The organism is Dethiosulfovibrio peptidovorans, assembly GCA_002748665.1.
In the GTDB taxonomy this organism is placed as follows: Bacteria; Synergistota; Synergistia; order Synergistales; family Dethiosulfovibrionaceae; genus Dethiosulfovibrio; species Dethiosulfovibrio peptidovorans_A.
On sequence record PDTB01000015.1, the window covers coordinates 57,672 to 173,014 of the forward strand.

101 protein-coding genes, 1 pseudogene and 1 riboswitch (2 of these 103 cut by a window edge) are annotated in these 115,343 nt (G+C 54.7%); of the genes and pseudogenes, 49 read left to right on the forward strand and 53 right to left on the reverse strand.

What is annotated here, in order from left to right; genetic code table 11:
- A protein-coding gene (locus CSA35_01640) for a hypothetical protein (GenBank protein PIE55164.1) crosses the window boundary here: on the reverse strand, window positions 1-61 show its 5' end (the start). The gene continues 779 nt to the left of window position 1, outside the view; the window shows 61 of its 840 coding nt (coding positions 1-61); the start codon lies at window positions 59-61; its stop codon lies beyond the left edge, outside the window.
- Window positions 62-163: 102 nt separating this feature from the next.
- Between CSA35_01640 and CSA35_01645 the strand changes: the two genes are divergently transcribed.
- The 7 genes from CSA35_01645 to CSA35_01675 all read left to right on the forward strand — a co-directional run bounded on the left by CSA35_01645 (window position 164) and on the right by CSA35_01675 (window position 6,881).
- Window positions 164-979 (forward strand): hypothetical protein, encoded by an 816-nt coding sequence (locus CSA35_01645; GenBank protein ID PIE55165.1) that lies wholly within the window; start codon window positions 164-166, stop codon window positions 977-979.
- A gap of 64 nt (window positions 980-1,043) precedes the next feature.
- Window positions 1,044-1,748: a hypothetical protein gene (locus CSA35_01650; GenBank protein PIE55166.1), complete on the forward strand. Its 705-nt coding sequence runs from the start codon at window positions 1,044-1,046 to the stop codon at window positions 1,746-1,748.
- A gap of 2 nt (window positions 1,749-1,750) precedes the next feature.
- Complete coding sequence (locus CSA35_01655; protein PIE55167.1) at window positions 1,751-2,893, forward strand: hypothetical protein; 1,143 nt, start codon at window positions 1,751-1,753, stop codon at window positions 2,891-2,893.
- 224 nt (window positions 2,894-3,117) lie between these two features.
- A complete protein-coding gene (locus CSA35_01660; protein PIE55168.1) occupies window positions 3,118-3,666 on the forward strand; it encodes a hypothetical protein in 549 nt (182 codons plus the stop codon).
- Window positions 3,663-4,145 (forward strand): hypothetical protein, encoded by a 483-nt coding sequence (locus CSA35_01665; protein ID PIE55169.1) that lies wholly within the window; start codon window positions 3,663-3,665, stop codon window positions 4,143-4,145. The genes CSA35_01660 and CSA35_01665 overlap by 4 nt, the downstream gene beginning before the upstream one ends.
- Before the next feature lie 49 nt (window positions 4,146-4,194).
- Complete coding sequence (locus CSA35_01670) at window positions 4,195-5,382, forward strand: hypothetical protein (GenBank protein ID PIE55170.1); 1,188 nt, start codon at window positions 4,195-4,197, stop codon at window positions 5,380-5,382.
- A gap of 275 nt (window positions 5,383-5,657) precedes the next feature.
- Window positions 5,658-6,881: an aminotransferase gene (locus tag CSA35_01675; GenBank protein ID PIE55171.1), complete on the forward strand. Its 1,224-nt coding sequence runs from the start codon at window positions 5,658-5,660 to the stop codon at window positions 6,879-6,881.
- A 61-nt stretch (window positions 6,882-6,942) separates the two neighbouring features.
- On the opposite strand, the gene CSA35_01680 is transcribed toward CSA35_01675, so the two are convergent.
- The 8 genes from CSA35_01680 to CSA35_01715 all read right to left on the reverse strand — a co-directional run bounded on the left by CSA35_01680 (window position 6,943) and on the right by CSA35_01715 (window position 15,613).
- Window positions 6,943-8,514 (reverse strand): hypothetical protein, encoded by a 1,572-nt coding sequence (locus CSA35_01680; protein PIE55172.1) that lies wholly within the window; start codon window positions 8,512-8,514, stop codon window positions 6,943-6,945.
- Entirely contained in the window at window positions 8,274-8,915 is a 642-nt protein-coding gene (locus CSA35_01685) for a hypothetical protein (protein PIE55173.1), read from the reverse strand. Before CSA35_01685 ends, CSA35_01680 begins: the two co-directional genes overlap by 241 nt.
- Before the next feature lie 130 nt (window positions 8,916-9,045).
- On the reverse strand, window positions 9,046-9,711 hold the full coding sequence (locus CSA35_01690) for a nickel ABC transporter ATP-binding protein (GenBank protein PIE55174.1): 666 nt from the start codon (window positions 9,709-9,711) through the stop codon (window positions 9,046-9,048).
- Window positions 9,708-10,568 (reverse strand): cobalt ECF transporter T component CbiQ, encoded by an 861-nt coding sequence (locus CSA35_01695; GenBank protein ID PIE55175.1) that lies wholly within the window; start codon window positions 10,566-10,568, stop codon window positions 9,708-9,710. Before CSA35_01695 ends, CSA35_01690 begins: the two co-directional genes overlap by 4 nt.
- A gap of 420 nt (window positions 10,569-10,988) precedes the next feature.
- Window positions 10,989-11,606 (reverse strand): cobalamin biosynthesis protein CbiM, encoded by a 618-nt coding sequence (locus CSA35_01700; GenBank protein PIE55176.1) that lies wholly within the window; start codon window positions 11,604-11,606, stop codon window positions 10,989-10,991.
- A 176-nt stretch (window positions 11,607-11,782) separates the two neighbouring features.
- A riboswitch (cobalamin riboswitch) is annotated at window positions 11,783-11,948 on the reverse strand.
- Between the two features lie 409 nt (window positions 11,949-12,357).
- Window positions 12,358-13,005, reverse strand: coding sequence for an ABC transporter (locus tag CSA35_01705; protein ID PIE55177.1), 648 nt, complete (start codon window positions 13,003-13,005; stop codon window positions 12,358-12,360).
- Window positions 13,005-14,609, reverse strand: a complete 1,605-nt coding sequence (locus CSA35_01710) for a hypothetical protein (GenBank protein PIE55178.1) — start codon at window positions 14,607-14,609, stop codon at window positions 13,005-13,007. Before CSA35_01710 ends, CSA35_01705 begins: the two co-directional genes overlap by 1 nt.
- Complete coding sequence (locus CSA35_01715) at window positions 14,600-15,613, reverse strand: Fe(3+) ABC transporter substrate-binding protein (GenBank protein ID PIE55179.1); 1,014 nt, start codon at window positions 15,611-15,613, stop codon at window positions 14,600-14,602. Before CSA35_01715 ends, CSA35_01710 begins: the two co-directional genes overlap by 10 nt.
- Before the next feature lie 213 nt (window positions 15,614-15,826).
- Here CSA35_01715 and CSA35_01720 point away from each other — a divergent pair, with 213 nt between their 5' ends.
- Entirely contained in the window at window positions 15,827-16,327 is a 501-nt protein-coding gene (locus tag CSA35_01720; GenBank protein ID PIE55180.1) for a hypothetical protein, read from the forward strand.
- Window positions 16,328-16,345: 18 nt separating this feature from the next.
- A complete protein-coding gene (locus CSA35_01725; GenBank protein PIE55181.1) occupies window positions 16,346-17,293 on the forward strand; it encodes a hypothetical protein in 948 nt (315 codons plus the stop codon).
- A gap of 31 nt (window positions 17,294-17,324) precedes the next feature.
- Here the strand turns inward: CSA35_01725 and CSA35_01730 are convergent, their stop codons facing one another.
- The gene (locus CSA35_01730) at window positions 17,325-17,672 is read right to left on the reverse strand and encodes a branched-chain amino acid transporter (protein ID PIE55182.1); all 348 of its coding nucleotides are present in this window, start codon (window positions 17,670-17,672) and stop codon (window positions 17,325-17,327) included.
- Window positions 17,633-18,346 (reverse strand): branched-chain amino acid ABC transporter permease, encoded by a 714-nt coding sequence (locus tag CSA35_01735; protein ID PIE55183.1) that lies wholly within the window; start codon window positions 18,344-18,346, stop codon window positions 17,633-17,635. Before CSA35_01735 ends, CSA35_01730 begins: the two co-directional genes overlap by 40 nt.
- A 317-nt stretch (window positions 18,347-18,663) precedes the next feature.
- On the opposite strand from CSA35_01735, the gene CSA35_01740 reads away from it, so the two are divergent.
- Complete coding sequence (locus CSA35_01740) at window positions 18,664-19,269, forward strand: hypothetical protein (GenBank protein PIE55184.1); 606 nt, start codon at window positions 18,664-18,666, stop codon at window positions 19,267-19,269.
- Window positions 19,270-19,337: 68 nt separating this feature from the next.
- On the opposite strand, the gene CSA35_01745 is transcribed toward CSA35_01740, so the two are convergent.
- Window positions 19,338-20,870: a DNA-binding protein gene (locus tag CSA35_01745; protein PIE55185.1), complete on the reverse strand. Its 1,533-nt coding sequence runs from the start codon at window positions 20,868-20,870 to the stop codon at window positions 19,338-19,340.
- Between the two features lies 1 nt (window position 20,871).
- Entirely contained in the window at window positions 20,872-22,104 is a 1,233-nt protein-coding gene (locus tag CSA35_01750; GenBank protein ID PIE55186.1) for a hypothetical protein, read from the reverse strand.
- Window positions 22,105-22,452: 348 nt separating this feature from the next.
- Here CSA35_01750 and CSA35_01755 point away from each other — a divergent pair, with 348 nt between their 5' ends.
- The 5 genes from CSA35_01755 to CSA35_01775 all read left to right on the forward strand — a co-directional run bounded on the left by CSA35_01755 (window position 22,453) and on the right by CSA35_01775 (window position 27,343).
- Window positions 22,453-23,463 carry a hypothetical protein gene (locus CSA35_01755; GenBank protein ID PIE55187.1) on the forward strand — a complete coding sequence of 337 codons (1,011 nt, stop codon included), beginning with the start codon at window positions 22,453-22,455 and terminating at the stop codon, window positions 23,461-23,463.
- A gap of 73 nt (window positions 23,464-23,536) precedes the next feature.
- On the forward strand, window positions 23,537-24,031 hold the full coding sequence (locus tag CSA35_01760; GenBank protein ID PIE55188.1) for a hypothetical protein: 495 nt from the start codon (window positions 23,537-23,539) through the stop codon (window positions 24,029-24,031).
- Entirely contained in the window at window positions 24,028-25,326 is a 1,299-nt protein-coding gene (locus CSA35_01765) for a C4-dicarboxylate ABC transporter (GenBank protein ID PIE55336.1), read from the forward strand. The genes CSA35_01760 and CSA35_01765 overlap by 4 nt, the downstream gene beginning before the upstream one ends.
- 41 nt (window positions 25,327-25,367) lie before the next feature.
- Window positions 25,368-26,345 (forward strand): uroporphyrinogen decarboxylase, encoded by a 978-nt coding sequence (locus tag CSA35_01770; protein PIE55337.1) that lies wholly within the window; start codon window positions 25,368-25,370, stop codon window positions 26,343-26,345.
- A gap of 68 nt (window positions 26,346-26,413) precedes the next feature.
- Entirely contained in the window at window positions 26,414-27,343 is a 930-nt protein-coding gene (locus CSA35_01775; GenBank protein PIE55189.1) for a hypothetical protein, read from the forward strand.
- Between the two features lie 27 nt (window positions 27,344-27,370).
- Here CSA35_01775 and CSA35_01780 read toward each other — a convergent pair whose 3' ends face one another.
- The 6 genes from CSA35_01780 to CSA35_01805 all read right to left on the reverse strand — a co-directional run bounded on the left by CSA35_01780 (window position 27,371) and on the right by CSA35_01805 (window position 33,543).
- Window positions 27,371-28,015 carry a hypothetical protein gene (locus tag CSA35_01780; GenBank protein PIE55190.1) on the reverse strand — a complete coding sequence of 215 codons (645 nt, stop codon included), beginning with the start codon at window positions 28,013-28,015 and terminating at the stop codon, window positions 27,371-27,373.
- 70 nt (window positions 28,016-28,085) lie between these two features.
- Entirely contained in the window at window positions 28,086-29,198 is a 1,113-nt protein-coding gene (locus tag CSA35_01785; protein PIE55191.1) for an NAD/NADP octopine/nopaline dehydrogenase, read from the reverse strand.
- A complete protein-coding gene (locus tag CSA35_01790; protein ID PIE55338.1) occupies window positions 29,195-30,652 on the reverse strand; it encodes a C4-dicarboxylate ABC transporter permease in 1,458 nt (485 codons plus the stop codon). Before CSA35_01790 ends, CSA35_01785 begins: the two co-directional genes overlap by 4 nt.
- Before the next feature lie 57 nt (window positions 30,653-30,709).
- On the reverse strand, window positions 30,710-31,156 hold the full coding sequence (locus CSA35_01795; GenBank protein ID PIE55192.1) for a tripartite tricarboxylate transporter TctB: 447 nt from the start codon (window positions 31,154-31,156) through the stop codon (window positions 30,710-30,712).
- A 58-nt stretch (window positions 31,157-31,214) separates the two neighbouring features.
- On the reverse strand, window positions 31,215-32,123 hold the full coding sequence (locus CSA35_01800) for a recombinase RecA (protein PIE55339.1): 909 nt from the start codon (window positions 32,121-32,123) through the stop codon (window positions 31,215-31,217).
- Window positions 32,124-32,256: 133 nt separating this feature from the next.
- A complete protein-coding gene (locus CSA35_01805; GenBank protein PIE55193.1) occupies window positions 32,257-33,543 on the reverse strand; it encodes a hypothetical protein in 1,287 nt (428 codons plus the stop codon).
- A gap of 233 nt (window positions 33,544-33,776) precedes the next feature.
- On the opposite strand from CSA35_01805, the gene CSA35_01810 reads away from it, so the two are divergent.
- The 7 genes from CSA35_01810 (at window position 33,777) to CSA35_01840 (ending at window position 41,629) form a co-directional block, all read left to right on the forward strand.
- Complete coding sequence (locus tag CSA35_01810; protein PIE55194.1) at window positions 33,777-34,700, forward strand: peptide ABC transporter permease; 924 nt, start codon at window positions 33,777-33,779, stop codon at window positions 34,698-34,700.
- Window positions 34,701-34,718: 18 nt separating this feature from the next.
- A complete protein-coding gene (locus CSA35_01815) occupies window positions 34,719-35,570 on the forward strand; it encodes a glutathione ABC transporter permease GsiD (GenBank protein PIE55340.1) in 852 nt (283 codons plus the stop codon).
- Between the two features lie 15 nt (window positions 35,571-35,585).
- Window positions 35,586-36,587, forward strand: a complete 1,002-nt coding sequence (locus CSA35_01820; protein PIE55195.1) for a dipeptide/oligopeptide/nickel ABC transporter ATP-binding protein — start codon at window positions 35,586-35,588, stop codon at window positions 36,585-36,587.
- Window positions 36,584-37,561, forward strand: coding sequence for a peptide ABC transporter ATP-binding protein (locus CSA35_01825; GenBank protein ID PIE55196.1), 978 nt, complete (start codon window positions 36,584-36,586; stop codon window positions 37,559-37,561). The genes CSA35_01820 and CSA35_01825 overlap by 4 nt, the downstream gene beginning before the upstream one ends.
- Before the next feature lie 99 nt (window positions 37,562-37,660).
- Window positions 37,661-39,193, forward strand: coding sequence for a DNA-binding protein (locus CSA35_01830; GenBank protein PIE55341.1), 1,533 nt, complete (start codon window positions 37,661-37,663; stop codon window positions 39,191-39,193).
- Window positions 39,194-39,264: 71 nt separating this feature from the next.
- On the forward strand, window positions 39,265-40,380 hold the full coding sequence (locus tag CSA35_01835) for a peptidase M24 (protein ID PIE55197.1): 1,116 nt from the start codon (window positions 39,265-39,267) through the stop codon (window positions 40,378-40,380).
- A gap of 40 nt (window positions 40,381-40,420) precedes the next feature.
- Window positions 40,421-41,629 (forward strand): peptidase M20, encoded by a 1,209-nt coding sequence (locus CSA35_01840; GenBank protein ID PIE55198.1) that lies wholly within the window; start codon window positions 40,421-40,423, stop codon window positions 41,627-41,629.
- 228 nt (window positions 41,630-41,857) lie between these two features.
- On the opposite strand, the gene CSA35_01845 is transcribed toward CSA35_01840, so the two are convergent.
- Window positions 41,858-42,181: a hypothetical protein gene (locus tag CSA35_01845; protein ID PIE55199.1), complete on the reverse strand. Its 324-nt coding sequence runs from the start codon at window positions 42,179-42,181 to the stop codon at window positions 41,858-41,860.
- Between the two features lie 217 nt (window positions 42,182-42,398).
- Between CSA35_01845 and CSA35_01850 the strand changes: the two genes are divergently transcribed.
- Together CSA35_01850 and CSA35_01855 are read left to right on the forward strand one after the other, a co-directional pair.
- On the forward strand, window positions 42,399-43,130 hold the full coding sequence (locus CSA35_01850; GenBank protein ID PIE55200.1) for a cyclase: 732 nt from the start codon (window positions 42,399-42,401) through the stop codon (window positions 43,128-43,130).
- Between the two features lie 163 nt (window positions 43,131-43,293).
- A complete protein-coding gene (locus CSA35_01855; GenBank protein ID PIE55201.1) occupies window positions 43,294-43,764 on the forward strand; it encodes a hypothetical protein in 471 nt (156 codons plus the stop codon).
- A gap of 234 nt (window positions 43,765-43,998) precedes the next feature.
- Here the strand turns inward: CSA35_01855 and CSA35_01860 are convergent, their stop codons facing one another.
- The gene (locus CSA35_01860; GenBank protein PIE55202.1) at window positions 43,999-45,945 is read right to left on the reverse strand and encodes a peptidase S9; all 1,947 of its coding nucleotides are present in this window, start codon (window positions 45,943-45,945) and stop codon (window positions 43,999-44,001) included.
- A 101-nt stretch (window positions 45,946-46,046) separates the two neighbouring features.
- On the reverse strand, window positions 46,047-47,669 hold the full coding sequence (locus CSA35_01865; protein PIE55203.1) for a peptide ABC transporter substrate-binding protein: 1,623 nt from the start codon (window positions 47,667-47,669) through the stop codon (window positions 46,047-46,049).
- A 374-nt stretch (window positions 47,670-48,043) separates the two neighbouring features.
- Between CSA35_01865 and CSA35_01870 the strand changes: the two genes are divergently transcribed.
- Genes CSA35_01870 through CSA35_01885 form a run of 4 tightly spaced genes read left to right on the forward strand, consistent with a single transcriptional unit; the run spans window position 48,044 to window position 51,859 of the window.
- On the forward strand, window positions 48,044-48,970 hold the full coding sequence (locus tag CSA35_01870) for a peptide ABC transporter permease (protein ID PIE55204.1): 927 nt from the start codon (window positions 48,044-48,046) through the stop codon (window positions 48,968-48,970).
- Window positions 48,971-48,981: 11 nt separating this feature from the next.
- Window positions 48,982-49,878, forward strand: a complete 897-nt coding sequence (locus CSA35_01875) for a peptide ABC transporter permease (GenBank protein PIE55205.1) — start codon at window positions 48,982-48,984, stop codon at window positions 49,876-49,878.
- An 11-nt stretch (window positions 49,879-49,889) separates the two neighbouring features.
- Complete coding sequence (locus CSA35_01880; GenBank protein PIE55206.1) at window positions 49,890-50,882, forward strand: peptide ABC transporter ATP-binding protein; 993 nt, start codon at window positions 49,890-49,892, stop codon at window positions 50,880-50,882.
- On the forward strand, window positions 50,879-51,859 hold the full coding sequence (locus CSA35_01885; protein ID PIE55207.1) for a peptide ABC transporter substrate-binding protein: 981 nt from the start codon (window positions 50,879-50,881) through the stop codon (window positions 51,857-51,859). Before CSA35_01880 ends, CSA35_01885 begins: the two co-directional genes overlap by 4 nt.
- Window positions 51,860-52,102: 243 nt before the next feature.
- Here the strand turns inward: CSA35_01885 and CSA35_01890 are convergent, their stop codons facing one another.
- From CSA35_01890 to CSA35_01915, 6 genes are all read right to left on the reverse strand, one after another.
- The gene (locus tag CSA35_01890) at window positions 52,103-55,036 is read right to left on the reverse strand and encodes a hypothetical protein (GenBank protein ID PIE55208.1); all 2,934 of its coding nucleotides are present in this window, start codon (window positions 55,034-55,036) and stop codon (window positions 52,103-52,105) included.
- 419 nt (window positions 55,037-55,455) lie between these two features.
- A complete protein-coding gene (locus CSA35_01895) occupies window positions 55,456-55,953 on the reverse strand; it encodes a hypothetical protein (GenBank protein PIE55209.1) in 498 nt (165 codons plus the stop codon).
- A gap of 23 nt (window positions 55,954-55,976) precedes the next feature.
- Complete coding sequence (locus tag CSA35_01900; GenBank protein PIE55210.1) at window positions 55,977-56,327, reverse strand: peptidase M15; 351 nt, start codon at window positions 56,325-56,327, stop codon at window positions 55,977-55,979.
- Window positions 56,317-56,472, reverse strand: coding sequence for a YvrJ family protein (locus tag CSA35_01905; GenBank protein PIE55211.1), 156 nt, complete (start codon window positions 56,470-56,472; stop codon window positions 56,317-56,319). Before CSA35_01905 ends, CSA35_01900 begins: the two co-directional genes overlap by 11 nt.
- Before the next feature lie 15 nt (window positions 56,473-56,487).
- On the reverse strand, window positions 56,488-56,691 hold the full coding sequence (locus CSA35_01910) for a hypothetical protein (protein ID PIE55212.1): 204 nt from the start codon (window positions 56,689-56,691) through the stop codon (window positions 56,488-56,490).
- A 44-nt stretch (window positions 56,692-56,735) separates the two neighbouring features.
- On the reverse strand, window positions 56,736-56,954 hold the full coding sequence (locus CSA35_01915; protein ID PIE55213.1) for a DUF1659 domain-containing protein: 219 nt from the start codon (window positions 56,952-56,954) through the stop codon (window positions 56,736-56,738).
- Window positions 56,955-57,009: 55 nt separating this feature from the next.
- On the opposite strand from CSA35_01915, the gene CSA35_01920 reads away from it, so the two are divergent.
- The gene (locus CSA35_01920) at window positions 57,010-57,249 is read left to right on the forward strand and encodes a hypothetical protein (GenBank protein PIE55214.1); all 240 of its coding nucleotides are present in this window, start codon (window positions 57,010-57,012) and stop codon (window positions 57,247-57,249) included.
- On the opposite strand, the gene CSA35_01925 is transcribed toward CSA35_01920, so the two are convergent.
- The gene (locus tag CSA35_01925; GenBank protein PIE55215.1) at window positions 57,246-57,581 is read right to left on the reverse strand and encodes a hypothetical protein; all 336 of its coding nucleotides are present in this window, start codon (window positions 57,579-57,581) and stop codon (window positions 57,246-57,248) included. The two genes, CSA35_01920 and CSA35_01925, sit on opposite strands and share 4 nt — an antisense overlap.
- A gap of 39 nt (window positions 57,582-57,620) precedes the next feature.
- Here CSA35_01925 and CSA35_01930 point away from each other — a divergent pair, with 39 nt between their 5' ends.
- Entirely contained in the window at window positions 57,621-57,815 is a 195-nt protein-coding gene (locus tag CSA35_01930) for a hypothetical protein (protein ID PIE55216.1), read from the forward strand.
- Between the two features lie 66 nt (window positions 57,816-57,881).
- The gene (locus CSA35_01935) at window positions 57,882-58,169 is read left to right on the forward strand and encodes a virulence protein (GenBank protein ID PIE55217.1); all 288 of its coding nucleotides are present in this window, start codon (window positions 57,882-57,884) and stop codon (window positions 58,167-58,169) included.
- A 119-nt stretch (window positions 58,170-58,288) separates the two neighbouring features.
- On the opposite strand, the gene CSA35_01940 is transcribed toward CSA35_01935, so the two are convergent.
- The 5 genes from CSA35_01940 to CSA35_01960 form a co-directional block, all read right to left on the reverse strand.
- A complete protein-coding gene (locus CSA35_01940) occupies window positions 58,289-59,740 on the reverse strand; it encodes a sodium:solute symporter (GenBank protein ID PIE55218.1) in 1,452 nt (483 codons plus the stop codon).
- Between the two features lie 278 nt (window positions 59,741-60,018).
- Window positions 60,019-61,311: a cytosine permease gene (locus tag CSA35_01945; GenBank protein ID PIE55342.1), complete on the reverse strand. Its 1,293-nt coding sequence runs from the start codon at window positions 61,309-61,311 to the stop codon at window positions 60,019-60,021.
- Between the two features lie 57 nt (window positions 61,312-61,368).
- On the reverse strand, window positions 61,369-62,121 hold the full coding sequence (locus CSA35_01950; GenBank protein PIE55343.1) for a creatininase: 753 nt from the start codon (window positions 62,119-62,121) through the stop codon (window positions 61,369-61,371).
- Between the two features lie 153 nt (window positions 62,122-62,274).
- Window positions 62,275-63,414 carry a serine/threonine protein kinase gene (locus CSA35_01955; protein ID PIE55219.1) on the reverse strand — a complete coding sequence of 380 codons (1,140 nt, stop codon included), beginning with the start codon at window positions 63,412-63,414 and terminating at the stop codon, window positions 62,275-62,277.
- A gap of 419 nt (window positions 63,415-63,833) precedes the next feature.
- Window positions 63,834-64,067 carry a cold-shock protein gene (locus CSA35_01960; GenBank protein ID PIE55220.1) on the reverse strand — a complete coding sequence of 78 codons (234 nt, stop codon included), beginning with the start codon at window positions 64,065-64,067 and terminating at the stop codon, window positions 63,834-63,836.
- 168 nt (window positions 64,068-64,235) lie between these two features.
- Between CSA35_01960 and CSA35_01965 the strand changes: the two genes are divergently transcribed.
- The 7 genes from CSA35_01965 (at window position 64,236) to CSA35_01995 (ending at window position 71,605) form a co-directional block, all read left to right on the forward strand.
- Window positions 64,236-64,988, forward strand: coding sequence for an endonuclease (locus CSA35_01965; protein ID PIE55221.1), 753 nt, complete (start codon window positions 64,236-64,238; stop codon window positions 64,986-64,988).
- Entirely contained in the window at window positions 64,985-66,448 is a 1,464-nt protein-coding gene (gene cls, locus CSA35_01970; protein PIE55222.1) for a cardiolipin synthase, read from the forward strand. Before CSA35_01965 ends, cls begins: the two co-directional genes overlap by 4 nt.
- 136 nt (window positions 66,449-66,584) lie before the next feature.
- Entirely contained in the window at window positions 66,585-67,796 is a 1,212-nt protein-coding gene (locus CSA35_01975; protein ID PIE55223.1) for a sodium:proton antiporter, read from the forward strand.
- 91 nt (window positions 67,797-67,887) lie between these two features.
- Window positions 67,888-68,844: a UDP-glucose 4-epimerase gene (locus CSA35_01980; protein ID PIE55224.1), complete on the forward strand. Its 957-nt coding sequence runs from the start codon at window positions 67,888-67,890 to the stop codon at window positions 68,842-68,844.
- A gap of 130 nt (window positions 68,845-68,974) precedes the next feature.
- Window positions 68,975-69,631, forward strand: a complete 657-nt coding sequence (locus CSA35_01985; protein PIE55225.1) for a hypothetical protein — start codon at window positions 68,975-68,977, stop codon at window positions 69,629-69,631.
- Window positions 69,632-69,637: 6 nt separating this feature from the next.
- Window positions 69,638-70,831 carry an antifreeze protein type I gene (locus tag CSA35_01990; GenBank protein ID PIE55226.1) on the forward strand — a complete coding sequence of 398 codons (1,194 nt, stop codon included), beginning with the start codon at window positions 69,638-69,640 and terminating at the stop codon, window positions 70,829-70,831.
- Window positions 70,832-70,855: 24 nt separating this feature from the next.
- Window positions 70,856-71,605 (forward strand): hypothetical protein, encoded by a 750-nt coding sequence (locus tag CSA35_01995; GenBank protein PIE55227.1) that lies wholly within the window; start codon window positions 70,856-70,858, stop codon window positions 71,603-71,605.
- A gap of 49 nt (window positions 71,606-71,654) precedes the next feature.
- Here CSA35_01995 and ilvD read toward each other — a convergent pair whose 3' ends face one another.
- From ilvD to CSA35_02015, 4 genes are read right to left on the reverse strand one after another with little or no spacing between them, the layout of a single operon-like run.
- Window positions 71,655-73,316, reverse strand: a complete 1,662-nt coding sequence (ilvD, locus tag CSA35_02000; GenBank protein PIE55228.1) for a dihydroxy-acid dehydratase — start codon at window positions 73,314-73,316, stop codon at window positions 71,655-71,657.
- Between the two features lie 19 nt (window positions 73,317-73,335).
- Window positions 73,336-74,613, reverse strand: a complete 1,278-nt coding sequence (locus tag CSA35_02005) for a C4-dicarboxylate ABC transporter permease (protein PIE55229.1) — start codon at window positions 74,611-74,613, stop codon at window positions 73,336-73,338.
- Window positions 74,613-75,086, reverse strand: coding sequence for a C4-dicarboxylate ABC transporter permease (locus tag CSA35_02010; protein PIE55230.1), 474 nt, complete (start codon window positions 75,084-75,086; stop codon window positions 74,613-74,615). Before CSA35_02010 ends, CSA35_02005 begins: the two co-directional genes overlap by 1 nt.
- Before the next feature lie 2 nt (window positions 75,087-75,088).
- Window positions 75,089-76,063: a C4-dicarboxylate ABC transporter substrate-binding protein gene (locus tag CSA35_02015; GenBank protein PIE55231.1), complete on the reverse strand. Its 975-nt coding sequence runs from the start codon at window positions 76,061-76,063 to the stop codon at window positions 75,089-75,091.
- Between the two features lie 124 nt (window positions 76,064-76,187).
- On the opposite strand from CSA35_02015, the gene CSA35_02020 reads away from it, so the two are divergent.
- Window positions 76,188-76,895, forward strand: coding sequence for a hypothetical protein (locus CSA35_02020; protein PIE55232.1), 708 nt, complete (start codon window positions 76,188-76,190; stop codon window positions 76,893-76,895).
- 150 nt (window positions 76,896-77,045) lie between these two features.
- On the opposite strand, the gene CSA35_02025 is transcribed toward CSA35_02020, so the two are convergent.
- From CSA35_02025 to CSA35_02065, 9 genes and pseudogenes are all read right to left on the reverse strand, one after another.
- Window positions 77,046-79,031 (reverse strand): hypothetical protein, encoded by a 1,986-nt coding sequence (locus CSA35_02025; protein PIE55233.1) that lies wholly within the window; start codon window positions 79,029-79,031, stop codon window positions 77,046-77,048.
- Window positions 79,028-79,947 (reverse strand): annotated as a pseudogene (locus tag CSA35_02030) (TIGR01212 family radical SAM protein). The gene CSA35_02025 and the pseudogene CSA35_02030 overlap by 4 nt, the downstream one beginning before the upstream one ends.
- A gap of 5 nt (window positions 79,948-79,952) precedes the next feature.
- On the reverse strand, window positions 79,953-80,360 hold the full coding sequence (locus CSA35_02035) for a cytidine deaminase (protein PIE55234.1): 408 nt from the start codon (window positions 80,358-80,360) through the stop codon (window positions 79,953-79,955).
- A gap of 200 nt (window positions 80,361-80,560) precedes the next feature.
- Window positions 80,561-81,727 carry a succinylglutamate desuccinylase gene (locus CSA35_02040; protein ID PIE55235.1) on the reverse strand — a complete coding sequence of 389 codons (1,167 nt, stop codon included), beginning with the start codon at window positions 81,725-81,727 and terminating at the stop codon, window positions 80,561-80,563.
- Between the two features lie 186 nt (window positions 81,728-81,913).
- Window positions 81,914-83,245, reverse strand: coding sequence for a C4-dicarboxylate ABC transporter (locus CSA35_02045; GenBank protein PIE55236.1), 1,332 nt, complete (start codon window positions 83,243-83,245; stop codon window positions 81,914-81,916).
- Between the two features lie 75 nt (window positions 83,246-83,320).
- Window positions 83,321-83,872 carry a hypothetical protein gene (locus CSA35_02050; protein PIE55237.1) on the reverse strand — a complete coding sequence of 184 codons (552 nt, stop codon included), beginning with the start codon at window positions 83,870-83,872 and terminating at the stop codon, window positions 83,321-83,323.
- Window positions 83,873-84,062: 190 nt separating this feature from the next.
- Window positions 84,063-85,700 (reverse strand): peptidase C69, encoded by a 1,638-nt coding sequence (locus CSA35_02055; protein ID PIE55238.1) that lies wholly within the window; start codon window positions 85,698-85,700, stop codon window positions 84,063-84,065.
- 166 nt (window positions 85,701-85,866) lie between these two features.
- On the reverse strand, window positions 85,867-86,550 hold the full coding sequence (locus CSA35_02060; GenBank protein ID PIE55239.1) for a response regulator: 684 nt from the start codon (window positions 86,548-86,550) through the stop codon (window positions 85,867-85,869).
- A complete protein-coding gene (locus tag CSA35_02065) occupies window positions 86,547-88,580 on the reverse strand; it encodes a hypothetical protein (GenBank protein PIE55240.1) in 2,034 nt (677 codons plus the stop codon). The genes CSA35_02060 and CSA35_02065 overlap by 4 nt, the downstream gene beginning before the upstream one ends.
- A 123-nt stretch (window positions 88,581-88,703) precedes the next feature.
- On the opposite strand from CSA35_02065, the gene CSA35_02070 reads away from it, so the two are divergent.
- The 3 genes from CSA35_02070 to CSA35_02080 are packed head-to-tail and all read left to right on the forward strand — an operon-like array spanning window position 88,704 to window position 91,707.
- The gene (locus tag CSA35_02070; protein PIE55241.1) at window positions 88,704-89,777 is read left to right on the forward strand and encodes a nitronate monooxygenase; all 1,074 of its coding nucleotides are present in this window, start codon (window positions 88,704-88,706) and stop codon (window positions 89,775-89,777) included.
- Window positions 89,778-89,803: 26 nt separating this feature from the next.
- On the forward strand, window positions 89,804-91,162 hold the full coding sequence (locus CSA35_02075; protein ID PIE55242.1) for an MATE family efflux transporter: 1,359 nt from the start codon (window positions 89,804-89,806) through the stop codon (window positions 91,160-91,162).
- Window positions 91,159-91,707, forward strand: a complete 549-nt coding sequence (locus CSA35_02080; GenBank protein ID PIE55243.1) for an NAD(P)H nitroreductase — start codon at window positions 91,159-91,161, stop codon at window positions 91,705-91,707. The genes CSA35_02075 and CSA35_02080 overlap by 4 nt, the downstream gene beginning before the upstream one ends.
- A gap of 34 nt (window positions 91,708-91,741) precedes the next feature.
- Here CSA35_02080 and CSA35_02085 read toward each other — a convergent pair whose 3' ends face one another.
- Window positions 91,742-93,037 carry a sodium:proton exchanger gene (locus tag CSA35_02085; protein PIE55244.1) on the reverse strand — a complete coding sequence of 432 codons (1,296 nt, stop codon included), beginning with the start codon at window positions 93,035-93,037 and terminating at the stop codon, window positions 91,742-91,744.
- A gap of 163 nt (window positions 93,038-93,200) precedes the next feature.
- Here CSA35_02085 and CSA35_02090 point away from each other — a divergent pair, with 163 nt between their 5' ends.
- On the forward strand, window positions 93,201-93,479 hold the full coding sequence (locus CSA35_02090) for a hypothetical protein (GenBank protein PIE55245.1): 279 nt from the start codon (window positions 93,201-93,203) through the stop codon (window positions 93,477-93,479).
- Window positions 93,480-93,489: 10 nt separating this feature from the next.
- The gene (locus CSA35_02095; protein PIE55246.1) at window positions 93,490-96,015 is read left to right on the forward strand and encodes a hypothetical protein; all 2,526 of its coding nucleotides are present in this window, start codon (window positions 93,490-93,492) and stop codon (window positions 96,013-96,015) included.
- Window positions 96,016-96,079: 64 nt separating this feature from the next.
- Here the strand turns inward: CSA35_02095 and pbpC are convergent, their stop codons facing one another.
- The 5 genes from pbpC to CSA35_02120 form a co-directional block, all read right to left on the reverse strand.
- Window positions 96,080-98,278 (reverse strand): penicillin-binding protein 1C, encoded by a 2,199-nt coding sequence (pbpC, locus tag CSA35_02100; GenBank protein ID PIE55247.1) that lies wholly within the window; start codon window positions 98,276-98,278, stop codon window positions 96,080-96,082.
- A 9-nt stretch (window positions 98,279-98,287) separates the two neighbouring features.
- The gene (locus tag CSA35_02105; protein ID PIE55248.1) at window positions 98,288-103,537 is read right to left on the reverse strand and encodes a hypothetical protein; all 5,250 of its coding nucleotides are present in this window, start codon (window positions 103,535-103,537) and stop codon (window positions 98,288-98,290) included.
- A gap of 634 nt (window positions 103,538-104,171) precedes the next feature.
- Window positions 104,172-104,972: a hypothetical protein gene (locus tag CSA35_02110; GenBank protein PIE55249.1), complete on the reverse strand. Its 801-nt coding sequence runs from the start codon at window positions 104,970-104,972 to the stop codon at window positions 104,172-104,174.
- Window positions 104,965-105,696 (reverse strand): ABC transporter, encoded by a 732-nt coding sequence (locus CSA35_02115; protein PIE55250.1) that lies wholly within the window; start codon window positions 105,694-105,696, stop codon window positions 104,965-104,967. The genes CSA35_02110 and CSA35_02115 overlap by 8 nt, the downstream gene beginning before the upstream one ends.
- A complete protein-coding gene (locus tag CSA35_02120) occupies window positions 105,693-106,610 on the reverse strand; it encodes a cation ABC transporter substrate-binding protein (GenBank protein ID PIE55251.1) in 918 nt (305 codons plus the stop codon). Before CSA35_02120 ends, CSA35_02115 begins: the two co-directional genes overlap by 4 nt.
- Before the next feature lie 325 nt (window positions 106,611-106,935).
- Between CSA35_02120 and CSA35_02125 the strand changes: the two genes are divergently transcribed.
- The 5 genes from CSA35_02125 to CSA35_02145 form a co-directional block, all read left to right on the forward strand.
- Complete coding sequence (locus tag CSA35_02125; protein PIE55252.1) at window positions 106,936-107,922, forward strand: ornithine cyclodeaminase family protein; 987 nt, start codon at window positions 106,936-106,938, stop codon at window positions 107,920-107,922.
- A 548-nt stretch (window positions 107,923-108,470) separates the two neighbouring features.
- Entirely contained in the window at window positions 108,471-109,181 is a 711-nt protein-coding gene (locus CSA35_02130; GenBank protein PIE55253.1) for a tetrapyrrole methylase, read from the forward strand.
- A 550-nt stretch (window positions 109,182-109,731) separates the two neighbouring features.
- On the forward strand, window positions 109,732-110,925 hold the full coding sequence (locus tag CSA35_02135) for a beta-carotene 15,15'-monooxygenase (GenBank protein PIE55254.1): 1,194 nt from the start codon (window positions 109,732-109,734) through the stop codon (window positions 110,923-110,925).
- 65 nt (window positions 110,926-110,990) lie between these two features.
- A complete protein-coding gene (locus CSA35_02140) occupies window positions 110,991-113,087 on the forward strand; it encodes a hydrolase (protein PIE55255.1) in 2,097 nt (698 codons plus the stop codon).
- Between the two features lie 332 nt (window positions 113,088-113,419).
- On the forward strand, window positions 113,420-115,343 hold the 5' portion of the coding sequence (locus CSA35_02145; protein ID PIE55256.1) for an acriflavin resistance protein. It continues 1,190 nt past the right edge of the window; only the first 1,924 of its 3,114 coding nucleotides appear in the window; it begins with the start codon at window positions 113,420-113,422; its stop codon lies beyond the right edge, outside the window.

Consider the following 115,343-nt stretch of genomic DNA (forward strand, 5'->3'; position numbering starts at 1 on the left):
GACAGATGGTTGCCAGGAACTTTTTCATCACGATCATCGTCTCCTTTCGATACGTAACCATTCTCCTTACCTTTTTCTGGTATGCTGTTATTCTGATATGTTATCATAAAAACGTATACGCTGTTCAATGTTGAAATCCATGATCGACTGTGGAGGTGATTCCGTGAAAGGTCGTTTTGCTCTATGGGGAGTCGTTTTTATTTTTTTTACCTGTCTTACGATACAGAGCACCTCCTCTTGGGCAAACGTCATCCCTAAAGACGGTCGAGTGGCCGTTATGCTCATCGGTTCGGGAACTTTAAAACGGGGGGACCTGGTAGCTGCCAAGGCAGCGATTATCCATCGCCTTGCTCAAGAGGGGTATGCCGTCGTGGATAAAGCTCGCCTCGATAGCATGGAGCGAAGCGAGGCAGCTCGCCTAGCTCTGGATGGCAATGTTGACGCCATCATGGCACTGGGACGAAAGTATGGCGTTCAATATTACGTCAAGGGGGCAGCTGCTGGTCATCGTCCCGTAACCAACGAATTTGGTTTATATACAGCGACAATCACCATCGCTCTTCAGGCCTATCGTGCCCGAGATGGACGGTATCTTTTTTCCAACGCCGTAGTGGGCAAAGACGTAGGATACACACCTCGAGAGGCGGCGGCTAAAGCCTTACTGAACGCCGCCAATCATGTGGCAGGGGCCCTGTCTCGTGGAGAGGCATCCTCCTCTCAGAGTACGGCTCCCTCGGGGCACAGTTATTCCCTGTCTATCTCAGGCCTCTCGGGGCTTGTAGCCGTCGAGGAGGCTCGCCAAAAGCTAGCAAGTCTGCCGGGAGTTCGCTCCGCATCGTTGATTTCAGCGGGGCCCCCCGTGTCTATGGAGGTGGTGTTCTCAGGTGATGCAAGAGCTCTTGCGGCAGCGATTCGTTCCTCCTTGGGGGCCGCAGCAATTCGTGTGGATGCGGCTCGTTCCTTGATGGTGGATTTTTAGCAGGATTGTTTCTTGATTATTGGCCATTTGTGTTTGAGATGCTCAACGAAGGGAGTGCTTTTGTGTGATGATGAAACGATATGTGTTGCCTATGGTTGCGCTCTTGGTTTTTGCAGCAACCCCGTCAACGGCGGAAGTTCGGTTGTTCGTGACGAAGAATACGGTGAAGCTCTACGACCCAGGGCTTGATGCGCATTCTGTCCTCAATGATTTTTCGACGGTCGGATGGAAAACGCATAACAATCTGGCAGTAATCTGGAGCGATCAAGAGGTGATGGCCTACGATATTCGAACCCATCAGTGGATTCCTCTGGACGGTCTTTCTGCCCGGTCGGCTCTCTTGAGCGATGAGCTGGCGGTCGTTTGGGGTCCCAAAAACGTGGCGGTTTTCAACGGGAGGATTCCCGAATGGATACTCGGGCCAGAGCCTCAGGGCGTCATTGAGACGGCCCTCGTCTCCCGAAAGATGGCCCTGGCCATGACCCAGAACGAGTTTATGGTCTACGATTCGATCCTGAAAAACTGGCAGACTGCCGCCATGGAGCACGCAGAGGCCTCCTTTGACGGATCTTTGGGGGATAACCTTGCCGTCTGCTGGGACACTCAGGAGGTCTGCGTCTACGACATGACGACCCACAGATGGGATGTCCGGCCAATACCAGGCGTTCAGGCGGCGGTCGTGCTTGATCGGGAGGTCCGGGTGGTTACCGCCGATTCGATTCATACCTACGATGCCATGAAGCATCGGTGGTTCCAGAAGACCCGTTAAATGTGATGAGATCCCGTTTCTGGCTCCTGTCGCTCGGACTGCTCCTGATAGCCTCCTGGGCGTGGGCCGATCCCATGGTCATCGCCGTGGGAGACTTCAATACGGCAGGGGCAAGCTACTCGGTGGGACAATCGGTGATCGCCATGCTCTCAAGCCGTCTGCAGGGACTTCGAGGTGTTCGACTGGTTGAGCGCCGTCGGCTGGATGCCCTGGCCCGACAGCAACATGTGAATTTGTCCGGAATGGTCGGTCAAAAGAGCGCCGCGTCCATTGGCAAGTTAGTTGGAGCTCGATACTACATCCAGGGTGCCGTAAGTCATTTTGGTGTTCTCACCCTCCTGACAGCCCGACTCGTGGACGTGGAGCGAGTGGCCGTGGTGGCGGGGTATCAATCCGTCACCGATCGGGGAGAGGCCGGGGTGCCCCTGGCCGTTCGGACCCTTGCGGCGGATATTGCCGCCTCCCTCACGGGTGAAGCTCCCACAGGGGGGGCGAAGGACGACTACCGGCGCTACCTCTACGACGCTCTCGCCCTGTACAACCAGGGGAAATACCGACGCTCACTTCCCTATTGGGACAAGATGGTGTCCCTGAGCCCTAAAAATGGGACGCTTCGATTCATCGTTGCCTCCATGTACTACAGCATCAAGCGATATCGAGACAGCGAACTGTCAGCCAAGGAAACCTTGACCTACGATCCCACCTCAGCCGAGGCGGCTTTGCTCGTGGGCAAGTGTCTGTTTATGCGAGGCAAGTATTACGAGGCGACGGACTACCTCGAAAAGGCGGCGAATCTCAGACCCGAACTGGCCGAACCTCATTTTCTCATCGGCCAGGCGTACAAAAACCGAGGACGGTTAGAGGATGCCATGGAGGCTTTTTCCATAGCTGTTGATCGAGACCCTCACTACGTCCCTGCCTATGGGGCTCTGGGGCAGATGTTGTTGGAGGCCGCCCGGTTTGATCTGGCCCGCAAGATTTTGATCAGGGCCGTCGAGCTGGACGGAAACGATCCAAATCTCCGATTTCTTCTGGGGATGACCCTGGCGCTTGATGACCGTGACAAAGAGGCCAGGCAGCAGCTGGAGATCCTTCGTACCATGGATTCGTCTTTGGCAGCGAAACTCAACGAGATCCTCCAGTGAGGGTTTTTATATGAAAGAAAGGAATGATAAAAATGAAGAAAAATATCATCATGTTTATGTTCGGACTTGTAGCACTCCTTGCCTTGGCTGGATGTGCCTTTGGGTGAACTCGCGACGGAGGCGGTGCCTCTGATTCTGGCGGGAGCTCCAAGGGGACCAGGGCGACTCAGGAACTTCTGGAGGCGGCCCAACGCTCCCTTAAACAGGGAGAGTGTACTCGCCTCATGACCTTGGCTCGACGAAAACTGGATGAGGTGGATCCCAAGGTGAAAGGGAGCATCATGTACTGCATGGCGCGGTGCTACTTCAAAAACGACGAGTACGACAAAGGGAAGGCCCTGATCATGGACATCCTGTCCACCCAGTACGACTCCATCACGGATCTTCTGGGGGACCGGGAAAAAGTTCGGACCCTGGCGGCTTCCCTCTTCGCATCCGAGGCAGGACAAAGAGGCAAGCCAGAGGATATCCAGGAAGTGCAAAAGGCCGTCGAAAAGGATAAAACCCTTGATCGACTCATGGTGCGGGACGATGAGGGAACCTTAGTCTCTCGAACCAAACTTTCATATATTCTCAAATTCCACGAGGCTCAGGCTTATAAGAACAGCGACAGGGCCAAGAAGGCACTGACGATTCTGAAAGAGCTTTCCTTCTCGTCCGGGAAGATCATGGTCGACGGCAAAATCGAAGGGCTTCGAGACGCCGTACACCGAATGACCAACGAAATTCGGGGAACAGCTATGATCCTGTGGCCTCGTGCTGTAGCCTCATGAGAAGCTTTCGTGTCCTGCTCTCCCTGACCCTCGTGGTGGCGATGACCACGGGGGCGTGGGCGGTGTTGCCCATGGCGATCCCCGATTTTAAGGTAAACGGCGTTGAGCCCCATCTGGGAGCCGCGGTAGGCGAGGTTCTGCGAACCAAGCTGGCATCCGTGTCCGGTTTGAGCCTTGTGGTGGTCGATAAAAATCACAGAATACAGGCAGGCAGCGAACAGCGTATAGGCTCATCGGGGCTGGTCGATCCTGCTACAGCAGCAGCCGTGGGTAAAGCTGTGGGAGCTCGATATATTCTGATTGGATCGGTAAACGGCCTGGGAGGGGAGATCTCCCTTGAATCCAGGCTCGTCGATGTGGATACCGGGTCGGTAGTCCAGAGCTTTTCCGTCTCATCGGATACCGGGGACGAAGGGGTGTTTGAGGCTGCCAAATACCTGGCTGACGACGTGAAGGCCGCCTTGGTCGGATCGTCGTGAAACTGATTAGGGGGGCCGTTGGCCCTCTTCGTGAAAGGAGGAACGTACAATGCGCGACAGGTTTCGAATGGTAGCGTGCCTCATGGCCGCCGTTCTCATGGTCACCCCCGCCTACGGAGTCACTATCACGTCATCGGAGGGGAGCGTTTCTGTAACGAGGCCTGCTGGCGAGAGCAGCACTCCTTCGGCACCAAGCCACTCAGGCCCTATCAACCTCGGCCTCACCCAACCGGAGAAACGTCGCTTGGCCAATGCCGTCGAGTTGCTCATGCTCACCAGCATGCAAACAAAGGACTCTTTTAACAAACTGGAGGCTCTGAACGAGCGGAAGGGATCAAAGGAGGAGATGCTGGCCAGGCTGAAGCACACACAAGAATGTTGCGAGGCCATGGCCAAGGCAGGGAAAAAACTGGAGGATACCGTGGACTTGGTCATGGTGACCTGGAGCACTCGAGCCGAACCTGAGCAGCGACTCGCTCTTTTGACCGGACTCTTCGGGACTTCTCCAGCCTGGGCTCGATACCGATCAAGCAACTTCAAAGACGCTCCCTCCCTCACCACGCAGCTTAAAAATGTGGCAAAAGCGACCTACTATGTGGCTGTTGAAGCCGGGAAACTCGCTAAGAAAGGCATCCGTAAGATTACCTCGACCGTGGGGTACGGTCACCGTCGCATAGGCGATGTTGTGGGACAAAAAAACTGGGCCAAGATAATGGCTTTCACCAAGGCAACGGCGGCCTTTTCGGTAGGGACGGGAGGCCTTATACTGACAACGGTTTCTCTGCCCGCCACGGGGGCCCTTACAGCCGTCGGCGCAGTAGCCGCTGTCGGACTTTGGACCGCTGGAAATATCAGTACCGCGATGACCTTGGCAGACGATTTAATCGCGATCGATGGGGGAAGAACGAGAAAGAAGAATGCCATCGATAAGGCCACGCAAGTTGCTACGTACATCGGGGTTGTAACCTCTGGCAATAAAGCGGAACTTTTCGTCAATATCCTGGGAGCTACCGGAGGCGACATCGCCGAAGAACTCGATCTGGGCGAAATGTCCGACGAAGAACTTGCCGCGTTTCTGGACAAACCACACATCAGGCGAATTTTAGAACAGAAAGGACTGAAGAAGAACTACCGTCCGCCATCCAAAACCCACGGCGGAAGGGATCATGACGGCAGAGGCGACAGGGACCACAGTGGCGGTGGTGGGGGCAGCTGTAGCGATGGCTGCGGCAATTGATTTTTTGAGTCTTTTTCATTCAAGGCGGGCCGGCTAGTCCAGCCCGCCTTTTTGTTATTCCCGCTCTCCCTTGGCGCCTAACGCCTTACAGCAATCTCGCCGCCGAATTTATCCCATACACGTACAAAGTTGGATACTGCCCTCTGTTTTTGAGGACTACACACATTGACGTATCGCTTTTTGCTCATCCAACAACTCCGTCAGATTCTTTCGCCATATCTTGCAGCCAATGCTCGACGATGATAAAGTTTTGATTTGACTTGGAGGGATATCGTATGCTCAAAACATCGGAATCGTTGTTCACAGGAAAAATCCGCCGTCTGGAACCATCCATGATTACCAAGATGCAGGCCCTGGGCAACCGTTGGAACGCCCTGTCCTTCACCGCCGGGCAACCCAGCTCTGATCTGTACCCTCTGGAAGGGCTCCAGGCCTCCTTTGCCCGGTCTTTAGGCAACGCCGACCTCCTCCCCTACTCTCCGTATAACGGAGGATACCCCAAGCTTCGACAGTGGATCGTCCAATGGATGAGGGACGACGGGCTCGTTCCAGATTGGGTTACCGAGGATCAGGTCATGCTCATTGAAGGCGCCCAGGAGGGAATTCACCTCGCCGCCGAGGCCTTCATCGAACTGGGTGACGGGATCGTCGTCGAGAGCCCCACATATACCGAGGCCTTGTGTACCTTCCGCCGTCAGGGGGCTAGCATCTTCCAGGTAGCCATGGACGACGAGGGGATTATCCCCCACGACCTCGAACGAGTGTTGAGCGTGGCTGGTCAGGTGAAGTTTCTGTATACAGTCGTTAACTTTCAAAACCCATCGGGCTGCACGACAACCGACACTCGCAAGAAAGAGATATTGGCCTTGGTCCGACGCTACGGCACGATCATTCTGGAGGACGACCCTTACCGCCATCTTCGCTACGAGGGGGAACACCAGGGAAGCTACATGGCACTCGCGGGCAACGGCATGGACGTCATCTATCTGGGAAGTTTCTCAAAGATCATCGCCCCGGGCCTTCGAGTGGGGTGGATGGTGACACCACCGAAGATGATCCAGCCTCTTGTGGACCTTCAGGCATCGTCCAACTCAAGCCTGCCAGCGGTCAATCAATACGCAGTGTGGGATTTTATGAGCAACCAGGACGTGAACGCTTATCTGGAACCCCTGAAAAACGTCTATCGAGAGCGTCGGGATGCCCTGGCCCAGGCTCTTCGAGACGAGTGTGCCCCACTGGGGCTTGAGTTCGTCACTCCAAACGGCGGTTTCTTCCTCTGGGGACAGATCCCCTGGCTGGACGACGACCTTCGGTTCGCCAGATACGTCGTGGAACACGAGCAGGTCGCTCTGCTCCCGGGAAGCGTCTTCTTTGCGGATCCGTCTCAGGGGTTGGGCACCCTTCGTTTTTCCTTCGCCCAGTCAAGCCCCGAGAACTCAAAAGAGGGAACCCAGCGCCTGGCACGAGCCATGAAAGCCTACCGGGACAGTATCAAATAAACTTCAAACCTGTTAAGAAAAAACGGGAGCATCGGTGAGAGCTCCCGTTTTTTGGATTGTCTTATGCACCTCTTTTGTCATTGTCAAAAACAACATGGACCACGTGGTTAGACATGTTCTCCCGAAGCCATCGAATCTTGCCGAAAAGCCTCATCCACCGCCATCGGGGAAGAGCGTAGTCAAAGATATTCCACTTCTCCAGGAAATGAATGTGTCGAGACCAGTTCACCACCTGGGCCGGGTCCTTGGGACCCCAGAGAAACTCCAGTCCGGGACTGACCCTGGGCAAGGAATCGTGGAATCGGGCCTTGCCTACCAGAGCCGATCCCAGGATCTCGTAGAGCATCTCCCCACCGGGAAACCGCCGGGCCAGATCAACGAACAGGGAGCGCACCTCCCCCTCTGTGAAGTACATGAGAAGCCCCTCAGCGATGAACAGGACAGGAGCGTCCTTTGGAATATCATCCATCCATGAGACGTCGAAGACAGATCGGGCCAGATATCGCCTGTGCTCCGTCTCGGGGAGGTAGCGACTTCGGACCTCAATGGCCTCCGGCAGGTCCAGGTCATACCACCGAACATCAAGTGCGTCGATGCGCTCCTGCCGGAAGTCCAGCCCCGAGCCCAGACTCACCACGATGCCGTCGGGGTGCCTGCGGAGGAAGTTTTTTGTCTCTCGGTCGAAGATCATGGACCGGATCGCCACTCCAACCTGGGATTTCCAACAACTGTCGAAAACCGAGAAATCATAGTCAATAGCATCCACCATCTGGGCAGCCCTGTGATCCGTCAGGATAGGGTTCTCCCGCTTGGTCTCCACTGCCTTGGCCCAAAGGGTGATGAGCATGGTCGCCGGGATGCCCGTGAGGTTCTCTCGTAATTCGGTGCCCTGCGTCCTCCTTCGGGATGAAGCCTCTCGGCGTCTAAGGCGGGGAACAATGCGGGGCACCGAGCGTAAGTAGTCGTTATACGCTCGACCGAATCGGTCCCTGAGCCAGGCCTCCTCCTGCGGCAAGAGCTGTCCCAGACAGATATACATGGCAACCGGGATCAGGAGAAGGAACAGGTCACCCTTGATGAGGAGTACAAATCCCGGAATGATAAACAGGATCCAGGCCCCATAGATGGGGTTTCGGCACAAACTAAAGACCCCGGAGGTACACAGGGTTCCCTGAGCAAAGTGGCGACGGACAGCTTGAGCTCCTGCAGCACAGAAAAGGAATCCCAAGACAAGCAGGATCGCCCCGATGACGGCGGTCGTTCGGGGCATGACTGCCCCCAGGGGCAAGACTCCACCGGATATCCTGGAGCAGTAGACGATGGGCAGAGCCCACAGGACACTTCGAACGATCCAGGGGGGACCTACGCCCCAGATCGTCATCCTCGTGTTGTTCATGTTTGTGTACCTCCTTCGTCGTCGTTCGTCGAGATCCCCAACCCCGTGATGAAGAGATCCGTCAGCTGATTCATGTACGCCTCGTCGCTGACAACTTGGCAGTTTCCTTGCTGTATGTGCTCCCGAAACTCCCACCAGATGTGGATGGCCCCACAGATGGCGGTGGCTATGGTCATAGGAGCTATGTCGGATCGAACATCTCCCCGTTCCTGGGCCTCTTGGATGAACTGCTTGCATTGTCTATGATATCGATCCTCTTCGCCCCAAGGCTCGTTGTCTCCTTCAAGGCGCCCCCAGTTTGCCAGGAGGATCATCGTTGGGTTGTCCCTGTAGAAAGCGAAGGAGTTCTCTATCATATGACGAAAAAAATCCTTTGTTGAGCCCGAGAATTCGGGATCCATGACGAACGACTGGCTCTCATACCATCGACGGCAAATCTCTTCTTTGACGGTCTCGTAGACCCCCTCCTTACTCTGAAAATGAAACAGAATCAGGGGCCCCGACACGCCACTTCGCCGGGCAATCTCCCGGATGGAGGTACCGGCGAAGCCCCTCTCGGCGAAAGTCGTCTCAGCGGCCTGAAGCACCTTTCGTTTCGTCCCCTCCGGGTCCCGGTCCCGGGATGTTTTTTTCGTCATGGGAGTCCTCTCCTCTCAAACCCATTACTTACCAATCAATAAATTAGCCTCGCCAAACACATCTGTCAAGCCCCTTGTTGAAAAAACGTGATGAGACAAAAAACCCCCCGGTCTCAAACCGGGGGAGTTTTTACGGTGCTTTAATGGGGCGTTCATCCAAAATGGTGCCATCTCTGACCTCCAGTCCCGAGGAGACCACCAAGTTAAGGAAGTCCGCATCGTGGGAGGAGACCAAAAATCCGCCGGGGAAGTCTCCCAGAGCCTGGATAAGACGCTGAGTCGCCGCAACGTCCAGACCGGCCGATGGCTCGTCTAAGAGGAGAAAGGCCGGGTTCATGGACAGGACAGTGCCCAGAGATCCCAGTTTTTTCTGACCTCCTGAGAGGATATGAGGTGGCTTTTCGGCCAGGTGATCCATGCCCAGAGACTCCAGAACCCTGTGGGATCGTTCTTTTACCTGAGACCGGGGGAGCCCCATATTGAGAGGCCCGAAGGCCACATCATCCAACAGGGTCGGACAGAAAAGCTGGTCATCCGGATCCTGAAAAACGAGCCCAACCTGACGGCGAAGAGTTCTCCAATCCTTAGCAGATTCGACAGGCTCGCCGTCCAGAAGGATGCTTCCACTCTGGAGAGGCAGAAGACCAACCAGGGTCCGAAACAATGTGGTTTTTCCCGCCCCATTGGGTCCCTTGAGGAACAGACGATCAGTTACGGTAAGGCGAAGGGAGATGTCTCTGAGAACCGGAGTCGCACCATATCCGATGTCAGCGTCCTGAAGCTCCAGCGTTTTCATATCAACAATCCCCCTCCAAATATCACGACAATCGCACCGAAGAGGGCCATATCGACAGCGGCCGTCCCGGAGTCGTCCTGGATAGACGGGAAAGTTCCGTCAAAGCCCCGAAGAACAAGGGCATCGTGAACCCGAACGGAGCGATCATGACTTTTAACCAGGAGGGAGCCCACCAGAGACGCCACAGCCCATATACCCATTCGGGAGAGAATCGGACGAAATCCCCTCAAGGTAGCGGCTTCCTGAATTCGTCGTTTTTCCTCTCGAATAACGTGAATGTACCGGGAGCAAAAATGTAGAAGCATGACAAGCTTGACGGGGACGCCCAACTGTCCCATGCCCCGAAGAACCTTGTGCAGAGGGCTTGTCCCCAAAAGGGCCATGAGCCCCAGGACCATAGCACTGCTTTTCAAGGTGATGACCGCCGAGAGGACCAACCCCTCGACCGAGAGGGGCAAGGGACCAATCAAGACGGTTGCTCCTCCGGTAGTAAAAGGCAGGGTGAACCACAGTGAGATGAGAAGCCCGTTCACCGCAACAAGTCGAAGGAGAACCGTCTTAAGGGGGAGCCAAGCCGCAAGAGCCAGGATCAGGCCATACACCAGAAGCCATAGGCTCCCCCTGAGATCTCTGGTAACCGAGACTGCCACGGACATGGCCATGGCCAGCAGGATTTTCCAGCGGGGATCGACTCGACGGAGAAAGGTCTCAAACACCACGCCGGGCCTTACCCCACAGGAAGGCCCCGACGATTCCGATGATATACCCGATACCCCCCAGGATCCTTGGCAGATCCGGTTTAGACATAGCCTTGGAGATGTCCATAACCATGTGCTTGACCGGTGCGATCTCCGCAGCTACAGCCTTTCGGATGTCCTCCTGAGAGATCGACGTGACCGCCACGGTGGAGGGGGGGGGAAAGGCAGAGTCCTCCGCTACCAAAGCCTGTGTGACCTCCTCAGCGGAGGGGACGTCCTCCCTGGTCAGGTCCTCGTGTACCACGTGCCCCATGCCGGCATTGATCGTGACCCGTACAGCGGTGAGCCCAGCCGGGATAGGTACGGAGAAGCCCCCCTCGTCGGAGGTCGTCCCTTTGGCGACCTCGGCTCCGTTCGACTCGATGAGAACTTCGGCCTTCACAACTGGGTCGCCGGTACTGAAGTACGCCTCACCGGTTATGGTATCACCCTCAAAGGCCGAGAGAAGGCACACCTTGTGGGCCCAAGCGGGGGCCGCACAGAGCAGACACAGGGTCATCAACACCGCGTATTTTTTGATCACAGAAGGTCACCTTGCTTTCTTCCGATCATCTCTGGCTTTGTTTTTGCCAGATAACCAATCACCAGCGAGCCAACAAAACCTTCGATGGCAGCCACAGGCAGGTGAGCCCATACGATGAGCTTGGCCGCAACGATAAAATTCTCCCCGGTAAAGATCATAACACCGGCGGTCATGACCGCCGTGAGGATAACCGAGGCTGCGCTACAGACGAAAGCCCCAACGTACAGAGCTTTTTTACCTCGGGGAACGAAAAACCATCGAAACAAAAGGCCGAAAAGCAGCCCCGGGAAGGCCATGTCCATGGCGTTAACCCCTAAAACCATCAGTCCCCCAAATTGAAAGAGAACTGCCTGGAGGAAGAGCGCAACGACACAGGCCGGGAATATAGCCCAGCCGAGAATGACCCCAGACACCCCGTTGAGAAGCATGTGAACGCTGGACGGGCCAATCGAAAAATGGATCAAGGACGCCACGAAAATCCCCGCTGAGACGACTCCAGTAGCTGGAACATCGTCGGCCTTAATCGATCGAAGGCCCTGAGCGGTGAAACCTGCGGCCAAAGCTGCCCCGGCCACAAGAACCGGTGCTGAGAGCACCCCTTCAGATATGTGCATATATCGATCCACCTCCTAAAAGTGTACCTCGATTTTTCAGGTACCATAGCTATGTGAGTCCGCGCAAATAAAAAGAGACGTCTCTTGAGGACGTCTCTAAATCAGCAAAACGAAAAAACACCCCGTCCGCTTAGAATGGACGGAGCCCCTCCGCTTGCCCCGAATCCTCGCAGGGGTCGTAGATCTCATTCTCAGGCCGGTATCCTGGCTTCCATCGTTCGTCCGCCAAGCCTTCCCGGAAGAACCTCCAGTGGCCACCATCGACGGACGTCAGGTACACAGTAGCGGGCCCGCGCCGGATTCTCACCGGTCTTCCCTGTCACCTGAGAACGCTTACATTATAAACGTTATTATACTCACTTTTTTCGAAAAGGCAACTCTTTCTACAGAATAAAGCACATATTGTTGAGTTTTTATTTTAAATATTTAAAAAAACAAGATTGATTTATTTGAACAGAATTGTGAAGCTGATTTTGCGACGAAGTCCGAAAGACGTGTCATAATATTGGCCGGAATGACTACGGGAAATGGAGGAGCAACTATCGTTTTCTTTACGATATCTACAGGCTTTCTGCGGAAGTTATGCTCTAGCTGTCTTTCGTCGAGATGTTTGCCAAAGGCAATGTATTTTTAACAGATACCTACTATGACCGCTGTGGTAACTGGGCCAACGTGACGGCCCTTTTGGGAGGCATAGCCCTCATCGGCCTCATAGGAGTCATGGGCCTGAGTCTTCTCCTCATGCAGGAGATCAGGAGAGATGAGAAAAATCCACAGTTCGATCAGCGAAGAGGCGGGCATCTTCCTGATCGTGTGTTACCAAAAGAGCCGTCGTTTTGGCATCGCTCAGGATGGATCGAAGATCCTGACGTATCCGGGCTTTTAGATGAGCATCGAGATTCGAGAAGGGCTCATCCAAAAGAAGAATGCGAGGCGATGGGGCCAAGGCACGAGCGATAGCCACCCGCTGTTGCTGACCGCCGCTGAGCTCGTGAGGGTAGGCGTCCTCATGACCGTCCATATGGCAGAGCTCCAGGGTTTCTCGAACCCGCCGACGACGTTCGACTTCTTTCTGTCCATGAAGACCGAAGGCCACGTTTTTACGGACTGTCATATGAGGAAACAAGGCGTAGTCCTGAAAGACCATGCCGACCTGGCGGTGCTCAGGCTCGACAAAAACAGTCTCGGAGGCTACGACTTCATCGCCGATGCAGATCCTCCCTGCCTGATTTCGCTCCAATCCCGCCACCAACCGAAGAAGCGTGCTTTTTCCACAACCGCTGGGCCCCAAAAGCGCCACAATCTCCCGATCCGAAATAGAGAGAAACAGGTCGTGAAGGACGGCACGCTCCTGAGAGACATACCAAAATCCAACCTCCTCCAACATGAGACAGGCCATTAACGTGGACTCCTTTTTTTCATGATATGAAGAAAGACCATAGGCAAGGCACTCAAGCCCACAATCATCAGAGATGCCATTGAGGATTCAGGGAGCATCTCGTCGTGAGCGTACTCAAAAACCTTGGTAGCCAGGGTGGAAAAATTGAAGGGCCGGAGGAGGAGGACCAGAGGGAGTTCCTTCACTATATCCACAAAGGTGAGGATATACGCAGTCACTAAGGCGTCTTTCATCATAGGGATGTCGATTTGGAGAAGGCTGGCCAGGCGACCATGGCCCAGAGTGCGAGCCGTCTCGGTGAACCGGGTGCCGATTCCCTCAAAACCGCTTTCCACTGCCTGAAAGGCCACGGCCATATACCGGATAGAGTACCCGGTGATAACCATGATCAGAGTCCTGCTGAGGCCGGTCGACAACAATCGGTCAGCCTCGACGAAAAAAAGAAGCACCGTCACGGCAATGACGGCCCCCGGTATGGAATACCCCGTCACTGCCAGTCGGGAGCATACGGATGAGAGCCTATTAGGGAAGTGGCGCCGGTAGTTGGCGACGATAAGGGCAAACACCAGAATGATTGCACTGCACGAGAGCCCCAAAGCCATAGAATTAAAGGTTATCGCCTCCAAATCATGGTAGCGAATTGCGTGGCGACTGGCCACAGCCCATACGATCATCTGCCCCAAAGGCACCAGAACACCTATGGCAAAAACCCCATAGGTAAAGAGCATGATCCCCACCTTGGTCCATCCTCTGGCCCTGATCGTCTGAATGGGGCGTGGTCTGGTTGACGCTGCAACAGATCGTCGGGGATCCCTGAGCGCTCGCTCGGACCAGGTGATCAGGAGGACAACCACGAGGAGGATCGCCGAGAGCCTCAGAGCCGCCTGAACATCGGAGAAGGATATCCAAGCCTTGAAAATAGCCGTTCCAAAGACGGGCAAACCGAAAAATGACACCACCCCATAGTCGCTGAGGACCTCCAGAACAACGAGGGTACCGCCAGCAACGACAGCGTTTCTGGCCAGAGGAAGAACGACAAAAAGAAAGACTCCTCCAGGGGAACGGCCCAGGGTCCGTCCCGCCTCAATGAACTGGGAGGATTGGCCGGCCAGAAAGGAACGAACGATCATGTACGTATAAGGATAGAGAAACACGGAAAAGAGAACCACGGCACCCTTCAGAGACATGATGTCCAGAGCCCCCGGAGGAACCTGTACACCCAGACCCCGAAGCCCCGACTGGACCATCCCCGTGTATCCCAGGAATCCAACGTAGGTGGTGGCACCGATGAAAGGAGGAATTGCCAAGGGGAGGACTAACCCTACAGACAGGAGCCTTCGCCCCGGAAAGTCGTAGACCGTGACAAACCACGCCAGAGAGACGGCGACAACCGTACTCAGGATCAGGACGCCGAGAGCCAGTTGCGTTGACGTAACGACGTACTCCCAGAGCAACACATCCCGAATATGAACCCATGTCTGGGAGGAGGCATCCAGGAGATGCAGAATTACATTAAGACCAAGCAGCACGATCATCGAGACGATGATCGTGCTGCTTATAGCCCATCCGTTGCAACGCAGAGAACCGAACGGTTTTATTTCCATCCTGCCTTATCAAAGATCATTGCAGCCTCTGCGGAGAACTTGCCCAGATTCTCGAAGTCTACTTTCTGAGTGGAGAAAGAGCCCCATGAGGCCTGAACTTTCGGAAGAGCAACGGCCGGGTTCAGGGGGAACTCACCGTTGGCTTCGGCATAAAGCCTCTGCACGGGCTCACTGGAGAGGTACTCCAGGAACTTCACGGCGTTATCCCGGTTTTTAGCACCGGCCACCATGGCAGCCACACTCAGGTTCAGATGGGTGTTCTTCGGGAAGATCAGCCCGATCTTTCCGGGAACCGCCGCCTCGGCCTGGTCAGAAGAACGAAGCATCTTGATGTAATAATAAGAGTTCATGATAGCCAGATCGCCCTCACCGGCCACTATTGCCTTGGCCTGGGCCCGATCGTTGCCCTTAGGGGTTCTGGCGAAGTTTGCCACTATGCCCTTGGCCCACTGAGCGGCTTTCTCAGGACCGTAGAGCTGGATAAACGAGGCAAGAAGGGTGACGTTATAGGACGAGGAGGAGCTCCGGACCAAAACCTTGCCCTTCCAGCGAGGAGCGGTCAGATCATCGTACGTTTTGATGGTCGACGGGTCCACCCGATCCAGGCTGTAGGCGATAATCCGGGCTCGGGATGTGATGCCCATCCAGCCCTTGCCACGGTAGTTTTGAGGGATGTTTTTCTCCACGGTTTTTGAGCTATACTCGCCCAGAAGCCCCCGATCCTTCAGGGGATAGAGGATCTCGGCCCCCACAGAGAGGAACAGATCAGCCTCGGACTGCCCCTTCTCCCTGGTAAGACGCTCCAGGAGCTGATTCCCTTTGCCCTCGACCACGTTGATCTTTATTCCTGTCTCTTTTTCGAAAGACGCATAGACCTCTTTGTCCACATCGTAGTGTCGTGCCGAGTATATGTTCAGGGTGTTCCCGTCGGCACTCCACGCACTCAGAGGCGAAAAAACGGCCAGAATGGCTACAAGGGCGCACATATTTCTAAAGTTCTTCATCGATTTATGCCACCTTTCTCAGTGATTGGGAGGCCTCAAGACCTCCAGACGGGGCTCGTGTTTGAGCCTTAAAACTTTTACAAAAGTATATATGATGAGACCGTCTTGTCAACATCGATTTTTATTCCAGGAAACGTACGATCGATGGAACTTCAGTGGTATGATCTGTCATAACAAAGATCGCCCCGGCGGCGACGAAAAGGCAGGTGAGTCATCGTGGCGTTTGCAACTGGGTGGCAGTTCTGGACGCTTCTTGCGATCCTCCTCCTTCTGGGAGAGATCGTATCACCGGGGTTTGTCCTGGGGTGCTTTGCCCTGGGATGTTTCCCGCCCCTTATCCTGAGCTTTGTATGGCCTCGTTTGTTTCAAGTGACCATGAACGGCAAGGTGACTATGGTCCTCTTTGCTCTGTCGTCGGTGCTGGGACTGTGGCTTCTCCGTCCCAGCCTGGTCCGTCGGCTCTACGGCCAATCTCATAGAAAATCGGACGTGGACGCTATGGAAGGAGCCCGGGCAATGGTAACAGTGGCTATTCCCAGTGGGTCCCAGGGAGGGTACGTGAAAGTCCGGGGCACCGAGTGGTGGGCCTTCCACCAGGACGGGGACCCCGTCCCGGTAGGGCGGGAGGTCGAGATCGTAAGGATTTCAGGCGCTAAGGTGATCGTTCGGGATACTCAGGATACCGGCGCCCTATCGAAGAACGGTTCGAACTGAAAGGAGAGGATGAAACCTATGTCTCAGGTCTTTGGGGTAATCGATAGCCTTATGGACTCGGCCCTGATCTGGGCCCTGGTCTTTTTGGCGGTGGCCCTGCTGGTCTCTGGAGTAAAGATCGTTCCTCAGGCTCATCGGATGGTGGTGGAGCGACTCGGTAAGTTTCACAGGATCTTGACTCCGGGAGTCAACGTCATCTTTCCCGTTTTGGACCGGACCAAAAAGGTCGAATGGTACTTCGGGGCCTCCCTGCGCAGCACCGCCAGTCTTGATATGAGGGAGCAGGTACTGGACTTTCCCAAACAAAACATCATCTCCAAAGACAACGTGGTCATGGAGATCAACGCCCTGCTCTACTTCCAGATCAGCGATCCCTTTAAAGCGATCTACGAGATAGCCAACCTTCCCCTGGCCCTGGAGAAGCTTACCCAGACCTCCCTGCGAAGCGTCATGGGTGAGATGGAGCTGGACGAGATCTTCAGCAAGAGAAGCGAGATCAATGAACGGCTTCGGACCACCCTGGATGAGGCCAGCGACGTCTGGGGCGTGAAGGTAAGCCGGGTGGAGATTCAGGACGTAAACCCTCCGGCATCGGTTCAGGAAGCCATGCAGCGACAAATGGAAGCTGAACGGACCCGGAGGGCGGTGGTGACCGAGGCCAACGGCCAAAGGGACGCCGAGATGAATCGAGCTGAGGGGAGAAAACGAGCTATCGAGCTGGAGGCTGAGGGAAAGGCCAACGCCCGAATCAGGCTGGCCCAAGCCGAAGCTGAGGCGTTGTCGGCTGTGGCCGTGGCCCTGTCAGCTCATGGAGGAAAGGACCCAGCAGCCTATCTCATCGCTGTGAAGTACCTGGAGTCGTTAAAGGAGATGGCCGCTGGGGACGGGACCAAAACAGTCTACCTGCCCTATGAAGCGTCGTCTATTCTGAGTTCGGTTGGAGCAATGAAGGAGGTATTTAAGTGACGGTCGCACTGGCACGAGGAAAGGGGCCGACCTATACTCCGCCCTTCAGGACGGTAACCAGGGCCGAGGCGGCGATGGCGCCGAAGACAACCGCAGTGGGGTTCAAGCCCCGCCAGGCCAGAAAAACTGCCGCGGCGGCACCTGCAACGGAGCTCAGACGCTCCCCCGTAGCGATGAAGACATCCGGCACAATTAAGGCGCCTAAAACAGCGTAGGGGACGGAGCGAAAAAAATCGTCCCAGAAGGGGTGGAGCTTGCGGCCTCCCAAAAAGATCATGGGGATCACGCGAGGTATGGCGGTGACCAGAGCCATACCCAACGCCACGAGAATCGGCCGAGTCATGGAGCGCTCCCCGTGGTGTCCGATGCTCTTCGCCATGCACCTACCGATGCGGCGCCCACCGTCGCTGCGACGATGCCCCAGCCTGTTCCCAGGGTACGCAGGGGAGAGAGACGGAAGAGCAGGTGGAGCCCCATAGCGGTTAAGGCCACGATCAGGGCGTGGCGATCAACCCTGATCCGGGGAACCAGGAGAGTGATAAACATGGCATACAGGGCTATACCCATGCTGTTTCGAATCACAGAGGGCATAGCCGACGCCACCAGAGCCCCCGCAGCCGTGCCTCCACACCAGGCCAGATAGGCTACGATGTTGAGACTCAGGCAGAAGCTCGGGGAGATGGGCCCCTCATCCCGCAAAGAAGCCACGGAAAAGGTCTCGTCGGTGATCCCCAACGCCACGAGAGCGGCGATCCCTTTGCCCGTCTCGGGTTCCATTCGCCGGGAGAGGGTCGATGTCATAAGGAAATTGCGGATGTTGAGCACCAGGGTGGTCAGGACGATCTCCCCGGTAGATGCCCCCAAAGCCATGAGATTCACCGCCACGAACTGACTGGCACCAGCGAAGACCAACAGAGACAGACACAGGGTCTCCATGGCTGTAAGACCTGCCGATGTTCCCACAAGTCCAAAGGTAACGCCAATAGGCAGGTATCCCACGGCGATAGGGACGCCTGCTCTTAATCCGGCTATGGCATTCTGATACCTGGTCATGGGATCCCCTCCGTCGATAAAAATTTAGAAAATTTTACCACAGATTGACATGGTTTTTGTTTTTTAGAAGGGGTATCGCTACGACTTCATTGACAAATAGCCAATCATCGTCAAAACGAGGATGGCGAACTCACCCAGAGCGACATTATGGCACCTCATGTCGACGAGCACCGAGTTCCTCAACTCCACTGGTGAAGCAATTGACAGAGGTGCTCTCAGCAGCTATTCTGATGAAACGCGCGTGGACACGACCTTTGGCCTTCGTCGCCATATGTCGCCTGGAGTGAATCTGGAAAAGAACACAAGGGAGAGACGCCATGGAATCGGTGGACATAACGGCCCTTTTAACCTACGTAATCGCCACAAACTACAGCCCGGGGCCCAACAACATCAGCGCCGCTGCCATGGGAGCCCGTTGGGGTCTGCGTCGGAGCTGGGGATATATCTTGGGTATCGTCGTTGGATTTTTCGTCATCATGTTCCTCTGTGGTTTTTTATCGTCAGTTCTGACGACGATCCTACCCGGGATCGTCCCCACGATGCGCTGGATCGGCGGAGCCTACATCCTGTGGCTGGCCTATTCTGTGGCCAAAAGTGCCCCCACCTCGCAATCCCTGGACGAGGGCATTGCCCTTCGCGGGTTTGTCAAAGGGCTTGCCCTCCAGTTCGTGAACCCCAAAGTCATCCTTTACGGACTTACCCTGTACGGGGCCTTTCTGGCCCCCATTCTGGGACAACCCGGACCGGTGCTCCTGTCCTCAGTCCTCCTCTCCCTCCTGGCCCTGACGTCCCTTATCCTGTGGACCGCCTTCGGTGCCGGAATCAACCGGTACTTTCAGAGCCACACCAGACAGAGGCTCCTGAACGGTGCCTTCGCCCTGCTCTTAATCTACACTGCCGCATCAGTTGTGGGCCTACTCTGATCCCACAAACGTCTCTTCACCATAAAATGACGGGCACCCCTCTGGGATGCCCGTCATTTTTAGATCTGTCATTGTACAAAGGTCACGATAGAGAAGTCATTCAAACAACCGTCGCAGAAGCGATCGACGCCTTTCACGTCCTTTCGAACCCCGTAGAGTTCCTCAGGAACTGCCAAAGCCACCACTGGATGAAGTTCATCCAGACGGAGCCAGATTTTCTGCAGAATTTTTTCCCGTTCGACAGGGTCTACCGTAGCGTTCGCCCTGTCGATCTCTTCGTCCACGACGGTGTCCTTCAGGAGCGTCCAGTTGGTGGACCCTATGCTTTCCGAATGAAACAGGGAGAGCCAGAACTGTCCGGCGTCGCGGTTCGTCTGCATACCCCAGGCGCTGATGATGAGATCCTGTTCGCTGCTCTTCATCTTCTCATCGAAAACACCGGACTCGAAGACCTTGATATTCACTTTAATCCCCACCTGAGCCAGCATGGACTGAAGGACCGTGGCCCCGTTCACTCGATCCTGGAAGTTACTGATCCACAGATCCAGCTCCATGCCGTCACCGTATCCCGCCTCCATAAGGAGGGCTTTAGCTTTTTTGGGATCGTAAGGGTAGACACAGGATTCGGCCGGTGTGAACGTGCTGAGGGGAACGACGGGTCCAGAAGGCTGTTCAGAATTGCCCTGATAGACCACTTGATTGAAGGCTTCCTTGTTGATGGCATAGTCGATGGCCAGACGAACCTTTGGGTTATCCAAAGGTTTTTTCTGGGTATTCATGCCAAGATATATCAGACGCAGGCCCTGGGCTTTTACCACCTGAACCTGGGACGACTCGTTCAGCCGATCGTAGTCGCTGGGAGGTACCGAGTAGACCAGATCAACCTTGTCGGTTTCCAGGGCGATGATCCGGCTGCTATCGTCAGGCAGGACAACCACCGTGAGGTTTTCGAAGGCAGGTTTTTTCCCGTGGTAACCTTCAAAGGTCTTGAGCTCAACCTTCTCGCCCTTCACCCATTTCTTGAAGGAGAAGGGGCCGGTCCCCACGGGATTCCTGAAGTATTCCGCTCCGCTTGTCTCCACAGCCTTTTTGCTGTAGATGCTGGCATAGGGGTGTTTCATGGACTCAAGCCATCCGCCCACGGGCCCCCTGGTCTTTACGATGAAGGTATAAGGATCGATGATCTCGAATCCATCGGGGTCCATGTACTTCGCTTTCGACCCAGCATAGACTGAATCCTTGGACATGGCCCGCTTCAACGAAAAGACCACGTCCTCAGCTGTTAGTTCCTCTCCGTTGTGGAACTTAACCCCTTTTTTCAGGTAGAATTTGTACGTCTGAGGGTCTAGAATTTCCCAGCGCTCGGCCAGGACGGGAACGAGCTTTTTCGTGTGACCATCGACTGTGACCAGGGGCTCGTTGATCTGTTTGATGACGGCGAAGGAAATAGTGTCAACAGCCTGTAAAGGATCCAGGGTCTTGGCATCGCCTCGGAGTCCCACCCGCAAATCCTTCTGCTCTCCGCTGAAAGCACAGGTCGCCGATACCCCAAGCACACACAACAACAACACGCTCTTCCATACGTTCGTACCTCTTCTCATCTTATTCTCCTCCTCTCAAGGCTTCCAACGCAGCTTTTGCCAGAACCTCAACGCCGATGGCGATCGCCCGATCATCGGCATAAAAATTGACGGAATGCGTGGGACAGTGAGGTCCATCGGGAGTCCTGCACCCCAGGCGGAAGAGGGTTCCTGGGGCCTTTTCCAAAAAGTAGGCGTAGTCCTCCCCTCCCATGGCTGGCGATGCCAGGTCGACGACCCTATCCACCGACGCGACATCCCGACAGGCCCGACGGACGTGGTCGACCCATCGTTTATCTACTTCAGTTGGGATGATCCCCGGCGTGATCTCCACCGTAACCGTCGCCTTGAGTCCCTGCCCAACGGCGGTTGAAAGCTCCTTAACTCTGCGATGGAAGAGATCCCTTGTAGTCTTGCGAAGATAGCGAATCGAACCCTCCAGGACGACAGGACCACCAATGTATGAGTTGGAGATTCCCCCCTCAATGCGCCCAAAGGTAACAAGGGCGCAATCAGTGGGAGCAAGTTCCCGAGACCCCAGACTCTGGAGAGACGTCACTATAGACGCCGCCGCCAAGATGGTATCGACACCGTAATGGGGGTAGCCACCGTGAGCCTGCTTGCCCTCCACCGTGATCGTCACGACATCCACACCGGCCGTCATAAAATCATCCCGAACGCCGATCTCGCCTAAGAACAGGTCAGGCAGGACGTGGAGAGCCAGGACTCCATCCACCAAGGGGTTCTCCATGACGCCAGCCTGGATGAACTCCTGGGCTCCCCCCAGTTCCTCCTCGGCATGCTGAAAAAAAAACTTTACACAGCCATCGAAAAGATCCCTATGCTCACCGAGAAGCCTCGCGACCCCCAAAAGGACAGCAGTGTGGACGTCGTGTCCACATCCATGGAATACGCCGTCCTTCTTTGAGGCGAAAGGAACTCCAGATTGCTCCCGTATGGGGAGAGCATCCATGTCGGCCCTGAGACCGACGCACCGCCTTTTTTCTGACGAAACGGGGCTCTCACCGTGGAGTTCGGCAAACACACCCGTTCCACTCCTGCCGATTCGGCGAATTCCACTGAGGCCAAAAAGACGGAGCTGAGATTCCACCAAGTCGGCAGTATCGAACTCGTTGAAACTCAGCTCAGGGTTCTCGTGAATCTGATGGCGCCATTGAATCACCTCTGACGCTATTTCCTGCACCTTGCTTTCCAGAGCCCCACCCATGTAGAAATCCCCCTCTCCGAACACCATAGGACTTGATGTACATGATTAGTTTGCTCAGTTAACATATCATTCTGAGGTTTTCTTGTCAATTCTCCTGTAGTATACGCCGATTTTTTTAATTTATAGGATTTTGCCCCGTGCGGAGTTTTGAGAGTTACAAGGATCTTTTGGAAGAAGACGAGCTTCCGTCTCTCCATCGGGCAATTCTATGATCTGTCTGGTGGGGAGTTGTATTGTCCGACCCTGCCCTTGTAACAGAGCCATCCCAGGAGTATCATGCCCCCATGACTAATGTCTGGCACGGTGAATCGTTCCATGGTATTATGGGAATGAGATCATATATGATCTTATATATTTTGTGAGGGGGTCTGTGTGATGAAAAAGTTTTTCGGCTCTGCCCTTCTGTTGTGCGTGATCGTTCTGGGAGTCTCATCGGGATTTGCCGGCGAGAAAGTGTACAAGCTCAAGATGGCGACGGTCGTCAGCCCTCCTCACCCATGGATCGTCGCAGCTGAGGAGATGGTGAAACAGGTAAAGGATGAGACAGACGGCAAAGTTCAGATCACCCTGCAACACAGTGCCGCCCTGGGAAGTGATCAGAGCACCATCGACGGCATGAGAATGGGCGTCGTGGACATGGTCGTAGGGGGCACCTCGCCTGCCTCGACCTTCGTCCCTGAGTTTGCCATCTTCAGCCTGCCTTTCCTGTTCGACGGATACGACTCCTTCAACAAAGCTATGGACAAGGAGAGCGCTGTCTTCGCCTTTTTTGCCGATGTCATCCGGGAGAGAGGTCTGGGGTTCACGCTCCTCTCCCTGTGCGGAGGCGGCGTCCGGGACGTCTCCAACAACCTGCGCCCCATCGTCAAACCTGACGACATGAAGGGGATAAAGATGCGAGTTCCCGCCAACCCGATCGTCTCCAAGATCTGGTCAGCCACCGGTGCCTTGCCCAGCCCCATGGCCTGGAGCGAGATCTACTCGGCTATGCAAACCGGTGTCGTAAACTGTTTCGACAGCTCCATCAGTGGTTATTACGGAAGCAAGTACTACGAGGTCGCACCGTTCCACTCTCTAACCCAGCATCAGTTCATGGTTTCCTACATCGCTATCAGCGACATCGCGTGGAAGAAGCTTCCTGAAAAATACCGGGAGATCCTGTCAAAAGCCGTGGAAAAAGCCGGTCAAAGGGTAACGGTTGTCGGCTCGGAGTTCGACAAGGCCAAACTGAGTGAGCTTCAGGAGAAAGGCTTGGTTAAGGTGAACGAGGTCGACGCCCAAGCGTGGGTCGATCTATATAAACCCCTTCAGGATGAGTTGGCAACCAACCTGAAAGGAACGAAGAACGGTCCAAAGGTACTGAAGCTCATTCGCAGCGTGCAATAGCCGCTGTATTGTATAAGGAGAGCCTGACAAGTGGGGGCAGGCTCTCCTTCACATTGTTTTGAGGGGGAACGACATGCGTTTTATCGAAAAGGTGAACGATTTCATAGAAATCATCGTAAAAAGGATGTGCGCCCTTTTCCTGATGATCTTTGCAGCCATGGTCCTGCTTCAGGTGATCGCCCGAAATTATCTCGCCATGGCCTTTACCTGGACCATAGAGCTCTCCCTGATGTTGTTCATGTGGGTGGTCTTTCTCGGTGCGGCAGTCGCCTTCAGACAGCGGCGACACTACATCATAGAGGTCTTCCCGGCCAAGTGGGAAAAGTTGAACGCTCTTCTGGATGTAATCGCTGACGGTGTGTGCTTTCTCCTCGTCTACGTTCTGGCCTTCGGAGGATGCCATTTTACTATCATGTCGTTCCAGAGATTGTGCAGCAGCGTTGATCTGAGTCAATCGTGGTTAGTGGGAGTCATGCCGATCTCCGCTGCCCTTATGACTCTCTTTGGCGTCGAAATCATCCTGGGAGACCTCCGGCGTCTCCTCTCAATCCGTCGAGAGGGCATATAACCATGGATGCTCTGGCCCTTCTCATGGGGAGTTTCTTCCTGATGATCGTCATCCGGGTCCCCATCGCCTTTGCCCTGACGGTCTCATCTATCGGTACCCTGGCATATCTCGACCTGCCCCTGTGCTCAGCTCTCAACCAGATGTACTCGGGGATCAACTCGTTTCCCTTGCTGGCCGTCCCTTTCTTCATGCTTCTCGGACGCCTCATGAACGACGGCGGGATCACCGATCGTCTTATGAAGGTATCGGACGCATGGGTAGGCCATATTCGCGGAGGTCTCGGCCACGTAAACGTCATGGTCAGCATGCTTTTTGCAGGTCTCTCTGGGTCAGCAGCCGCTGATACCGCCGGCATCGGCTCGATGATCATCCCAACCATGGTCCGGTCGGGATTCGACAAACCCTTTTCCGTTGCGATCACGGCAGCATCCTCGACATTGGGTGTGATCATTCCGCCAAGCATCATGATGGTGGTCTACGGAGCCTTAGGACAGGTATCCATCGGTGCCCTTTTCCTGGCCGGAGTCGTCCCCGGAGTGATGATCGGCCTTGCACAGATGGGCTACTGCTACTACAGAGCGGTCAGGTACGACTATCCTCGCTGCAAACGGGTTCCCATGCTTCAGCGCCTGAAGGTGACGTTTTTCGCCCTGCCACCTCTGTGTCTTCCCATGATCATCCTCGGAGGCATCACCATGGGCATTTTCACAGCCACCGAAGCAGCGGCCATCGCCGTGGGGGTCGGCCTGATTCTGGTGTTGGCTGTATACAGACACATCGGCTTTCGGGATCTGCCCGAGGTCTTTTCAGACGCCGCAGTCGGTTTTGCCCTGCCCATGTTTCTGGTCTCGGGCGCAAGTGTCATGGGGTGGATCATCGCCTATCTGGATACACCTCAGCTTATATCGGATTATATTTTGTCCATCACCCACTCGTACTATGGCATATACGCCATGATCGTGCTTTTTCTGCTGATCATGGGGACGTTTCTCAGCCCTCTGTCCACCGTGATCATCTTCATGCCCATCCTTCAGGGCTTGGGCAGCGCAGCCAATCTGGATCCGATCCATCTGGGGATTATCGTAAACCTGACTTTATCTCTCGGGATGATCACCCCACCGTATGGGATCTGTCTCCTGATAGGCGCTCAGCTCGGCAATATCTCCGCCCCTCGGGCTTTCGTAGCTCTGATACCCATGCTTCTTCTCGCCCTGGGCATCATCCTCCTGGGCATCGTTTTCCCCGATCTGTTTCTGTTCTTGCCGAAACTGATCATGCCGGAAGCCTTCGCATGATCGATCTTAATATATAAGGGAGTGGTTCTGTGTTAACTCATATGGAGCGCGTCCGAAGGGCCCTTGCCTTTCAGGAGACGGATCGAATCCCGTACAGCCTGTGGATGCACTACCCGAATCGGGATCGCCACCCTCGACGTCTCGCAGAGCTGGCTTGTGCCGACCAGAAAAAATATGACCTGGACTTCGTCAAGTTCATGCCCTACGGCATGTACTCCACCGTCGATTTCGGCATGGACCTCGACGTGTTCTCCGGGTTCGTGGATCCTCCGGTCGGCCACAAACCTCTCATCGAGACTGCGAAGGACTGGGACAAGATTCGTCCCGTCTCCGGGACTGAAGGGGAGTTTGCTATCGTTCTTGAGGCTCAAAGGATCTTTTTCGGTCTTACAGATCAAAGAATTCCCTTTCTCCAGACGGTCTTTAGTCCCCTCACAACAGCGCTCAAGATGTGCGGGGGACCCGCTCTCCTCAAGGGGCATCTGGACGAAAACCCCGAGAAGGTCTGTCGTGCCTTGGAGATCATCACCAAGACGACCAGGGACTTTGCTCAAGCTGCGGTATCCCTGGGGGCTGACGGGCTGTTCTTCGCCAGTCAGATGTCGAGCTATAGCCTGTTAACCGTTGCGGAACACGAACGATACGTCAAAACATACGATATGGAGATCCTGAACGCCGTGGCCGCCCATACCTGGTTCAACGTACTCCACCTTCACGGCTCCAACGTCATGATCAAGGAAGTTCAGGAATATCCCGTTCACGCTCTGAGCTGGCATGATCGGGACGACGGTCCCTCCATGGACGAGGTTCGATCCTTCAGCGAAAAGGCCTTCGTTGGCGGTCTCAGTTGGGGAGAAAACTGGCTTGGAAAAACCGACGCCGAGGTCGAGGCGGAGGTTCGGGAGGTTGCCGCTCGCCACGAGGGCAAGGGAATTCTACTGGGTCCGGGCTGTGTCATTTCTCCGTCGACTCCACCAGAGCGACTGGATTTGGTCCGACGGGTCGTCTGTTCCCTGTAAACAGGAAGAAGTATACGACAGGGGGACGCCCAAGCGTCCCCCTTTTTTAGTACACAGGTGGTGGTCACGTGCAGGGAATCCTTACGACGTTACCGATTGTTTTCATCATAACTCTGGGATGGGGACTTCGACATCTCGGAAAAATCGACGGACAAGAGGTATCGAAAGTCAACTCCGTGCTTTTTTGGTGCATCATGCCAACCATCCTCTTTCGGGGAGGGTTGGACATCGACGCCTCGGTCTTCTTTGACGGGAACTATCTTACAGCCCTGTACGGCTCATTTGTCGCCGTGATTGCTTTGGCATTGTGCACGGTACGAGTGCTACGGTTCCCACAAAAGCGCGGAGCGGTGTTCGTTCTGGGGGCTATCCGAAGCAACGTGGTGTTCATCGGAATTCCCCTGGTATCAGTTCTGTTAGGGGACTCGGGGCTTCGGGCCTTGTATGTCTATCTTTCCGTTGGGATGCTCGTGTACAACAGCCTGCCCATCGCGTGTGCTCAGATGGTGATGGAAGGGCACTTTTCCCTGCGAACCGTTAGGAATGCCCTGGGCAGGACGATTCGGACTCCCTTGATCATTGCCGGGGTTTTGGGGATCCTCCTCTCCCTCACCGGCTTGAAAGACTTTTTGCCCGGGTGGTTTCTTCAAGGCATTGATCTCATCGCCGACGCAGGAAGTGGGCTGGCCCTCATCGTCATCGGTGCTTCCCTTCAATTGAGAGGGCTTTTAAGATCCCTGCGAACCACCTGGTTGCTCATGGGCTACAAACTGATCCTGCTGCCAATCGTCCTTACCGGTGCTTTTTGGCTCTTCCCGCCACAGGATCCTCTCCTGGGGAAGGTATCTATCCTCATAGGAGGCCTATCTCCGGCGTTCAACACCTTTATCATGGCCGCAGGCATGGAGATGGACAGCGAGTACGCCGCCGACTACGTGGCGACCTCTACCGTCGTAGGAGTCGCGGCTGCAGCTTTGTGGATAGAGATTCTATTTTAAATTAATAGCAAGACACCCGCACACAAGCTACTCGTCGGCGATGAAATAACTGATTCGATCGCAGGCATTCGCAAGACTCTCGCGAAGAAGGGAGACAGCCCGATCCCGATCTCCAGCCATCCCAGCCAGAACGATCTCCTTGTGGGTACTATGATGATGCTCCCGATCCACCATCTGGTGGTAAATTCTGACGTATCGAACGATGGGGGCCCTCAGAGAGTCGATGATTTGATAGAGCTTGGGAAGCTCGGCCTGTTGATACATGTACGAGTGAAAATCCCAGTTGATGGCGCTGAGTTTCGTCGGATCCTCCTCATGAATGCCTTGCTCGGCCAGGCCCAAAGCGATCTCATATTTCTCTTTAGTCATCCTCCGGAGAGCCATGTCCAGGGCCAGGCATTCCAGCACCGATCGAATGAGAAAGATCTCCTTGACATCCTGCTTAGAGAGGTTCCGCACTACAGCACCCCGGTAGGGTGCATAGGAGATATACCCCTCTCCATCCAGCTGAATGAGAGCCTCCCGAACCGGCGTACCGCTCACATGATATGCCTTGGCGATCTCAGCGACCCGAATCTGTTGCCCCCCCTGAAGCTGACCGTTCAAAATTTTGTTTTTAAGAGCTGAGTAAATAAGTTCCTTGTTTGTCTGAGCAACTAAGGGGGCCCCCACGATTATATGCCTCCCAACTTGGTATGATTAGACGCTTCCTTTCACAGAGATGTATTGCGTACGTAGTATATCATTCCTCCCCGTGCCGGACATACCGAAGAAGATCGGGAAGAGAGAAGGAGAGGCCCATAGACGCCAAGGTCCTCGCCTGCCCTCGGAGATCGAGCCCCGTGGCATAGTCCATAACGGAGGTCATGCCCGTACAGACCGGGTGAGCAAGCCCGCACGTTTCCAGAAGCTCCTCCAGAGGACAGAGGCCATAGGGCACGTCCTCCACGATGTATCGATGTCCCGTCGTCCTCGGAAGTTTGCTGTTTTTATACAGGGGATTCGTGGTCATGATGTCGTACAGAGAGTCCCCGCTGGCACCCTGTTCAGCGTACCAGGCGCGGATCATCTCACCCACCGGCGTGAGAGAACCGACGACGTCGGGCAGTGATGCCAGCTCCATACGCTCGCCATCCAAGGCCTCCACCAAGGACGCTACCCCACGAGTGAAGGCCCCGTGATACGAGTGCATATCCAGACCTCGTTCCACGTTCGCCAGGTTGAGAAGAGTCAAGGGCGTGTGGAGAAAAACGTTGGGGTTGGATACTCCCGTGGCCAGGATATTATCGCGTACCGTCAAGGTTGGATAGAGCTCTCGGATAGGGCGAAGCGTCTCGTCAGTCATAGCGGAGGGAAAGACCGCCGCTCCGAGACCCCGTTTAAACCCTCGGATACGTACCCAGTCGTCGCCCCTCGTCGCGGTGTAAATCAGGCATTCCAACTCAGCCACGGCCTGTACCGCGTGATTACCCTTCTGTCGAATGGTCCGAAGGAACTCCACGGAACCATATGCGTTGCCGGGCATGAGACAGACTGTCTGATCCCTCCTCAGAAAGGGAGCACACAACGATGCCATAGCCTTTTGCCCGTAGGCAGGGACCACGACCAACACGACCTCACTGTCCTGAAGCCCTCGTTCTGGATCGGTAGTGACGAGCTCAAGAGACGCCGCCCCTGATGGACGGCCACTGGACTCCAGACTTTGCAGGTCGATACACTTCGTCCGGCTCACCGTCTCCACGCTGGAGCCCCAATCCCTGTGCTCTAAAATCGTGACTTGGTGCCCAGACAGAGAGAGGTCAGCAGCGACAGCAAATGCGCCGTTTCCACCTCCTACAATCGTGATAGCGGTCATGATGTACTCCTCCTTCCTCTACGGAGTGTCGGTCCAACTAGGGTCACTATGATGAGCCCCAGAAGAAAGATGGAAAGCGGACTCTGGCAAAAAAATGACCATTCCCCTCTCGAGAGCATCAGAGCTCGACGGAACTCCCCCTCTGCCATGGGACCAAGGATAACTCCGAGGATCATCGACGGGGTTGAAAAATCCCAGCGCTTCATCAAGTAGCCGACAACGCCGAAAAGGATCATGACTCCCATGTCGAAGGAGTTATTTCTGATAGCATAACTCCCCACCACACAGAGGACCATGATGACCGGCGCCAGGAGGTCAGTGGAGACCTTTGTAATACGGGCCACGTGCTTGGCCGCACAGATACCCACCACGAACATCATGACGTTGGCGATGAAAAGCCCACACAGAAGGGCGTAGGAGACGTCGGCATGTTTCGTAAAGAGCTGAAGCCCCGGCTTGAGGCCGTGAATGAGGAGCCCTCCCAGAAAGATCGCCGAGACGGTATTCCCCGGGATACCCAACGTAAGCAGGGGGACAAGAGAGCCGCCTGTCACGCCGTTATTGGCCGACTCGGATGCTATGACGCCCTCGATAGTGCCCTGACCAAAACGCTCTGGATGTTTTGAAGCTCTCTTCGCCTCGTTGTACGAGATCGCACAGGCGATGCTCATACCAGCAGCAGGGATAATTCCCACCAAGGTCCCGAGAAAAGACGAACGGATGAAGTTAAACCAATTGGCCTTGATATCGGCCAACCGAGGCAGAGCACTGTCCGAAAAAGTCGCGATATCCTGAACGATGGTCTTTCGTTTTTGAGCACCCAAGACCAGAACCTGGCACATTGAGAAGAGGCCAATGACCAAGGGAATGATCGGAATGCCCTCGAAGAGGGAGACGTTGTCAAAGGTATACCGGTAGACCCCTGAGATCGTATCCACCCCCACGGTCGCCAGAAGGAGCCCCACGACGCCAGAGATCATCCCTTTGATTAAGGACCCCTTTGAGAACCCCACGATGATAGAGAGACCGAAGAGAGCTAGGTAGAAAATCTCCACCGGGCCGAACAGGAGGACGATCCGCGACAGGGGCGGCGCCAGAAGCAACAGGGCCAGGGCACTGAAGAGACCTCCGATCAAGGAGGCAAAGGCACTCATCGCCAGGGCTCGGCCACCTTCCCCCTTTTTTGTCATCTCATACCCATCCAGCGTCGTGATCACCGCTGCTGGAGTTCCCGGCGTGTTGATCAGTATCGCCGATATCGAGCCCCCATACGTGGACCCACAATAGATGCTGATAAGAAAAATCATCCCTCCCGCCGGCGATAGAGAGTAGGTAAATGGGATAAAGAGGGCAATGCCCATGGTTGAGGTGAAACCTGGCAGGGCTCCAACCACGATCCCCGTAATCGTTCCAAGAAAACATAACAGCAAATTCGCAGGAGCGATGGCGGTCAATGCACCATGTGCGAGGACAGAAGCTATATCTATATCCACACCAAGTCCTCCTTTGGTTTACAAACTCATACCCGCTATGGTCAGGGTTGGCAGAGGCACCTTGAGCAAGAAACGGAAACCCAGATACACAGCAGTCACTATAACCCCTGAAACGAGGAAGGCCCTTCTCTTATGAGGATAACCCAAAATCAAGGCTGTTACCGGACAAAACACCATGGAGGCAATCAAGAATCCAAAAAACCACACCGAGGGCACGTAGAGCAACGCAGAGCAGAGCACGATGACAAATCGACGAGGCGAAGGACTATCTGAGCTCCTCCCTGCTCTGATCTTCTTCAGAACCGTGGCTCCGAGGAGAAAGGTGCTCAACACCAAAAGGATGTAGGCCAGGTACTGAGGATACCGCAAAGCGTCCTCGGTAAAATCTTTCGTGTCCAGAAGAAAATACGCCCCAAGGGCGTATAGAACAATAATGGGAAGGTACGCATCGAAAAAATTGGACATAGGTACATATCACCTCACAAGCAAGGGCGAAGCATAAGCTTCGCCCCTGGATCGTCCATTACCAAGGATTGCTCTTCCACTGCTTCGAGAGATCCTTATCGATATCCTGAAGGAATGTGGTGTACTTCTCGGCGTTCATGTAGTGAACGGGCATCTGAAGTTGTTCGGCCTTGGCTTTGAACTCCGGGTCAGCGAGGGCTTTCTCGATGGCCGATTCGATTGCTTTGAGAGCATCCTTGGGGAAACCCTTGGGTGCGGCCACGCCCCTGAGAGCGATCTGGAGAAAGTCATATCCCTGCTCTTTGTAGGTTGGCACATCGGGAACGGTGGTATCCCGCTCTGGAGAACCGATGCCAAGAAGCCGAAGGTTGCCGTCCTGAAGGTAGGTATACGTCTCCGAGACATTCATCGCCACGGCATCCACATGTCCTCCCATAAGGGCCACCATACCTGGGGCAGAGCCGTCAAAGGGAACCTTATTGAGGGTCACACTGTCCTGCTGTTCCAGTCGACTCAGGAGCATGGCCTCGGAGGTTCCAGGACCAGTGTACGCGATGGATACCGCATTGGTCTTCTTCTTTGCTGCAGTCATAAGGTCTTTGAGGGACTTGAACGGACTATCCGGCCTGACACCGATAACCCCCGGGTCCATGACAATATTGCCGATCAGGTCGAAATCTTCCAATGCATACTTACAGCCTTTGCGCTGGATGGGGATCATGAGAAAGGCAGGAGGATTAATGAAGCCTATGGTATATCCGTCCGGCTTTGCATTGGCGATGGCGGTCCATCCGATCTCGCCGGAAGCCCCAGGCTTGTTGATGATGGCAAAGCTCTGGCCGAAATACTTTTCGGCGAACTTGAAGACCGTCCGGGCAGCGATGTCGGTTCCCCCACCGGGCTGGAAAGCGACAATAACCTCAACAGGCTTCTCTGGATACTGAGCCCAGAGAGGAGCAGCGCTCATACACAAAACAGCGATGGCAGCGACAATGTACAGACTTCTTTTCACGATGAACCTCCTTTTGTCAAAAAGAACATCTCTCCCAACATCCCACGTCTTTTCCCTCGGATTCTACCCCTTCGACACCCCCCTCCTCTCAGTTGAGACGTTTAGACACGATATCGATGATAACGCCGTCGACGTCCTTCATTCCTTCGACGTTCAGAGCCACAGCGTTTTCCACTGTTTTAGAGATATCGGACGGATCGACAACACCCTGGGCCCCCTTCAGACTATCTCCCGCTAAAACCACCATCGCAGCACAATACGCCTCAGCAGCCCCAGTGGAGACCTTGAGAGCACAGGTTTCCTTGGCTCCGTCGCAGACCATTCCCACCAAGTTGCCAAGGATGATCTCCATCGCCTTCGTCGATTGCTCGACGGAACCGCCGAGAAGGTGCGTGATCCCAGCTGCAGCTCCAGCTCCAGCCGCCACGGCACAGCCACAGACCGGACTGAGCCGCCCCATTCGGCTCTTGACAAAACTCGTGCTGAGATGGCTGAAGGCTAAGGCCTCGGCGATCTCCTCCCGGGATTTCTTGTGAAACACGCCGGCCACATAGACCGGCAGGATCGCCGTGATACCGTGGTTGCCGCTGCCAGCACTGCTCATAACCGGAAGCGGAGCCCCATCCATCCTGGCATCCGAGGCTGCGGCAGAAAACGACCGAATCTGAGCCGCCAGATCCCGCTCAAACAGATCACCCGACATACGCCGAATATTCTTGCCGAAGTTCAGTCCGACATCGTTTTTCAGTCCGTAATCGGCGATGGCCATGTTCATGTCTACCCCTGCCATGAGGACATCCCTGTCTTCCTCATCCAACGTATCGACAAGCGCGACGAGAGAGTCATAATCCATGGATGAGACCTGAGCAGAGACTGACGGCGTCGATGCTGTCTGGGACTCAGATGTTTTTTGAAAGACGTTGGCCCCGTCTTTGTCGACAGAGACGATATTCGTGTGACTCCCTTGAATGACGCAACGAGCCTGATGATCCTCAGAAAAGACATCGGCCAAGACGTAGACACCATGCTTCGTCATGTCAGCCTCAAGGGAGACCGCTCCCCGCTCTACCATAGCCTGAGCATCTTGAATATCTCTATCCGAGACCTCCCGCAGCACCTCCAGACCATACTCCGATTTGCCGCAGCTGGCACCCAAGGCCGCCGCTATAACGTTTCCCCGAAGTCCTCCCGTTCCAGGTATACCTACGGCAACTCCGTTTTTGAAAATGCTGTCACTGACCACCACGTCGATGGAGTTCACCGGTTGAGCCAATTCCTCAGCTGCCCGGGCCACAGCCAATGCCACGGCACCGGGCTCGGTACAGCCAAGTGCTGGCTTTACTTCCTGCGCAAGAAATTCTTTAATGGTAAACATGGGCGCTCCCCCTCCGATACAGGTTGATATATGAGATTATATATCATTTTTTATGCACAACAAGGGTTTTTCCTCCTCATGAGGAGAGAAAGACAACAGCACTGTGCCTTGTAACCATGACAGTTGAGGTTGACAGCGTTTTTTTGCCGTGGTAAAGGTGTACAATAATTTCGGATGTTCGTTTTGGGGGCAACCTAAACTCCGTGAGGGGGAATATCAAGGGAGGGGTCGTATTGATTCGGTATATTGTAAAGAGAGTCGTCCTACTGATTCCGGTACTTCTCAGCGTCATGATCATTCTTTTCACAATTTTATATTTTACACCTGGTGATCCAGCCCGTATCGCACTGGGCCAGGAGGTCTCCCCAGAGGCCATCCAATCCTTTCGAGCAGAGCATGGCCTGGATCAACCCTACTTTGTTCAGCTGGGACGATACCTGTACGGTGCTGTGTTTCATGGCGATCTCGGGTATTCCTTCGTCATGAAGAGCTCGGTAAGTTCCGAGCTCGCTAACAGGATCCCCACAACCATGAAGCTGGCCTTCTGGGCCGTAGTTTTCAGCACACTGGTGGGAATCCCTATGGGGGTCATATGTGCCGTCAGGCAGTACTCCCTTCTGGACAGCGTAGTAACGTTGATTACCCTGCTGGGGATCTCTATGCCCACGTTCTGGACGGGGTTGTTATTCATCGTGGCATTCAGCGTCAAACTCGGCTGGCTGCCCTCAATGGGCTTCAGCTCAGTGAGCGAGATGATCCTCCCCATTCTGACCCTTTCAGGCTCGTCGGTCGCGATCATCGCCAGAATCACCCGATCGAGTATGCTTGAAGTCGTCAGATCCGATTACGTGCGAACCGCTCGGGCTAAGGGACAGAAGGAAAGCTCTGTCATATTCCGACATGCTCTTCCAAACGCGATGATCCCCATCATGACGATCATCAGCATGCAATTCGGGATGCTCCTCGGAGGTTCCATCATCACCGAAGCCATCTTCTCCATATCAGGGGTGGGCCGTCTGCTGCTGGAGGCTATCAACATGAGGGACTATCCTATCATTCAGGGGGCCGTCCTTTTCATCTCGGTGTCCTTCTGCCTCATCAACCTCGCGGTCGATATTCTGTACGCCTTCGTCGATCCGAGAATTCACGTGAGATAAAGGGGACTCAAAATGGCACTGCTTAAGAGTAATTCTCTATGGCGATACACCCTCATTCGGCTTCGACGAAACTATCTCGCCGTCTTCGGTGTTTTCGTCCTTCTTACCCTCATTCTTGTCTCCATCTTTGCCGAACAGGTAGCCCCTTACGGGTACGCCGAGCAGGACTACACCATGATCCGAAAGGGGCCATCGGCCCAACACATCCTGGGGACCGACGAGTTTGGTCGAGATGTCTTCAGTCGTCTCGTATACGGTTCCAGAGTCTCCCTGCAGGTCGGGTTGGTCGCTGTCTCCATCTCCCTCCTCGCAGGGGGAGCCATTGGAGCTGTGGCTGGATACTTCAGCGGACGGATGGATAACATTCTCATGCGCATTATGGACGTTCAGCTTGCCATACCGACGATCCTCCTGGCCATCGTCATCTCGTCAGTCCTTGGACCGGGACTCTTCAACCTCATGGTTGCAGTGGGTATTACGTCCATCCCGCGATTCGCTCGCCTCATGAGGGCTTCTGTCCTCTCCATAAAGGAGATGGAGTTCATTGAAGCCGCTCGAGCCATGGGAGCCAGCCATCTTCGTATTATCCTCCTCTACATCCTCCCCAACTGTATGGCCCCCCTGATCGTTCAATCTACTCTGAGCGTGGCCAACGCGATACTGTTTGCTGCGACCCTCAGTTTCCTGGGGCTTGGCGTTCAGCCTCCATTCCCCGAATGGGGGGGAATGCTCTCAGCAGCCAGACCCTACCTTCGGAGTAACGCCTACCTCAGCGTTTTCCCTGGATTGGCGATCATGATCACTATCCTAGCTCTGAATTTCCTGGGCGACGGTTTACGGGATGCCTTAGATCCCAAACAAAAACGGTAAGGCGGTGTAGATCCGATGGGAAAAACATCCAATAGACCGCTTTTGGATATTCGAGAGCTCTCCGTCCGGTTTGAGACTGACTCGGGTATCGTCCATGCGGTAAACGACCTCAACCTGACCCTGCAATCAGGAAAGGCCCTGGGTTTCGTTGGTGAAACCGGTGCTGGAAAGACAACGACGGCCCTCGCTGTACTTCAGCTTATACAGAGCCCCCCGGGAGTCATTGAAAAAGGGGAGATCTACTTCGAGGGACAGGACATACTGAGGATGAGCGAGCTGGAGCGACGACAAATGAGGGGGAGCCAGATATCCATGATCTTTCAGGACCCCATGACCTCCCTCAACCCCATTATGACCGTCGAGGATCAAATCATGGAGATGTTGTCCCTTCACGCCAGCGAGGGCGTCAAAGTGCGGCTGGAGCAAGCCCACGAGATGCTGAGCTTGGTTGGGATCCAACCAGATCGGGGTAAAGAATATCCCCATCAATTCTCCGGCGGAATGCGCCAGAGGGTTGGTATCGCCATCGCCCTGGCCTGCAAGCCTGCCTTGCTCATCGCCGACGAGCCGACTACAGCTCTGGATGTAACTATTCAAGCTCAGGTCATCGACCTTATAAAAAACCTTCAGAAGAAGGTCAACACGTCCCTTCTCCTGATCACCCATGATCTGGGAATCGTAGCGGAAATCTGCGATGATGTCGCCATCATGTATGCTGGACGATTGGTGGAGTACGGTCCAATTTGTACACTTTATGAAAACCCCCTTCACCCCTATACCCAAGGGCTTTTCGACGCCGTTCCGCGTTTGGACAGCACCCCGGGAGGCCGCCTGAGCGTTATTCCCGGCCGTATGCCGGACCCCACGGACCTTCCTACGGGATGTCGATTTTCACCTCGGTGTTTCTGGGCCAAGGAGATCTGCCACAATACTCCTTGTGGGATGAGGGAGTATGAGCCCAACCATTTTGTGGATTGCTACTTCCCTATTAACAGGAAAGAGGGGACTTCTCCATGAATCCTGCAGAAACTCGCACGATTGACCTTATTCAAATCAGAGCACTGAAGAAACACTTCCCCGTTGCAGGAGGTCTTTTGCACGCCGTGGATGATGTCTCCCTCGCCATCAAGAAAGGGAGTACTCTGGGCCTCGTAGGTGAATCAGGTTGTGGAAAATCGACCCTTGGACGAGTGGTCATTGGCTTGCTTAACGCCACCGCAGGGGAAGTCCTCTTCGACGGACAGAACGTCCTGAATATGTCCACTCAAGAACTGAAGGAATTTCGGCGTCATGCCCAGATCGTCTTCCAGGACCCCTTCTCCTCATTGAACCCCAGGATGTCGGTCTACCAGCTGATCGCCGAGCCCTTACTGATCAACAAGGTCTTTAACACAAACCAGAAGGTCGTGGTCAAAGTCCAGGAACTCATGGAGACCGTCGGCCTGGCCGAAAGGCTGATCACATCCTTTCCCCACGAGCTTGACGGCGGTCGTCGTCAGAGAATTGGCGTCGCACGAGCCCTTGCTCTTGACCCCGACTTTATCGTCCTGGACGAGCCTGTCTCCGCCTTGGACGTCTCCATCCAGGCCCAGATATTAAATCTCCTTGCCGATCTGAAGGAGCAGCGAGGGTACACCTATCTTTTCATCTCCCATAACCTGAGCGTGGTGCGCTACGTCTCTGACGAGGTGGCCGTCATGTACCTTGGTCAGGTGGTCGAAAAGGCCCCCAACGTGGAACTTTTCCAAAAGCCGATTCATCCCTATACCCAGGCTCTTCTCTCCGCCGTTCCAACTATTGAGGTCGGACGTGACAAGGGCCGCATCATCCTTGAGGGAGACGTCCCAAGCCCCATAAACCCTCCCGACGGTTGTCGCTTCGCTCCTCGCTGCCGCTATAGGCAGGAGAGCTGTACCGAGGCAACACCTACTTTGCAAGAGATTGACCAACGTCACTACGTGCGGTGTCATCGTTCCGGTGAACTGGTCTAGAAGGGGGGCGAGAGATGAGATAACCGCTGTTGGTAGAACAAGCATACATAGCCTATGAAGACAGGTCTGTGTGGTTGATGAGTGGAGGTGCGTTTTGTGATGAAGAAAAACCTGTGCACAGCATTAATTCTTGTCTGCGCTCTGGTTTTGAGCGGCTTAGCAACTGTGTATGCAGCTCCTATGGAGAGCTTTAACATGGGATTGGAGGGGGATGCGAAAAACCTCGATCCTCACCGGGCAACGGACACCATGTCCTTCACCGTTTTGAGGCACATCAACGAACCCCTGGTAACCGTTGACGGCAGAACAAAAAAACTGGTCCCGGTCCTGGCGGAGCGCTGGGAGATGCTTGATCCCGAGACGTACAAATTCTACCTGAAGAAGGGCGTCAAATTCCACAACGGCGAGGAACTCACCGCTGAGGACGTGGTCTTTTCACTCAAACGCGCCACCCAGAAGGAGTGCGTTCACGCGGGGAGTCGGGGACGACTGATCGATCCTGACGGATTCAAGATCGTCGATCGCTACACCGTGATCGTGAAAACTCGTGGCCCCATTGGTGGATGGCTTGGATCCATGAAACACCCCTTCGCAAGCATCTTCAGTAAAAAGGCCGTCGAGGAAGGCGGAGAAGAATATTTCCGTAATCCCGTCGGCACCGGGCCTTTCGTCTTTAAAAACTGGGTCAAGGGAGAGAAAATTGAGCTTGAGCGTTTTGAGGACTACCATGGCAAACCCGCCAACTTCAAAAAGCTCACCTTCCGTGTCATGCCCGATGACAGCAGCCGCGTCATCGCCCTGGAGACCGGCAAGGTTGACATGATTTACGGCGTTCCGCCAAGTGAGGTCGAGAGGTTGAACAACTCACCCAAGACAAAGGTGGTCCTGGCTCCAGGATTACGGCTTCGCTACCTCGGCATGAACACTCAGAAGAAGCCTCTGAGCGATCCGAAAGTTCGCCTGGCTATCGAATACGCCATCAACAAGGAAGCCTACGGTCAAGTGGTCTACCAGGGAAATTCGGACCAACCAGACGGCCCTCTGATTCCGGCAAGCACCTTTACCCCCAAGAATGCCAAGCCATTCCCCTACGATCCCAAGAAGGCCAAGGCTCTTTTGAAAGAGGCTGGATATCCGGACGGCTTCACCATGGAGCTACGGACCGGTAACCTCCAGGACAACGTCAACGGTGCCACAGTTATCCAGTCTATGCTCAGCCAGATTGGTATTACCGTTGACATCAAAGTCTTCGAGCCCGGAGCCCTCGTATCCAAGATGGTGAACGAGGACGACTACGACTCCTACATTGCCCAGTGGGGAATGCAAACGTCTCGAAGCGCCGGGACGTTCTGGCTCAGCCTCTTTTCCTCGGGCGGCATCGGTTCGTCAAACTGGGCTCGCCTCAACGATGCCAAGGTCGACGAGTATATACAGGCTGCCCAACACTGTGTCGACGCTAAAAAACACGAGGAACTTCTCCAAAAGATTTGGGATCGCCTGAACACCGTCCATCCGATAGTGCCTTTGGTCGTGCCCAAGGAGCTCTACGGGGCCCGCAAGGACCTCGGCGGCTTAGAAGAACTTGCTGACGGACAGCTGAACTACTTGGGCAATCTCTACCTGAAAGACTAAACACTTCTTCAAGCGTCCACTTTTTAAAGAGCGGTAGCCTCTACATTCAGAGGCTACCGCATACCTCTGTTATGTTGGGAGGAGAGACGTTCATGCTTCGAGAGGATCGATTTAACGGAGCCATAGACCTCCTGCGTGATAACAAATTGGACGCCGTCTTTTTAGCACCATCCGCCGACCTGAAGTACGTCACGGGGCTTTCTCTGAAACCCGACTCCAGGTTGAAAGGACTCGTACTTTCCCGACAGGGAGGGGCTTTTTTCCTCTGCCCTTCCCTGTATCGAGATGACGTTCAGAGCGTTGAGAATACCGTTCCGATTGAGGAATGGGCTGACGGAGAGGGGGCACCTTCAGCCTTCTTTCGCGGCCTGAAAAAGCTCGCACTGACCGGCCCCGTCACGATGGCCTTCTCTCGAGGTATTGAAGCAGGGGAGATGATGGATCTCGTTCACGGAACGGAGATCACCCCCAAAAACGGGGCCTACCTCTTGTCCCCCCTGCGATCGGTCAAAAGCAAAGAGGAACAGTCTCTCATGCGGAAAGCCTCGAGAATGAACGATCGTATGATGGAGGCTCTTACAGGCTACCTCACACCAGGTTTACGAGAGCGTGATGTCGTGCGGTTTATCATGAACTTTCACGAGTCCCACGGAGGTAACCCGAGAATTCCATGCGTAGCCTGCGGAGAAAACAGTGCATCACCCCACTACGACGGCAGAGCGAACAGCGTCCTAGCAGAACAAGACATGATCATGGTCGACTCGGGCGGGTGGTATGACGGCTACAGCCATGACATGACGAGGATGTTTTTCTTAGGCCCGCCCACGGATGAACAGAGACGAATCTACGAAATTGTGCTTGAGGCACAGAATACAGCGGAAAAACACGCCATCACCGGAGCAATCCCAGCGGATCTCGACGCTATCGCCAGAGGGATCATCCGTCGCGAGGGATACGGAGAGGCGTTTTGTCACAGATTGGGACATGGTATAGGGTTGGACGGCCACGAGATGCCGTATATCGCTCCAGATAACCGTGTTCCTCTACAAGAGGGCAACTGTTTCAGCATTGAGCCCGGTATCTATTTGAGAGGGATGTTCGGCATCCGAATCGAAAACCTCGTTATGCTGACCTCTTCAGGACAGGAAGTCTTAAACCTGTTTCCTAAGGAGATCACGGTCATATAGGAGCATTTTTTGTCCCGTCCAAAAGAAGGGAGATGGAGGTATGGCGGCCCCTGATGTTTTGAGGTTATCTAAGGATCTCTCGGACTATATCGTACACGCAAAAAGGAAAATTCATCAAAACCCAGAGCTCGGCATGGCCGAGTTCGCCACGACAGAATTTGTCCGATCAGAGCTGAAGTCCTTTGGAATCGACGTAGCGCCCTGGGGTGAGGGAACTGTAGGAGCTCTCGGACTTCTCAAAGGCTCTGGCCCCGGTACAGGCTCTGCCATCGCTCTTCGGGCAGATATGGACGCACTTCCCATACAGGAGGTAACCGGTCTCCCCGACGAATCAAAGGTCCCAGGCGTTATGCACGCCTGCGGGCACGACTGTCACACCGCCATGCTTTTAGGGGTGGCGAAGATTTTGTCGGGCATGAGAGATCGTTTCGCCGGCACGGTCAAATTCCTCTTCCAACCTGCAGAGGAAACCTTGAACGGCGCACGATACATGATCGAACGGGGCGTCCTTGATGATCCTAAAGCTGACTGTATCGTGGGACTTCACGGTCATTCAGGGTTTGACGTGGGCGAGCTGGCCTTTCGATCCGGTCCCTCCATGGCCTCTTCTGATTTCTTCACCGCCACCATAACGGGAACCAGTGGACATGGCGCCTACCCTCATAGAATCCAGAAAGATCCAATTCTGGCAGCCTCCAACGCCACACTCGCCATTCAGAGCATCATCACTCGCCAGGTAGACGCCATAGACAGCGTTGTCATCTCCATTTGCGAGATTCATGGAGGTTCGGCGAAAAACATCATCCCCGAAGTGGTCCAGTTTGGAGGATCAGTGCGATGTCAACGCGAGGAGACCAGGAAAACCATTGAAGGGCGCATTCGAGATATTGTCAATCATTCAGCGGCACTGTACAAATGCACGGCTGACCTGAACTATCACTACGGAGTTCCTCCTTTGGTCAACGACTCAGACCTGGTAGCAATAGCCCGAGAGAGCGCCCGGAAAATCGTCGGAGATGAACGCGTACGATCAATAGACGTTCCCGCCATGGGCTCCGAGGATTTTGCCGAATATCTTCAGGTCCTCCCCCGTGGGCTTTTCGTCAGGCTTGGGGTTCATTCCCCAGGACAACCCAACCCCATATTCCACAACGGCTCTTTCGTTTTTTCAGAGGAAGCCCTCCCTTACGGAACGGCCTTCTTCGTCCAGTTCGTCCTGGATATGAACGGCGACGACGGACGACAGTAACTCAGACGAGAAAATCTCACAACGAGCATGTCCCCCTCCGGGGCATCCATTGTCGATTTATTCAAGGGGGGGGAGGAATATCATGACGACCAACATGAACGACAGACGACGATACTGGAGAGTCCTCACCCTCTTGACCACCGTGGCGGTCCTCTGTGCAGGCCAGGCCTGTGCCCTGTCCGTGGGAGCCTTGAACATCGAATACTTTATCGTATCGGGGAAAAAAGCCTACTCCCTCAACGACTGTACCACACTGACCTCAAGGACGGGCGCCGCCTCACCCTGGTCAACGTCCACCTCAAGAGCCCGAGTACCAGAGGCAAGAAAGACAAAAAACTCGCCCAACGATACAACGACGCCAAGCGTCAGGCCCAGATTCAGGGGCTCAACGTCCTTGTGCAATCGCTGGAGGGGCCCGTCCTCGTCCTTGGCGACTTCAACCAGGAGGACCCACCGGGCCTGGCCTTTCCACTGCTCTCCCTCCCCGAGGGGAGCTACAGCTATGACGACCGCCGAAGCCGACTGGACTTCATCGGCTACTCGGGCATACACAGAGATCCCCGATGGCGAATCCGGGAGGTTGAGACAGCCATCCCAACCCGTTCCTCAAAGAGATCCCAGTCACCGGACCACGACATGGTCATCCTGGACATGGACGGCGTCATGAAACAGCATTGACATGATTATAAATACTCTCTTTTTTGACTCGTCTGTCTTTTGATTCTATAATGAAATAAAGTTACAAAAATCAAGAGGGGGAGTGTTGTATATGACGTTGCTTGAGATGTATCAGGAGTTGAAGACCAAGACCTTTGTGGACCTGACCCATGCGTTCGGCCCAGGGATACCGCACTTTCCGGCCTTGCCTAACATGGAGCAAGACACCATCTACACCGTCGAAAAGGACGGTTTCTGGGTGGAGAAGATGACCATCGTGGGCCAGTGGGGAACTCACGCAGACTCGCCGCGGCATTTCTCCGTTGGAAAGCGGACCCTGGACGAGATCGACGTGAAGGAGATGTTCCTTCCCCTTGTGGTCATCGACATGTCTCAGGAGGCAGCCCAAAACCCCGATAAAGCTCTCTCGGTGGAGGACATCAAAAAATGGGAGAGCGTCCACGGTCCCGTGCCCGAAGGGTGTTTTGTGGCCCTTCGAACCGACTGGTATAAGCGGTGGCCCGATTGCGACGCCATCGACAACAAGGACGAGCAAGGGGTGCCCCACTATCCAGGATACAGCCTTGAGTCCCTGGCCTATCTGTACGAGGAACGGAAGATCACGGCATCAGGGCACGAGACCCCGGACACCGACTGCGGAATCTCCTCGGCTCGAGGTGAGCTTCCCTGCGAGTTCTACATCCTCGACCAAAACCACTACCAGATCGAGTTCATGGCCAACCTCGACAAGGTACCCCCGACAGGAGCTCTTATCGTGGCGGCTTTTCCCAAACTCCACAAAGGTTCTGGCTTCCCTGCACGTTGCTTCGCCATCCTGCCGTAAACGATAACGCACAAAGAAGGCCTCGAAGGATTCTCCTTCAACAGTAATGCAGAAACTAAAATAGACTGAAAGGAGATGGATGTTATTGGAGTTTAGAACGAACGTTTTCATCGATGGAGGGTACATTAGAAATATAAATAAAAAAACGAATAGACTATAATTCATTCAAAAACTCGTCGATAGCTCACGTGGAACTCTTTTCAAAGCTTATTACTATGACTGTCTCCCATATATTGATCCTAAGACCCCAAGCGAAGAGGACAAAGAACGCCAAAGAAAAGCAAAAAGTTTTTTGAGTAGCCTCGAAAAAAATGATAATTTCCATACCCGTTTGGGCGTCTTGAAAAAACGAGGTGAAAATGCCGACGGTAAACCTATTTTTGTTCAAAAAGGGGTCGATCTGCAATTAGGGTTGGATGTCGCCGTTGCTTGTTTGTCTGGCAGAATTGACCAGGTTATTTTCATCGCAGGAGATGGCGATTTTCTTCCCGCCTCCAATTTTGCTCGGGATGCTATGGTACGAGTAGTCTTGGCTCATGGGGATAGGAAAACATATGACTACAACCTATGGGAAAGTGCAGATGAGCGGATTTTTCTTGACAGCGCTTTTTTTGACATGATACGTCTTTCCTGAGAAGAAATAAGAAAAGTCGGGGCTTTGAAGCTCCGACTTTTCTTCATCATCAACTGGCTTCGCTCGACTAAGAGCTAACCGCTCATTATGAGTTTAAGATACAGCGTAACATAGATTTTGTCAATATCTTTGAAGGCTGTCCCTCAAGGATACATGGGGTTTCTCCTCATCTGTATCGAATTGTGATTCCGACATGTCAGTGAATCGAAAATACCCCGCTGGAGACTTGTTTGTTCAGTTTTTAAGGTATTTATCAAACCATCGGGAAATTTCCTCCAGTCGGGCCAGTCGCTCCCGGGGCTTGCCTCCCCGGCTCAGCTCGTGGTTTTCGCCCTTGAAGACACACATCCTGGTCGGGACGCCGTGCTGTTTCAAGGCCGTAAACATCTGTAACCCCTGCGAGAGCTCACACCGATAATCCTCCTCGGAGTGGATAAACAACGTCGGAGTGACGACCTTGTCGGCATATTTCAGGGGCGAGTGATCCCACAAGGTCTCGATTCCCCCTTCGTCCCAGAGGTCGGCTCCCTGCTGATCCGCCACGAAGAAATAACCGATATCGGACACCCCCACCTTTGAGATCCAGTTGGAGATGCTGCGCTGCGCCACCGCCGCCTTGAACCGGTCGGTATGACCGATGACCCAGTTCGTCATAAAGCCGCCATAGGAGCCACCGGTGATCCCCATGCGGTGCTGATCCACGAACGGCAGAGCAGCCACGGCATCGGTAAAAGCCATGATGTCGTCGTAATCGACGGAGCCATATCGCCCCCGAATATCGTCAAAATCGTTCCCCCGGCCGTCGCTCCCCCGTGGATTGCAGAAGGCCACGACATAGCCTCGGGCAGCCCAAAGCTGCATCTCGTGGAAATACACGTCGCTGAAGGTGGTCTTGGGACCACCATGGACGTGGACGATAGCCGGATACGTACTCCCCTCTCGAAAATCCGTGGGTTTCATCACCCAGCCGTCGATATCCCACCCTGGATCGGCCCGACTCGAAAGAAACACAGGTGTCGAGATACTCCGTTCCCGTGAAAGCCATCCGTTCCAATCCGTGACGGGATGTTCACGACCGTCTCGAAGCAGGTAGAGCTCCTGAAGGGCCTGCCCCTCCAGACCGACCACGGCGACAACACCGGAGCGCACGTGGTAGTCGTCCACCGACGACAGACGAGAGGTCACCTGATGGACGCTCCCGTCCGGATCCAGCCTGTGAAGACGGGATCGGGTTCGGTCCGTGGAGACAAACCAGAGGGAGCCGCCGTCCACGAAGAAACCCAGGTTCAGGTCGGCGGTGCCGTACCGGCAGTCACAGCCGATGGAGTTGCGAAGCCCTCGATCCAGCCATGGCGTGAACTCCACGAGCTCGCCCTCCTCAAGGCCATAGAAGGAGACGTTCTCGTTCACCCCGTGGCGATCCAACCGGGAACCGCTCAGAACAACTCGATTATCAAGATAGTCGGCACATCGACAACAGAGCTGACCGTCGGGAATCAGCTCTGTCACGATACCTGTGGACAGGTTGATTTCCCGAAGCCCCGGCCGGACCGGGCGCACATCCCGAAAATCGGGGCCCACGACCAGGACCTTTGACCGATCTGGAGAGAGGCGATAACGAACCACGTCCAGTGTCTCCGCGCTGATGAGCTTGGGAATCGAGCCCGGGCGATACAGGTACAGACCACCTCTCGCCTGGGCAATGTAGCCTTTGCCGTTGGCACAGAAGGGGATATTCTCAAAAACCATGTACTCAGCCTCTTCCAGATGGGGGGCCGTCCTGGGATTGACTCCAGCCAGGAGATACCGTTCCTCTCCAAGATGGATCAGAGACGTCACACGTATGTCGACTCGATCCAAGAATTGAGCTTCACCACCATCGACACGTATCGAGAAAAGATCGGTCGAGCCCTTGGGCGGATCATGCCGGTCGCTGGCGAAGAGAATCCGTTTGCCGTCGGCTGCCCAACAGAAACATTTTTCCCTGCCTGAAGCAGTCAGTGCGACCGACCTGTCGTTCTCCACGTTGTAGAGCCAGAGTCGAGAGTCATACCGATTGGCCTCCTGATCGGCTTTATGAAGGGCGTAGCACACCGACGAACCGTCGGGGGACACCTGGGGCGTGCTTAAAAAAGCGAAACGAAGCAAATCCGACGGGACAACGGGCGTTGTACAAATCATAGTATCGCTCCTCTCAGAGAATAATCTTCTCCCAGTATAATACGAACCAAGCACAAAAAAACGGGGAGCCCGAAAGCTCCCCATTTTTCGATGTCGATAGCTTATTTCTTGTCGAGCCAGACCTGCGTCAACTCGGTCATGTAGTCGCCCAGAAAAGCGAGCTTCAGCCCCTGAACCTCGGGACGAGCCACGAGGCTGGTCGTCTGATAGAAGAGGAACATCCACACGGCATCGTCCACGATCTGTTGTTCCGCCTTTTTGTACAGCTCCCAGCGCTTGGCTGGGACGGTCTCCCGACGGGCCTCTTTAAGCCAGGCATCGACCTGGTCGTTCTTATAGCGGCAATAGTTGCCCTTGGGGCCAAAGTTATCGGAACAGAACAACGTGTAGAGGAAATTGTCCGGGTCGGCATAGTCCCCGGCCCAACCGGCACGGAAGAAGCCAAAATCACCCCGGCGAACCGCTTCGTAGTGGGCACCGACTTCGGAGGAGGCCAACTTGAGGGTGATCCCCACCTCGGCAAGCTGGGCCTGCATGGCCTCGGCGATGGAACGGTGCCTCGGGTTGTTGTTGAAGTGCAGAGTCAACTCCAGCCCGTCGCCGTAGCCCGCCTCCTTCAAGAGGGCCTTTGCCTTGGCCGGGTCGTATTCGTAGGCCCTCAGGTCAGGGGTGTAGCCCGGCATGCCCGGAGGCAACACACCCTTTGCGGGCTCATATCGTCCGTTGAGGACGAGTTCGTTGATCGCCTTTCTGTTGACGGCGCAGTTCATCGCCTGACGAAGCTTCAGGTTTTCCTTGAAAGGCTCGCCAAGCTGACTCATACCGTAGTAGTACGTGTTCAGACCGGGACGCTCCTGAAAACCATCAGGGAAGTCCTTCTGAAGAGGCTCGTAGTACTCGTCGGGGATATCGGGAAGCACGTCGATATTTCCCTTCTTGAACTCCATGAAGGCCACGCCGTTATCCGGCAAGACGACCAGGTCCACACCCTCAAGATAAGGAAGCTGAGTTCCGTTCTCGTCCACAGCCCAATAGTCAGGATTGCGACGGAAGGCAGCCAGGCTGTCGTGTTTCCACTCTGCAAGAGCGAAGGGCCCCGTGCCCACGGGGTGGAAAGAAAACTCCTTGCCCCACTTCTCGGCGTCCTCTTTGGGAACGACGCCAAAAGACGGATAGGTCAGCACGGCCAAAAACGGTGCAAATGGCTCCTCCAGGGTGAACTGAACCGTGTGGTCATCGATGACCTTGATACCCGACCACTCGGACGCCTCACCATCGTTCAGGGCATTGTAGCCTTTGATCTTGTCGGCGAAGAAAACACGAGCGGACTTCATCTTGACCAGACGCTCGAAGGAATACTTCACGTCCTCAGCGGTCATCTTCCGGCCACCGTTCAACGTGGGCTCGCCCAAGACCGTCTTCTGGAACCGAACCTCCGGCCGCAGATGGAACGTCCAGACCGTGGAGTCGTCGTTCACATCCCAGTTTTTTGCCAGAGAGGGAAGGATCTCTCCTTCGGAGCTCGTCTTGACAAGAGTTTCAAGATACAGGTTCGTACCTCGTGTGGCGGTCGTGATGTTAGACGTGACTGGATCCAATGCGGGCGGGTCATTGATAATCCGCCACTTGAGCACCCCGCCGGAGCGAGGAGCGGCGATAGAACCCGCTGCTGCGACGGCCAGGATCGACAGTACCGCGACCGTCAGGAATAGAGCTTTTCTCATAATGATGTTCCCTCCCTGGTGGATCTTTCCTCCGGGGTCATCACCCCAATGCAGGAAAAATCCTTTTTTGTGTATCGATTTTGAGTATATCGACACCTCGTCGCCAATGCAAGGGGGGCGGTCACAAAAGACTGATGCATCTTCCCTGGCAAAAGGCTGTATAATAAAGCAATCAGGATCATGCACGCCCCTGACATCTACGCTCAACCTATTCGAGGGGGTCCCGTGGCTACCGGGATGTATGGAGGTGGTATGAGTGTTCTACTGCGATGCGCGTCGGTCGATCGGAGCTCTTTGACGAGAAGGGGAGAGTCATACGTCTTTTTAAAGAGAGCGAGCGCTTTTTTCCGAATTTCGACCGGAGGTGATTGTGCGTGTTTACCTACATCATGCGGCGAATTTTATACACGATCCCCGTCGTCTGGGGCGTGGTCACCGCTGTGTTCATTCTCATCAACGTCGTTCCGGGAGACCCCGCCATGATCATGATGGGTCAACGGGGCGATCCCGAAACCCTGGCCAAGATCCGGCACGATCTCGGCCTCGACTTGCCCCTGCACAAGCAATACTTCAACTTCATGGGGCAGCTTCTCAAGGGCGATCTCGGCACATCCTACCGTACCAACGAAAAGGTATCCACGGCCATCATGGATCGTCTGGGTGCCACGGCTCGTTTGGCCCTGTGGGCGCTTATCCTGGGGACGATCATCGGGATCATCGCAGGGATAGTCTCGGCGGTCAAACAATACTCGGTGTTCGACTACTCCGCGATGTTCATCGCCATAGCGGGGGTGAGCGCCCCGGTCTTCTGGGTGGGGCTGCTGCTCCTGCTGGTCTTCGCCTACGGCCTGGGCTGGGTTCCCGGGGCGGGATACGGCGACGGCTCGTGGAAATACCTCCTCCTGCCCGTCGTTACCCTGGGCGTTCGACCCGGCGCGCTCACGGCCCGACTCACCCGCTCCTGCATGCTTGAGGTCCTCAACCAGGATTACATCCGAACCGCAAAGGCCAAAGGCCTCTCAAACAACGTCGTCGTCCTGAAGCACGCTCTGAAAAACGCCATGATCCCGGTTGTCACGATCGTGGGCACCCAGATCGCCTCGCTGCTCTCGGGAGCCGTCCTCACCGAGACCATCTTCGCCTGGCCGGGCATCGGTCGCCTCTCGGTCGAGGCCCTCATCGCGCGGGACTTCCCCATGATTCGGGGAACGGTGATATTCATGGCCCTCATCTTCCTTCTGGCAAACCTGATCGTGGACATCTCCTACGGTCTGTTCGATCCCAGGATCCGATACGAATAAGGGGTGCGGACATGACCGACACAACTCAGAAAAAAGAGCGCAAGCACGGCAGCCTCTGGTACGAAGCGTGGGTTCGATTCAGACGAAATCGTCTCGCCATGCTGGGACTCATCATGGTCCTGGCCCTGGCGGTCATCGCCATACTGGCACCCCAGATCGCCCCTTACGACCCCTTCAAACAGCTCATCTGGACCGAGGGCAAAGCGGCCAAGCTGGCTTCTCCCTCGATGGCCCATTTCATGGGAACCGACCTCTACGGACGAGACATCCTGAGCCGGGTCATCTATGGGGCCCGGATTTCCCTTCAGATCGGTATCTTCGCCACACTCGTCTCCCTCATAATCGGCGTACCTCTGGGAGCCCTGGCGGGATACTTTGGCGGGTGGATCGACGACCTCATATCCTGGCTCATCAACGTTATCTTCGCCTTTCCCTTCTTTCTGTTCGTCCTCGCCATCATCGCCGTCTTCAACAACCCGAGCATGATGGTGGTCTTCGTCGCGATCGGCCTGGTCACCTGGGTACCCATCGCCCGGGTCACCCGCGCCCAGTTCATCACCCTTCGGGAACGGGAATACGTCGAAGCCGCCAAAGCCCTGGGAATCCCAACACGACGAATCATCTTCTTCCACGTGCTGCCCAACGCCGTTGCCCCAGTGATCGTTCAGGCAACGCTGCGTCTGGGAAGCATCATCATGATCGAGGCAGGACTTGCCTTCCTGGGCTTCGGCGCTCAGCCGCCCACCCCAAGCTGGGGGCTCATGATCTCCGTGGGACAGAAATACCTGGCCACCGGTCAGTGGTGGTGGGCCATCTTCCCGGGGCTCGCCATCATGTACACCGTTCTGGCCTTCAACTTCGTCGGAGACGGACTGAGAGACGCCCTGGACGTCCGGCTTAAGAGGTAGGGGGTGGCAGCATGGCATTGCTTGAAGTGAAAGGACTCAAAACCTATTTCGACACCGACGCCGGCACGGTCAAAGCGGTTGACGGCGTTTCCTTCTCCATCGAATCGGGCAAAACCCTGGGCATCGTCGGCGAATCGGGCTGTGGTAAATCCGTCACATCGCTGTCCATCATGCAGCTCCTTCCCAAACCAGTGGGACGAGTGGCCGGGGGATCGGTCACCATGAACGGCACCGACCTTCTGGACCTCTCCGAGCCCGAGATGCGGGCCATTCGGGGCAACGATATATCCATGATCTTTCAGGAGCCCATGACCAGCCTGAACCCCGTTTTCACCATAGGAGAACAGATCATGGAACCCCTGCGGCTTCATCAAAACATGAAAGACACACAGGCAAAAAAACGGGCCGTCGAGATGCTGGACCTCGTGGGCATCCCCTCGCCCAACCAGCGAGTGGACGACTACCCTCACCAGCTCTCCGGCGGAATGCGCCAGCGAGCCATGATCGCCATGGCTCTGGCCTGCAATCCAGCTCTGCTCATCGCGGACGAACCCACGACGGCCCTCGACGTCACCGTCCAGGCCCAGATCCTCGACCTGATGAACGACCTTCGGGAAAAGCTGAACTCGGCCATCATGTTCATCACCCACGACCTGGGCGTCATCGCTCAGATGGCCCAACGAGTCGTCGTCATGTACGCCGGTAAAGTCGTGGAAGAGGCCGACGTCGTTCCCCTCTACGGAGGCCCCCTGCACCCGTACACTCAGGGGCTCCTTCGATCCATCCCCCGGATGGACTGCGAGAAAGAACGGCTGGACGTCGTTCCCGGCGTCGTTCCCAACCCTCTGAACTTTCCCGAGGGCTGCAAATTTCACAACCGATGCGATCAGTGCTCCGATCGCTGTCTCCAGGAGGAACCGCCCATCTACAGACTCAGCTCCAACCGTCGTGTTCGATGCTGGCTGTACGAGAACAGTGCTGAAAGAGAGGGGGCTGACGCATGAGCAGCGACAGCAAAACCTTGCTGGAGGTGAAAAACCTCCAGAAATACTTTCCCATCCGCAAGGGTATCCTGAAAAAAATCGTCGGGCACGTTCAGGCCGTCGACGGCGTCTCCTTCTCCATCCGTCGGGGCGAGACCCTCGGGGTCGTCGGCGAATCCGGCTGTGGCAAATCAACCACCGGTCGAACCCTGATGCACCTTCTCAAGCCCACAGGCGGTTCCGTCTACTACCAGGGGCAGGAACTGGGCACGATGCTGGCGGAGGACCCGGGACAGGTGCGGCAAAAAATTCAGATTATCTTTCAGGACCCCTACGGAAGCCTGAACCCCCGAATGACCGTCCGCGAAATCGTGGGCGAGGCGGTCAAGCTCTACGGCCTGGCCCGAGGTAAAGCCCTCGACCAGTACGTCAGCGACGTCATCGTCAAGGCAGGGCTCCGGCCCGAGCATCGCTTCCGCTATCCTCACGAGTTCTCCGGCGGGCAGCGTCAGAGAATCGGCATTGCCCGTGCCCTGGCACTGAACCCCGAGTTTATCGTGTGTGATGAACCCGTCTCGGCCCTCGACGTCTCCATCCAAAGCCAGGTTCTCAACGAACTGCGAGACCTTCAGCAGGAGCTGGGGCTGACGTATCTCTTCATCACCCACGACCTCTCCGTGGTCAAGCACATATCCGACCGGATCGCCATCATGTACCTTGGAAAAATCGTGGAGATCACCTCCAAACACTCCATGTTCTCCAACCCGCTCCATCCCTACACCAGGGCCCTCATGTCGGCAATTCCCTTACCAGACCCCACGGTGAAAGTGACCAGAGTGCCTCTGGAGGGAGACATCCCCTCCCCCATCAACCCGCCGTCGGGCTGCCGTTTCCACACCCGGTGTCCCAATGCCATGGACCGCTGCGCCCAGGAGGAACCTCTTCTCGCCGAAATGGAGACCGATCACCAGGTCGCCTGTTTTCTGTACGAGAGATAAGCAACTGGAACACAAAGAGAGAGGTATCTTCGGATGTCTCTCTCTTTCTGTGCCGGTGAGGTCGTTCCGCCGAAGCCCTGAGAGATATACCCTAAGCAGCAAAGAGCTATGAGCACTTGTTCAGAAACTGACGAAAGGACTTCGCAAAAAAGAAGTGTCCGAGATGTCTTTCGACATCTCGGACACCGTGTTTCAAATGGTTCTCCTCAGCTGATGTTCAGCTTTGGATGATTCTGATGGTTCTTATTTCTTAAGGAAGCCCAGAGGGGCCAGAAGGAGCAGAGCTGCCGGGGCAAAGCCCAGGTTACATCCGCCGCCACCGGAAGAGCCGCCGGCGTTCTTACTGACGATAACGGACGCCTTCGCCTCGCCGTTGACCGTAGGATCGGCCTTCAGCTTAGCGGTGACGACAAGGTTCATAGTTCCTTCATTCTCGGCCTTGACAGTCAGCTTACCAGCAGCCACATCGGCCGTCTTGTCCACACCATCAAGCGTCCAGACGACATCCTGAACCTCGACATCGTCGGAGGTCTTGTAGGTCCATTTGCCCAGTTCGAAGGTCACGTTAGCACCCAACTGAACCTGAGAAGGAGCCGTCACGACACCGGTCAGGTCAGGAGTAGGCACGGGGGGGGTACCGGGGTTCACCGGATCGACGATATCCTGACCAACCTCGACAAGAATCGTGTAGCTGTTCTCGTCCAGATGCGCCACCGCATTCTTCACGATGTCGGAGGTCGTCGTCCAGGTGATGCGGACCTTTGCGTAGTCCTCGTACTCGACAGTGCTGTTCTCACGCAGGAAGTGCAGCGCATTCCAGTTAACCGCATCAGGTGAATAGACCAGCTTGATCCAGCCCTTCTTGATCTTATCGCCGGTGAGGTGAGAGGGATCCAGCTGGATGGCCAGACGCCGGTCGCGGTTTACTTCGCCATAGCCGATCGCAGTGTAGTCGATCTCACGGGCCTCGAAGACCGCAGGCTTGGCCATGGCTTCGGCGCGAGTCGCGGCGATGTCATCATTGCGCAGGACCATGCGGATACGAGAGTCGTTATTGATCGTCAGATCCATGTAGGGCTTAAAGTCGTTGACGTCCTTGCCCAGAGACAGAGTCGCACCATCAACCAGGGTTACGTCCATAAAGGGATCCTCGTTGGCGGCCTGCTGAGCAGCGGTCCGAACAGGGAAGCTGTTGAGCTGCAACACGCCACGGTCGACAAAAACATCGCTGGGGTTGATCATAACACCAGCAGCCCTGTATACCGCATCAGTTGACACGGGCGCACCGAAGAGCACCGTCCCTTGCCAATTCTTGGGCATTAAATTACCAGCAAGGGGAAGACCATTCGTAGTGGGAACATCGGCAGGGTTGATGGTCAGCCGCCCATTATCCAAGGTGATATCTCTGAAAGACAGAGTCTGTCCACGCTCGGCAGCGAGGGCAGCCCCACTGCCTCCACCATCCTTCGTAAAGGTATCGCCACTCACCTTAAGAGTCTTAGATGCAGTCAAGGTCGCCAAGTTTGCGGTAGTAAAATCACGATCAGCACCGCCAGTAGCACCAACGGTCACATTACCGTTACCGATCGATTCATTGCCAGCAATCTCCAGAACGCCGTTGGCGACAAGGGTCTCACCAACGATGTCATTCGACAGGTTGGAGACGAACAAAACAGTTTGACCATCATCTGTGATGTTGGGATCCTGAGGATCGCCAGTCGGACGAGCAGGCGAAGGAAGCGAATTGAGCACCAGATCAAACTGCCCTTTCAAGAGACCGTCAGCGTGGGAATACCTTCGGTCAAGCGTTACGGCAATCTGAGGCTTGTAATTCGTACCAGCCAGGGTGTACTCGTTAGCCTGGAAGGTAGCCCCCCCGGCGACGTTGAAGTCGCTGAAGAACTGCGACCGGTCAACTTTGACCCGAGCAGTGTCCTGAACATGCAACGGATTGTAAATTGCGCCACCAGCAGCAACCCCACCAATTGCCATAGCTACATACTGACGAGGCGTGTTCGCAACAGCGCCCGGAGCGGAGGTCGAGCCCTCAAACGTATTCCAAACCTTACCCAAAGAGCCGCGGAAATGGTCGCCCACGACAGCAGAGACACCGCCAATAACCTCAAGGAGACCGCCGTCCCTGACGACCGTACCACCGAAATGATGCACCCCGTCAACAGGAGCGGTGGAACCACCATTCGGCGCCAAGCCAGGCTCACCGCCGTTTACCCACAAACGACCGTCGCCGGTTTTTACCAAACGAACATAAGTGTTCGCCCCCGCAGCAGCAAAACCAGCGAGAGTGTCAGCTCCAGCACCAACCACATAGGTAGGGGCGGTATAATCACGCTGATCCAAACCATGTCGAAGCATCAGGCCGTTGTTGGACGCAGAAGTCTGGGGCACGTTAACCTCGACGTACCGCAAGTCAGTGTTAGCGGCAGGAGGATCAGCTGCCCACAGAAGATAAAAAGGCTGAACCGTAGCAGCCCCAGTGGGATCGTTTTTACCCAACTGGACTTCGTTGACGCCCTCTGTCTGGAAAACAGGAGCCGAGGCTTCATTGACGTTACCAAGAACGGCGACCCAAGCCTGACCCAGCGCATTGCCCCGCGTCACGCCCAGAGTACCGGACTCCAGAACCGTTCCACCGGAATACTCCGTCATGTTAGCGCCGCCAGCATCACCGGGATTATCGCCGTTGGAAGCCTTCATCACGACCTTACCCGGCGCATCAGCATCGTTGACCACAACCTGAATGTTTGCCGCAGCCCCCGCTGTCACGGCCGCAAGACGATAGGGGCCGCCAGGAATCCCAGCACCGCCAGGTGCCAAGGTGACGACATTGCCGTCAGCCGCGTTGAGACGGAGAATCTTGTCGACTGCAACCACAAGATCAACGCCACCCCTCTGGGTGCCGTTTCCGGTAATGATACCAGTACTCGTAGCACCAGCGGCCAAATCCACAGTTACATCGTTATTCCCACTAAGTACGAGCGTATCGAACGCCCAAAGCACCCCTGCTCCCAGCACTAAGGCCAGTGTCACAAGGCTAAATACTTTCAATGTCTTTCTCAATCTGAATTCCTCCTTACCAACTTCCATCCTCATCCATAGCAGCATCCGCTCACTCAAGAGCCTTGATACAACATGGAATCTCCACAGCTCAACGCGCATCCGTCCTTTTGCCTACGACGGAGAGGCACTGTACGTGCCTGTCATTCCTCCTCTGAATTGACGATATACGTCAATCAGGAGTTCTCCGAAGACCACGCATCGCAATCATCAAAAACCTCGCCCAATGCCTGCAACCACTCCTTTCTGCGATTCACTCGTTTTGTTGGGGGACTCCTTTTCGGAGCTTTTTGATAATAACGACCCAAGCCACCCTTGTTGGGTCAGATTATACATGACTGAATACAACCAACGCAAGGGTTTTCTCGACATTTTGCAGCATTCCCGCCCCCATCGGTTTGAAGCTGCTTTATTCAAGTCGAGTGTAGCAGCTTTGGGACATCAATGCAAATGTTGACATGCCCCTATTCCAAACTTGAGTATATCATAAAGCCCCTGGGCTCAGGGGCTTTATGAGAAAATTACAGACACAGGTTCTTTTTCAGCGGCCTCAGCTTTTTCTGGAGTTTGCGAACCATGTAGCTGACGTTTTGTTGTGTGCAGCCAAGCATCTGGGCTATTTCTCTTTGTGTGTCGCCATCGAGCAGGCAGTCGATGAGCTCGCGTTCCCCAGGGGTGAGGTCGATACCGGTGAGCAGAAGCTGAGGACTGTAGTATGGCCTTTGGTCGTGAGGTTCTACGCCAGCTTCGGCGAGGACGTCAAGACGATCATGCGAGGCCTGGCGTCTGAGGCGCCTGGCGACGTCGCGAACCCGACCGGGAAGCATGTTTGACATGTACAGGGGCAGGGGGGTCCCTTCGGGGCATCTCACGATGAGGTCGAGGACTTCGCAAAATCCCTGTGAGAGGAGGTCTTCCCACTCGGCCCCTCTGCCGGAGTATCTCCCGGCGGTTTTTTTGATGAGGGGAAGGTAGTTCATGGCTGTCTGCATCAGTTCCTGATGGGTGTACTCGCTCATTTATTTGTTTTCTCCTTTCATTATTATGCGGTGTCCGTTCGAATTGCAAGGTGGACAAAGCCCCGTGCGCCATAGGGTATGACCTGCTCGAAGCCCTGTTTTTTCGCCAGGCGAGCGAACCGCCCCTGTTCGACCGGTGTAACGGCAATGTCTGCCGCTGCACCGATGAGATGGCGGCTCCCCGGGATACCGCCGACGTCTCTGTTGTGTCTGGTGCATCGGTATCCGCTCGTGATACGCAGCGGGCCCCAGATGCCCCGAAGGGCCTCCAGCCGGAGGAGCAATTCCGGCTGGAGGCGAACCCTGAGACAGCAGGGGCACTGAAATTCGCTGAGCGTGAAGTGCGGCGAGATGCGCAGGTGGTTATCGTGCATTGGCCGGCCCTTCGGCTATGGCGATTTTCAGGTCGTTTATGGCCTGGCTGAGTTTTTCGAGCCGGTTTTCCATTCGTATCAGCAAATACGCTGCCACGGCGACGGAGAACCCGTTCTGGAGCACGCCGGCCAGAAACTCTTCCATTTATTCTTCACCTCCCTAGGCGACGATGTCGGTGACGACTCGGTCGATGAGCTGCGCGCTTACGATGGACGTGACAGCGGGCTCAAGGGCCTGGATATCGATGACGGTCTGCATGGCATCCCGAACGTCTTCTTCGTTCTGGGTCTCTTTGGCATGCCGAAGGCTCACACTGACCTTATGGCCGTCTGCACGGGCGAATGTCATCCGAAGGGTTTTCATTCAGTTTCACCTCCTTTCGTTTCCCCAGGTGGGGGGGGGCGGCTCTAGGCCACGACGGTGTCGGTGTCCGTTTTTCGAACCTCGACGACCGGCACAGAGAGGAGGCCGCCCAGTTTTTGGGACAGGCTGTCAATCTGGTCTGCGGTGAGGTTGGGGTTGACCCTGGAGATGGAGAGTCGCCCCAGTTCGGGCTGGCCATCGGCTCCAGTTCCCACCTGGCAGATAAGGCTGATGCGGCTGCCCATGGGGTTGTATGTCGCCATATGTGTTCACCTCCTTTCGTTTGGGAGTCACTCTGTAGAGTGGGAAGGAGGTGGGATGTTCACAAAGGAGCGAAGGAGGGGCTTTTTAAAGGACGGGGTACTGAACGAGAGAAGCCCCTGCTCTCAGGGGGCCTGTGTTATGGTGATTTGTGATTCATATGGAGGATTTACGGGGAAAGAGGGAAGGGAAGGCATGGTACGCTTGATTGTCCTGAAGATACAGAAAGAGCCCGACCTCCCGGTCGGGCTCTTTCTGTACTCGGGCGCTTTTGTGTTGCTTAGGGTAGCAAGCTAGGTTGGGAGGGGGGCCTGATTCCGAAGCTGGACGATATCCTTGGGCGAGAGGCCCGTGATGTCGCAGATTTCTGCATCTTTCCAGCCTCGCTTTAGCAATTTGCGGGCCATCGCACACCGTTCCTCTCTCTGACCTGTAACGATGCCTTCCGCTCTGCCTTCTCCTCGAGCTTCTTTGATACGCTGTTCCTGAACCGCCTCAAGGCTCAGGTCGTCTATGAGGCGTTTTTGTTCTGCAAAGTAATGGAATCTCTCCTGTTCATCCGACCAGTAGGTTTGCCCCACCTTTAATGTCTGGGCAATTTCATGGTCCATTTCCGCTATTTCTTTCATTTTCTCTCCCTCCACATTACTCAAGTAGGTGAGCCAGCGTTGAAGCCCCGTCTGCTAGGGCAGGGGGTCTTCTTTCTGGAATTTGTCCAGCTCAAGATAGATGATTTGCATGTCGTCACACAGGGGCTTGCCGCTTTTAAGGTTCGCTATTCCATAGACGTTCAAATTTATAATACCTTGATTATAGCAGGTTCACAGCAGAGAGCAGAACACCTCTCTTGTATTCATGCATAAGCCTATGTGGGATTGTCGTTTTCAATCACATGTGAGATACTTTATATGGGAAAGGAGGTTTTCTTGATGTACGCCATAGCGTTTGACTTAGAAGTTGCCAAGCTCAAAGAAAACTATGGAGATCCTTACAATAACGCCTACCTCGAAATAAACAAGGAACTAAAAAACATAGGCTTCAACTGGACTCAGGGTAGTGTGTATCTCCTTTCTGACCCAGAGAATAATTTAGCGACAGTATACAAAGCCATTAGCATTTTAAGTGGCATCAAATGGTTCAAAAGATCCGTTCGAGATATCAGGGTTTTCAAGGTAGAGGACTGGTCTGATTTTACCGAAATAGTGAAGGGTTCTTAGAATGTACTCACGAGGACGACCGAGCTGATTTTTGCCTTATAAATACGAAGCGCCCGGGCTCTTTGCGAGCCCGGGCGCTTCGTGTGGCGTTCAGGTGTATATGACAGGCAGCCCTGACCTTATGCTTCAGAGGGAAGAGGGGCGCGGCGCATGCCGTTGCCCACATATCCAAGAATTAAGTAGACAATGCAGCCACCCACACCGGCCATGATGGGAGCCTCGACCCAACCGACCTTGGCGAACAGAACCAGGTAAACGTTGAGAGAGAAGCCGACGATCATGGAGGAGAAGCAGGCCAAAAGGTTGGCCTCCACGAGAACCCGCATGATGATGGGCCCGACGAACATGGAGATCAGTCCACCGGTTCCGATGTAGGCGATATGGTTCAACATCCCCTGGGGAACGAGATAGGTGAATATGATGCCGAGAAGCGCCGTGACGGCAACCGCACCGCGGTTAAAGAGGTCCTTATACTTGGAGTGACGGTCGGCCACGGCGACGAACATATCGTAGGACAGTGCCGACGCCAAGGCCTGGAGCACCGAGCTGATCGTCGAGAGCATGGCGAACATGATGAACAGCGAGATGATGCTCCCCACAGCCGGATGGAGATAGGTGTTCAAGAACACGGGCATGGCGCTGTCTGGGTTCGTCAAGTTGGGGTTTTTGTAAAACATGTACAGCCCAACGAAGGGAACCAGGCTGAGAAGAATGCCCATGGGGGCCATCATGAGGGCCATGACATGCACCTTTAAATTCTTCTTAAAGGCCAAAAATCGAACGGACATATAGGGCAGTGTCGTAGTGAAAAGCAGAGCATAGATGAAGACCAAGAAGACGCTGTATTTCCCCTGACCGTATGGAACCGACGTCGTGGGGTTGATGAACTCAGGTTTCGACGCGGAGACATTCGCTATAAGCTCGGTGAGGGAGACGTCCTGTATGATGGTGAAATACACGATGACGGAGGCCACCAGCATCCCCATACACATGAGGGTGTCGGTTATGGCAACGGCCAGAAGTCCGCCCTGCATGGTGAAGATGACGATAACGACCATAAAGAGCATAGCCGACAGCTCAGCTGAGATACCGAGCCACTCAGACGCTACGTAGCCGACGGCACGAATCTGCCCCACGATATAGACAGAGAGAAAGATAAAGGTAGCAAGGCCAGCAAAGAAGTGAACACACCGTTTGAGCCCGTGAGGCCCTTTGTGGGTTGCAGCAAGATACTCGGGGACGGTGAGCCCGCCACACTCCTCGCCCTTCTTTCTCATGAAGTTGGCAAAGAAAAGGGCACCAAACGTGATGGCCGGAGCGAAGAAGAAGTTACCGAGAATTTCGATGGTCCCATATGCGTAGGTGGTTCCGGGAGAACCGATAAAACCCCAGCCACTGTATCCCGTAGCCATCAAGGTTCCAGCAGCAACAAAGGGCCCCATCTCCTTAGCGCCGAGCAGGAACCCCTCCTCGGAGTCCGCAGCTTTTTTTATCCTTCTGTTCGTCCAGAATCCAATCCCGATAAGTATAGCGGACGCAATACCAAAAACGATCCATCGTGACATAGACAAAGACCTCCTGACATAAATCTTAATAAATGTAAATTGCCGACAAAAATCACTCTGGGTTCTTCTTCGCCATGATGCAAGCGATCAAAGGAACGGCGACAAGAATCACGGAACCGATGAGAAAGGCGTTTAAAGTCCACGAATTCAGCATACAAACACCCCCCTTCGTTTCAGAAGAGTCACAAGAAAAAGAGCAAGGGGCAAAAAATACAAGCCCTCGTATCCATTGCCCCTTGCCCGCTCAACGACTACCAATATACCAAATTTTCTTGCAAAATACCTTATGCAGCCTCAGCGACATCCTCACGAACGACGTGGTCTTTCTGAATACCGAGGCTCAAAAGCAGTTTATCCAGGATAGGATATGCAACGAAGGCAACCACGATACCGTTGATGGGCGGAATGCCAGGGCTGAATACTGCCGCCAATGCACCAGCGATATAGGCACTGATACCGGTATAGTTGAAGTTCTGGAATTCAGTCTCTGCGATTTTGGGATAGCGTCTTTTATGCTTGATGAGCCAGTCCGCAAACATAGTTCCACCAATCGGAGGGATGACCGTCCCGGAAATCATGATAAATGGTATGAGCTGGTTATAGATTCCACCAATCGCAAGAACGATAGCGATACCGGCACCAACAAGAGTAATCATTTTCCTTTTTTCGGTTCTGAAGAAATTACACCCAGCAACCGAGAAACAATAGATCTCGTTGTCCTGCGTTGTCCAGACGTTGGCGATGAGAAGTATAAACGCAGGAACGCTGAGACCCTGCAACGTCAAGACCTTGACGATATCAGGCTCCTGATAGGTGTAGGAGCCATAGGCGCCGGCAAAAATCATCAATCCGTTGCCGATGAAGAATGCAACAAAGCTGGCTATAACAGCAGCCCGTCCTGTCCTGGAGAATCTTGACCAGTTGGTCGACTGCGTCGCTCCAGCAACAAAGGTACCGAAGACCAACGTCAAAGCCTGAGCAAAGCTCATAGACTCTGTCGGAACGATTTTCTCAAGCCCGGCAATACCTCCGACCTTTTTAGTAGCAAGCCATATGCTCCACAGAATCAGAGCCGTCATAAGAGGAACGGTCACAATTGAGAGAAGCTCCATGGCCTTATACCCTCGATAGGCTGTCCAGACGAAGAAAAATCCGAAGAAGATCATCAGCGGAAGTATGAGATTTTCCGGTAGATGCAGAAGCTGAACGAAGAGCTTTGCGATAAGAGCCGTACCCCATGCGTACCAGCCAATCTGCGTAAACCCATACAGGAAGTCACTCCAGCGGCTTCCCTTGTTACCGAAAACAAACCGCCCCAACAGACCGGAATGCAGCCCCGTCGAATGTGCGATATACGCCAGAGTGGCAGCGTACAAACCAAGCAGGAAGTTACCGAGGATAACTACGTAAAAAAGATCGGGCCAGAATTTGTATGATACACCAAGCTTACCGCCGGCCCACATAACCGACGTGAAAAAGGTAAATCCCGCCAAAACCATCGAAAGCGAAAATGTGCTTACTCGTGCAGAACTAGGCACCTCAACCAACGGGTAGTCCTGGTTACTTTCAACCGACATATTTGTATCTTTCGCCTTAGACATAACATCTCCTCCTGGAAAAAACTCTCAAGTTATCTAAACCAAAAACTCTTTCTTCAAGAAAACCAAAAAGTTCTTTACAACATCGTCTACGATGATTTTGCCTTTTTCTGCGGTGCTCGTCATCGATGTATACAAGGCACCGGATGGGGGGATCAAGGTCTTTGAAACAGGATAGCGCTGATATTTTGGGACATCACCGATCCCCTCATCAGACATTTTCTCGTTATGAACAAGCTCAGGAGCAAAGTACATCATCAAAGACGTCTCAGTGATCGCAGCATGCTCGAGATCCCAACCCCTGAAGGGCTTATTATCAAAGAGCGACGGGATGACTTCGTCAGAGACGTTATCCCACCAACTGGTCAATATGATCTTTGGGAACTCCTCTTCCTGATCTCCAATGACGAGATCGGCAGCCTCGGCTAAAAATGCCTGGTTCTCATAGTGACTGTTCAGGATGACAATTTTTTTCCAGCCGTCTTTGAGGAATTCCTTGAGGATATCCATCACTAAAAGGACCAGGGTATTCCCGTTCAGGTCGATCGTCCCAGGGAAAAGAGGCCCCCCCCCGCTTGTCGGGTTCGATTTGTACCCATACGAAATACACGGAGCGATATACGCGTTAAGCTCCTCGTCCTCTGACAGTCTTTGAGCAAATCCTTTGGATATCATAGCGTCTACAGACAGAGGGAGATGAAGACTATGTTGCTCCGTTGCACCAACAGGAATGATTAAAACGCCGTCCTCCGCCCCCTTGGCATACTCAGGCCACGTGATGTTTTCTATGTTTCTTTTGTTGTAGTCCACAGCAATGCCCCCTCAGGCCCATTCGATAAACATTTGGGCCATGTTCGGCATATAACACGGAGTTTCCGTTTGTCATATACACAAACATGGCCCAAATAACTTACAGACTCAACACGTTCAGCTTGCGGCTAACTATTTTCCCTGAAACGTGACAAGGGTCGGGTCGTCACCCTGGTTGGAGAAGTAGTCCTCGCAGGTACCCTCACGATAGACGTCGGCAGTGGCGCAGTGCAGGCCGCCTCCGAAGGGGTAGGCATCCCGGAAGGGAACGGGGATAACGTTCATACCCAGTTTATCCATCTGCTCAAGCTGATTGGTCTCGCTGGCCTCGACAAGAACCGTCTTGTGGTCAAGCACCAGGCAGTTCATGGACAGCCAGACGCTGGAGTAGCACAGTGCCGGCGGCTCTTTATGAGCGGGCATGGCAGCATCGACGATCTCCCAACCGTTCTTTTCAAAGATCTTCCGCTGCTCCGTGGGCAGTTTCCGGTGAGGGTTGTTCAGAATAAGACCGGGGCGAAGCGGGACAAAGGTGGCATCGATGTGGATGGGATAGGGATCGCCGGGGAAGTTAACCGCATGGACCCGGAAGTCAGGATACTGACGGCGCATCCATTCCATGGCCTTCCTGTTGGTCGTCAAGCCATGCTGGACAAAGAGGTCTTTACCGAGACGCATAACGTCCGCAGCATCAAAGAGGATCTCGTGCTCGGTGGTAACCATCTCAAGTCTGGCCGTACGCTCAAGAAGGATCTCCTCTGTGATCTCTCCATCATAGTAGTGCATGTCGTAGCTGGCGTCGCCAAGCTCGGGACGGGGCGAGAAGTACCATCTGAACTCCGGATCCTCATCGAAGTACTTACGCAGAACCTTGGAGTAGGCAAGATACTCAAAGAAACGAGACCGGAAGGACATAGAGGCACAGATGATGTCGTTTCCGATGGTAAGAAGGACATCCCGGGGAGGCATACAACCGAACATGCTGCCGGTCATAAAGTGGGGGGTCACCACGGCCTGGTTCCACTGAATGGGCTCAGGGCGGTCCACCTTGACTCCATGCTTCTCAAGGATACTGACAAGGTTATCAAGCTGGGCATTGGCCTTCTCGACGGTGTCCAACGGACGGGGACCAGTCATTCCACGCATGGGGCTGTCCAGCGGCACCTTGGCCTTGGACGCCGGCTCAGACGGCGCGATGCAGCAGTTGTCGGCACGTCCGACGATAACGTGCTTCAGAGGATCAAAGTCATTCCACGAGTTAACTACTTTCATAACGAACTCCTCCTTAAAATGGGTACACGTTGCACAATACTAAAACCGCTGTTTACCAGGCCCGGCACAGACAAAAAACGTAAAAAACTCCATACCTCCCCGCAACGCATCCGAGGTTCGGGATACGCCTTTCGCTGGTCAGTAAAATCATACAAGATCGTGGTTCATTTCTCACTGTCATGAACCGACAAACGAAGGGGCATTTCGCCCCCCTTATGTTGTGTTCTTCGCACAAAGACACCCTCCAGATGAGCACTTAAAAAGCGGATATCAACGTGGGCTTCCCCGTATCGGCTCCTCAGCATCGCAAGCTGACAGGCGTAAACCCTAAAACCTTTATGATTCACAAAAAACTCGCCTTTTTAAAGAAAAAAAACGACGACCAGAGGCCGCCGCTTTTCGCTGTGCGTGATTTTCAGTTAAACTGGAGATACGTCCGATGCCTGAGGCCCCTTCTGGCCCTCTTCGATCGTGAAGGTTACCGCCTGCCCCTCGTTGAGGGTCTTAAAACCATCGACGTTGATAGCGCTGAAGTGGACAAAATAGTCTTTTCCGTCCTCGCCGGTGATAAACCCATAGCCCTTGGTGTCGTTGAACCATTTCACTGTTCCCTGAGTCAAAGTGTTGCCTCCTAAAATGTTTTTTCGCCACATATGCTTCTGCAGCAGGCTCAGTGTATCCTGATTACGACGACATGTCAAGAACTATTTATGAACACACAAAGACGCTGGCTTAATATAAACCTTGACTAAAATTTAACTATTTTTCGAAATTGGATATGTGGTATGGTGTACGTAAGATCTTGTAAGGAGGCTTCATCAATGCGCATTGTCCTGTATAACGTCCGGTACGGTACGGGGACGGGCCTCTCGTATCACATGCCGATCCCCTTTGTCGGAACGTTGAGGCGCTCCACACGCCGGTTTGAGACCATCGGTCATTATCTGGCCGATCTCTGCCCCGATTTGGTCGGACTCGTAGAGGTCGACAGCGGATCGTATCGCTTCAAAGGTAAGTGCCAAGCCAAGAGCGCAGCGACAACGATAGGCGGCGTGGCCAATTTCGTGGTCAAGTACGGGGGCTCTCTCTCAGGCCTTCCCGTTCTTCGATCACAGGGAAATGCCGTTATCTCGAAACAGATTCCCAACAAGATTTTGCGTCACGACCTGGGGAGGGGGCTCAAGAGGGCGGCTTTGGAGGTGCGCTTTTCGTCTCATTCTTTTATGTTGGTTCACCTGTCCCTGGGGCGAGCGAGCCGGCGCCATCAGATAGCGGAGTTGGCTCGACTCTGTTCCGAACGTACTCAGCCCCTCATCCTGGCAGGGGATTACAATACTCTTCACGGCTCCCAAGAACTCTCCCCTCTGATCGACGAGGGAATGACAAGCGTCAACCAGCACGGATTCCCGACGTTTCCGTGCCAGCGACCACATCGAGAGCTGGATTTCGTTTTGGTCTCCCCGGAGATAGGCCTGCAACGTCTATCGATACCACAAATCCAATTCTCCGACCATCTTCCTCTTGTCTGTGATCTTCACATCCCAGGCGAAAGGGAAAAGGAGGCTGTACCATGAACCTGCAGGAGCTCCTGAGCGATTATCAGTTTTGGCTGATGGTTTTCTGGATTCATGGCATATCGTCCTGGCTTATACGTCTTTGTATGCTGGCTGCGGTGCCTTTGCGTCATTCAGCAGGTGCTGCAATGGCCTGGCTCATCGTTATTTTTTTCTGGCCATGGCCGGGTGTTATTTTGTATCTCGCCATGGGGTCCAGGCTCTTACCCCAAAAGCGGATCCAACGTCATCAGGAGCTTTTGAAACGTACCTCCGCTGCACGGGGCACGTGTCGGAACGCACTGTGCGAGACAACGCCGGAACTCCCCCCAGCACTGCACCGGATCTCGTCCCTGGCTCAGTCTCTGGGACATATGACGATCGTCGGGGGCAACGACGGACGATTGATTTTTGACGCCGAGACACTGTCTCGCGATGTGACCCGGGATATCGACCGAGCGCGTTACACGGTTGACCTTCTCTATTACATTTTTTCCGACGACAACATAGGAGGCCCCGTGATGGAAGCGTTGATCCGGGCAGCTCGGAGAGGGGTTAATTGCCGCCTGCTCCTGGACAGCGTTGGCTCATCTCAATTTATCAAGCTCGGCCGAGCCCGCTGGCTGCGAACTCAGGGGATCCAGGTCGTCGAGGCCCTGCCAGCCAGGCTCTTTCGCTATCACGCCGCCCGATTTGATCTCCGAAACCACAGAAAACTGGCCGTCGTGGACGGGAAAATTGCCTATACTGGGTCTCATAACATGATCGACTCTCACTATGGCCATAACGACCTGATCTGGCGAGATCTTTCGGTTCGTCTGGAGGGGCCTGTCGCCCGGCAGCTTCAGGCCGTGTTTCTGGAAGATTGGTTTGTGGAAACTCAGGAGGAACCCAATCTGGACTGTCTTGCCGCACCAACGGAGTATCGGGGCTCCGTAGCGGTCCAGACCGTACCGAGTGGACCGAACTACAAGACCGAGAACTATCAACGTCTGATCGTCTGCGCTCTTCACGATGCTACCAACCGGGTCGTGATCACAACGCCCTATCTCATCCCCGACGAGAGTCTGCTTCAAGCTCTTCAAGTGGCCGCTCTGCGAGGCGTAACAGTTCAAATGATAGTGCCAGAGCGCAGTGACCAGTTTTTCGTGGGGCATGCCGCACGATCATATTACGAGGAGCTTCTGAACATGGGGGTTGAGATTCACCAGTTTCAGCACGGTCTTCTTCATGCCAAGACGATGACTGTCGACGGCAAGCTGACCTTTTTCGGCTCCAGTAATTTCGATATTCGATCCTTTGCCCTCAACTTCGAGATCAATTTGGTGTTCTACGGCGAAGAGGAAACTCAATCACTCCTTCGAGCCCAGGAGTTTTTCCTGTCCCGATCAGTTCAGCTCACGTCCCAACGCTGGGAAGGCCGCCGCTGGATTTTCCGTCCTCTGGAAGGAGCCGCCAGAATCCTCAGTCCCCTTCTATAAATCTATAAAATTGAGCTTGAAAAAAACAGCCAAAGTGGTACAATATATAATAATTAAAAGAAAGCTCTTTGATTAGCTATTGACGGGATTTTTGGGAGTTAGTCTCTACATAATTTCATAATCAGGAGGGATTTTCATGCAGGACAAGAAAAAAATAGGGCTTCTTCCACGACTCATCATCGCTATCATCGCAGGTATCCTCATAGGCAGCTTCACACCCGAGCATGTGGTTCGGGCTTTTGCGACTTTCAACAGCATTTTCGGGAACTTCCTCGGCTTCGCTATCCCCCTGATCATCGTGGGGTTCGTGGCTCCGGGCATCGGAGACCTGGGCTCAAACGCCGGAAAAATCCTGGGTATGACCGTAGCCATCGCCTACGGATCAACGATTTTTGCCGGGACATTGGCCTTTTTTGTGGACAGCACATTTTTTCCTCAACTGCTTAAAATCGGTGCGATGACCAGCAACGCAGCAGCTCACGGAAACCCTGAGGAGGCGCTTCTCGCCCCCTTCTTCAAGGTTGAGATGCCTCCAATCATGGGGGTCATGACGGCTCTTCTCATGGCCTTTACACTGGGTATTGGCATGGCAGCTATCAACGGCACTAAGCTGAACGAGGTGATGCATGAATTTCAGAGGATCATCGAGAAGCTCATCTCGTCCATCATCATCCCACTCCTGCCCCTGCACATCTGCGGGATCTTCGCTAACATGACCTATGCCGGCGAGGTTCAGACTATCATGTCGGTGTTCATTAAGGTCTACGCCGTGATCATAGCTCTCCACATCGGGATGATCCTGATACAGTACGTCATCGCCGGATCCATAGCGGGAGTCAATCCCTTCTTAGCCATCAAGAACATGCTCCCCGCCTACTTCACAGCCATCGGGACCCAGTCCTCGGCAGCCACCATCCCGGTGACCCTGGGGCAAACCAAGATAAACGGTGTCCGAGAAGATGTGGCCGACTTCGTCGTTCCTTTGTGCGCCACCATCCACCTTTCGGGGAGTACCATCACCCTGACAAGCTGTGCTATGGCCGTTATGATGCTTCATGGTATGAACGTATCCTTCGCCACTATTTTTCCCTTCGTCATGATGCTGGGTATCTGCATGGTGGCCGCTCCGGGCGTCCCAGGAGGGGCTGTCATGGCCGCTTTGGGGGTTCTGGAATCCATGCTCCACTTCAGCCCGACCATGTTGTCTCTCATGATCGCCCTGTACCTGGCTCAGGACAGCTTCGGCACGGCGTGTAACGTCACTGGTGACGGTGCCATTGCTCTGCTGGTCAATAAGCTGACGGGAAAGACCACGACTACACATACAACAGGCAGTAACACTGCATAACAAGAGGTTCGGGGGAGAGTTTTCCTCTCCCCCCTTTTTTATGGCCGTATGGCCACATGTGCTCTACAGATGTTGAAAGGAGATATGTATCATGAAAAGGATCGTAGTCACGGGTGGGCTTGGTCAGATCGGCGTCGAGCTGATTCGCCGTCTGAGGCAGGAGTATGGCACCGACCTCGTGCTGGCTACCGACGTTAAATCCCAAGGAGCGGACAAACTCGGTCAGGGCCCCTTCGAGCTTCTGGACGTTCGTGACGGACAGGCCCTGGCGAATGTCGTGAAAAAGCATCGAGCCAACACGGTCGTTCACCTGGCGGGGATCCTCTCAGCCAACGCCGAAAAGAACCCTCAGTTTGCATGGGCAGTGAACATGAACGGGCTCTATAACGCCCTTGAGGTTGCCAGGCAGGAGAACTGCTCCTTCTTCTTCCCCAGCTCTATCGCCGCCTTTGGCCCCGGGACCCCCTCAGATAAGACCCCTCAGGACACCATTCAGAGGCCTAATACGATTTACGGGGTGGCCAAGGTTGCCGGAGAACTTCTGTGCGACTACTATCATCACAAGTACGGCCTGGATACTCGAGGTGTACGGTTTCCGGGGCTCATCTCCTACGACACCCTGCCCGGCGGAGGGACAACCGATTACGCCGTCCACATCTATTACGACGCCGTCTCCAAGGGACGATACACGAGCTTCATCGCTCAGGGAACTTACATGGACATGATGTATATGCCCGACGCCCTCAACGGGGTGATCCAGCTCATGGAGGCCGATCCCAAGCGATTAAAACATCGATGCTGCTTCAACATCACCGCCATGAGTTTTGAGCCCGGGGAGTTGGCATCGGCCATCGCCCAGCACGTACCGGGGTTTATCCTCGACTACGCAGTGGACCCGAAACGCCAGGCTTACGCCGAGTCATGGCCCAACTCCATCGACGACAGTGCCGCCCGAGAGGAGTGGGACTGGAACCCGAAGTATGACCTGGAGACAATGACCGTCGATATGCTGGAGAAGCTCCAAGCCAAAACGAAGGAAACGGACTAACCGCAAATCAACTCAATCTCACCGATGCTTCGACCGCCTCCTCGGCTACGTCAGATAAGGAGGCGGTTTTGGGGTTGTTCTGTCTCTACTTGACAACTACCGAGTTGGCGACCACAATACACTTGGTGTTATGAATACCGAGTATAAACGAGGAGGACTTTTCATGAACTGCAAACATTGCGGTGCGCCCCTCCACGCAGGAGACGAAGCGTGTACCTATTGTGGATCTCCGACGGCACTGGGTGTAGCAAACCAGCAAAAGAGACTGGAGCAGGAAAAAAAAGCGGCTTTGCTGCCCATGAAAGCCGTTGGTCCAGGGATGATTATTTGCCTCTGCCTGGTAACCATCGGGCTCTACAGCCCGATTTGGTATTTGCTCAGGAAAAAATCCCTGGAGCGTCTCTCTCCTCACAACCGTCTATCCCCCTTTCTCCTGTGGCTCTACCTGGCGGTGTCCGTGGCCTTTATCGTCTTCCCTCAACTCCCCAAGGAGGAAATCAGGGAAGCCCTGGGACCGGAGGTTCATGAGCATATCTTCACAGTGCTTATGTTGTTGATGCCGGGACTTTCCATCTGGCTCGCTTTTCAGACGCAGCGAATGCTTCAGAACTATGCCTCCGCATTTATGGAGAGGAAGATGGTGATCAATACCGTTGCCTCCTCAGGGCTGGCTCTGGTCTTTTTCGGCGTGATCTACCTTCAGCTTCAGATCAACAAGATGATCGATATGGAAATTCTCAATCCCGAACTCTCAACAAGTGTACACTCTTTACGAAAGCGCAGGTGAGCAACCATGGCTATTATCCAAGTCGTTGAGTGGGACAAGGATCTGGACCCCTCAGCGGTGTTTGCGTGGCGGTACGAGGATCCCAAAGACCCCAAAAAGAGCGACGCTCTGGGCAACTGGACCCAGCTCGTGGTCCACGAATCCCAAGAGGCTGTCCTTTTTCGGGATGGCAAGGCGTTGGATCTCTTTGGTCCGGGACGATATACCCTGTCTACGGACAATGTTCCCATGCTTCAAACCCTGATCAACCTGCCTACCGGCGGAGAGTCACCCTTCAAAGCCTCCGTGTGGTTCGTCAACAAGCTGAACATCCTGGACATCAAGTGGGGGACCCCCACGCCCCTCCTCCTGCGGGATCCTGAGTACAGTATCGCCATCCCAGTTCGGGCTTTTGGTCAGTTCGGGATCCAGATCCATGACAGCCGTAAGCTCCTGATCAAGCTGGTGGGGAGTCGCCCGTGGCTGAGTCGGGATGACTTGCTGAGTTCCTTTCGAGGACTGATCCTGAGTCATATGGGTGATTTGATCGCGACGTATATATCGGAGAAAAAAATTAATATTTTTGACATCAGTGTCTATCTGAAGGATATGTCCCAAGACGCTGTGGAAGAGGTCCGACCTCTATTCGAGGAATACGGCATCAGGCCGCTCAGCTTTTTCATCGATTCGGTGAACGTTCCCGACGACGATGAAGGGGTTCAGGAACTGCGCAAGGCCATGAGCGAACGAGCCCGAATGAACGTGATCGGATACAATTACCAGCAGCAGCGATCTTTCGACACCATGGAAAAAATGGCCGAGTCTTCGGGCCAGGGCGGCAACCCCCTGATGGGTGCCGGAATGGGACTGGGTGCCGGAATGGGACTGGGCGGTGCCTTCGGACAGATGGCCTCCCAGATGGGGCAGAATCTCAACGTTGCCCCCCAACCGGCTCAGGAGGAAGCTACCCGTTCGTGCCCCGCATGTGGCAAGCCCTGCGCCAAAGGGCGATTTTGTCCCTTCTGTGGGGCACCTTTGGTGCCCAGTTGCCCGTCCTGTGGAGCCGAGGTAAGCCCAAACGCCCGATTCTGTGCGAAATGCGGCACCCCCCTTCAAAAGACGTGTTCCTGCGGAGCCACGTTGACTCCGGGAGTGCGTTTCTGTGCTCAGTGCGGCAAGAGTACGGCTACAGACACCCAGCCTCAGGGCTCGAGCGAGTGACGATGAGGAAAGGACAGACAGCATATGAGTTCAACAACTAACAAGCTCCGACAGGTTTTCAACCTTTTTCTTCTCTTGCTGCTCGTCTCCACCATAACGGGAGTTTTCGTCTGGCTTTTGACGACTCCGGAAGATCGGGGAACCACCTTCTGGTTTTCTATGGGGTTCCTGGGTTTCGCGGCCCTGCTGGGCACCCTGTTAGCATCCCGCATTGCCCTCAGAGGGAATCGAGGAGCAGAGATCCCTCACGGGTTCTCTCACCTCTATTTTCTCGTGTTGTATTTCATCTTCGTCATCGTCATGGCGATAGCGAACGTGTGGGTCAGGTTTTCTGTCACCACGTACTTTCTCATCCATGCAGGAGGAGTGGGCATCTTTCTGATACCTCTGCTCATGAGCAATATGGCCATGCTCCGCCTGAGCGGAGACGACCGAAAGGCTGTTCGCCGGGGAGGCTACGTCCTGAAGGACCACGCCACCCAGGTAGAGGCCCTGCTCCAGGATCTGAGAGGCAACGAGGAAAGCGTGGATGACCTCCGGGCCTCTCTCAAACGGCTGGCCGAGTCCCTCCGATATTCAGATCCGACCCCAGGCCCTGAGGAGACCGAGATAGAGCTGTCTCAAGCGATAAACCGGCTGACCCAAGCGTTTCAAACATTGGCAACGGTATCGGAGGACGGCCAGGCATCCTCCCAAATCAAGCCCCAAGAGGCCTGCACCCTGGCGGAACGAGCCCTTGCTGCCCGTAACGAGACGGTTCTCCGCACCAAATAAGGGATAAAAAAACCGGATCAAGGCGATACTCTGCCTTGATCCGGCGTGGTCAATTCTGTAACACAGCGCCTTTATCGCCTGAGGTCACGAAAGATCTGTAGCGCTCCAGATAGGATGTCTCTCCAGACTTCATAAGAGGTATCCAGTTCTTTCGACGACGTTCAAGCTCTTCAGGCTCCACCATAAGGTCAAGTCTGCGTTCTGGAATGTCTATCAGTATCTCGTCGCCTTCACGGACCAACCCCAGAGGGCCTCCCGCAGCAGCCTCCGGTGATATATGACCGATTGAGGCTCCTCTGGTGGCTCCGGAGAAACGACCATCGGTAACGAGTGCCACCGACTCTCCCTGACCTCTGCCCATTATCGCTGAGGTTGGAGCCAGCATTTCCCTCATGCCAGGACCGCCCTTAGGCCCCTCGTTACGTATGACCACGATGTCTCCGTCCGATATGCAGCCATCCATGATGGCCTTTCCCGCCTCTTCCTCCGACTCGAATACCCTGGCGGGGCCTCTATGTCGAAGCATCTCAGGGGCTACGGCGGTCTGTTTGACCACAGCCCCATCGGGCGCCAGAGTACCCTTGAGGACAGCGATTCCACCTTCAGGATCGACGGGATCAGAGACAGGACGTATTACGGAACGGTCCCCAATCTTTGCTCTGGAGACGTTTTCGGCCACAGTATGCCCCGTACATGTGACCGATTCACCGTGAACAAGACCAGCGTTCAGAAGCTCCTTAAGGACGGCCTGAATCCCCCCCGCTCTCCAGAGATCTTCCATGTGGTATTTCCCTCCGGGACTCATGCTGCACAGATGAGGGGTTCTCCGGCTTATGGTGTCCATTTCATCCAGAGAGAGATCGATACCAGCAGCGTGGGCAATTGCCGGAAGATGGAGAGCCGTGTTCGTCGATCCACCCAGGGCCATGTCAACGGCGATGGCGTTCTCGAAGGCCTCTTTCGTAAGGATGTCGCTGGGACATAGACTCTTTCTCACCAACTCCATGATCTGCCTTCCGGCATCCTTGGCCAGACGATCCCTCGCGGCAAACACGGCAGGGATGCTCCCGTTCCAGGGAAGAGCCAACCCCAGAGCCTCCATCATGCAGTTCATCGTGTTGGCAGTAAACATGCCCGAACATGAGCCGCAGGTCGGACAGGCGGAATTCTCGAGCTCCAACAGATCCTCGTCCGATATTTCCCCGACCACCCTCTTTCCCACTGCCTCGAAGACGGTGCTCAGATCAGTCGAAGATCCGTTCCCCAATCCAGCCAACATAGCACCGCCACTCACCACGATAGAGGGGATGTCCAACGTAGCCGCAGCCATCGCCATGGCAGGAATGATTTTGTCGCAGTTTGTGATCAGTACAAGACCGTCCAAGCCGTGAGCCCGGGTCATCAGTTCGATGGAGTCCTTGATCAGCTCCCTGCTCGGCAGAGAAAATTTCATTCCTCCGTGTCCCATAGCGATACCATCACAAACTCCTATAACAGGAAATTCAAGAGGAAGTCCTCCGGCAGCGTAGACTCCGGCCTTAACAGCTCCGGCGATCCGGTTCAGATGTATATGTCCTGGAATGATCGAGTTGTAGGCGTTCACTACACCTACCCAGGGACGCTCAATCTCCCAATCGGTGTAGCCATTAGCTTTCATTAAAGATCTGTGAGGAGACCTCTCAAGACCTTTTTTTACTAAATCACTGTTCAAAATCAAGTTCCCCCTCTCACTAACCCCATATCAAGTTCGGAAGAAAGACGGTGAACCACGGCACATACGTCGTCAGAAGCAGCACGGCCACGAGAACCAGGACCATTGGGATTATCGGACGGCTTATCTCCTCCACAGAGAGCCCTGTGATCGCACTGGCCACGTAGATATCTATGGCAACTGGAGGCGTCGCCATACCAATGGCCAGACCAACCGCTATCATGACGCCGAAGTGGATCAGGTTGCCCCCCATCTGTATGACCGTCGGCAAGAATATAGGGGTCAGTATTATCAGGGCAGAGGCAGTTTCCATGACCATCCCGGCCAGCAGCACCACCACGAGGATCATGAGGTAGACCATAGCCTGGTTACCTCCCGCCAACCCCAACAGCACATGCGCAACCTCTTCCGGGACCTCATAAAACGCCAGCCCCCAACCGAAAAGCTTGGACGTAGCGATGATAAACATTATCAGAGAGGAGGTCACACCGGCCCCGACCACCAAGCGATAGAATTTCTTGAAATCGATGGAACGGTAGACGAAAAAAGCGACCCCCAGCGAGTACACGACAGCGATAGCTGCGGCCTCCGACGGAGTGAAGAAGCCGGAGAAAATGCCTCCAAGGATTATTACAGGGGTCATAAGCCCCCAAAGGGCTTCCCTGAAACGCCGCATTTTCTCCTCTCCTGACACCGGATCGACGGCAGGATAGTGCCTCTTTTGGGCAACCCAGAGCGCCAGAGCGATCAGCCCCGTTCCCATGAGAGCCCCGGGAATGAAACCTCCCATAAAAAGCTTCGCCACAGATTCTCCCGCAATGACGGCGTACAAGACCATCGGTACGCTCGGCGGAATGACCACTCCAATGGTTCCCGAGGCCGCTATAAGGGCTGCGGAAAAATCCAGATCATATCCCTTTTCCTCAAGCTCAGGCAGGAGGGCCGTCCCTACCGCAGCGGTCGTCGCAGCTCCTGAACCGGAGATAGCCGCTATGAACATAGAGGAGACGGTCGAGACTATGGACAGACCACCTCGTATCCTTCCGAGAGAGGCTTCCGCAAAGGCCACTATCCTCTCCGAGATCCCTCCCTTGGCCAGGATGTCTCCGGCAAGGATGAAAAAAGGAATGGCCACGAGGGCAAACGAGTTATTTCCAGTAAACATCATCTGAGGCACCATCTGCAGCGGCAGATCGTTCAGCAGAAGGACCAGAGTAGCAGCGATACCTATCGCCAGAGCTATAGGTATACCCAAAACCATCAACAGGAAAAAGACGCCACCAAGGACAAGTCCCATCAGGACTCCTCCTTGAACAGCCCTTTAAACCCCGCCACCAGATGAAGGACGACCACGGAACAGAACAGAGGATACATAACGTAGATCCACCTCATGGAAATCCCCAGGGCTGGAGTCGTCTGGAAAGCCTCGCTCCCCATCAAAGCCCCTCCGTACCATCCCACAATGACGAAAAAGAACAGAGCGAAAACCTGCATGGCAGCGCCTACCGCCAGACGAATACGACGGGGAAGTCTCTCGACGAGGAACGTTATAGATATATGACTTCCCCTGTAGAACGCTATCGCCGCTCCTGCCAGAGAGGTTCCTACCAGCATAAAGCGGACGAGCTCTTCGGACCATATCAGCGCATCGCCAAATGTCCGGCAGAGTATCTGGGCGCTCGTCAGAACGACCATAGCTATCATCAGGATGAACAGCAGAGCTTCACAGAGTTTGTTCACCCTGCTGCTCAACGCCGTCACGAAGGCCATGGTTATTTGGTATCGACGATTGCCTTGATCGTCTCGGCTCCAAACTGATCGGTATACTTATCGTAAATAGGCTTGACCGCATCTCGGAAAGCCTGGAGATTCGGCTCGACGACCTCCATTCCCTGATCTTTAAGGAATTGAAGCCATTCCGCATCCTTCTGGTTATCCCAATCCCTGTTGGCCTGTGCGGCCTCTTTCGCGGCCTTCTGCACGAGCTCCTGTTGTTCACGAGACAGTTTTTTCCAGGTGGCCATGCTCATCATTATGACGTTGGGAGCATAGGCGTGCCTGGTGAGAGAGAGGTATTTCTGACTCTCGTAGAGCTTAAAGGCCACTATGACGTTAAGAGGGTTCTCCTGCCCGTCTATAGTTCCCTGCTGAAGAGCCGTAAGAGCCTCAGTCCACGCCATAGGGGTCGCATTGGCCCCAAGGGCTTTAAAACTCTCAACGTAGATAGGGTTCTGCATCAGCCGTATCTTCAACCCTTTCACGTCATCCGGGATCTTAACCGATCTGACACTGTTCGTGAGGTTACGGAACCCCCTCTCTCCGTAAGCCAACCCCTTCCACCGGAACTTTTCCATCTCCTTCAGCATCTTCTGCCCAATAGGACCATCCAACACGGCATAGGCGTGATCTGTGTCGCGGAAAAGGAAAGGCAGGTCAAAAACACCGAACTTTGGCATAAAGTTTATAATGGGACCTCCTGTTATTATCGCAGCATCCACGACCCCCATCCTCAAATTCTCCAGCAAAGTTCTCTCGTCTCCAAGCTTGGCGTTCGAGAAAATGGTGACCTTCAGCGCTCCCTCGCTGCCAGCTTCCACTACCTCCTTGAATTTAAGCGCACAAACATGAAAGGCATCCCTTTCGTTCACCACATGAGCCAGTTTCAACGTTCTCTCCTGGGCGGCCCCCATCGTCACAGCGGAGACCACAAACATAGCTGCCAAAAAAACCATCACAAATTTCCTCATAATGCGTACCCCCTCTTTTTTGGTTATACCAGTGGCACTACCAATGTTGAAAATATTATAGTAGAATGGAGACCTCCTGACAAGATTCAGAAACGCAAAAGGCAAAGGAGAGCAACAGATACATATGGAAAGTAAAAGGAAAAAACTTATAGACGAGATAACAACGTTAATAAAAAACGGCAATTTTCCACAGGGAAAACTGCCGTCCGAAAGACACTTTGCCGATACCCTGGGGGTAAGTAGAGGGCTTTTACGGGAAGCGCTAGTCACTATGGAGGGAATGGGCATACTGGACATAAAGGGCAGAGAGGGGATCTATCTGAGAGAGACGGACCTCGATATAGCTGCTTCTCTCGAAAAGACTATATCAGGGATCATGCTATGGCCTCATGAAACCATGGATCAACTTATGGAAATGAGAAGACTCGTAGAGATTCCCGCAGCGGGATTAGCAGCCCAGCGAAGGGATGGATCGGACATAGAGAAGATGAGGCAATGCCTGAGCGAGCTCGAAAAGCTCGAGAGGTCGCCCATCGACACAGACGGCGCCAGGTGGGATTCGCTGCTTCATATGTCCCTGGTGGACGGAGCCAAGAACAGGCTTCTTTCCAGGGTTTTCGAGGGAGTAGCGCTGCTTATGGAACGATATATAGGAAACACCAGACGAAGGCTCTTTGCCCACCCAGAGCTGCCCGAAGAGGTGCTCACCCAGCACCGTGAACTGGTACGAGCAGTTGAGAACCGTGACGAAAGAGGGGCCATGACGATTATCGACGAACATCTAAAAATCGCCGACCGTCTCTTCAGGCAAGGCATCCATGAAAGCCCTTAACCGAAAAAGAGACTTCAACCATCTCAGCAGAATTGCGATCTAAAAAACGATAAATATTTCTTCGGTTAACCATGGCGGGGATGGGAGAGCTCTCTCCCATCCCCGCCATGAAGCCGTGGTAAGAAACAAAATCGCTACTCTACGACGAAGCTACTCCCGAACCAGAATGCTGAGACAGGCATCTCTTCGAGATGAAGACCGCAAAACGACAGCGGCGATCCGCTCCGAAACGGTCAGAAATTCCTGAAGACCTTTCTGAAGTTCCTCGTTCTGGAGCAACTCACTGTCGCTCTTGAGCAGGTTCTCGACGACATGCCGAAGATCGGTCACGGACAGAGCCAGAATCCCCAGGTCACCCCCGGATCCCTCAACATCGCTTGCGATGGCCTTGGCGGGCGCGCCTTCTTTTTTCACTACCTTGTGATCCAAAAAGCCGAGGAGGAGCCTATCGTCCCGAACGGCCGCCGTAATGCTGAAGAGACCGTCCATGCCGTAAGCGGAGTTCCACCCCTTCAGCTTCACCTTTTTACACCCAATATCCTCGAACCTGGGCAAGGCTGAGGCCACTTTATCCAAAACGGATTTGTCTTCGGGCTCCAGTTGGATGTAGAGACCCGGCACATCGCCAACGGGGCTGCTGCTCTTGCCACTCACCATCACGGAGAGGCGTCCACCCAGAAGAGCCAGGATGTCGTCAAGGGTCAGGCCGGATGCCTCAGTGAGCGGGGCAATACGCTGCTGAATTTCCTGTAGCTTCATTTTTGATCTTTTATTGCAAATCTGCTCGAAGGTCTCCCGGTCCATAGCTCTCAATCGAGCGGCCATAACGGCCAGAGCGGGGCCGCCATAGATTTTCAAATCCGGTCCTATAGACAGGAAGCCATCATTAAACTCATCACCACCCAGATGTTTGATGACGTTGGCGCTCCAGCGAAAATCAATCCGGTTCTCCTCGCGGTAGACCGCACCGTCAAATTTCAGGCGCTCCTCTCCCGCAGCGCAGGGGATCTTATCCTCCAGAACTTTCTGTAAAAAGGCTGCCGTAGCAGAGGCCCTCCAACGAACCAGGGCCCCTTTCCCCAGAGGACAGGAGAGATCCAGACCTTTGGTCTGACCTGCGCCAACGGCAGCCATGAGGTTCAAGCCCTCGTCTGACTGAGAGAAGAGCACGACCTGGCGGTTCGGCACCCAGAGGGCGACGGAGAGAGTCAGATCGAGCGACGGATATCGCAGGATCCCCACGGGTTCGAGGTCGGACGTCAGAGTGCCCTTGAACTCTTCCAACTCCACATCGGAGTTCCTGAACACCGATTTAACCGACTCAAGCGGGTCGGTTCCCGGGAGAGTCTGAAGCGCCCCGAACATGGACGTCACCACCAGGTCGTCGAGATCATCCTTCCAGGTCAGGGAGACTGAAAGGGCACCGGGACCACTTTGAGGCCCCCACTCCCCGGTTAGTTCCTGGAGCATCTCGGGCTCCAGAAGCCCCTTGGTCAGGATCTCAAGAGAGGTCTTTGGCTCGTTCCAGCGCAGGTATGACGTGGCCTCCGAGGGGACCTCAGGAGGCAGAAAGGATTCAGGACGGACATCTACATTCAGAGAAGCCGCTTGAGTGGTGTTGACGTCTTCCTCGGGGCGCCGGGCCTGAACGCCCTTGGCGGACATCGGCTCCCGGGGTTTCTCCGGGAGGAACTCAATAGCCGGGAACACCCGACGGAACTCGGATCGACCATCCACTATCCGCTCTGCCCGAATTACCAGGGTCCTGGTGTAGGCAAAGGTCCGAACGCGTTCGTCGGGATAGGTGAGGGTCAGACGATCCTGAACGGATAGCTCCACCTCATCACCTTTGGCCTTATGAGTTTCAACCTGAACATCGTCAAAGACCATGGAGACACCCATCTCGTGAAGCCGAAGGATCCACGACAGGGTATCCTTGCCGTAATCGGTGTCCATGTCCACGAAGGAACGAAGAGGCTCCACCTGGCCGTCCTCACAAGCCTGTTCCACAGCCCGATAGTAGCTATCGATAAACCCCTTCACGTTCTCCTGAGCCGCTGCCACACCCCACGCAAGGACCAGAAGTGCCACCGAAGCCACGGCTATCGCCGCAAATCGCCCATACCCTCTTTTCATACTACCCTTTCCTCCTTTTCTTTTGAGTCATGCATATCGACGAGCTCGTCTATTCGGCGAAGCACATCGTCCTTTCGAGCCACCCACAGGGGAGCCACGAGCCTGGGAGGACGAGCGTCGGCGGTGAGGCGTTGGGTTACAAAACGGTGCCCCTCCTTCCACAGCACCAAGGCCACCCTCCGAACGTACGTCTCCAAATCAAGAGGGACGTAGCTTCCTCTCTCATACATGTCCTCCAGGGGCGATCCCCGAAGAACGTGAAGCGGATGAAACTTGAGACCGGTCACACCTCGGTCCAAAGCCCAGCGAGCTGATGTGAGGAGCTGCCCATCGGCCTCGCCAGGGAAACCTGAGATGAGGTGAACGCACAGGGACAGGGGAGAGTGTTCGGTTCGCTCCAGCACGTCCACAACGGCATCCAGAGTATGGCCTCTTCGAAGCCAGGCCAGTTGGAGCTTGTCCACCGTCTGCACACCCAGCTCCAGCCAGACTTCGTAGTTGGGTGCACAAAAGCTGCTCAGAAAATCGACCACGTCGGAGGATACCAGATCGGGGCGGGTCCCTACCGACAAGCCAACCACGGGCATGTATCTCTCAGCGAGGATGAGAGCCCGACGGATCAAACGGACGAATCGCTCAAAGGGGCCGTAGGTCGCCGAGTAACTTTGAAAATACAGGATACAGGCCTGCGCTTTGTAATGGTTCCGTGCAGTGGCAGCACCTCGCCGGATCTGATCCTCCAGGGACTCGCCCCGAAGCCAGGCACCGTTGCCCCCACCGGAGGCATCACAGAAGAGACACCCCCTCGACTCAGGCTCTGGCGGTTAGGACACCCACTTCCCAGATCCAGGCTGATCTTCTGCACCCGACAGCCGAAGTGACGACGAAGCTCGGTGGACCAGCAACGATAAGGCACTAGGGCTATAGGCAAAAGCCATCGGGCAGCAGGTCACCGATAGTCCAATACAGCCTGTTGGAACCGTCACACCCAGCCCAGACCGGCGCGTCCGGCCCGAGAAACTCAAGAAGCACCTGACGGCATGCTCCACACGGCGAAACGGCCTGATTTCCCGGCGTATAGATCGCAAGGGCTGCAAAGTCGCCCTTACGATAGCCTTGCGCCACAGCACAAAAGACAGCCGCCCGTTCAGCACAGCAGGTCAACCCGTAGGACGCGGATTCCACGTTACACCCCTGGACAATCTGACCATCCTCAATAAGCAACGCCGCCCCGACAGGGAAGCGGCTATAGGGACACCACGCCCTGGAGGCAGCGTCCGAGGCCGAAGCCAGAAGCCTCTCTCGCTCCAGATCAAGACTCCCAATCATGTTCGATTTCCCTGAAACCTACCCTCTTCGGGCTTTTCTTATCCCAGCATTCGATGATCACGTTCCTGCCCACCCCAAGAGACCTCCTCTCTTTTCCCAGTTGACACCATATTGAGTATAGCAAAATTAAGAGGCAAAAGACCACAAAAAGCTGGGATCCACACATGGACCCCAGCAGAGCGCGTTGACTAGAAAAGTAATCAGTCGTAAAAAATTTTATCCTTCGGTGCCGCAGAAGCATCATGATACAGGGATCCGATACCGCCATCCACCATCTCCTGATAGGAGGGGAGCCCCGAGATTTCAACGGTTTTGGACGGATCCATCTGGCTGAAGACCTGGAGCATGGTCAAGAATGCCGTCACATGCCGGGCCACTCGAACGTCGATAGGCCAGCCATTCTCGTCGATAGGCGCATAGAGTAGCTTATGCTCCCCGGCCTTCATGACAAACCGATCCTTTCCGCTCATGAGGAGTTCCTCATCGGTAATGCCCCGGATTCGATCCAACATGGGCTCAGCGACCTCCATGAGGAGGGACATCGCCTGGCTGTGATCCCCCACCTCCCGGTGAGAGAGGCCGTGGAGAGCCGCAGGGGAGAATTCCATGCCGATGGGGACGGGAAAGACTGCGGAGGTCAACATCATGGAGGTCATGGCCGCCACGGGCTGGCCCTTTTCGTGAGTGACGATGGTATTCTCCACCGGGTACTCCAACTCAGCCTCGTGAAAGTCCACCTCCATGTCCACGTTCTCCTGCTTGATCATCTGAAGCATGGCATATGTTGTCCGCTCGGTGATCAAGCCGTCGGCCCGCCCCGGCCAGGCTCGATTCAAGTTTCTGATATCCATATAGGCCAGGTTCTGCCCACTGGGAGAATGAATGTAGACCTCGGGATCAGGCCAGGAGTCCAGCTGGTTGGAGCACCTGTCCCCCATGCGCCAGATTTTCCGTCCCCATGGAGTTTTCACGCCAAAGAACCGAGGATAGGCCTCTCCATTCCTCGTGACCTGGGAGCCGCTGGTGTTTGCGCGTGTCACGATGATGAGACGCCCTTTTTCAACGACGGCGTTCTCCACAAAGGCCAGAGCAGCCATGTTGCTGGCCGGCTCCTCAGGATGAGTTCCTCCGATGAGGAAGACCGTCCCGCCGGGGACGCCGCTGTCCAGAATGTACACGTTGCAGTCATTCACCGTTCCCTTGACCACCGGGCTGAAGTCGCTCAGTTTCTTTACCTCAGTGACACCGGGACCGGCCACAGTCGCTTCTTTGAAAGTCCTATGCTCTCGGAACATAGCCCCTGCCAGGGCGACCAAGCCCACCATGACTAAGAGGGTCACCCCTTTGATTGTTTTCAGATTCGCCATGTCGGCCACCTCACTTGAGCCTGAGGATCCGGAGGACAAAGGGCATCATGATGATACCGTAAAGAACAGCCTCCTGCGGGTCTTTGGTTTTGACGAAGTTTCTGACCACCGCGATCAGGAAGAAGGCACTGATCAGGTAGTACAGTACCATCACGGCATTGTTGAGGGTCACGAGATTCATGGTCCTTAACCTCCCAGGAAAGCCAGCTTCTTACTGTATATCAGGAACAGAGTACACAGCAAAGCGACAAACAAGGACGGTACGATGCATGCCTTGACAAACTCACCGAAGTACCGCCCCTTGTAGTTCATCTCCATAACGGTGGCCCGCCCCACAACGGCCGTAGGAGGCAGACAGTCTCCCAAAGGCCACATGACGGCCCACGCCGACAGGGAGATGATAGGGTCCAATCCCTTCATATTAAAAAGCATGATCAGAGGCACACCCAGCAGAGGCGCCACGGCGTACTGGACCAGCCCCTCCGAGAGTGGCAAGATAAGCCAAAGCGTAGCAAAGAGCACGGTCATTGGCAGGGTAACCACCGCCAGGGAGATGAGTCCTCGAGATCCACTGAGAGCCATGACCTGGATCAGGGACCCCACCACTACCATGATACCGACCAGGCCCAGCAGGTTCCGAACGGTATCAGAAGCCACGTCAAAAATGCGTAGTTTCACCGGACTCAGCACTATAGTGACCAGAGCGCAAATCATGAAGATCAGAGGCAAGCCCACCACCGGGAAAGAATAGGGATAGAAGCGTCCGGCCAGAACCAGAGCTATCAAAACGATGAAGGGAAGAGATGCCTTGAACCAGTTCCAACCTTCAGGGGCCTCGGGAAGTTGAGAGAGCGCCACATCGGTGTCCACAGGCTCACCTCGACCAGCCAGATAAAAGGTTGAGAACAGCGCTCCAGCCACCGAAAGGACAAGAAGCGGCTTGGCAAAACCCACGTAAGGCATATTGGCACCAGCAGCAGCCATCATGGCCCAGAGGTTGATCGGAGGAGCGGCGGCACTCATAGCCGCCAGCATAAAAATAAGAGCAACCCGACGAGTCTCGGACACCCCCATGGCGGCCAGGACCGACCCCACCAAGGCACCAACGGTAAGGACCGTCGTAGCCCCCGATCCGGTGATAGCCCCAGGAACGAGCATGACGACGGTCAAAAGGAGAAGACACACGAAACGATGCCCTGCAAAAGAACGGACAATCCTTCGGACGATGAAGGCCACACCGCCCGATTCTTTGAACAAGGCCATGAAGAAAGTCGCGCTCATGAAGATGAGACACACGTCGTAGTAGGTAAAGGCACCCTCCACTATGTGGCGAAGAAGCTCAGCCACGGAGAGAGAGGAACGAGGGTCAACTCCCTTGGGAAGGAGCATGTGAGCCACGCCTCCAAGGAGAGCGGCCAGAAACATGGAGAGCTCGGTGGAGACCTTCATGCGCTTGGCCAGTGCGAATACCAGAGCGATGACGACGAGGACTCCAATGGAGTGATGATACATGGTCATTCTCGACGACGTCCTTTCCGTATATTTACAAAACAAGGGCCCCTGGCATTCAGAGGCCCCACTAGAGGCACAGAGTTATTTTTGTTTCAGCCCCTGGCCAATCCCCAAAGCGTCCTTCACCTTGAGTACGGGTAGGTTATGTTCCTCGGCGTACTTAGTGAAAAGACCGTCGCTGTCGCTGTCCACTGTAACCAAAATCATGTCGCTCTTGGCCAAAACAGCGTCGATGGATGCCTGATCCGACTGGTCGGTCCGGCGGGCCATGCCCTCCACGTGTGCACCGATAACCAGCATTCCCTCGGCCTTGGCCGCCTCCATGAGCTCGGTACAACGAGCGATTTCCTTGTCAACATTCGTTCCCGCTGCTCCCATGCCCTTCATGCTGGTTCCACTGGTGACTATGAGGGTCTTGTACCCCTTCCCTTTGATATCAGCGGCAGCCAGAGCGTTGTTGTGGTCGGCTTTGAAGCCAGCTTGCATAGCCGACATTTTTACCATGACAGCACCGGGGCTCTGACCGCAGGTGGTGACGATCAGAGGTTCATCAATGACAGGCACGTCCGCAGCCCACGCAGCTCCACAGGCAACAACCAACACAATCACGAAAAGAGCCAAAAATTTGCGCATAGGTAATCGACCTCCTTATTATAAAAAGCATACACCCAAGAGCCCCAAAGACAATAAAATATGCTCGTTTGTCCCTTTTATCTCAATATTCGATCTCAAATGACCAACATATTCGGAACAAAACCCAAGAGACAAGAGACTAAGACAGCAAAGGGCCGACGATATCGGCCCCCTGGATTTGCTCACAGAATTACTTCTTGTCGAAGTCCTCTCCAAAGCCAACGGCCTTCAGCCACCATGTAGGATAGCCGACCTTCTCCTGCTTACCCTCGGAGCTCATGACGTAGCCATCCTGGTATTTACCCACCAAGTTCCAGGCCAAAGTCCACCAAGCTTTCTCGACTTTCTCCATAGCGTCATAGGAGTAGTCGGTCAGATAGCTCACGGCCTTCTCAGGACTCTCTTTATAGAGCTTCTCAGCCTTGGCCTCCACCTCAGCCTGTTTAGAGAAGAAACCCTTCTCCCATCTCGCCTGTTCCAGGTTAACATCCTTGAGAATGGCATCCCAGCGAAGAACCGCCCAGTTATTGACGAAGTTAAATGCCCACCAGGCCGAGTTGGGGTCGAACTCATGGCGTTTCCCCTGGCTCCAACCGGCGGGAACTTTGGTCACACCACAGTACAGAGGCACGTAGCACGTGGTGTCAGGCGCGTCCTCGCCGAACCACAGAAGACCGCCGATGGGATCAGGAAGCCAATCCCGGCACTGAGCCACAAAGCTGTACGAACAGCGGAACATTGAGATAGCCCTGGGCCAATCCTTGTCCTTCCGATTCTCGGGGCGAACGTCCTTCGGGGTAGGCCAGCGATTCGGGTTGCCAAAGGGACCGGCAGCCATACCCTTTGTCAGATCGTAGTCGGTGCCCTCCAGGTGATCCCGGAAGATAGCCATAACGTCCTGAACGCTCATCTTCTTGTCGGGCTTAACGGAGAAGGGATAATCGCCCTCCTGAGACGTAAGCTTGAAGTTCCTGGACGGAGCCATGAGACTGAAAGCCCGCCACTCCCTGATGGACTGATAGTGATCCGATCCATAGGGGTTGGGGTTGTATGCCTTGGAGAAGTTGAAGGGAGTCCCGGGAGTCCACCACTTCATCTCCTTGGCCAAATCGGTGACGTTTTTGGAATACATGAAGTTTTCTTTGTCGTCAAAGTCGATAACACCGATCCTGGACCGATTGGAACAGATGACGGCGTGGTCATCCGGAACCCGACGGGCTGCCCAGATAGCACCGGGCTTGCCGCTGTCCTTAGTCCAGAGCATACCGGGGCCACAGATGTCGAAGACCCAGAGCTCTTTGGGATCGGCGATGATCAGAGTCTCGCCGCCGTCGCCGTAGCCGTATTTCTCGGCGAGGGCCCCCATGACCTTGATGGCCTCACGGGCTGTCTTGGCCCTCTGAAGGCCGAAGATCTCGAGGGTCTCAATCCAGAAAGCACCATCCTTGGCATAGAGCTCATCCCGGCCACTCCAGGTATCCTCGCCGAAGATCAGCTGATGCTCGTTCATAAAGGGGTAGCCGATATGGAAGTAGGTATAAGTCTTCTTCACCTGGGGGATATCCAGCACCTTGACCAGAGGCTTGGTCGGCCGAGTACCATGGCAAACCTCCTGGTACACAGGAGCCATATCCCCTTCTTTAAAAGTCTGCCCTGGAATGATCTGAATCCTGTTGTCGTACCAGCCGTCGCAGGTATGGCTGGTGATGACCGATCCGTCCACCGTAGCCCCCTTGCCTACGCCGATAGGCGAACAAGCCAACGCAGCGGATGCCACAAAAATACCGGCCAAACCGAGAAGCACGCCCTTACAAATTTTCAAAACGATGACCTCCTTTGAAGATCACACTCTCCACCGTGCAAAAAACACGGCCCACAAATACACGCTCGCTGTCGTTCAAAAGACAAACGAGCTTCCACGTTCGTCATTATATGAGAAAAACAAATGCAGAGCAGAAAGGCTCGCTATTTTGTAGCTATCTGTAGCCTTCTGTTCAGTCCAGGGCTCGATATTTATTTATAGGACGCCCCACCTCTTGATACTCTCGCTCCATAACAGCGTTGTTGGATGCGACCAGGTATTCCAGATACCGCCGCGCTGTAATCCGGGAAACACCTATGAGATCGGCGGTTTCTACCGACGAGAGCGGACGAGCCGACTTGGCTAAAAGAAGTGACACCCTTTCCAGAACATGGGGATTCAGTCCCTTGGGAAGGCTATTTTGAATTTTTTTTCTATGCCTGGCCAGCAGGAGAGCGTCGATCTCTTGCTGATCAACCTGAGCAGGGCCCTCAGAGAGGCGATGTACCACCTGACGAAAAGCATCCAGCGCAGCTTTGATTCGCTCGAAACCGAAGGGTTTCACGATATAGTCGAAGGCACCAGCCTGGATGGTTCGGTTCACCGTAGCTTTGTCCCGAGACGCCGATATCATGATAACATCCATGTCTTCACCACTCCCCTTAATCCGTTCCAGGGTGGCAATGCCATCAAGTCCGGGGAGGAAAATGTCTAAAATTACGAGGCGAACCGGCCGTTCTTTGATGAAAGCCAGGGCCTTCAGTCCGCTATCCACTATGCCCACGACACGGAATCCCTCCACGGAGTTGATGTAGTTATGATGAATATCAGCCACCATGGGATCGTCCTCAACGATCAGCACATCGATGTAGTTCATACGTCAGTCCCTCCATTCGGAAGCGTCACAAGAAACTCGGTATACTCGCCAGGCTCGTACTCGACGGACAAGGCACCATTCATAGCCTCTACCAGTTTTTTCACATTGTACAAACCAAACCCCGACGGCCGCTCTTTGACCTTAGTGGAGAACCCTTTATAAAACATCCGCCGTTCGACATCGGGAGACAGGGAGCCAGCGTTGTCCGTTACACTGATCATAATTTGATTGGACTCGTCGAAGACGCCGAAATCAATTCGGGGCTCGGGAACCCCCGATGATAAAACGGCCTCCATGCCATTTTCCAACAGATTGCCTATGATAACGACCAAGGCCTGATCACCGACAGCATCGGTCTCTCCACAGTAGCTGTCTGGATCGATGCGAATCTGTATCCCTAATTCCCGACATCGTCCTACCTTTCCTATAACGATGCCCCCCACGGCAGGATTCTTGATGTTCTCCGACACGAACGACGCTGTCGATCTCTCGGGCATCGTCTCCTCGGTTATGAATTGGAGTGCCTTCTCATAACGCCCCATCTGGATGAGACCAGCGATGGCCTGGAGTTTATTCTGGAACTCGTGATTCTGCACCCGGAGGGACTCGACATACATCCGAACCCCCGTGATCTCCTGGGCCAGAAGATGGATTTCTGTCATGTCCCGAAAGGTGGCGATAGCTCCCGACACCTCACCCCGAAAGAGAATGGGAGCTTTATTGCCCATGACCAACGAGCCCCGAAGGGTCTGCTCTACATCAAAGACGGGTTCCCCCGATTCGAGAACCCCCGCCAAATCGGCATCAGGTATCACCCGATCAGCCTTTTCTCCGACCACCGAAGCGTCCACGGCCAAAAGATCCTGGGCCACCCGATTGATCATGGTGATCCGCCCCTCTTTATCGACGGCCACGATACCATCTCGAACGAAGTCCAGAAGCTTCTCTCTCTCACCAGTGATCCGGTCAACCTGCCTTTGAAGCAGGAGAGGCCAACTCATGCTCACACCGAGAATAGCCAGAAAGATCAAACTGACCTTCACCACAGTGTCTTCACCAACGATAGGACTCTGAACAGCACCAAACCAGCGAGAACTCAGACGGCGATATGTGCCGTTTTGCCGCAGGGTTTCAAGCCCTCGCCCCAACCTGACAGCTAACCCCACGTCTCCCCGAGGCACAACAACCCCCCAACCTAAGGAGAACAGTGGCGGAGATAAGGGCTCCAGTTCCTGAAGTCTCAAGCGACGTCGGGCATACAGACTCTGATAGCTTCCGAGCAGTGCTCCAGGAACTCCCCCCGAAGAGACCAGCTTCAGAGCTTCTACAACAGAGGAGGTAAAAACGAGGCTCGATGAGAGCCCCCCCATCCCCAGATATGACAGTCCGGCATCGCCTTCCTTGACAGCGAGAGGCTTACCTCTGAGATCCCGAAGAGAGTGAATGGATCCGCCCTTTGGGACAACACAGACGTAGGGTTCCTCCAGTACAGGAAGGGAGAAGCAGACCTTACCCATATCCTTGCCCGATATACCCTGAAGAGCGAGGCTCAATGGAACCGCCTCCACAAGATCTCCGGGGGCCACATTGTGTACCTGGAGGTACGAAAAGGGATCAAAGTCCCGTGGCAGGGGATGGGGCGTCCCCAACACCACATCTATCGGCCCTCGGCGAAAGGAGAGTTTTAAGTCTTCCTGATTACCAAACCGAAGGCTGATCCTCATCCCCTCCAACTCAGCCAAAGCCCGAATGAGCTCCACGAAGAAACCAGAGGGAGGCTGATCAGATTCATCCACTACGAAAGGCGGTGGTAATGGGATACACAAGACATGTATAGTACGCCCCTTACCATCAATGATTAAAGGCTGTCCCCCTCCCGTGGTCGCAAAACTCAACAGACAGACAGCAACCAAGACCATGAAGCATCGCCTCACCACGATTCGTTTGCCAGCACAGCCTTTGACAGGGGCAAAAAAATACATGAGGGAGCTCTCCTTAAAAAGATCTGACTTCATCTCTGAGGATATCATACCATCAAGCGAGCGAGGAGACGGAAGATGATCTTTATGGTCCTTCAGGAAGATCTGCGGTAGAATGGAAGGATAGTGGTCCTGATCCGATCACGGATGGGACACGGAAGGGAGAGAGGGTTCATGGACAGACCTGTCCTTCATATCGGACGATACCGACCCCGGCTCCCCCTGATTCAGGGAGGCATGGGGGTTCTCGTCTCGGGTCCCAGGCTGGCTGGTACTGTCGCTCAAACGGGAGCCGTGGGGACGATAGCGTCCGTGGGACTTGCTGCAGCACATCCTGAGTTCTCCGGCCGTAATTATTTTGACGTCAACGAGAGGGCCATCCAAGAATACTTGGCGGAGGCCAGGAAAATCGCTGGCCCCGACGGAGTTCTCGCTGTGAACTGTATGGTAGCTCTTACCGATTATGAACGTCAGGTCAAGGCGTCATGTCGAGGTGGCGCTCAGATTATCATCTCTGGGGCAGGACTCCCTTTGAAGCTTCCTGAGTACACCAAGGACTATCCCGACGTTGCCCTGGTCCCCATAGTGAGCTCGACCAAGGCAGCCCAGCTCATTCTGCGACGTTGGCTCAAGACCTACGGCAGGAGCCCCGACGGGTTTGTGGTGGAGACCCCTCGTTACGCAGGAGGCCACCTGGGCGCTCGAGACGAGGCCATGATCACCGATCCAGCTCTATCACTAGAGACAGTAGTTCCCGAGCTCTCCACGTTTCTCAAAAACGAGGGGCTGGACATTCCCGTCATCGCAGCCGGCGGCATATGGGATAGGGACGACATGCTTCGGGCTTTTGCCATGGGAGCCAGCGCCGTCCAGATGGGAAGCCGCTTCGTCCCCACCGTGGAGGGCGATGCTGATATGAGGTTCAAGCAAGCGTACCTCGACGCCACAGCGGACGACATCGTGCTGATCCACAGTCCCGCAGGGCTGCCGGGGCGTGCTCTTCGCTCCCCAATGGTGGAACGCTATCTCCAAGGCACAATAGAAAGTAAACCCTGCCTCGCCAATTGCCTGACCCATTGTCGTTACAAAAAGGACCGGGAGACGTTCTGCATCGCACAAGCGCTGGTGGATGCCTATCGAGGTGACTGGGACCACGGCCTGTTCTTCTGCGGAACAAACGCCGTCAAAGCCTCCAAGATCGAACCTGTAGCCGATGTGATCCGATCCCTGTTCCCTGAATATGCGTAACGCATAGGAGGGAAGAAAAGACGGCCGTGTCATCACGTTTTGAGCTCCTGGGAATCTTCCCTGTAGGACGGACGTTGATTACTCTGTCCATACCGGCCATCATAGGCATGCTGGTTATGGCATCCTACAACGTGGCCGACGCCGTTTTCGTCGGTCGAGGCGTAGGATCTCACGGACTGGGTGCCTTGGGGACAGCAGCCCCCATACTGTTCATCGTTCAGGGCATCGCTTTGCTCATTGGGATCGGAAGTGCCTCCGGCATCTCCCGATCCCTGGGTGCCGGAGACCTGAAAACCGCTGAAGCGACCCTGGGTACGTGCATCAGTGTCGCTTTGGCCAGTGGCCTGGCCGTGTTGTTTCTCGGACGGTTCACCCTGCCAATCCTCATGGCCTTTATAGGCACACCGACAGAACTTCGACCTCTCATCGACGAGTATTTGAGCATCATCTTTCTGGGATCCCCCTTTCTGGTGGCCGGCATCGCTATGAACTGCGTTATACGAGCCGAAGGCAGGGCTGCTGTTGCTATGTTAACCCTGATCATTTCTGCCGGAGTCAACATAGCGTTAGACCCTCTGTTCATCTTCGTTCTGCATATGGGGATCACCGGAGCAGCGATCGCCACAATTATCGCCCAGGCAGTAACTTTTTTTTGGGCTCTGGCCCACTATCTGACTCCGGGAAGAAGTTCGGTAACTCTTCATCGTCGGAACCTTCGTCCTACGGCGCCAATTCTGAAAGACATTGTCACAGTTGGCGGAAGTGAGTTCGCACGGATATTTGCCCAGGCCGTCACAATTACGGTGGTGCTCAATCGGCTCAGCCATTACGGCAACAGCACAGTTTTGGCAGGATATGCAATCTTTTTCAAAGTTATGGCCCTCAGCATCATGCCCATCTTCGGCATTGGGCAGGGACTTCAACCTTTGGTCGGATATGCCCACGGAGCGGGCAATCCCAATCGAGTTTGTCGTGCTGTCCTGTTGGCCATCATCGGTGCTACCACCTTCTCCACCGGCACAGAGGTCGTCCTCATGGCCTGGCCCAGATCGATCTTTGCCCTCTTTACCACCGATGCCCATCTGTTGGACGTAGCTGTAGACCTTGCCCGAAAATCCCTTCTCTGCTACGCAACCGTAGGATTTCAAGTGATAGGGACCGTGACGTTTCAGGCTATGGGCCTGAGCAAACCAGCCATGATTCTGTCACTGAGCCGGCAAATGCTCTTTCGCATTCCCCTGCTCTTCCTCCTCCCGGCCTTCTTTGGTCTTTCCGGGGTATTCTTCTCCTTTCCCCTGGCAGACGCAGCAGCAGCGCTCCTTACCTTTCAACTTTTAAAAGTCCACAAGCGACACAGGATTATCCAAATGGAGGGATTACTATGAGTAAATACCCGGTCGCAGACTTGTTGACCAAGCGGCACAGCGTCCGAAAGTATCGCCAAGAACCCGTTTCCGATGAACTCATTGAGAGCTGTCTGGAGGCAGCCAGAAAAGCTCCCAGTGCCTGTAACGCTCAGCCCTGGTTTTTCCACGTCTGCAGAAGTCCTGAAATACGAGACAGGGTCGGTCATGCCATGAACTCGGGGATATACGGCAAAGGTGTTAATGGCTTCATCACCAAGGCACCGGTGATTATCGTGGCTGAGATCCGTCGCCGTACAAAAATAACGACATGGGTGGGTGGCTTGATACGAAACGTTTCCTATGAACCCATGGACGTCGCTATAGCCGCAGACCATCTCACCCTCCAGGCGGCTGCACTGGGATTAGGGACCTGCTGGATCGGCTGGTTCAACGAGAGTGCCGTCAGAAAGGTCTTGAAACTGCCGTCATCAATCCAACTGGTGGCCCTTACCCTGGGATGGCCTGAGGCTCCTCAGACACCGTCTCGCCGAAAGAAGATCAAGGATATCCGACAGTTTCTCTAGCCTCCGTTGGCCACTACATCAGGAGGCCCCGATCTCAGCCCTTCCCCCTGGAGACATCGGAGAGCTCCCCAGAGGTTCGAAGAGCCCACCGGGCCGCAAGAGGTCCCAGGCACTCGTGAATCAACGTACTCCCTATAACAACGTTTATGAGGGTATCGGCCACAGATGCAAGCTCGGGAAACTTCCGTAAGGTCAAAGCCAAGCCAATGACGATCCCTCCGAGGGGGATCAATCCGCCGATGACCGAAAGACACCTTCGGAGCGGCATGCCAGCCCACTCACCCCCCATGAGGACCCCCAACCCCTTGCCGACTAATCGAAACAAAACCACGAAGGGCAAAAACAAAAGGGAGTGAAGCAGGGAGGCCATATTTAGGGACATGCCACTGACGCAGAAGAAGACTAAAAAGACGGGCTCCTCCATGGTGGACGATAAAAAATCAAATATCTGATTAGCCCGAGGGTTTTTGTTGACGACCCAGGCCCCTACGATCATGGTCGATAACAACTCGTCCGCACCCAGCAAGGATGCTGTTCCGAAGCAAGCTGCCAGAGAACCGAAGAGGACTACAACGAGACCGCCTTTGCCCTCGGCATCCATGGCTGGGTGGGACATTCGATCCAATAGCCACCCGAAACAGCACCCCAGAACAAGGGAGAGTCCGATGGTCCGAATGGGGGTGAACACAACGGACAGAAGCGACATCCCCCCATGCCCTAAAAAAGCCCGGGCACAACAGAGGGCAACCCCAAAGTTGACGATGCCGAACCCATCGTCCAGGGCGGAGACCCCTAATATCGTTGAGGTGACGGGCCCTTTTGCACCATACTGATGAGTCACAGCGATGGTGGCCGCCGGATCGGTGGGCGATATCAGCCCCCCCATAAGCAGAGCAAAGGCCAGGATCGACGGCGTCCCTACGATACCGAATCGAGGGCCTACAACGACGGCGACCAGAGACATTCCCATAATAACAGCCAGAAAAGCCATCTCAGCCTCCATAACGGTTATGGCCAAGATGGTCTTGCCCAGGGATCGAATTGCCCTCCAGGAAAGGGCCCCACCGATCTCGAACGTGATGAGACACAACAACATGTCTACCAAAACCCCCGAGTGGTCCAGGGCATCCTTGGGAACCAAGCTCAGGAAGGTCGGATTAAGTAAGACGCCGGCCAACAGATAGCCGGTGATCCTGGGAAGATCAAAACAGGCAGCCAGATAGCCCAAAAAATACCCCGTAAAGACCAATGTTCCTAAACCCAACATGGGATCGTTCATAAAAGACAAAGCCATGCTCGTATTCACTCCTTTCGATCTCCTTATGTACATCGATTCAGTGTATCACTATTACTCTCCGTCCTCGCTTTGGAGATGTGCCCCTTCAAAAGCCCCCTTCTTCATCTGTTATAATGTTATTTGTGAAAGGTTTTGTTCTTTTCTTTATTGACGGATTCTTCGAAGCTCGCACACCATAGAAAAGGAGTGAGAGACCATGGAAAATATCATCGACATGATCAGAAAACACATAGCCGACATTTTCCGGAAAAAGGGCTTACGTCCCTATACTCTCCCTGACGGGAAGATCCTCGTTATCGACGATAACTTCGTCACCCAGTTCAAACTGGATATATCATTTAACAACAACGATTTCGGCTGTATCGTTCTGGAACGACGGGGAGAGACCCTGGCAACGACGAAAAGCTTCAACATCGCCTGGAGCTCCGGCGAGGAAATTCATAATTTTCTGAACTATCTCCGTTCCCTACGCTGAGAGTGCTGGCATGGCAGCTTTTCTCAGGTTTATAGCATGCCTGGTCGTCCTACTTGTAGGGGTTTTGCCTCTCTGCGGAGAGGCTGACATCCGCCAGGCGGTGAAAGCATACAACGAAGGGAAATTCAAAGAGGCCGCATCCCTCCTCCTTCCCGAGGCAAAAAAAGGTAAATCCCTGGCTCAATGCACTCTGGGGTACCTTTATGATCAAGGAGAAGGGGTTTCTCAGGACAAGAAACTAGCTCTGTATTGGTACAACGAAGCTGCAAAACAAGGCTATGCCGATGCCCAATATAACATCGGGCTCATGTATCGGGACGGCGAAGGCATCTCAGGCGATCTGGGGAAGGCTCGATTATGGCTTGTGAAAGCAGCCGAACAAGGGCATGAAAGGGCCCAGATAACCTTGGGCCTGATGGCTCTTAACGCCCCGGAAAAAGCGTGCATCTCGCCCAATGAAGCCGCTCGGTGGTTTGAGTTAGCAGCCGAGAGAGGAAATCCCTCGGGGGCGTATAATCTGGGTCTTCTCCTCATCCGGGGGAACGTACTCTCTCCCGATATCTCACGGGGACGAACGTTGCTTCTGCAGGCGGCAAAAAAGGGGCACATATACGCCCAACACGCTCTGGGCTCTTTCCTTTTGAGAACCTCCTCTGACTCCAAGGAACACGACGACGGCGAGCGATGGCTCAGTATCGCCGCAGAGGAAGGATATGACAAGGCTCAGTTGGACTATGGTCGGTATCTTCTCCGTCATGACCGAGAAGAGGAAGGCCAAGACTGGCTGAACAAAGCCGCTAAACAAAATAATCCCGAGGCTCAATTTATCCTGGGACAGCTTTGCCGTCAAAAGGATGGAGCCTTTGGTAAGGCTGCATCCTGGTTTGGTTTGGCTGCTCGCCAGGGATACGCACCGGCCCAGTACGCACTGGGAACCCTCTACGAGAACGGGCGTGGCCTGCCTGAAGATAACACAATGGCAGCCTTATGGTATCTCCGAGCTGCCAAACAGAATGTAGCAGAGGCCCAGTACAATCTCTCTCTCATGTATCAAAAAGGGCTGGGCGTTCCTCAAAACAGCAAGGAATCTCTTCGATGGCTTAAAGCCGCCTCAGGAAACGGCCTTCCCGAAGCCCAATATGTCCTGGCTCTCGCCTATCGTGACGGCGACGAGCTCTCTCAGGACCTCTCCAAAGCCGCGCAACTCATGAAACAGGCCGCTGCCAGTATCCCCAAAGCACAAAGTGCTCTGGGGTTCATGTACCTCCAGGGCGAGGGAGTCAGCCAAGATCCTCAAGCAGCAGTGCGTTGGTATCGAAAGGCCGCTGAAAGCGGCTATCCCCCAGCCCAGTACCGCTTAGGGCTCCTCTGTGCCAGAGGCCAGGGTGGGCGGCCTCTGGATATGGCCGAAGCCGCCCGATGGTTTCGCATGGCAGCTCGATCAGGGCATCCTGGAGCTCAATACAACCTGGGAATCCAATATACCCAGGGCGACGGTGTTGTCCGCATTCCCTCCGCAGCTTTCCGATGGTTCTCCAAGGCAGCGGCACAGAGAGACCCCCACGCCCTGTACCAGATGGGACTCCTCTATGAGAAAGGTCTCGGAGTTCCAGAGGACAGGGAAAAGGCGATGGATCTTTTCAGACAGGCCTTCGATCTCGGCAACGTGAACGGAGCCTACGCTTTAGGATGCCTTTTTGCCGGAGACAACGGCGGTGCCCGTCAGGAGATGTCCGCTCTTCACTGGCTTCATTGCGCAGCTCAAAGGGGTGACCGCCGGGCTCAGCTCCGACTCGGTCTGGCTTATAAAAACCGCCGGCTCGTAGCTCAAGACAAGGCTCTGGCAATCCGATGGATTCGGAGAGCCGCTGAGGAGGGATCGGCAGCAGCCCAATACACTTTGGGAGGACTCTACCTGGAAGGTAAGATCATCTCTCAGAACAAAAAAATCGGCCAACTCTGGCTCGCCAAAGCCGCCAAACAGGGGTATTTGCCAGCTCAGTATAACCTGGCTTTGTGCCTCGCCAAAAGCAGGTTCAAACGGCAACAGGCCATAAGATGGATGGAGAAGGCCGCCATGGCCGGATATGCACCAGCCCAATGCGAGCTTGGACTCTTTTACGCCTCGGGAACAGGGGTCACCCAATCAGACACCTCAGCCCTTAGGTGGTTTTCCCTGGCAGCTGAACAAGACTACGTACCAGCTCAGTACAACCTGGGGGTCTTTTACCTCTACAGTGGGCTCTCAACAGAACCCAATCGGAAGTTAGCCTTTCGGTGGCTTCTCAAGGCCGCCCAACAGGGATATGCCGACGCCCAGTTTTACCTGGGTTACCTATACGAGCGGGGCGATGGCACTGAGCAGGACCTCACGGAGGCCAAGTGCTGGCTTACCAAAGCAGCTCGCAAGGGCAGCAGAGAAGCCCTGTCCATACTGGCAAAGATGGAAGAAAAAGAGCAAAAACAAAAAAAAGCCGGGGCAGGGCTTCCTGGCATGACGGAGCTCCTATCACAGGATAACTCCCAGAAACCGTGAATGTTGCAGGACGACGTAGCCACCAGGGGGCCAAACGACGTAAGGGCCATCCGATAGGTTATCCCTACGGCATATCTGTCCCCCCACCCCAAGGCAGGACCGATATCGTTACCCGACAACTCCGCCCCCGGCGGTCCACTACGGCAATCCGGTGTCGTCCCTGAACCGCGGTCCAGAACAGGGACTCCCCAGCCGACACCGTCCGGAAAAAAACGCCGTCGACGAACCAGGACACGTCCCCCTGAGCCCCCTCGCAGGCCAGAGCCACCCGGGGCGGTTCTCCCCAGGGGGGAAGAATGTAGGAGGCTCCCGACAGGGGAGAACGTATCTGTAGCTCGGCCTCAGCTACCCGCCTGCTCTCCGAGCTACCAAACTGAGCAGGCCAGACCGTAACCACCCGGCCTTCCTCCCATCGATGCACAGAACAGGGTTCAGATGATGATACTGTAGGGATATGCCACGCTTCTTCCCGGTGAGGGCAAGCTGACGTGGGCGGCAAGCCCGACAGGGAGCACACAGTCCGCCGGGCCACTCCGTCAGGAGGTTCGGGCATTCTCCCCCCGAGGACCGTCATGATCTGGGTCGCGACGGGAACGGCCAGAGAGAGCCCCACCAGTTCGGGATGGGGCGTCCCCAGAGGGTCACCAAACCAGACAACGACGGTCCAGCGACGATTCCACGCTACAGCCCAGGCATCTCGGAGCCCATAGGAGGTGCCGGTCTTAAGGGCCATCTCGGCATTTCCAGACAACAAAGCCCGAAGTTTGGGCACTAATCGTCCCCGGTTTTTCAGTATATCCCCGACGAGGAAGGAGCCCTCCTGAGAGATAGGTGATGGCCGCCAGTCGTGCCGGTCGTCCTCGAAGAAAGAAAGAGGACGATCCCGCCAGGAAGCCAAGGTCATGGTGGCTTTCAAAAGCTCCAGAAGCGTCACCTCGCATCCACCGAGGATCAGGGAGTCGCCGTACCACTCCGCATCGTGGACAAAATAGCCGAACCCCAGGCTCCGAAGACGATGAAGAAACCGGTTAGCCCCTACCATTCGAAGGACTCGGACAGCCGGGACGTTCAGGGAGTCGGCCAAAGCTCGAGCGGCGGAGACAGCCCCTCGATATCGGAGATCGAAGTTTCTGGGGGCTCGTCCCGACATGGACAGGGGCGTGTCGGCCATGAGAGAGGAGGGAGACAGAGTTCCATCGTCGAAGGCCATGGCATAGACGAAAGGCTTCAGGGCCGAGCCTGGCGATCTCAAGGCGTTACAACAATCTACCCATCCCCAGGGCAGTCTTTCGCCAAAGCGTCCGTTGCCCACGTACCCTCGGACAGCCCCTGTCTCGTTGTCGACCACCACCGCCGCCGCAGTAATTTCTTGAGGCAACCGAAAAAGCCCCTCGGCCACGGTACGCCGGAGGAGCCTCTGGACCTCGGCATCCAAAGTCGAGCGTCCCCCTTGAGGACGACGTTTCAAAGCCTGAGAGACAAAGAGATATTCCTGCCCCGGACGAGAGATCGCCTGAGGAAGGGGTTCAGCTCTCGCCAAATCAGCCTCGGCGGCCGTAACGACTGATCGGTGGGCGAGCTTCTTTAGAATCATATCCCGACGGGCCTTGAGTCGATGAGGGTGAAGGTCGGGACGGTAGCGGGTGGGGCCCTTGAGCATCGCCACCAAGGTAGCCGCCTCGGCCAGGGAGAGATCGCTTGCCTCCTTTCCCCACCATCCCAGAGAAGCCGCACCGACTCCCACCAGAGTTCCTCCAAAAGGGGCCTTATTCAGGTAGAGCTCCAGAATACGCCGTTTGGACAAGGATCGTTCCAGAGCCATGGCCTGGAGAAACTCCACTGCCTTGGTAGCAACGGTTCTGACCCGGGGACGGGTGAGTCGGACAAGCTGACTGGTGATGGTGGACCCTCCCGAGATCACCCGACCGCTGGTCAGGTTCTGCCAGGCAGCCCGAACGATGCCCAGCCAGTCAACCCCGGCGTGACGCCAAAATCGCCGATCCTCCACCTCGACAGCGACAAGGGGCAGCCATCGCCCCATGGCATCCAGTGAGATGGGGCGACAAGCCCGATCATCGGAAGTCAGTCCCAACCAGAGGGGGCGGCCCTCTCGATCCGTCACAAGGGGAGAGCCCTCCAGAGAAGAGACTTCCCGGATCGGCACTGGATCCACAAGAAACGCCGCCCCCCAAAGGGTCAGGGCCGTCCCACAGGACAGCCCCAATACAAGCCAAAAGACGATACGCGCTTTTCGACGAGTCATGCTCCAAGCCTAACGAACGGTCACCGTTCCACCACCGCTCAGACTTCGAACCGACGGTGCAAACATCGCCTGAGCCGAGACCGGCGGCAGGGTGAACGTCCCTCGGGTCGTCGCACGACACCCATACTTCAGGATGAGACGTCCATTTACTTTGGTCGGGAAGAAAAGCACACGGTCAAACCGAACCTCCCGCCGGGGCGCTATCTCAGCCTCTCCAAGGGGTACAGGAGGATTCCACACCTGGAAACAACCAGGGAGCACGTCCACCACAACCAAGTCCTGCACAGTTCCCGTGGGAATAACCTCAAGACAGACCTGGATCTCCTGACCGAACGTCAAGGGCTTCGAGAGATCCAAGGGAGCGCCTTTTGCATCCCGAAAGACTCGACGGATGGAGACTCCCTGATCGTAGGGAGGCACTGATTTCGTCGGCACGCCGGAATACGTCCAGTTGCAGAAGACCGTCCCGGGGCCTCGATTCGTAACGGTCCAGGGCACGGGGTGATCGGACGAGAGTGCCAGCTCATCGCCCGTGGAGAGTTTGTGTTCCGTCGTTCCGTTCGAAACCACGGCGGAGAAGGGTTTGACATCCACACGTTCGAAAAACCGCCCCATTGTCAAGACCGCCCATCCTGCGCTTTGGGTGGACAGGCGATCGGCAGCCAACTCAGCCACGACCGCCCGAGCCGCCGTGGTCTCCTCGGCGGAATCGGGCGCCACCGCAGAGGTTGCTAAAAGGGCCAGAGCCTTGTCTCTCAGAGCTGAGCCATAGGTCTCGACAGCAACCGTACCCGAAGAAGTTCCTCCTAAAAGACGACGTCCTTCCTCCTTTTTGTCGGCGGCCCCGTAGGCTGCCGCCAGAAAGAGCCGACCAACCTGAGTCATGCCACCGATCCGTTCGTTCAGCCACGCCATCCAGCCCATGGGAGGCTGACCCCACAGAGTCAGGATATAGCAGGCATAGGCCTTTCGTGAGAGATCGTATGAATCGTCGGCCATCTCGGACAACACGGACCGAAGGTACGAGCCCGTCCGATTGACCATGGCATCGGGTACCAGCCCTTTCTGGAGAGACGCCAGAAAATGAGCAGCATACAGGCTGGCCCAGGGAGCCTGAGTGCCACCGGGCCACATGGCGAAACTGCCATCGTAGAGCTGAAGGATCTGAAGTTTTGCAACCACAGCCCGAAGGGCGTCGGTCAACCCCCTGTTTCCGGCGAGACGAGAGTTCAGCTTTCGAGCCATGTTGGGTAAAGCCACCAACGGCCATGCCTTGGAGACTGTCTGCTCAAGACAGGTGTAAGGATAGTCGTTCAGGAAGGCCACCACAGGTAACAGGTCAGAGCGAGGCGACCCCGACACGAAGCAAGACGCACGAAGGGTTCCGGGGAACCAGTCGTCCTGAGAGGGTACCGAGAAGGTGCCTGGCTTCACCGCCGAGCCCCCGGTCACGGTTACCCGGGGCATGGGCGGCCGGACCACCGTCTCCCGAGAGAGCTGAAAATCGAGACCCGCACCACTCACAGCCAGATCGACACCGCCAGGACCGCAATTCCTGGCGGCGACCACGGGCAAATCCAGGGTTACGTTGCCCCTGGCCGGAACCGTTACGTCCCAGGAGAGACCTTCAGGCAGGGACAGGGTCCCCCACGACGAGGGGACAAGTTTCAGATTGAGGTCCGAGTCGGCTGTGGATATCACCTGTACTGGTACGGTGAACCGGTCTCCCGGAGCCAGAGCCTGTGGCACGGTGGGATCCACGGTAACCGGCCTGGCGATGGAGATGTCGGCCCAGGCCGATCCCACCGACGAACCGGAGAAGACAGCCATGGCCTTGACACCACCCGAGAACTCGGGCAGATCAAAGGAGACCTCCGCCACACCATCTTGGACAGACAGATCGGGACGAACCATGGCCAGGACCTTGAAGCCCCGGGCCTCCAGAGGCGACAGATTCATAGCTCCATAAGCCATCTGAGCCTCACCGCCGGCTGGATGGAGCACCGGCGTCTCTCGAGACTCCAGCGGCATGAGTTCGTCGTAGATATCCGACGCCTGAGTCGCCAATCGCCTTTGGGCAGAAAACAGCTTCCAGGGATCGGGGACCTGATGATCCGTCAATCCCAGGATACCCCGATCCACCAAAGCCACCCAGAGGTCACCGTCCGCAGGGCGACCGTCCGTATCAGTGACGGAGACTTTGAGAGGCAGGAGCTGACCAGGCTCCACCTGATCGGGAACCTGTACTGCCACCTTAGCGGGTGCTCCTTCATTCACGATCAAAGACACCGCTCCCAAAGCCCTGTGAGGCGCCCAGTCTCCCTCTCGGGTCACGGGACGAATCACCTGGAAAGTGCACCAACCGTTGGGCCAGACTCGTTTATCGACAACGAAGTCCAACGTTCCCTCAGGCTTGGTAATGGAGACCACCTTGGAGACCAGGATTTCCTCCGCCTCGAAGGTAAAGAGCCCCATTCCAGGAAAAGGTGCACGATAGGACAGCACAGCCCTTTCTCCAGGAGCATATCGGTCCTTATCCAAGGAGAGCTCGACCCTATCGGGAAGTACAGCACCAGATCGAGACGCACCCCAGGACTTCCAGGCGGAGAAGCGAACCGACGATGTTACATGTGCCACTCCACCGTCCAGAGTCAGGAGGTAGTTTCCCTCGTCCTCGGGGATCACGGAACAGGTGCCGAGACCATCCTTGAGAGGGGTATCCCCGGAGGCAACAGCCGTCTGCTCCTCCTGCCAGACCATCCTGGTCCGACCGGATTCGCGAACCAGGACAGGACGAACCACCAGGGAATACAGGGTCCAGTCCACGGAGCCCTCGGCAACTTCGTCAGCCGAGGTCACTCCGGCCACCTGAAAACTCACAGGTTGACCTGGGGTGATCTCACCATCAGGAGAGCGAACGCCAAGGTGAAACGGCGCCAAATGACACGGCAGGGACAGAGTCTTCCCCACCCATCGCCCTCCGGGCTCCATGACCCGAAGGGAGAGATTGATATCCACCATAGACGGAGCATCCATGTTGTCCGGCACGGTCCAGTTCAGCGACCACCGACCGGAGTCGTCCAGGGTTCCTGAGTCCAGATCAAGCTCTTGCTTTTGGAAAGATACCCGGTCATCACCAAAACGGAAACCAGGGAATCGTCTGGATTCGTATCTTCTGGGTGACGTAACACCCCGAAGCTCCCAATTCAGACCGGGAGAGGGGGCTCCGAACAGATAGGCGGCATCGAAGGAGAGCCCCACAGCCTGAGAAGCCATAACCTGAGAACCGTCAGCCTTCAGGGAGAGCTCGATGGTGGGCGGAGTGAAGTCCTCCACCAGGAAGGAAGCCCTGCCTAGAGGCACCTCCTCCTTACCGGGAACCAGCAGATCGAAGCAATACTGCCCCATCGGCGTGGCCGGCGGAAGATCAAAGGCACAGGTGGTCAAGCCATTTCTGGACAGCTCGGAACGCCCCTGAGAGATATGGACACCCAGGGAGTTGTACACTCGCCACACCAAAGGGAAGGTCCCGGGTAAAGCCAGACGGGGACCTCGTACCAGGGACGTTACGTCCACGGTTTCTCCAGGGCGGAAGATACCCCGGGGCAGGATGCAATCTGCCTCGTAGGTGGTCACCCAGGGAGCACCAGAGATGTCCAGACGATCATCGGCAAACCCGTTGCCGGAGAGCGCCACGAAGGACATATCCTCGTCCCGCTCAACCACCACCACAGCGGGACGAAGCTGGGGATCCCACTCCTGGTCACGCTTGACACTCCACAGGCCGTTACGATCGGTGGTCCCATGGGCAAGACGCTGGTTACTTGAGGAGAAAACCGAAACAGCGGCCTTGCCAACAGGACGCCCGTCCGAGAGGCCGTTGACCCACACCAGAATCCCCTTCTCACCGAGTCGGACCGAGACACCCAGATCAGTGACTGTCACCATCTGTCGGGCTCCTCCCCACCACTGATCACTGTCCTTGGCCTCCAAAAGGAAAACCCCCCGGCTCTCGCCCAGAAGATCTGACAGGTCCAGGGCACTACACACTTTGTGGTTCAACCGATTGTTTACCGGCAGAGACCAAGTACCCATAAACTTGGTCAACGTCAGAGGCGCCCCACTCTCAGTCCCCAGAGCGCCCATAACAAGGGGGATATTGTTGGGATAGAGCTTCCACGCCGAGACCTGGACCTGATCCAGATTCACCGTATCCAGAGGGACCCTGGGAGAGTCCAGTGGCGACAGGAAGGTTCCCGTAGCAGGGAAGGAAGCCGAGCGATCCATATCGGGAAGCACAAAGGTCCTGGTCTCATCCTCAACAAGACCATTGACACCGCCAAGCCCCTTCCTGATGGTCACCGCCACCCTATCTCTGGGGGAGAAAGCTCCTACTAAGGCAAAACCATTGTAGGTACACTCAATCCGAAAATTTCTCTCAGGACTCACCGACACGAAGCCCATCACATCGTCAGGGGCCACTGGACGTGAGGTGTACAGGAACAGCCGAGCCCGGTCAGGTCCCAGAGACTCCACAGACGTGCCCGTGATCGTAACAGGAGAGGCAACCTGTGTACCCTTGGCGACGGGGAAGCTCTCGGTCCTGGCCTCAACCAACCCCAGAGGCCCCACATCTGAAGTCAGCCCTTTGGCAACGGTCACCGACAGGGATTTTCCCCGAAGCGGAGCCGAGACTACCCGAACCGTCTTGGCTGGAACCTGCCCCTGAGGCCGCAGCTGAACCAGCGAACCACCGCTTTTGGCCGAGAGAAAGCCCAACAGCCTTTGAGGCGGGACAGGCAAAGAGAAATGAAACTCCAGGGTCAACTCTCGCCTGGGGGAGAGCTCAACTGGTCGTATCATCTTCACTGTCAAAGGCGCCGTTCGGAAGGAAAAAAGCTGAGGTCCGGCCAGCAGATGACCACTCTGATCCCGCAAAGGCGCAAACGTCACCTGATACTCGGTGGCCGGTGCCACCGGTTTAGCGGTCGTATAGACCAGGCGATCAGGGCTATCCCATACAGCGTAGCCCTCCAACCTCGGCCGTATGACCAGGGGGACCTGGTCGGCTGGAAGGATCTTACCCAAAAGAGAGGTAGGTACCACCGGGGAGGAGAACGTCACCTGGAGGACAGGCTTGCCGCTCACCTTGCCCTGGGGAGTGAAGTTCGTGACCGTAAAGTCGGCAGCCTGAAGAACACCGCTCCAGGTCCAAAAGGCCATGGTCAAAATCGCCGTAAGCAAGCATTTTTTTTTCACGTATACGCACCTCCATCAATATAAATCAGGATATGACAGGATATGAGACATTTGAACCTGGACATCGTCAGCGTACTTCTCTATCGAGAGTTTTATTGTACTACATCACACTTCAAAATCGGGCAATTGATATCATCGGCTGTCAAAAAACACAGATTATAACTTTTTATGAAGGGCATATCTAAAACCCCACATCCAAGTCTCCCAATCTCAGGTCATTCCGTCAGAGCCCTGTCTCGCCCCAGTCGATACTTCACGACGGCAGGTCAAAAATACGAACCTCGAATGGGCTCCGTCGAAACGACCTGAGGCGAGTTTCTGAGTTTTTAGAGGTTCCCTGAAGTCAAAGCCTACGTCAGGACTCCACAAAAATTAATATTTATTTTATTATGCAGTAAAAAATATAAACCATTGCACCATTTCATGTCTGAATCTGGTTCTGTTTTGATACCTGGAGGCTCGTTTTGCACACGCTTTCTTCATGGTTTTGTCGGGATATGGGGGCGTCGCCAGGTCATCAAAAAGGCTTCCCCCCCAGGGCAACCATGAACCACACCGGGGTCATGAGGACATATACTGATAAAAAAGATCGACCGCGACGGTCGATCTTCAACGTTGAGAGAATACAAACCCGTCACCGAATCGATCTGATGACAACAATTCCTCCGTAGGCTACGGCCGCCGTCAATATGATGGCGGCTCCCGCCGTGATGTTGAATTGGACCGATATCCACAGACCAACGAGACAGAATAAAGCTGCAACTATCGTAGATCGAACCATCATGGACGTCAGAGATCTGGCGTTCCCCTCGGTGATGGCCGAGGGCACGGTGAACAGAGCGATAACCAGGATAAGACCGATAACCCGGATGACCGCAACCACAGCCAGTGAGGTGAGGAGGGTCAGCACACCATCAATGATGGCAACAGGAACACCTCGGGTAGAGGCATACGTCTCGTCGAAAAGAAAAGCCTCGACGGGATCGTGCCAGAGGGCTATGAGAACCAGAGATGCGACAGCTAAGGCCCCCATGATACTAAGATCTCCAGCTGAGACCGTGAGGATACTGCCAAAAAGATAGCTGGTCAGCTCGGTGCCATACCCCGGGGTCAGGTCGGTAAAGACGATTCCCGTGGCCATGCCCACGGCCCAGAGAATACCCATGACGGTGTCAGCCCTGTGAGGAGTCTTTCGTCTCAACCAGGTGGCGACTCCCGCAAGGACCAGTGCAGCTCCGTAGACACCAGCTCTGGGAGGCCAGCCCATGAACCACGCCAACCCCAAGCCACCGTAAGCTCCGTGAGCCACGCCTCCGGTGGTCATAACCGACCGTCGTATCACCGTGATCGGTCCTAATATGCCGCAAATAACGCTGGCCAGGAGAGCCGCCGCCAGAGCGTTCTGCATAAAACTATACCGAAGCAGCTCAGTCATGGCTGTGTTCTCCCAAAACCCGGTGAGGCAGGCCGTGACCGATAAGCTCCACCGGACACGAGCAGCTGAGCCTCGTGAACAGATCCTCGGTGAGCTCGCCACCCCGGTGGTAGTACACGTCTCGATCGACGCAGGCCACAGCTGTAGCCCAGGCCGGAATGATGGAGTAATCGTGGCTGACGATGATCACTGTTCGGTTCTCCCCAGCCTTTTTGAGACAGTCGAAGACTGCCTGTCGGGAGGCAGGATCTACGCTGGCCAGGGGCTCGTCGAGAAGGAGGAGCGCCGGATCCGAGGCCAGGGCCCGGGCGATGAGTACCCGTTGGCGCTGTCCCTGAGAGAGAACCCTCATCGATCGATTTCGAAGGTCGCTCAGATCCATAGCCTCCATGGCCTCGTCAACAGGGCAACGAGAACCTCCGTCGGTCCCGAGACGCCCCATGGACACCACTCGCTCAACCGTGACGGGCATGCTTAGCCCCTGTCCGACATCCTGGGGCACGTACCCTACGTCGGATCGCCGCCCGGGCGGTGCCCCCAGAATCGACACAGCCCCCGAGTCAGGTCGGAGCAACCCCAGCGCCAGACGGAGGAGGGTTGATTTTCCTCCTCCATTTGGTCCGACGACGACCAACAGCTCCCCCTGGGGAACGGCGAACGATACCGACCGAAAGAGAGGGGCATCGTATCCGAAAGATACCTGGTCGAATTGAAGCGCCGTCACCGAACGCCTTTTTTCAGCACCTGAGCGCACTTTTTCAGATTGAGCTCCCAGTCCTCCGCCAGAGGGTCCAAAACCTCTACCTGGCCCTTCAGGCTCTGAGCCAGTGCTGTCGCTGCCGCTGTCGAAAACTGAGGCTGTATAAAGATCGTGACGATATCCTCATCCCTGGCCTGTTCCACCAACGCAGCGAGCTCCACGGGTTTTGGTTCCTTGCCCTCTAGCTCGACTGCCACCTGCCTGAGACCGTAAGCCCGGGCGAAATATCCCCAGGAGGGATGAAAAACCATAAAGGCTCGGCCCCGGAGGGAGCGAAGCTCCTGATCGATATACCGATCAAGGTCGGCAAGCTCACCCACAAACTTGATGTAGTTGGTCATGTACACGTCTCGGTGGAGCGGATCGGCGTCGGCCATCGCCATAGCGATCACACGAGCCTGAAGCATAACGTTCGTCGGCGCCAGCCAGATGTGAGGATCCATGCCATGATGATGGCGTCGACCGTGGTCGTGATCGCACTCTGGTCCGTGGCTGTGACGTTCATGCTGCTGGGAGCCGTCGTGATGATGAGCCGCCATAGGATAGAGCTTGACGGGGGCCTGAGTGGGGATCTCTTTCAGCTTGGGCAGTGCCGCCAGAAGCTTATCCTTCTGGGAGGCCTCGAAGGGCACACCAATGGTGAACCACAGAGAACACTGAACCAGGTCCTTCATCTGAGCGGGTTTGGGCTCGTAGGTGGCAGGGCTGGCTCCCTTGGGCACCACCGTGGTAACCGACACGTAGCTGCCGCCGATCTTCTTAACAAAATACTTCTGAGGCAAGATGCTGACGGCGACCCGAAGAGAGGGCTCGGCCAAAGCCGACGAGGTCCCCAAGGCTATAAACGTAAGACAGAGAGCTAGCAATTTCTTGTACATCGTAGTGCAGAACCTCCTTGACGCTTCGTCCCTCTTGGGTGAGCGCACAGAATCCAAGCGTTGTGGTGTAGTATACGTTTTGATCGTTCTTTAGGCAAGAGCTGTGTGTTCATATATATATTTGGACGATACTCAAAAAAAGAAGTAATGACAGAACCTTACAGGCATTTCGGTCTCTTGACATGTGAACAAATCGCCACATATTGACAAACGCCATAGACTCTGTCAATCTGAAGATCTCACAACGACTGTATCGAAATAATTCGGTAGTCCAACAGGAAGCCGTCGTCTTCGTGCCAGCACATCACACCATGAGGAGGTCAATATGCTTATACTTTCCAGAAAGGACATTCTGTCCGTCTTTTCCATGAGAGACGCCATTGAGGCGAACAAGCGAGCTTTTATACTTCATTCCAAGGGACAGAGCGTGGTCCCCCTGAGGGTCAACCTCGAGAGCGGCAGCGGTCAGTATCTCTTCATGCCCGCCTACGCTGGCGGTGACATCGACCGAGCCGGTCTGAAGGTAGTCTCGGTGTTTCCCGGCAACGCTGATATGGGGCTGCCAGTGGTTCCCGCAACGGTGCTTCTGGCAGACGGCCAAACCGGCATGATCTGTGCTCTGCTGGAGGGGACCGTCCTCACGCAACTTCGAACGGCGGCTGTTTCCGGCGCTGCTACCGAGCTTCTCGCCCGCCCCGATGCGACCGTTGCAGCCCTCTTCGGAACGGGCGGACAGGGTCCCAGTCAGCTTCGAGCCCTCCTGACGGTTCGGCCTCTCCGGGAGGTCCGGGTCTTCGACATCGATCCCCAACGAACAGCGTCCTTTGTCGAAACTCACGGGGCCGAGGTCACCGAGATGGGAGCCAGACTGATCGCCACCTCATCGGCTCAGGAGGCCGTCGACGGAGCCGATGTCATCACCTCCGTCACCACATCGCCCAAGCCCGTCTTTCAGGCCGAGTGGCTCAAAAACGGGGTTCACGTCAACGGTGTGGGCTCCTACACCCCGGCTATGCAGGAGCTGCCCGCTGAGTTGCTCCACAAGGCCAACCGGGTGTTTGTAGACAATCGGGAAGCCGTTCTGTCTGAGGCAGGTGACTTCCTGAATCCTATTAAGGAAGGCCTATTCACCGAGGATCGGGTGGACGGCGAGCTGGGCGAGCTCCTTCTCGGAAAAGTTCCGGGACGGCGATCTCCCCAGGAGAGCACCGTTATGAAGACCGTGGGATTCGCCACTCTGGACGTGGTAGCCGCTCACGAAATCTACGAGAAGGCCCTCGCTCATGGCATCGGCAAAATGGTGGAACTGTAAAACCCTCCCCACCTCAAGCCTTTGAAAAGATTATCCTAATTTTTTCAAATATGGGCACCTTTAAAAACCTACATCCGAGTCTCCCAGCCCCAGATCGTTCCGCCAGAGCCCTGTCTCGCCCAAACGTCTTTTTGACCTGCCTGCTCCGTACCGTCGCCTCGAAGGGCACCTCCTGTGCCCTCTCGGATTAGGGCGAGTTTCTGAGTTTTTAGAGACTCCCTGTTGACAAAAACTCATTACAAACAGGGGCTAAATAAATAAACTTTAAAAACAATGCTGTTCACGACTTATTCAGGAGGTCTCAAAAGTCAGCTCGATAAAACATTGACACGAACGACTTCCGATGATACTTTATTGATTAATCGATCAGTAAACAGCATCGGAGACCGTGTCTCTTGTTGCGTCTACCGTAAAAGCATCCCCGCGATCTTCTTAATAAGACGTATAACAAGGAGCGACTTCAGCTGAGGAAGTTGGGAGAGTCATTCCGAAACGACAGGAGTCACAATTTTTCAAGTCTTTATACAAGATGGAAAGGGAGGGTCTTTATGACCGCACAAGGGAAATTATATTTAGTTGGTGCAGGGGTTGGCGATCTTGATAATATGACACTGCGCGCTTATAAAATCATTCAAAGCGCTGACATTGTGCTTGCCATGAAATTTATTCATGAACAATATGCAGGGCTTTTGGAAGGCAAGGAGGTGTACGACTCTGGTCATGGTTTTTTCATGAACCTGAATGCCCCCGAAGCACACGGTGACGAAGCAAAGGTTCGATCTATTGTCAGAAAAAATATTCACGCGGGGAAAATTGTTGTTATTCTCGATTTTGGTGATCCAGTTTTATACAGCCCACAATCAGGATATCTAACAGAATTTGCCGATCTCAACCCAGAGGTCGTTCCTGGCGTCTCTTCTTTTAATGCAGCAAACGCAGCTATAGGGTTCGAGATTACAGGCGGATATAACCGAGCTGTCGTCTTATCTGAAGCCATGAGCAATTGGAGCGAGGAAGGCCGCTTGGAAAAACTTGCTGCAACTGGTGCCATACTTGTACTCTTTACCATGCGCATGGATGTTGATAATGTCGTTTCTCAACTTAAAAAGCACCTTTCCGGTGATACTCCTGTAACTTTAGTTTGCTCGGCAGGATTTAAAGACAGGGAAAAGGTCATACGAACAAGGCTTGATTTACTGGCACAATGCATTCAAGAAGAAAGACCGTCCTGGGATTATCTCCTTTATATCGGGCTCTAACGCCGCTTGGAAGTCTTTGCTTTAGGAGCTATTCAATCTGAAACAGCTTCTGCTGACAGAGGGGAACAAATTCAAGCTAAAAATAATAATAGTGACCATGGATAAAAAAGACGCGAAGACATGGGATTTTCCCACAAGTTAGCAGGACACCAGATTCAAGGCCATAGAGGCAATCCCCATATATCGGGAGATGTGCGGTGGGCTCCCCCTGTCTGCGAAAATAACGCTCACAATACCTGATATCCCTAGTGTACATTCACTGGTACATTTGCGCATTGCAACTCAAGTTCATCCTCAAGCTAAAAAAGGCTGTTAGAGAAAACACGGGGGAAAAGGAGCTTCCAGGTCCTCATGGCGTGCATCCTTTTCAGGTTCCATGTAATGCAGCCCAAACTCCACTCTCCCCGAACGGTCTCAAGCCCTCGGAGCAGAAATTGGCGAAAGCCCATCACCGATTTGAGGGCCTTCTTCAACAGGGGGTCGGGGTCGTCTATATATGTATCACGCTTAATATTTTGTAGAATAATTAATTTTATAGAAAATACATCTAATGAAAGAGGTGTTCTCCTTGGATCAGACAACAGCTCAGGCAATGGTAACATCGCCAGTCGGAATTATGGCCCTCGTTTCTCTCATGATAGCATTTTCTCTTCATGTTCAAAGGTACAAAACATTTCAAAAGCTGGGCCCTGCCATCACCTGTATCATCGCTGGCATCATCTTGTCCAACACCAAAATCCTCCCCTTCAATTGCGAGACTTATGGGACTTTTTTCAAATATGGGATTCCTCTGACCCTGACGATGTTTCTCCTCTCGGTCAACATCAAGGAATGGATTAAGCTTGCCCAAAAACCCCTCATCGCCATGCTCTTTGCATGCATCAGTGTCTGTTTCATGGCGACGGTCGCGGGCATGTGGCTTGCGCCCAAACTCCCTGAAGGATGGAAGATCGCCGGTATGTTCGTGGGAACCTATACAGGCGGCAGCAGCAACCTCACGGCCATCGGAACCGGCCTTGAGGTAAGCCCTACAACCTTCGGAGCAGCTAACGCGGCAGACTATGCCCTTGGCATTCCGCTGACGATCCTGCTCTTTGCTCTGCCGGGCCTCTTCATGAACAGCCAGAAACTACAGAAATGGTGGCCCTATAAGCTGTCGAAGTCCGAACTCTACGACGAACAAGCACGCTCTATCTACGAGGCAAAAGAATGGTCTGTTAACGATGTCGCCATGCTCTTCATGCTGGGATTTCTCGTCAACGCCGGGGCAACATGGGTTGCAAGTTTCTTTGGAAAAGGCGTCACGGGAGCCGTTCGTGTTGTCTGCATCACCACTTTTGCACTGGCCCTCGCGCAGATCGAGCCCATTCGGAAAACTCGAGGAAGCAGGGAAATGGGAATCTTCATTTCCATGTTTTACCTGGCCGCGATCGGCCTGGGGATCGACATCAAGCAGTTCTTGGAGGCAGCTCCTCTGATCACCTTCATGTGTGCCATCGTGAGCATAGGCTGCTTGATTCTGCATCTGACGTTATGCAGGCTCTTCAAGATCCCCTATGAATACGTGATCGCTTCTATAACGGCATCCATCGCCGATGGAACTACATCCGCTCTCGTCTGCGCCTCCGCAAACTGGACAGGCATCATCGGAACAGCAATCGTTCTAGGCGCTATCGGCAACGCTTTAGGGAATTACATGGGGATCGGGGTCGCCTTTTTCGTCAAGTCCTTCTGCGGGCTGTAGACCCAGCAAAAGGTATCCCGGGAGTCAGGATGGTTGCATAAACATAAAAAGGGGAGTGAGGCTTCATGCCTGAGAAGAACAGGGTGTTTGTCCTGTACAAATACGGCATTCCTTGGGCCGAAATAGAGCTTGAAAACAGGGAGCTCCTCAGTCGCAGAAGGGATATTCATACGGGCAGATGGTCTGAGCCATGTCCTTTCAGAGAGGATGACGCTGTTTTTTCAGAGTTTCCCATCCGCAAACTGGCAAGGCACTTAGGCGACCTCGAAGCCTTCCCCTGGGAGGGAAGAGCTGAAGCCAAACTCGGCTACGGAGCCCTTTTTCACAGGTATTGTGAGATATGCGACGGCAAAGACAGCTCGACCATCTGGGTCGAGAGAAGAGCGAAAAACCCCGTCGATATCGTCCTGTTTTCAGGAAAGCTCATCGGCTTTGTGACGATGAGGCGTGATGGTTGTTTAATGTTAATTGAAAAAGGGAGAGAGCGTCTCACACCCTTAAAAGCCTATCGAGATGAGGCGCTCTCTCCCGCCAATCATGACGTCAAATGCGCAGGAACATTACAGGTTCCCATGAGAGATGGCGTGAAACTCGCCTCCGAGCTCTACCTCCCTTCGGGGCTGAGACAGGGAGAAAGGGTCCCCACCATCTTGCTCAGGACGCCATATGGGCGTATAGCCTCCGCAGAGCCGGAGCTCCGTTTTGTATTCCGTGGTTACGCCTTGGTCGCTCAAGACTGCCGTGGCCGTGGTGATTCAGAGGGCGAATGGGTTCCCAACATTCACGAATGTGAGGACGGTAGCGATACTTTGGATTGGATCGCAGAACAAGAGTGGTCAGATGGTCAAGTGGGAATGATCGGAGGATCCTACGGCGGCTACGTTCAGTGGGCCGCAGCTGCCTCTGGGAATCCTCATCTTAAAGCCATCGTCAGCCTGGTGACCTCCGGCAGCCCTTTCATAGACAACCCCCGAAAAGGCGGAGCCCTGATGTCCGGGATACTCGCATGGTGTATGCTGGTATCAGAGAAAATATCAAACCCTGAGGCCATGATGCGGACGGACTGGGAAGAGGTCATCACCCATCGTCCCGTCAAGGAAATTCCCGAAAAAGTATTGGGAAGGTCCATTCCCTTCTGGGATGAATGGCTACGACACAGCGATAACGATGCGTTCTGGCAAAAGGCGGACTGGACCCTGCATAACCATAGAATCGATGTCCCCTCCCTGATCGTCTCGGGCTGGTTTGACGATGATGGACAAGGCAGCAGTCAGGCCTGGGACATGATGAAAAAGCAGGGGGGGAGCGTTTGCCGAATGATCCTGGGGCCCTGGTATCATAAAGCAAACACGACGAGGGATATCCATAACGTGCCCTTTGGAGATAACGCCATACTCTACGATATGGACATCATCTATCTTCGCTGGTTTGATCACTACCTGAAAGAAATCTGGAACGGGATCGACCGTGAAGCTGCCGTCAGATATTATCTCGTAGGAGATAACGTCTGGAAAGAGGCGGATACCTGGCCTCCTGAGAGAACCAGGCTGGTTCCTCTCTACTTCAGGGAGAAGGGGAGCTTAAGCTTTGATGTCCCCGGAAAGGGCGAGAAACCCGACAGATATACCTTTGACCCAAACGACCCCGCCCCTCATGTCATCGATATATCGGAGAATGAGCTCAATGTGCCGGAGAACTACAGCGAGGTGGAAAAACGCTCTGACATCCTGCTCTATACCACGGAAACTCTTGAGGAGGATATCGCTATTGCAGGGGATCTTTATGCCACACTCCATGCTGCCTCCAGCGGAAAAGATACGGACTGGATCGTCCGTGTTACGGATGTGGACACTCAAGGGAACTCCATCCGTATCGCAGGCGGTATTTTAAGAGCCCGGTACAGAAACGGCTTCGATAAAGCCGAGTTCATCTCTCCGGGGAAAGCAGAAAAATACATGTTGAGGCTTACGAGAGTCGGACATGTATTCAAGAGAGGGCACAAGATCCGTGTTCAGGTTACCTCCGGTGCAAAGAACCTCGCCTTTCCCAACTGTAATACTGGCGAGGATCCGGCTTTCGCCGTCAAATTCGTCACTGCGGAACAAACTATCTACCACCAAAAAGGCTGTGAGAGTTTCATCGAACTCCCCATTCTCGAATAAAAACCAACTCATAGAGACCTCTCGAATTCGAGAGGTCTCTATGAGTTCTTGTGTACCCAGCACAGACGACAATAAATGCCCTCCCCCACCGAAACTATAAGCAGACATATGGAGAACAAAAAGTAAGCTCTCTAAAACATTGACACAGAGGACCTCCGATGATATTTTATTGATCGATCAGTAAGCAATATCGGAAGCTCTGTACCCTATCGTGTCATATCGCAAAAAAGCCCCAAGACTCTGTGATAGGACATATAATAAACGTGTTTTGTTCCTCGGAGAGAGGATCGTGATCGCCCCATAAAAGCCCCGATACTCGAAGGAGACCATACATGAAAAAACTCATTGAGACAGCCCTGCACCGCCCGGTCACAGTGATCATCGCCACGCTGGCCCTGATCATATTCGGAATCACGGCGTTCTCATCTATGGGCGTGGAACGGATGCCCAACGTGGAGTTCCCCTTCGTCATGGTCAGCACAACTATGGAGGGGGCCAGCCCAGCCATTGTGGATAACGACGTGACGGACGTTCTGGAGGAGCAGATCAACACCATCGACGGCATCAAGAATATCTTCTCAAGCAGCTACGAGGGCAAATCCTTCATCGCTGTGGAGTTCCTGCTGGACAAAAACGTAGATGCCGCAGCAGCGGACGTTAGAGCCAAGGTGAGCCTGGTGAAGGGAAGACTCCCCGAGGAGGCCGACGATCCTGTCGTGGACAAGTTCAGCTTCTCCGACATGGCCATCGTCACCATCGCCGTCAAAAGCACAGCTGACGAACGAACCACGTCGATGTTCGTGGATAAGATCGCCAAACAGCGACTGCAGACCGTCAAAGGCGTTGGGAACGCCCAGACGGTGGGGCTCAGACAAAGGGAGATCCGAGTGTGGCTTGAGCCTGTAGCCCTCCAGGCCCGAGGGCTCACCGCATCTGACGTAAAACGGGCTCTGTTTGAAAAACACGTGGAGCTCCCCGCAGGACGGATCGAGTCGGAGAATCAGGAGTACGGGATTCGGTTAGCTGGTGAATACGAATCCATAGAAGCCCTGAAGGAGATGACCGTGGCACGCCGAGATGGAGCCCTCGTTCGCCTGAAGGACATCGCCCGAGTAGAGGACGGTTTTTCCGATCAGAGAAGCATCGCAACCTACAATGGGACCGCGACAATCCTGATTGAGATACGGAAACAGCGGGGGACCAACGAGGTGGCTCTGGCGAAGGGCGTTCGAACCATGGTGGACAAACTGAACGCAGCGGTCCCTAAGGGGATCTCTCTGGAGGTCGTTTACGATTCCTCCGTGTTCGTCAAACGCTCTATGAACGGGGTTCGTGGAGATATTTTCATGGGAATTCTTTTAACGTCCCTCATCATGTTTCTGTTTCTCCGAACGTTTCGAGCGACCCTTGTAGCCATCATCACCATACCGGTGTGTCTCATAGGAACCTTCATCATTCTGAACGCTCTGAATATCACGATAAACAACCTGACCATGCTGGGGCTATCCCTGGCGGTAGGGATGGTGGTTGACAGCACTACCGTAGTCATGGAGAACGTCCACCGTCACAGGGAGATGGGAAAGACAGCGTCTCGCTCATCCGGTGACGGGGCCTCCGAGGTGGCCTTCTCGGTCCTGGCCGGAGCGGCCACGACCATGGCCGTCTTTCTTCCCGTGGCCTTTATGAGCGGTATCATCGGCAGATTCTTCTACGACTTCGGCATCACCGTTGCCGTTACCATCCTCATTTCGTTGTGTCTCTCTCTGACCCTGACCCCATTTCTCTGCTCTCGCCTTCTGGGACGACAGGCGAAGGAAAGCCGATTTTCCCGAGCTATGGAGGCCCCCTTCAAGCTTCTGGAGCGAAGCTATTCGGCTCTGTTGGGCGGAGCTGTCCGTCATCGATTTATCACCATCCTGATCGCCGGAGCCGTCTTCGTGATCGGTCTCTGGATGGCTTCTCAGCTGGGGACATCGTTCTTCCCCACAGAGGACAGAGGGACCTTCGCCGTTGATTTCGAGCTGCCAGCCGACGCCTCACTTTATCAGACCGAGGAACTTCTTCAGGAGATGGGAGCTCTCATCCGAACCGACCCACGGGTCTCCTACACCTATGGCACTGTCGGAGGCGGAAAGGGCGGAGAGGTCTACAAGGGGCACCTCAACGTGGAACTGATTCCCAGGAAGGAACGTCCTCTTTTTCAGGAGATAATGCAGGAGTACCGGGACAAACTCTCGATATATAAGGACGTAATCG

Bases quoted from the DNA above. Each gene is read 5' to 3' on its own strand.
- CSA35_02090 (PIE55245.1), top strand. From the start codon at position 93,201: ATGGAAAATATCATCGACATGATCAGAAAACACATAGCCGACATTTTC.
- CSA35_01755 (PIE55187.1), top strand. From the start codon at position 22,453: ATGAAAAAGTTTTTCGGCTCTGCCCTTCTGTTGTGCGTGATCGTTCTG.
- CSA35_02110 (PIE55249.1), bottom strand. From the start codon at position 104,972: ATGACTGAGCTGCTTCGGTATAGTTTTATGCAGAACGCTCTGGCGGCG.
- CSA35_02010 (PIE55230.1), bottom strand. From the start codon at position 75,086: ATGGCCTTCGTGACGGCGTTGAGCAGCAGGGTGAACAAACTCTGTGAA.
- CSA35_01945 (PIE55342.1), bottom strand. From the start codon at position 61,311: ATGTCGGTTGAAAGTAACCAGGACTACCCGTTGGTTGAGGTGCCTAGT.
- CSA35_01880 (PIE55206.1), top strand. From the start codon at position 49,890: ATGGCATTGCTTGAAGTGAAAGGACTCAAAACCTATTTCGACACCGAC.
- CSA35_01710 (PIE55178.1), bottom strand. From the start codon at position 14,609: ATGGAAATAAAACCGTTCGGTTCTCTGCGTTGCAACGGATGGGCTATA.
- CSA35_01715 (PIE55179.1), bottom strand. From the start codon at position 15,613: ATGAAGAACTTTAGAAATATGTGCGCCCTTGTAGCCATTCTGGCCGTT.
- CSA35_02050 (PIE55237.1), bottom strand. From the start codon at position 83,872: ATGCGCAAATTTTTGGCTCTTTTCGTGATTGTGTTGGTTGTTGCCTGT.
- CSA35_01925 (PIE55215.1), bottom strand. From the start codon at position 57,581: ATGAAAGAAATAGCGGAAATGGACCATGAAATTGCCCAGACATTAAAG.
- CSA35_01975 (PIE55223.1), top strand. From the start codon at position 66,585: ATGCAGGACAAGAAAAAAATAGGGCTTCTTCCACGACTCATCATCGCT.
- CSA35_01670 (PIE55170.1), top strand. From the start codon at position 4,195: ATGCGCGACAGGTTTCGAATGGTAGCGTGCCTCATGGCCGCCGTTCTC.
- CSA35_02125 (PIE55252.1), top strand. From the start codon at position 106,936: ATGCTTATACTTTCCAGAAAGGACATTCTGTCCGTCTTTTCCATGAGA.
- CSA35_02140 (PIE55255.1), top strand. From the start codon at position 110,991: ATGCCTGAGAAGAACAGGGTGTTTGTCCTGTACAAATACGGCATTCCT.
- CSA35_02015 (PIE55231.1), bottom strand. From the start codon at position 76,063: ATGAGGAAATTTGTGATGGTTTTTTTGGCAGCTATGTTTGTGGTCTCC.
- CSA35_01920 (PIE55214.1), top strand. From the start codon at position 57,010: ATGTTCACAAAGGAGCGAAGGAGGGGCTTTTTAAAGGACGGGGTACTG.
- CSA35_01980 (PIE55224.1), top strand. From the start codon at position 67,888: ATGAAAAGGATCGTAGTCACGGGTGGGCTTGGTCAGATCGGCGTCGAG.
- CSA35_01905 (PIE55211.1), bottom strand. From the start codon at position 56,472: ATGGAAGAGTTTCTGGCCGGCGTGCTCCAGAACGGGTTCTCCGTCGCC.
- CSA35_01740 (PIE55184.1), top strand. From the start codon at position 18,664: ATGGAATCGGTGGACATAACGGCCCTTTTAACCTACGTAATCGCCACA.
- CSA35_01730 (PIE55182.1), bottom strand. From the start codon at position 17,672: ATGGCGAAGAGCATCGGACACCACGGGGAGCGCTCCATGACTCGGCCG.
- CSA35_01960 (PIE55220.1), bottom strand. From the start codon at position 64,067: ATGTGGCGAAAAAACATTTTAGGAGGCAACACTTTGACTCAGGGAACA.
- CSA35_01865 (PIE55203.1), bottom strand. From the start codon at position 47,669: ATGAGAAAAGCTCTATTCCTGACGGTCGCGGTACTGTCGATCCTGGCC.
- CSA35_01675 (PIE55171.1), top strand. From the start codon at position 5,658: ATGCTCAAAACATCGGAATCGTTGTTCACAGGAAAAATCCGCCGTCTG.
- CSA35_01985 (PIE55225.1), top strand. From the start codon at position 68,975: ATGAATACCGAGTATAAACGAGGAGGACTTTTCATGAACTGCAAACAT.
- CSA35_01890 (PIE55208.1), bottom strand. From the start codon at position 55,036: ATGCGCGTTGAGCTGTGGAGATTCCATGTTGTATCAAGGCTCTTGAGT.
- CSA35_01850 (PIE55200.1), top strand. From the start codon at position 42,399: ATGACGTTGCTTGAGATGTATCAGGAGTTGAAGACCAAGACCTTTGTG.
- CSA35_01830 (PIE55341.1), top strand. From the start codon at position 37,661: ATGAAGAAAAACCTGTGCACAGCATTAATTCTTGTCTGCGCTCTGGTT.
- CSA35_01820 (PIE55195.1), top strand. From the start codon at position 35,586: ATGGGAAAAACATCCAATAGACCGCTTTTGGATATTCGAGAGCTCTCC.
- CSA35_01965 (PIE55221.1), top strand. From the start codon at position 64,236: ATGCGCATTGTCCTGTATAACGTCCGGTACGGTACGGGGACGGGCCTC.
- CSA35_02130 (PIE55253.1), top strand. From the start codon at position 108,471: ATGACCGCACAAGGGAAATTATATTTAGTTGGTGCAGGGGTTGGCGAT.
- CSA35_01750 (PIE55186.1), bottom strand. From the start codon at position 22,104: ATGGTGTTCGGAGAGGGGGATTTCTACATGGGTGGGGCTCTGGAAAGC.
- CSA35_01875 (PIE55205.1), top strand. From the start codon at position 48,982: ATGACCGACACAACTCAGAAAAAAGAGCGCAAGCACGGCAGCCTCTGG.
- pbpC (PIE55247.1), bottom strand. From the start codon at position 98,278: ATGACTCGTCGAAAAGCGCGTATCGTCTTTTGGCTTGTATTGGGGCTG.
- CSA35_01725 (PIE55181.1), top strand. From the start codon at position 16,346: ATGTCTCAGGTCTTTGGGGTAATCGATAGCCTTATGGACTCGGCCCTG.
- CSA35_02040 (PIE55235.1), bottom strand. From the start codon at position 81,727: ATGGCGAATCTGAAAACAATCAAAGGGGTGACCCTCTTAGTCATGGTG.
- CSA35_01760 (PIE55188.1), top strand. From the start codon at position 23,537: ATGCGTTTTATCGAAAAGGTGAACGATTTCATAGAAATCATCGTAAAA.
- CSA35_02020 (PIE55232.1), top strand. From the start codon at position 76,188: ATGGAAAGTAAAAGGAAAAAACTTATAGACGAGATAACAACGTTAATA.
- CSA35_02070 (PIE55241.1), top strand. From the start codon at position 88,704: ATGGACAGACCTGTCCTTCATATCGGACGATACCGACCCCGGCTCCCC.
- CSA35_01660 (PIE55168.1), top strand. From the start codon at position 3,118: ATGACCTTGGCTCGACGAAAACTGGATGAGGTGGATCCCAAGGTGAAA.
- CSA35_02035 (PIE55234.1), bottom strand. From the start codon at position 80,360: ATGATTGGGAGTCTTGATCTGGAGCGAGAGAGGCTTCTGGCTTCGGCC.
- CSA35_01835 (PIE55197.1), top strand. From the start codon at position 39,265: ATGTTGGGAGGAGAGACGTTCATGCTTCGAGAGGATCGATTTAACGGA.
- CSA35_02080 (PIE55243.1), top strand. From the start codon at position 91,159: ATGAGTAAATACCCGGTCGCAGACTTGTTGACCAAGCGGCACAGCGTC.
- CSA35_02025 (PIE55233.1), bottom strand. From the start codon at position 79,031: ATGAAAAGAGGGTATGGGCGATTTGCGGCGATAGCCGTGGCTTCGGTG.
- CSA35_02095 (PIE55246.1), top strand. From the start codon at position 93,490: ATGGCAGCTTTTCTCAGGTTTATAGCATGCCTGGTCGTCCTACTTGTA.
- CSA35_01935 (PIE55217.1), top strand. From the start codon at position 57,882: ATGTACGCCATAGCGTTTGACTTAGAAGTTGCCAAGCTCAAAGAAAAC.
- CSA35_02135 (PIE55254.1), top strand. From the start codon at position 109,732: ATGAAAGAGGTGTTCTCCTTGGATCAGACAACAGCTCAGGCAATGGTA.
- CSA35_01680 (PIE55172.1), bottom strand. From the start codon at position 8,514: ATGCAAGCAGTTCATCCAAGAGGCCCAGGAACGGGGAGATGTTCGATC.
- CSA35_01995 (PIE55227.1), top strand. From the start codon at position 70,856: ATGAGTTCAACAACTAACAAGCTCCGACAGGTTTTCAACCTTTTTCTT.
- cls (PIE55222.1), top strand. From the start codon at position 64,985: ATGAACCTGCAGGAGCTCCTGAGCGATTATCAGTTTTGGCTGATGGTT.
- CSA35_01895 (PIE55209.1), bottom strand. From the start codon at position 55,953: ATGAGCGAGTACACCCATCAGGAACTGATGCAGACAGCCATGAACTAC.
- CSA35_01685 (PIE55173.1), bottom strand. From the start codon at position 8,915: ATGACGAAAAAAACATCCCGGGACCGGGACCCGGAGGGGACGAAACGA.
- CSA35_02060 (PIE55239.1), bottom strand. From the start codon at position 86,550: ATGAACTACATCGATGTGCTGATCGTTGAGGACGATCCCATGGTGGCT.
- CSA35_01860 (PIE55202.1), bottom strand. From the start codon at position 45,945: ATGATTTGTACAACGCCCGTTGTCCCGTCGGATTTGCTTCGTTTCGCT.
- CSA35_01900 (PIE55210.1), bottom strand. From the start codon at position 56,327: ATGCACGATAACCACCTGCGCATCTCGCCGCACTTCACGCTCAGCGAA.
- CSA35_02065 (PIE55240.1), bottom strand. From the start codon at position 88,580: ATGATATCCTCAGAGATGAAGTCAGATCTTTTTAAGGAGAGCTCCCTC.
- CSA35_01840 (PIE55198.1), top strand. From the start codon at position 40,421: ATGGCGGCCCCTGATGTTTTGAGGTTATCTAAGGATCTCTCGGACTAT.
- CSA35_01690 (PIE55174.1), bottom strand. From the start codon at position 9,711: ATGAAAACGCTGGAGCTTCAGGACGCTGACATCGGATATGGTGCGACT.
- CSA35_02005 (PIE55229.1), bottom strand. From the start codon at position 74,613: ATGGGACTTGTCCTTGGTGGCGTCTTTTTCCTGTTGATGGTTTTGGGT.
- CSA35_01990 (PIE55226.1), top strand. From the start codon at position 69,638: ATGGCTATTATCCAAGTCGTTGAGTGGGACAAGGATCTGGACCCCTCA.
- CSA35_01885 (PIE55207.1), top strand. From the start codon at position 50,879: ATGAGCAGCGACAGCAAAACCTTGCTGGAGGTGAAAAACCTCCAGAAA.
- CSA35_01910 (PIE55212.1), bottom strand. From the start codon at position 56,691: ATGAAAACCCTTCGGATGACATTCGCCCGTGCAGACGGCCATAAGGTC.
- CSA35_01700 (PIE55176.1), bottom strand. From the start codon at position 11,606: ATGCACATATCTGAAGGGGTGCTCTCAGCACCGGTTCTTGTGGCCGGG.
- CSA35_02120 (PIE55251.1), bottom strand. From the start codon at position 106,610: ATGTACAAGAAATTGCTAGCTCTCTGTCTTACGTTTATAGCCTTGGGG.
- CSA35_01915 (PIE55213.1), bottom strand. From the start codon at position 56,954: ATGGCGACATACAACCCCATGGGCAGCCGCATCAGCCTTATCTGCCAG.
- CSA35_01800 (PIE55339.1), bottom strand. From the start codon at position 32,123: ATGAGCGCTGCTCCTCTCTGGGCTCAGTATCCAGAGAAGCCTGTTGAG.
- CSA35_02085 (PIE55244.1), bottom strand. From the start codon at position 93,037: ATGTACATAAGGAGATCGAAAGGAGTGAATACGAGCATGGCTTTGTCT.
- CSA35_01770 (PIE55337.1), top strand. From the start codon at position 25,368: ATGGAGCGCGTCCGAAGGGCCCTTGCCTTTCAGGAGACGGATCGAATC.
- CSA35_01735 (PIE55183.1), bottom strand. From the start codon at position 18,346: ATGACCAGGTATCAGAATGCCATAGCCGGATTAAGAGCAGGCGTCCCT.
- CSA35_01705 (PIE55177.1), bottom strand. From the start codon at position 13,005: ATGGCCTGTCTCATGTTGGAGGAGGTTGGATTTTGGTATGTCTCTCAG.
- CSA35_01805 (PIE55193.1), bottom strand. From the start codon at position 33,543: ATGTTTACCATTAAAGAATTTCTTGCGCAGGAAGTAAAGCCAGCACTT.
- CSA35_02045 (PIE55236.1), bottom strand. From the start codon at position 83,245: ATGACCATGTATCATCACTCCATTGGAGTCCTCGTCGTCATCGCTCTG.
- CSA35_01795 (PIE55192.1), bottom strand. From the start codon at position 31,156: ATGTCCAATTTTTTCGATGCGTACCTTCCCATTATTGTTCTATACGCC.
- CSA35_01745 (PIE55185.1), bottom strand. From the start codon at position 20,870: ATGAGAAGAGGTACGAACGTATGGAAGAGCGTGTTGTTGTTGTGTGTG.
- CSA35_01955 (PIE55219.1), bottom strand. From the start codon at position 63,414: ATGAAAGTAGTTAACTCGTGGAATGACTTTGATCCTCTGAAGCACGTT.
- CSA35_01665 (PIE55169.1), top strand. From the start codon at position 3,663: ATGAGAAGCTTTCGTGTCCTGCTCTCCCTGACCCTCGTGGTGGCGATG.
- CSA35_01825 (PIE55196.1), top strand. From the start codon at position 36,584: ATGAATCCTGCAGAAACTCGCACGATTGACCTTATTCAAATCAGAGCA.
- CSA35_01785 (PIE55191.1), bottom strand. From the start codon at position 29,198: ATGACCGCTATCACGATTGTAGGAGGTGGAAACGGCGCATTTGCTGTC.